The sequence below is a fragment of the Curtobacterium sp. Leaf261 genome, assembly GCF_001422205.1.
In the GTDB taxonomy this organism is placed as follows: domain Bacteria; phylum Actinomycetota; class Actinomycetes; order Actinomycetales; family Microbacteriaceae; genus Curtobacterium.
On sequence record NZ_LMMJ01000008.1, the window covers coordinates 112082 to 227424 of the forward strand.

Here is a 115343-nt window from a genome sequence, read left to right on the forward strand (position 1 = left end):
CGTCGGACGGCCGAGTTCGTCGCGATCATGAAGGGCCTCTGGGCCGAGACCCCGTACTCCTTCTCGGGGGAGTACTACGCGATCGAGAACGCGCACCTCGAGCCGAAGCCCCGTGTGCAGCCCCGGATCTACGCGGGCGGCGAGTCGGAGGCCGGCAAGGCGAGCATCACCGAGTACGCCGACGCCTACGTGACGCACGGTGGGACGGTCGAGGAGCTCCGCACGAAGATCGCCGAGATGCGGCAGCGCCGGGTCGACGCGGGTCTGCCACCGTTCGAGGCGTTCGGCATGGCCGCGTACGCGATCGTCCGCGACACCGAGGAGGAGGCCCAGGCCGAGCTCGCCCGCATCACGGACGTGCAGCACGGCGCGGCGTACGAGTCGTACCAGGACTTCATCTCGAAGTCGCAGCTCGAGCGCGTGCCGAGCCTCGAGGACTACTCGGTGTCGAACCGCGGCCTCCGCCCCGGGTTCGTCGGCACACCGGAGCAGGTCGCCGCGCGTGTCCGGGAGTTCGAGGACGCCGGGGTCGACACCCTGCTCCTGCAGTTCTCACCGCAGCTCGAGGAGATGGAGCGCTTCGGTTCCCAGGTCATCCCGCTGCTCCGCGACGGGACCGGGCCGCTCGCGTGACCGACGAGACGGACGCGACCCGCGCCTCCAGTCCGGATCCGGACGATGCCGGACTGGAGGCCCGTCCCGCGTCCGGTGACGTCGGCTGGCGGTTCGAGACGCGGCAGATCCGCGCCGGGTTCTCGGAGGACCCCGGGTTCGGGGCGAACGTCCCGCCGATCGCGCAGACCGCGGCCTACGTCTACCCGTCGAGCGAGGACGCCGCCGCGCGGTTCATGCTCGACACCCCCGGGCACACCTACTCGCGGGTGAACAACCCGACGGCCGCGGCGCTCGAGCGGCGGATCGCTGACCTCGAGGGCGGGGTCGGGGCGCTCGCGACGGCATCCGGTCAGGCGGCCACGACCCTCGCGATCCTCGGGCTCGCCCGTGCCGGCGACCACATCGTCGCATCGGCATCGCTCTACGGCGCGACCTACACGCTCTTCGCGTCGACGCTGACCGACCTCGGGATCGCGTTCACGTTCGTGCAGGACCCGGACGACCTCGACGCCTGGCGCGACGCGATCCGACCGTCGACGAGGGCGCTCTACGGGGAGTCGATCCCGAACCCGCGCGGTGACGTCCTCGACTTCCGCGGGGTCGCCGACGTGGCGCACGAGGCCGGCGTCCCGCTCATCGTCGACAACACCATCGCGACGCCGTACCTCGTGCGACCGTTCGAGCACGGTGCGGACATCGTCGTGCACTCCGCGACGAAGTACCTCGCCGGGCACGGGTCGACCATCGCCGGGCTGCTGGTGGACGGCGGGACGTTCGACTGGGCGGCGCACACGCACGAGTACCCGCAGCTGACGACGATCGAGTCCGGGTTCGCGGGGACGAACTTCGCCGAGCGGTTCGGCAACCGGGCCTTCATCATGCGGACGCGGACCAAGCTCGCGGCGGACCTGGGGCCGGCGATCGCCCCGTTCAACGCCTTCCTCGTCCTGCAGGGCATCCAGACGCTGTCGCTCCGGATGGACCGGCACGTCGAGAACGCGCAGGCGGTGGCCGCCTGGCTCGAGGCCCGTGAGGACGTGCTCTCGGTGTCCTACGCCGGGCTGCCGTCGAGCCCCTGGTACGAGCGGGCGCAGCGGTACGTGCCGAAGGGTCCGTCGAGCGTCCTGGCGTTCGAGATCGCCGGCGGGATCGAGGCCGGACGACGGTTCGTCGGAGCGCTCGAGCTGTTCGACCACGTGTCGAACATCGGGGACGTCCGGTCGCTCGTCGTGCACCCGGCGTCCACGACCCACGTGCAGATGACGCCGGAGGCGCGGGCGGCGGCGGGGATCGGCCCGGGGCTCGTGCGGCTGTCGATCGGCCTCGAGCACATCGACGACGTGCTGGCGGACCTCGAGCGGGGTCTCGCGGTGGCGGGGTCGTCGGACGGCTGAGCCGGGCGGCGGGGCCTCCGGCGGGATCGGTCGTTTCCCTGCGAAAGCGACCGATCCGCTCGCGGTTCCGGCCCCGTCCGTCGCTTTCCCACGAAAGTGTCCGCGGGCACCCGGCGGGGAACGTGCATTCCAGCCGTTATAGGTTTGGTCCATGACGTTGCCCGCAGCGGAGACCAAGGTGCGGACCCGCGCCCCGGGCAAGATCAACGTCTACCTCTCCGTCGGTGCGCTGCAGCCCGACGGCTACCACGACGTCGCCACGGCGTACCAGGCGGTGTCCCTGTACGAGGACGTCGTGGCCGAGCACGCCGAGGACTTCTCCGTCCGGTTCACCGGGCCGATCGACACCTCGGACGTGCCGGTCGACGACTCGAACCTCGCACTCCGAGCCGCCCGCGCGGTGGCAGCGGCCTCCGGGTACACCGGCGGCGTGAAGCTCACCATCGAGAAGCAGGTGCCGGTCGCCGGGGGGATGGGCGGCGGGTCCGCGGACGCGGCGGCCACCCTGCTCGCCGTGGACACGCTCTGGGGCACGGCACTCGGTCGCGACGAGCTCCTGCGACTCGCGGCGGGACTCGGCGCCGACGTGCCGTTCGCGTTCGCCGGGGGCACCGCGATCGGGACCGGACGCGGGGACGAACTCAGCCCGGCACTCGCGCAGGGGCAGTTCTCCTGGGTGCTGGTGTTCTCGGACTACGGACTCTCCACGCCGGCCGTGTACACCGCCCTCGACGAGCACCGCGATCGGCACCGGACGGACATCGCACCCGTCCGCGACCTGCCCTACGTCGAGGCGAACGTGCTCCAGGCCATCCGCGCCGGCGATCCGGAACTCCTCGCGGAGTGCCTGCACAACGACCTGCAGGCCCCGGCGATGCACCTGCAGCCGGACCTCGCCGCGACCCTGGAGCTCGGGGAGCGGGCCGGTGCGCTCGCGGGCATCGTGTCCGGGAGTGGGCCGACGGTGGCCTTCCTCGTGACGGACACCGATGCGGCGCTCGACGTGCAGGTCGCCCTGAGCGCGATGGGACTCACGGTGGTGCGGGCGACGGGCCCCGTGCACGGCGCCCGCGTCGTCCCGCGCTGAGCGGACGCCTGCGCCTGCTCACGCGGTTCGAACCAGCCGGCTCGGCGACGGGCTACCGCGGTGCCCGGGTGTACTCGCTGACGACGGTGGTGCCCGCCATCCACTCGTGCGACTCCGTGAACCCCTCGGCCTCGAGTGTCGTCGTGAGCTCGTGCCGGATGCTGCGGGACTTCGCGCCGAGGTACCAGACGGTGTCGATGTCGCCCAGTCGCGAGGGCACCGTCGTCGTGATGTCGCCGTTCGTGTCCCAGAGCTGCCCGGTCTGAGCGCCGGAGGTCGTCGCCGCGAGGTCCGTCATCCCGGCGAAGGCCGTCGGGTAGGTGTCGCGGATGATCTGCGTCGTCGTCGACGGGTGCTGCCAGACACTCCCGAACACGACACCCTCGTCGGCATCGGGCGCGAGGGAGCGCTGCCGTTCCACGATCGCCGCGGCGTTCGCCCAGTGCGAGTCCTGCTTGGAGTGCGGGGTCTTCACGGCGACGGTGGTCGGGATCGAGATGGCCACCAGCGCGAGCACCGCGATCGCGAGGGTCACCCTGGGCCGGATCGCGGTCAGCGCGAGACCGATGAGCAGCGCCACGAACGGCAGGCTCAGCGTGGCGTACTTGGGGGAGTAGAGGTGCTCACCGGCTGCCGTGACGATGAGGAGCAGCGCGGTCGGCACGACGACGAGCGGCAGGACGACACGGACCGCCTGGGCCCGCAGGAGCTCCCGGGCGGTCGGTGCGGCCCCCCGGGCGGCACGGAGCACCAGGACGACCGCGAGCACCATGCAGAGCCACGCGACGGTCGCGAAGAGGGTGGAGCCGCCGAACCAGGCGGTCCGGAAGACCTGGCGGACCGTACCGGGTCCGACAGCGCCGATCCACGCGACCTGCGTGGACTGCCGCATCACGAGGACGACGACCGGGACGACGAGGACCGCTGCGACGACACCGGCGACGAGCCAGCCGCGACTGACCCGCCAGCTGACGAGTGGCGGATCGACCAGACCACCCACGGTGCCCCGGCCGAGCGCTGCTCCGCCGACGTCGGCCGCCCGGTCGGCACGCCCTGCTGCGGCGCGCTGCGCGAGGAGCGTCCACACGAGTGCGACACCGTGCGCCACGACGACGAGCGCCAGGTAGACGTTGAAGGTCACCGCGACGGCCGCGACGGCGCCGTAGCCGATCCACCAGCCGAGGCCCGCTCGCGACCACGGGACCCCGCCGCGGGTGCGTCGGACGGCGGTGAGCCCGACGAGGGTCAGGGCGACGGACAGCGTGGTGATCGTGGCGTACGGGCGTCCTTCGCCGCCGGCCCAGACGACGCGCGGGAGCACGAGGAAGGCGATGCCGCTGACGACACCGAGCCGGGTGCCACCGATCCGGCGTCCGACCGCGACGACGAGCCCGGCGGCGACCCCGACGGCGAGTGCGCTCGGCAGGCGGAGTGTGAACGGGGTGTACCCGACGAGCCAGAACCAGGCGTGCATGAGCGCGTAGTAGAGGCCGTGGACCGCGTCGACGTGCTGGAGTTCCGCCCAGAGTGCCGCCCAGGACCTCGTCGCACTGGTGACGGTGGCACCCTCGTCGTACCAGAGCGAGGGGACCCAGGCGAAGACCGCCGAGACGAGGAACGCGAGCGCGCCGACCGTGATCTCCGGGACGCGGACGGCGGTGGTCGCGACGGCGACGACGGTCTCGCGCACCGACGAGCCCGTGAGCGCACGCAACGACGACCCGGCGCGCGACGGGCGCTGGACGCTGATGCTGTCGGTGTGCGGAGAACTCACGGGACGGAGGCTACGCACCGGATCTGGGCAGATGCTCTCCCGCGACGGCACTGCTCGCTGAGAATCCACACCCTGTTCTTCGGAGCGGACGTCCATACAGAGGGATGCTCGGTGGCTATGGTGACGGGATGGAGCCGCTCGTCGAACCCGCGCCGGCACTCTCCGCTGCGCGGCGGCGACTCGGATCGCGCACCGCTGCACTCCGCGGCGTCGGGGAGCCGGGTCTCCGCCGTCTCGCCGCGACCCGCGTGCTCGTGGTGGGCGCCGGGGGACTCGGGGCACCCGTCGTGGCGCTGCTCGCCGGGAGCGGGCTCGCGCGCCTGACGGTGGTCGACCCGGACGTGGTGGACGCGTCGAACCTCGCGAGGCAGACGCTCTTCACGTCCGAGGACGTCGGTGCCCCGAAGGCCGGGGTCGCCGCGGCCCGTGCCCGGCTCGTGGACCCCGAACTCGACGTCAGGGCGGACGTCACCGCCCTCGACGCGGACAACGCCGCCGAGCTCGTCGCCGGCCACGACGTCGTGGTGGACGCCGCCGACGGTGTCGCCGTGACCCGTGCCGTCTCCGACGCCTGCGCCGATGCCGGGATCCCGTTCGTGTGGGGATCCGCCCTCGCGACGGACGGTCAGGTCGCGGTGTTCTGGGACGCCGCCCCGTCCGGAGCGGTGGACTTCCACGACCTGCACCCGGACCCGTTCCTCGATGACGGCTCGTGCGCCGTCGACGGCGTGCTCCCGGCACTCTGCACCGTGGTCGGCGGGGTGATGGCGGCGCAGGTCGTGGCGCTCGTCACCGGTGTCGGCGAACCGCTGCTCGGCCGCGTCCTGACGGTGGACGCCGCCACGTGGACGTTCGTCGAGAGTGCCCTGCGACGCGGGCCGACGTCGCGACGCCCGCCGCGCCTCCAGGCCGTTCCTGCCGCACCGCGGCTGTCGCCCGCCGGACTGGAGGCACGGCTCGCGTCCGGCGCGCCACTGGCGGTCGTCGACGTGCGCACCGACGCGGAGCGCGCCGACGGTGTGATCGCCGGCAGCGTGACCCCCGCGGAGTTGCCGGACGGTGTGCCGGTCGTCGTCTACTGCGCACGGGGGCCACGAGCCGACGCCTGGGCGCTCGGTGCCGGTGCCGGGCGCGACGTGCAGGTGCTCGACGGCGGTGTCGCGGCCTGGATCCGCGAGGACCGGCCGCTCGTCACGCCTTGATCGAGGTCCCTGTTGCGCCGCAGATGCGGATAGGGTGATCACATCATGACGCAACTGCGGATCCGCGATGCAGCCACCTACCTCGGCGTGAGCGACGACACCGTCCGACGACTCGTCGACGGCGGCACGTTCACACGGTTCGCCGACGACGCCGGACGTGCGGTCGTCGACGGCCGCGAGCTCGCCGAGTACGGCAAGGAGCGGGCCACGCAGCTGGCCGACCCGGCCTCGGCGGTGCACAGCTCGGCGCGGAACCGGTTCGTCGGGATCGTCACCGACGTCGTCGCCGACCGGGTGATGGCGCAGGTCGAGCTGCAGTGCGGGCCGCACCGCGTCGTGTCGCTGATGAGCGCCGAGGCGGTGCGTGACCTCGGGCTCGAGGTCGGGTCCGTCGCCGTCGCGGTCGTCAAGGCGACGATGGTGGTCGTCGAGGCCGCACCCGTCGAGGCCGCCGGGGCCGCACCGGTCGTCGAACCAGAGCACGAGGGAACCGAATGATCTGCACCAGCCGTCCACTCGTCGCGATCGGCACTGCGGTCGTCGCCGTGCTCGCGCTCGCCGGCTGCTCCTCGAACGGCTCGTCGTCCTCGTCCGCCGACGCGTCGTCGTCCGGCTCCGCGTCGTCGTCGCGCTCGGCCGGTCCGACCGGGGACATCACGGTGTTCGCGGCGGCGTCGCTCCAGCAGACCTTCACGGAGCTCGGCACGCGGTACGAAGCGGCGCATCCCGGGACGACGATCACGTTCTCCTTCGCTGGGTCGAGCGACCTCGTCACGCAGATCCAGGCCGGAGCCCCCGCCGACGTGTTCGCCGCCGCGGACGAGGCGAACATGGCCAAGCTCGCCAGCACCGACCTGGCGTCCGGTTCGCCGCAGGACTTCGCGAAGAACGTCCTCGAGATCGCCGTGGCCCCCGGCAACCCGAAGAAGGTGACGAGCTTCGACGACCTCGCCGGCTCGGACCTCCAGGTCGTCGTGTGCGCTGCCCCGGTGCCGTGCGGTGCCGCGACGCAGGAGGTCGAGACCGCCACGGGCACGACGCTCACGCCCGTGAGCGAGGAGCAGTCCGTCACCGACGTCCTCGGCAAGGTGGAGTCCGGGCAGGCCGACGCCGGGCTCGTCTACGTGACCGATGTGCAGGGCGCCGCCGGCAAGGTCGACGGCGTGCGGTTCCCGGAGAGCGACGAGGCCGTGAACACCTACCCGATCGGTGTGCTCAAGGAGAGCCAGAACCCGACGCTCGCCGCGGCCTTCATGTCGTACGTCCGGTCGTCGGCCGGGCAGAAGGTGCTCCGGGCGGCGGGCTTCCAGAAGCCGTGACGTCACCTGCCGGGGTAGCCCGGGGTGGCCAGCGGACCAGCGTGGTCCGGCCGGCGCTCCCGTGGTGGCTGCCCGTCCCGGCGGTGCTCGGCGGCCTGTTCGTCGTCGTCCCGGTGCTCGCGATGATCGGCAACGTGCACTGGGCGTCGTTCGGTGCGCTCGTGACCTCGCGGTCCTCGCTGACGGCGCTCGGGCTGAGCGTCGGGACGGCTGCCGCGGCGACCGGGGCGTCCTTCGTTCTGGGGTTCCCGCTCGCGGTCGTGTTCGCCCGGTCGACAGCCAGGTGGATCGGGGTGCTCCGTGCCGTGGTGCTGCTGCCCCTCGTGCTGCCGCCGGTCGTCGGTGGGCTCGCGCTCCTCGCGGCGTTCGGACGGATCGGGCCGGTCGGGTCGTTCCTCGCCGACCACGGTGTCCGCATCGCGTTCACGACCACCGCCGTGGTCATCGCCCAGACGTTCGTCGCGATGCCGTTCCTCGTCACCGCGATCGAGGGGGCACTCCGGGTCTCCGGCGGGCGGTACGAGCGGGTCGCCGCGACGCTCGGAGCCGGGCCGACGCGGGTGTTCCTGACCGTGACCGCACCGCGGGTCCTGCCGGGGATCGTGTCCGGGCTCGTGCTCTGCTTCGCGAGGGCGCTCGGCGAGTTCGGTGCGACGCTGACGTTCGCCGGCAGTCTCGAGGGCGTCACGCGGACCCTGCCGCTCGAGATCTACCTGCAGCGGGAGATCGATCCGGACACGGCGGTCGCCCTGGCGCTCGTCCTCGTCGTGGTCGCGATCCTCGTCATCGGCTCGTCGTCGGTGCGCTGGCGGCGGGAGGCCCTGGCGTGAGCGCCGCAGGTCGCATCCGGTTCGTCCTCGTGGCTCGTGGTCTCGACGTCGACCTGGAGATCGAGCAGGGCGAGACCGTCGCGCTCATCGGTCCGAACGGTGCCGGCAAGTCCACGGTCGTCGACGTCGTCGCGGGACTCGTCCGACCGGACGCCGGCGAGATCGCGCTCGCCGGGCGGACGGTGTTCGCGGACGGACGGGTCCGGGTCTCCTCGTACAGCCGCCGGATCGGCATGGTCGGTCAGGAGCCGTCGCTCTTCCCGCACCTGTCCGTCCTCGACAACGTGGCGTACGGTCCGCGTGCCTCGGGGTCCTCGCGGTCGTCGTCCCGCACCAGGGCGCACGAGGGGCTCGTCGCGGTCGGTGCGGATCACCTCGCTCACCGGCGCCCGAGCACGCTCTCGGGCGGGCAGGCGCAGCGGGTCGCGATCGCCCGGGCGGTGGCGACGGACCCCGCACTCCTGCTCCTCGACGAACCGACGTCGGCACTCGACGTCGCGGCGCAGACCGAGGTCCGTGCGGCGATCGCGGAGGTGCTCGTCGGACGGAGCGCGCTGCTCGTGACGCACGACCCGCTCGAGGCGATGAAGCTGGCGGATCGGGTGGTGGTGCTCGAGGGCGGGCGCATCGTCGAGGCGGGACCGGTCGACACCGTTCTGCGGCGGCCGAGGAGCGGGTTCGGTGCGGCATTCTCCGGGCTCGCACTGCTCCGAGGGACTGCGGATCCGTCGGGCATCCGGCTCGCCGACGGCACCCTCGTGGCGGCTGCCGAGGTCGACGCCGCCCCGGGGAGCTCGGCGATCGCGGCGTACCACCCGACGGCCGCGCGGCTGATCCGGTCCGACGCTGGTCCGGGGGAGGGGTGGACGCGTGTCGCCCGCACCGTCGACCGGCTCGAGCCCCGCGACGGTCTGGTCCGGGTGGTCGCGGGGGAGTTCGTGGTCGATGCGACCGTGCGTGCGGTGCAGGTGGCGGACGCGAGGGTCGGCGCCGTGGTGACCGTGGGCCTCCCGGCCGATGAGGTGACCGTCTCGCCGGCGCGACCCGCGCGGCGTGACGGCTCGGCCTGTTCGGTCTGGAGGCGCGGTGCGGCTCCCACAGACCGGTTCGGGACATCGGGACGCGGTCGTTCGTTGCTCGCGTGTCCCGAACACGTCGGCGGTCCGGCCGTGCTGCCCGTCGGTGGCCGAGGTCACGCGCTGCCATAGTGGACCCGTGCCCGGGGAACACGAAACCGTCCAGTCCACCGATCCGCGAGCGGCCGACCTCGCCGCCGCAGGGTGGCGGGTCGTCGCGGAGTCATGGGGTGCGCGGATGCGGCTCGCCGACCCGCCGGACCTCGGGGCAGCCCGCGCGGCAGTGCGTGCGGCGACACCGCTCGGGTACGACGTCCGTGAGCTCGGGCCGGAGTGGGCTGCAGCCGTCATGGATCTCGAACGCGCAACGCACGACGACTACCCGGCGGGACCGGCGACCTCGGTGCCGGAGCGGACCGAGGACGACGTCCGTGCGCTCTGGACCAGCGGGGCGCGGGTGTTCGGTGCCGTGCGCGGCGGTGAGCTCGTCGCGGTGACCGTCGCCCGGCCAGGGGACGACCGCGCCGAGACGGACTTCACGTCGGTGCGGCGCGATCACCGGCGGCAGGGACTGGCCGTCGCGGTGAAGGCTGCGTCGATCATCGCGCTCGCCGAGGACGGTGCGCGGGTGTTCGGCACGGGCGGGGCCCAGGTGAACGCCGGGAGCATCCGGATGAACGAGCGCCTCGGCTACCGGATCGAGGAGCGCTGGCTCTCGTTCGGGCCGCCCGAGTGACCGATCCGCGTCAGGACACACCACTTCGGGACATCCGGCCGCGTCCGTTCACTGTCCGGATGTCCCGAATCGGTGGGGTGAGTGAGGATGCCCTGCCCGCCACCAGCCCTTCGCCCCTCAGCCCCCGGCGAAGGGCGGCATCACGTCGACGAGCTCGACGCCCACCAACGATGCCGAACGATCGCGCGTCGTGACCCCGTCGACGAGGTACGAGCACCGCTCCTGCAGGGACTCCCAGCGCGCGGGGTCCGCAGCGACCACCGCACCGAGCGCCGAGCCGAGGGTGACCGCCCCGCCCGGCACCGACGTCGACGACACCGGCACCGACATGGACGACACCCCGACCGCCGCCCGGGCCGCCGCGAAGAACCGCATCGTGGTCACGTCATCCCCCGATCGCGGACATCGAGCGCGCCGGCTGGACGATCCCGTCGTGGTCCGTGCCGTGGTCCCGCGGCTTCGCCCACATCGCCCGCCGCCAGACGTCAGCCAGCTCGTCGTCGGACGCGCCCGCTCGCGCGGCGTCGAGCAGGGACGTCTCCTCGTCGGAGAACAGGCAGCTCCGGACGTGGCCGTCGGCCGTCAACCTGGTCCGGGTGCAGTCGGCGCAGAACGACTCGGTGACGCTGGCGATGATCCCGACGGTCCCGAGCGATGCCCCGGTCGCCGGACCGCCAGCCACATCGGCCACACCAGCGACACCGGCGACACCGGCGCCGCGCACGAACACGTCGTACCGCTCGGCGGGCGCCCCGTCCCGAGGAGCAGGGTGCGGCCGCAGCACGAACCGCTCGCCGAGGAGCGCCCGTGTCTCGGCAGCCGTCACCATCGTCGACCGGTCCCAGCTGTGTCCGGCGTCGAGGGGCATCTGCTCGATGAACCGCAGCTCGTACCCGCGCGACAGACACCACGCCAACAGCGAGGCCGCCTGGTGGTCGTTCTCCCCGCGGAGGAGCACGGCGTTCACCTTGACGAACATCCCCGTCTCGTGCGCGGCGACGACCCCCGCCAGGACCCGGTCGAGGAACGGTCGCCGCGTCATCGTCGCGAAGGTGTCGGGGTCGATGGTGTCGAGCGAGACGTTGATCCGGTCGAGGCCGGCGTCGGCGAGCGTCTGCGCCCGGGATGCGAGACCGATCGCGTTCGTCGTGAGGGAGAGCTCGGGCCGGTCCGGAAGCGCAGCGCACGCGCGGACGATGTCGACGAGGTCCGCGCGGAGCAGCGGCTCACCGCCGGTGAACCGCACCTTGCGGACACCGAGGTCGCGCACGCCGATCCGGACGAGGCGCGCGATCTCGTCGGCGGTCATCATGGCATCCGCCGGCCCGACCGGCAGCCCCTCGGCGGGCATGCAGTACGTGCAGCGGAGGTTGCAGCGCTCGGTGAGCGAGACGCGGAGGTCGATCCCGCGGCGGCCGAACCGGTCGACCAGGCCCGGTACGTCGGGACGGGGGCCGCCGTCGGGAACGGGAGCAGGGCCTCCAGACCGTCCGGAACCGGCTGGTCCGGCGGAGCCGGGAGGCGGACTGGAGGGACGGATCGCGTCCGCCCCGATCGTCCCGTTCCCGATGCCACGGCGGGGCATGCCGAGGTCGATGCTCATGGAGCGAGGATACGTCGGCCCACCAGCAGGTTCGCCCAACGCCGCCACTCCGAGCGGGGTGTGCGGACCAGCGTCACGACGACGATGACGATGATCGCACCGAGGAGCCACCACCGGTACGCGTCGGTGTTCGGCCACATCTGACGCACGGTGATCGCGAGCCCGAGCGCCATCCACTCCCACCGGCCGGACAGCACCACGAAGGGGATCATGAGCAGTGCGTACCAGGGGTAGCGCGGGGTGACGGCGAGGAAGGTCACGCCGATCATCAGCACCTGGGCGCTCCAGGGACGAGCGGGATCGGCGAGCCGCCACGCGAGCACGGCGGCCACGAGCACGACGACGCCGACGACCACCGTCGCAGCCGTCCCCGAGGTGACGAGCGACACGAGGGCGTACCGGGAGCCGTCCTCATAGCCCTCCTCGGTGAGGTAGCCGGGCAGGTAGCCGAGCACCTCGGGCCCCGTCGAGACGACGTACGGCACGTACAGCACCGCGAACACGACGACGCCGACGAGCGCTGCGAGCCATCCGCGCGCACGCCCGAGCAACGCCGGGAACGCGATCGCGGGGATCAGCTTCGAGCTCGTCGCGGCCCCCAGGGCGATCCCGCCCCAGATCGGTCTGCCGTACGCCACGAGCACCGCCCCGGCCGTCGCCAGGGCGGCACCGATGACGTCGACGTGCGAGTTCGTCACCGCCTCGGACAGCACGAGCGGGCACCACGCCCAGAGCGCCGCCCACCACGGGGAGCGCCCGGAGCGACGGAGGACGGCGAGCAGCCCGAGTGTGACGCCGAGCGAGACGACGAGCCCGGCGAGCTGCATCGGCCAGTACGTCGCGGTCACCGGCACGACGCTCCGGACCAGCGCGAACCAGAGCTCGGCCATCGGCGGGTAGATCGTCGGCACGTCCGGCCGGTTGATCGGGGTGCACAGCCGGTGGTTCGTGAGGGTGTCGCGCCCGGTCTGGATCCGGTCCCCGGGGCAGTAGGTCGGGCCGTCGAACTGCGGGACGACGTGCGCGGTCGGACTTCCGAACAGCCAGTCCGGGCGGATCCCGGCCAGGGCGTGGGCGCCGGGGGTGTGTGCGTACGGGGAGATGCCGTGGAGCTGCACGATGCCGTCCCAGGCGTACCGGGCGGAGTCCGAGCTCGTGTTCGGCTGCCCGACCATCGCCGCGAGCCCGAGGACGACGGCACCCGCGACGACCAGCCACGTGGCCTGTCGGCGGGGCACGAACCGGAGCGCGAGCACCGCCAGGACGAACACCACCCAAGCGATCAGGGTCCACGTGACGAATGCATGTCGATGACCCGAACGGAGGTAGCCGAGATGCGTCACACCGAACGCGACGACCGCCGCGAGCACCAGCACGCCCACGGCGGCCACGATGGTCCACGTCCGGGAGCGATCACGGAGACCGGGTCCGGTGGCGCGACGGACGACGGCGGGCTGCGAGGGCATGGTCCGTCGAGGCTACCGGGCGGCGTCGCGTCGTCCGGCGTCGATGCCATCACGATCGGTGTCCTCACGGCCCGGTGGCCGCTCGGCATGGTTCCATGAACCTCGTGCACCGGCTCCTGAACGACGTCCGGCGAGGACTGGCCTCGCCGAACCGCAACGCGCGCTCGGCCGTGGTCCTCGGACGACTGCTCGGGCTCGCCTTCGTGGTCTGCTTCGGGACCGGTCTCTACAGCCACTTCCTGCAGGAGCCGCTGCCGTGGATGCACTTCCCGACACGCCCCACGCAGCTCTACCAGCTCACCCAGGGCCTGCACATCACGGCCGGCATCGCGATCATCCCGCTGCTCCTCGGCAAGCTCAACACCGTCATGCCGGCACTGGCGCAGGACCCGCCCGTCCGCGGCCTGCTGCACCTGCTCGAGCGGGCCTCCATCGCGGTGTTCGTGTCCGCGGCGATCGTCCAGGTGATGACCGGTCTCGTGAACACCTACCAGTGGTACCCGTGGCCGTTCCCCTTCAAGCAGACGCACTACGCCCTCTCGTACGTGCTCATCGGCTCGCTCGCCATCCACATCGGGGTGAAGCTGCGGATCATCGCGCGCTACTGGCGGAAGCGTGACTCCTACGACACCGACGGTCGGTTCGTCGAGGACCGGACGGTCGGCAGCGAGCTCGTCGCCCCGGTCCTGGCCGACGATGCGCGTGCACCCCGCGGGCTCACCGGCCGCGTGATGCGGTGGATGGACGGGGCCGCGGACGCGACCCAGGTCGAGACGCAGGCCGAGCGGGCGGACGCGGCGCGGGCCTCCCGGCTGGCGGACGACGAGCGTGCGTCCGCGCCCGACGTCACCGGCGAGGACTGGATCGCGGACGCGCCGGTCTCCGAGGGCGTCGAGCACCTCCCGGTCAGTGACCCCGCTCCCGACCCCGTGCGCGTCGGACGTCGCCAGCGACTGGCGCGACGCGGGTTCTTCGCGGGGATCGGAGCCGCGGTCGCCGGTGTCGTCGTGCTGACGGTCGGGCAGTCCAACACGCTCGGCGTGCCGTTCAACGTGTTCGGTCCCCGTCAGCGTGGGATCGGGCCGAACGACCTCCCGGTGAACCGGACCGCGAAGGCCGCCGGGGTCCTCGAGACCGCGATGGCCGATGACTGGGGCCTCACGATCGCGGGCAACGGGATCCGCAAGCGGTTCTCACGCGACGACCTCCGCGCGATGGGCCTGGTGGACGCCGACCTGCCGATCTCGTGCGTCGAGGGCTGGAGCCAGATGGGGTCCTGGCGTGGCGTTCGGATGCGCGACGTCGTCGGTCTCGTCGGAGCGCCGCCCGCGTCGCGGGTCCGGGTCACCAGCCTCGAGCAGCACGGCGGCTACCGGATCATGGACATGGGGCCCGAGTACACGTCCGACCCGACGACCCTCATCGCCCTCGAGCTGAACGGCTCGGACCTCGACATCGACCACGGGTACCCGGCGCGCATCATCGCGCCCGGGCGCCCCGGTGTGCTGCAGACCAAGTGGCTCGCGAGCATCGAGGTGATCTCGTGACCGCCGCGGAGTCGCCGTCGGCCGTCGACCGTCGGGTCCGGGTCGCCCGCATCGTCCTCGTCTGGCTCGGCGTGCTCGTCCTGGCGTTCGGCGCGTACACGATGGTGACGACGCTCAAGCCGAACCGGATCTGGGGACTCGCGACCTGGCTCCTCGGAGCGGTGGTCCTGCACGACGCGATCCTGTCGCCGTTCATCGTGCTGGTCGGCATCACGCTCCGGCGGACCGGCCGAACCGTGCGGACCTGGATGCTCGTCGTCGTGCAGGCGGCGATCGTCCTCGGTGCCGTCCTCGCGGTGACCGTGCTCCCCGAGATCGCGGCGAAGCACCACGGCGTCAAGAACCCGACGGTGCTGCCGTTCGACTACACGTTGCGCTTCCTGGTGGTCGAGGCGGTGCTCGCCGCGGTCGTCGTCGCCGTGCTGGTCGTCGGCCGCGTCGTGCGACGCCGAGGCTCCGGGGCCCGACCGAGCTGACCGCCGAGCGGGCTGACCGCCGACCGGGCTGACCCCGCCCGGTGCCCGACCGCGCTGGCCCCGGCCGGTTCCGCACCCGGACGACACGAGGACCCCCGCCGTCCCCGAAGGGTGGCGGAGGTCCTCGTGTCGTCGTCCTGCTACCGGTTGCTCGTCCCGGTGCTCCAGATGGCGACGGCCCCGCGGTAGAGCACCATGTTCCCGTCGTTCTGCACCACCAGTCGGTTCGCGGCGGAACGGCTCGTCCCGGTCGACCAGATCGCGGTGTTCGACGCGTTGTACAGCACGACGTTCCCGTCGGTCTGCAGGTCGATGCGAGCTCCGGAGCCCGTTCGCGACGTCCCGGTGGACCAGATCGCCCGGTCACCGCTGTAGAGGACGAAGTTGCCGTCGGACTGCAGCACCACGCGCTTCGCGCCGTTCGGCGAGTGCAGGTACTGGCCCGCGATGAACTTCGTGCCCGGGACCGCGGAGTCGGCACCCGGCGCGCCACTGTGCCACTTCACCGAGGAGTCGGCCGTGATCGCGAGATCGCCGTCGTCCTGGATGCTGACCTTGGTCGCACCGCTCCGACTGGTCCCGCTCGACCACAGCGCGCGGCCGGACGCGTTGTAGAGGACGAAGTTGCCGTCCGCCTGCATGACGACCGTCGAGCCCGGGTTCCGGCTGGTGCCGGTGGACCACAGCGCACGCCCGTTGCCGTAGACCACGAGGTTGCCGTCGGCCTGCATGTTCATCGTGTACTGCTTGTTCGACGATGCGAGCTGCTGCCCGCCGTAGAACGTGCCGACCGCGGAGAGCGATGTCGTGGCGTTCGGCAGCACGGGTGGGGTCGCGGGTGGCGCGGGGGTGACCGTGGCCGACTCCGCGTTGCCGGTCCTCGCGAGCTGGCTCAGACCGTTCGCGGTCCCGTTGAACGTGTCGAGGTCGACGTTCCCCCCGATGCCGGGGACGCTCCCGCTGGAGCTGTACTGCCACAGCGCGTACTTCGACCACGCGGCGGGCAGCGTGCCGGCGCCCGAGGACAGCGCGGCGGGGTACCGCGCGATGAACAACGGGTTCGACCCGAAGGCCGCGTTGTTCCCGGTGCAGGTCCGCCACCAGTCGGTCGTGGTGTAGATCGCCGGCCAGATGCCGGTCCGGGCCTTCATGGTGTTCGAGAAGTCACTGATCCACTGCACCATCGCACCCTGCGACAGGCCGTAGCAGGTGTTCGTGCCGTCCGAGCCGGAGTACGGGTTGTACTCGATGTCGAGCAGCGGGGGGAGCGTCTGGCCGTCTCCCGACCAGCCGCCACCGTTGTTCATGAAGAAGTTCGCCTGCGTCGCCCCGCTCGACTTGTTCGGGACCGCGAAGTGGTAGGCGCCACGGATCATGCCGACCTTGTACGAGCCCTGGTACTGCTGGCTGAACTGCGAGCTCGTGTACGTCGTCGACTCGGAGGCCTTGATGTACGCGAACTTCGTCCCGGAGTTCGCGACCGACTGCCAGTTGACACCCGTCTGCCAGGCGCTGATGTCGATGCCCGGGATCCCGGGGACGGAGCCCTGCGCGACGGCTGCGCGGAGGAGTGGCCGCGTGACGGTCGCCGCCTCCTTCGGGATCGTCGATCCCATCTCGTGGTTGCCGGCGGCGTTCTGCTCGGCGAGCGTCGGGTCCGTCGTGGTGTCCTCCGTCGACGCGGATGGCGTCGACGCGGATGGCGCCGTGGTCGGAGCTGCACTCGGTGACGCGGTCGTGCTGGACGACGGCGTAGCGCTCGGCGACGCGGTCGCGGAGGTGCTCGGCGTCGCCGTGGGGGTCGGTGAGGCCGCGGTCGCGACCTCTGGAGCGGAGAGGGTGACGGCGTTGGCCGGCCCGACGGTCAGCGCGATGGTCGCGCAGATGGTCGTCGCGACAGCGGCGAGGCCCACCTTGGTTCTGGGTTGCACGAAGAGACTCCCTGATCGAGGGCGACAGTCCCCTGTTACCGGCGCCCACTCGAGAGTAAGCGAGGAGTTGTCGAGCGCAGTACCCCCAACCGGGTGTGTTCGCGGTCCCTGTGCACGATGCGATCCAGGCGGCGATCAGGCCCCGTCAACGGGACACTCCGGCGAGATCCAGGCCGTTCCCGGGGCAGATCCACCAACCCCATCGGCATCACCAACATCACCAGCACCACGAACTCGATCGAGTCCGGCGGCTGCGCCGGAAGCCGTCGGACCTCGGTCAGGCGATGAGCTCGGTGAACGCCCTGCCGCCGGAGACCCACGACGCCCGGGCCACGAGCCCTGCGGACGCGGCGTGCCGGAGGAGCGTGAGCCGTCCGACCTCGGCCCAGGGGAACGTCCCGCTCGCCCGGCCGTCCGCCCCGATGATCGTGGCGTCGAAGACCCGATCGACGTCGTCGTCCGGGTTCGTCTCGACCACGACGCGGCCCTGGGTCCTGACGATGTCCCGGCACCGGCGGAGGAGTCCTTCGGGATCCCCACCGATCCCGATGTTGCCGTCGATCACGAGTGCGGTGTCCCAGTGTCCCTCGTCCGGGACCGGGTCGAACACGGAGCCACGGACGGCGTTCCCGCCACCGCGGTTCGCGATCGAGACAGCCACCGGTGAGACGTCGATGCCGAGTGCCGGGACACCGATGTCGGCTGCGGCGAGCAGCATCCGACCCGGACCGCACCCGATGTCGATGACCGGGCCGTCGACGCCGGCGAACAGGGACCGGTCGACGTGGTCGGCCGGTGCGGACCAGCGGCCGACGTCGAAGGTCACGACGGTGTCGGGGCGGTCGGGGTCGGTGAGTCGGATGTGTCCGTCGGTGCGGAGGGCCTCGGCGTACGGTTCGTCGCCGCCGGCTCCGAAGGCCGAGCGGGCGGGCTGGACGTCGGTCATCGGAGCACCTCCGTGGTGGTGGCGGTCTCGAGCGCCAGTGCGAAGCGGGAGCCGGGGACGAGATCTGCGACGGTCACGGCGTCGTCGATCGTGTCGACGTCGAGGAGCTCGTCGAGGACGCCGACCCGGAGTCCGGCCGCGCGGAGTCGCTCGAGCTGCCGAGCGCCGGTGTCGTCCCGCGACATCGGCACGCCGCGGACCAGGTCGCCGTCGGGCTCGCGGAGCCAGAGGCCCCAGAACCCGCCGTCGGACGCCGGCCCGAACCAGGCGTCCCGACCGGGATCGCCGGCACCGTCGGACCCGAACACCGGTGCCACGTGCGACGCGGTGAGCTGCGGGGTGTCCATGCCGACGAGGAGCGTGGGCTCGTCGACCGCGTCGAACAACGCCGCGATCCGCTCGTCGAGGTCGCCGGACACCTGCGGCATGATCTCGAAGGACTCGGTGCCGGCCGGGGCGTTCGTGCCGTCGAACAGCAGGATCCGTCGCGTCGCAGGCATCTGCAGCACGGCGTCGATGGTGTGCGCGAGGCTCGCGGCGGCGACGTCCGCGGCCGCGTCGAAGCCGATCGCGGGCGCGAGCCGGGTCTTGACCTTGCCGGGCACGCACTCCTTCGCGATGAGGGCGACGGCCGTCACGAGCGGACCCCGGCAGCGCGGGTCGGGTCCGACGCGGGGTCGGCGGGACGCTCGGGAGGCGCGGCAGCGGTCACGGGACCGGTCGCGTCCGCGACGGGGCCGGGTGCGACCACGCGGCCGCGGGCCTCGTTGCGGTAGCGGCGCAGCAGCCGCGACATGTCCTTGACGGCGTTCACGGTGCCGCGGAGCGTGCCGGTCACCTTGCTGTCGCCGATGCGCTGGGCGTACCCGATGTCGGACTCGTCCACGCTCCAGCCTGCCCGGTGTGCCGCGAGCACCATCTCGAGCGGGTACCCGCTCCGGCGGTCCTGCAGGTCGAGGGCGACGAGCGCGTCACGGTGCATCGCGCGCATCGGGCCGAGATCGTGCAGTCGGTAGCCGGTCGCGCGGCGCATGAGGAACGCGAGCACGATGTTCGCGAAGTGCGCGTGCGGTGCCCAGGCGCCCGCCCCGGTCGGGCGGCGACGTCCGAGCGCGAGGTCCACGCGTCCGGAGGACACCCGGTCGACGAGCATCGTGAGTTCGAGCGGGTCCATGGACGCATCCGCGTCGCAGAACGCCACGATGTCGGCCGTGGCGGCGGCGACCCCGGCCGCGCACGCGGACCCGAAGCCCTTCCGCGGTTCCGTGACGACCATCGCACCGTGCGCCCGGGCGACGTCGGCCGAACCGTCGGTCGAGCCGTTGTCGACGACGATCGCGCGGTAGCCGGACGGCAGGCGGGAGAGCACCCGGGGGAGTGCCTCGGCCTCGTCGAGACACGGCAGGATCACGTCGACGTTCATGCTGGTCATTCGGAACGCTCCTCGTGATCGGTGGCTCGGCACGCGGGCGATGGTGCCCGGAATGTCTGATGCAGCATGCTACGGGGCGGACCCTGGCAACTGCTCGTCACCGTTCGACGACGGCGGCGCGGAGGGGGGCGTCGCGGAACTCCCGCATGCCGTCCTGGAACCCGACCGCGGCACGCCACCCGAGCGCGTCGGCGATCCGCGCGCTCGATGCCGTGACGTGACGGACGTCGCCGAGGCGGAACTCCCCGGTGACGACCGGCTGTGGCCCGTCGGGTCCGGCGATCGCGGCGGCCATCTCGCCGATGGTGTGGACCGCTCCCGAGCCGACGTTGTAGGCCGCGAAGCTGTCCGGGTCGACACGACCGGTCGCCTCGACGGCGGCGAGGTTCGCGTCCGCGACGTCGGCGACGTGCACGAAGTCCCGCCGCTGGCCGCCGTCCTCGAACACGCGCGGCGACTCGCCCCGCGCGATCGCGGAGCGGAAGAGCGACGCGACACCGGCGTAGGGGGTGTTCGCAGGCATGCCCGGGCCGTAGACGTTGTGGTACCGGAGCGCGATCGCACGGCCACCGGTGGCACGCGCCCACGAGGACGCCAGGTGCTCCTGGGCCGCCTTCGTCTGGGCGTAGACGTTCCGCGGGTCGAGGGCGAACGCCTCGTCGATGAGCTCCGGCCGCAGTGGCTCGCCGTCGGGGCCGATCGGGTCGAATCGTCCGGCCTCGAGGTCCTCGCGGCGGCGTGCCGGTGGCCTCGTCGGGTCATCGCTCGACGTCCGGTACGCACCCTCGCCGTAGACCACCATCGAGCTCGCGACGACGAACCGGTCGACGCCGGCGCGGTCCATCGCCGCGAGGACGGTCGCGGTGCCGAGGTCGTTGCTCGAGACGTAGTCCGGCGCGTCCTGGAAGTCGACGCCGAGGCCGACCTTGGCGGCCTGGTGGCAGACGACGTCGATGCCGCGGAGCGCTCCGTCGAGGGCATCGCCATCGCGGACGTCGGCGCGCACGACCTCGACCCCGAGGGCGTCGAGGGCCTCCACCGCGATGGTCGGGTCGCCGTGGACATCGGGGCGGAACGAGTCGAGGACCCGGACGGCGTACCCGCCGGCGACGGCACGACGGACGATCTCGGAGCCGATGAACCCGGCGCCGCCCGTCACGAGGAGGCCCGTCCTGCCCTCGGCGCTCACGCGGTGACCTGCCGAGCGAGGACCTCGGCCGTGGCGGAGGCCGGGACGAGCTCGCGGGGTGCGTAGTCCTCGGGGATGCCGGCGACGATGGACTCGATCGCGCGGACGATGGTGCGGTTCGCCTCGGCCAGGCGGTCCATCACGAGCTGGTGCGTGACGGCGGTCTCGGCCTGTCCGGCCTGCTGGGCCTGTCCGGCCGGGGCATCCGCCGGACCGCCGGCTGTGTCGTCGGACGCTGGTCGTGCCTCCAGGCCGTCCTCGTCCTCGGCGGGCGCGAGCCCGGCGTCGGCGTCCGTCACGAAGGACAGGTTGACCGTCCCGATCCCGAGCTCCGCCGCGAGCGGGACCTCGGGCGACATCGTCATGTTGATGGTGTGGCCGCCGGCGTTCCGGAGCCAGATCGACTCCGCACGCGTCGAGAAGCGCGGACCCTGGATGACGACGCAGGTCCCGGTCGGCTTCGCGTCGATGCCGAGCGCCTCGAGCGCGTCACGGGCGGTCCGTCGGAGCACGGGATCGAAGGGGTCCGCGAACGACAGGTGCTGCACGCTCCCCGCGTCGAAGAAGGTGTCCTCGCGACCCCACGTCCGGTCGATGATCTGGTCGGTCAGGACGAACGTGCCCGGCGCGTAGTCCGGGTGGAGCCCGCCGACCGCGCTCGAGGACACGAGGGCCCGGACACCGAGGCTCCGGAGCGCCCAGACGTTCGCGCGGAACGCGATGCGGTGGGGCGCGACGGAGTGCTCGCGCCCGTGCCGGGTCAGGAACGCGACGCGGCGACCGGCCATCGTGCCGATGCTGATCGGACTCGACGTCGGCCCGAACGGCGTGGCGACGTCGACCTCGGTCGCGGTGCCCTCCTCGAAGAGGGAGTACAGGCCGGAACCGCCGATCACCCCGATCGTGACGGGGGTGGTGATGGTGGAGTTCTCCACAGACAATTGGCGTCCTCTCCGCGGTGGGCGTCGTGCTCGCTACGCTACCGATGGGCGTTCGGCAACCGTTCGGAAGGCCCTCAGCAACCAGCGACGAACCTGGTGCGGACGCGGTGCATCGTGCTGCGGGGACCGTGCGGGAGAGGAGTGGTGCGGATGCCCACGATCGACGACCACCGCGCGACCGTCGCCGCGCTCGTCGCGCCGGCGCTCGACGCACTGCGGCGGAACGGACTGGAGGAACGGCTCGTCGACGACCTCGTGGACGACGCCGGGGCTGGGGCAGGGCACCGCGTGCTCGGTCGCGCGGTCGCCACACCGATCGACCTGCCGCCGTTCGACAACAGCCAGATGGACGGGTTCGCGCTCCGGTCGACCGACGCCGGCGTACGGCTCCGCGTCGGGCGACCGATCCCGGCCGGGGTGGTGCGGCGCTCCCTCGCGGTGGGTGAGGCGGCACCGATCATGACCGGCGCCCCGATCCCGGACGGTGCCGACGTCGTCGTCCCGGTCGAGGCGTTCGGCGTCCGGTTCCCGGCTGCGCTCGACCTTCCCGAACTCACAGCACCGGTCGGCCTCGTGCCGGGGACCTTCGTCCGGACGCGCGGCTCCGACCTCCCCGCCGGCGGTGTGCTCGCGCCCGCCGGTGCCCCCGTCACACCGGCGCTGCTCGGTGTCCTCGCGGCGGCCGGCGTCGAGCGCGCGGGACTCGTGCGTCGACCGAGGGTGCTCGTCGTGTCGACCGGGTCCGAGCTCGCAGCGCCGGAGCCCGCGACTCCGAGTCCCGCGACTCCGACTCCCGCGACTCCGGGGCCGGGGATGCCGTCGGGCTCGGCATCCACCATCGGCGACGCCAACGGCACCTCTCTCCGCGCGGCACTCGCCGAGGTCGGTGCCGCCACGCGCGCCGTCCGCGTGCCGGACGACGTCGACGGGTTCCTGGGCGCCGTCACCGACGCCGCAGACGGCTGGGCCGACCTCGTCCTGACCACCGGCGGCATCAGCATGGGGGCGTACGAGGTGGTGCGCGAGGCGCTCGAGCCCCGCGGCCTCGTGGTGACGAGCGTCGCGATGCAGCCGGGTGGTCCGCAGGCAACAGGGACGGTGGTGCTCGGGGACTCGACGCTCCCCGTCATCGCGTTCCCCGGCAACCCCGTCTCGGCCCTGGTGTCCTTCGAGGTGTTCCTCCGGCCGCTGTTCGCCGCGCACGCCGGGATGCCGTCCGACCGTCCGAGCATGACGCTCCCCGCGGCCGATGCGGCGCCGTCGCCGGCAGGCAAGCACCAGGTCCGCCGCGGTACCGTTCGCGACGGCCGCGTGTCCTTCGTCGGCGGTGCGAGCTCCCACCTGCTCGCCCACTACGCCGACGCGACACACCTCGTCCACGTGCCGCTCGGTGTCGACCGCGTCGAACCGGGCGACCCCCTGACCGTCTGGAGCATCCGATGACGAACGACCTGTCCCACGAGCGGGCGGACGGCCTCTCCCACGTCCGGGCGGACGGTTCGGCGCACATGGTCGACGTCTCCGCCAAGGAGGTCACCGCGCGCTCCGCCACGGCGACCGCCACGCTCGTCACCCGCCCGGACGTCGTCGCGCGCATCCTCGACGGCTCGTTGCCCAAGGGCGAGGTGATCGGCACCGCACGGATCGCGGCGATCATGGCCGTCAAGCGGACCTCGGACCTCATCCCGCTCTGCCACCCGCTGCCGATCGCGGGCGTCGAGGTCGACATCGTCGGTGCCGACGACCGTGTGACGATCACGGTGTCGGTGCGGACCACCTCGCGCACGGGTGTCGAGATGGAGGCGCTGACCGGTGCGAGCATCGGGGCGCTGACGGTGTACGACATGGTGAAGGCCGTCGACCGAGCGGCCGTGGTGACCGACGTCAGGGTGCTCGAGAAGCACGGTGGCCGGTCCGGCGACTGGAGTGCGGCATGAGCCCCGACAGCAGCATGCATGGAGCAGGGAGCGGTGACCGGGGTCGCGCGGCGGTCATCGTGGTGTCGACGCAGGCCTCGCGCGACGTCGCCCTCGACACGACCGGACCGGTGATCACGGCCTGGCTCCGGGAGCGGGGGTTCTCGCTCGACAGCGCGGTGATCGTGGCGGACGGCGGGCCGATCGCGGAGATCGTGGCCGCCGAGCTCGCGGGGGGAGCGCGTGTGGTGATCTCGACGGGCGGCACCGGTGTCACGCCCTCCGATCGCACCCCCGAGGCCGTCGGACCCTTCATCGACCTCGAGATCCCCGGGATCATCGAGGAGCTGCGTCGTCGCGGGACCGACGTCGGCGTCCGGTCCCTGCTCACCCGCGGGGTCGCCGGCCTCGGCGCGGGAGGAGCATTCCTCGTGACGCTGCCCGGGTCGCGCGGCGGGGTCCGGGACGGCCTCGACATCATCGACGGGCTGCTCGACCACCTGCTCGCGCAGGTCGAGGGCGAGGGGCACGCGCCCCGGGGGCAGCGGACCGGGGAGTCCGCGTGACGCCGGCCGGAGGCGGACCGGCTCCGTTCCTCCCGTCCGGTGACGGCGGCGGCGCGGTCGCGCTGGCCGACGTCGTCGACCGCCCGGTCACCGTGGCCGAACTGGAGGCACTGGTCGCCACGAGCGCGGACGGTGCGGTCGTGACGTTCGCCGGCGTCGTCCGCGACCACGACGGCGGCAAGGGCGTCAGCGCGCTCGGCTACGAGGCGCACCCGACCGCCGGTGACGTCATCCGGTCCGTCGCGGCCGCGATCGTCGCCGAGCACCCCGACGTGCGCATCGCCGTCCTGCACCGGGTCGGAGACCTCGTCATCGGGGACGTCGCCCTCGCCTGCGCGGTCGCGGCACCGCACCGGGGCCAGGCGTTCGCGGCCTGCGCGGCGCTCGTCGACCTGGTCAAGGACGAGGTCCCGATCTGGAAGCACCAGCGCTTCGCCGACGGCTCCGACGAGTGGGTCGCGGCGGGAGCCTGACGCCCGCTCTGGCGCCCGCGCCCGCGCCCGCGCCCGCGTCTGGCGCCCGCGCCCGCGCCCGCGCCCGCGCCTGGCCCGCGCCGGTGAGCGGTGCCGAAGTATCGGGTGGGCGACTCGAGGCGACCGTTGGGCACTTCTCGTGGACGGCGCGGGCAGAATCGGACCGTGACTGAACTCGACACGATCGTCGTCGGTGCCGGTATGTCCGGCCTGACCGCCGCGCGCAGCCTCGCCGCCTCGGGGCAGCACGTCGTCGTGCTCGAGGCCCGGGACCGGATCGGCGGACGGACCTGGACGGACGACGACCTCGGCGTGCCCGTCGACCTCGGGGCGTCCTGGATCCACGGCATCGACGGCAACCCCCTGACCGTCCTCCGCGATGCGTTCGGCATCGAGAGCTCGGTGTTCACCGTCGGCAGCTTCCAGCCGGAGGGGTCGATCGCCATGCACGCCCCGGACGGTTCACGGCTGAACGCGTTCGAGCAGCGCCGGTGGGTGGACGACGTCGCGACGACCGACGTCCGGCTCGAGGCCGTCATCGCGCACGCACCCGCAGGTACGACCTACGCCGAGGCGGTCGACCTCGCGCTCGCCGACCTCGGGTGGGACGACGAGCGAGCGGCCCGCGTGCGGGAGTTCATGGGCCACCGCGTGGAGGACCTCTGCGGCGCGACGAGCTCCGCGCTCGACGCGCACGGCCTCGACGAGGAGCACGTCCCCGGGGACGAGGTGGTGTTCCCCGGCGGGTACCGGCAGTTCGTGGAGCGCATCGCCGACGGGCTCGACGTCCGGCTCGGGCAGGTCGTCACGCGGGTCGAGCGGAGTGCCGCGGGGGTGGTCGTCCGGACGCAGGACGGCGCGGTGCACCGGGCGGCGCAGGCCGTGGTCACGGTGCCGCTCGGCGTGCTGCAGTCGAGGAGCGTGACGTTCGAGCCGCCCCTGCCGTCGGCGAACCAGGGCGCGATCGACCGGCTCGGCATGGGCGTCTACGACAAGGTGTTCCTGCGGTTCCCGTCGGTGTTCTGGGACGAGGACTCGGACGTCATCCGGCGACAGGGTCCGGACATCGCCTGGCACTCGTTCTACAACCTGACCCGGGCGACGGGGGAGCCCGTGCTCGTCGCGCTGGTCGGGGGGCCGTCCGCGCGTGCACTCGAGGACCGGGCGGACGAGGACATCGTCGCCGCGGCGCTCGACGCCCTCCGCGAGCTGTACGGGGACGCGGTCGGCGAGCCCGTCGCCACGAGGACCACCCGGTGGGCGCACGACCCGTTCGCACTCGGGTCGTACTCGTTCCTGGCGACCGGGGCGGCGACCTCGGACCCCGACCTCGTGGCGGAGCCGATCGACGGTGTGCTGCACCTGGCCGGCGAGGCGACGTTCGCCGACGAACCCGCGACCGTGCACGGGGCCCTGCTGTCCGGGCACCGGGCCGCGGAGCGGATCCTCGGGCGTCCCATGGACCTCGCGGTGCTTGCGACGCCGCTGCCCGTGCCCTGACCCGCGACCGGGGGACTGCGGCGGTGTCCAGCCGCTCCATAGAATTCCCGGGTGACCCTGTTCTACGGCATCCAGCTCCTGCTGCTGATCACCGCACTCATCGACGTCATCGTCCGCGACCAGTCGCAGGTCCGGTACCTGCCGAAGTGGGCCTGGATCCTGCTGGTCATCCTCCTTCCCGTCGCCGGCGCGATCATCTGGTTCGTCGTCGGGCACGACTGGCAGGCCGGACCGCGGAACCACGGCCGGTACCTCGAGCCGAACCGCCGCGAGGACCGGTTCGCGACCCTCGGCGACGCCCGGGCGGCGCACGGGTCCCAGCGGGTGTCGTCGACCGAGCAGGAACTCGCGGCGCTCGAGGACGAGATCCGGTTCTACGATGCACAGGCGCGCCTCAAGCGTGCCAAGGAGGCCGCGGGCGAAGCCGAGCCGACCTCGGGGAGCTGACCCGTCCCTCCAGTCCGGGTCTCCCGTGCGCCGGATCGCACCACCATCCGCGCATCGCACCACCGGCGAACGGTGGTGCCATGCGCCGGAACTGCTGCCATGCGTGGGAAACAGGGCGGGGCGCGCAGCGCGACCGCCTACCCTTGACGGGTGGCACACCTCCTCGGCGCAGAAAACCTCCATCTCGAGTACCCGACACGGGTGATCTTCGAGCGCGTCTCGATCGGCATCGACGAGGGCGACCGGATCGGCGTCGTCGGCCGGAACGGCGACGGCAAGTCGACGCTGATGTCCCTCCTCGCGCAGCGGATCGAGCCCGACGACGGCCGGGTCACCCAGCGCCGCGGTGTCACGATCGGCTTCCTCGACCAGCGCGACGACCTGCCCCTCGGCGAGACCGTCGGCAGCGTCGTCGTCGGCGACCGCGTGGAGCACGAGTGGGCGGGTGACGCCAAGATCCGCGACGTCATCTCGGGCCTGGTGTCCGACATCGACTGGTACGGCCTCGTCGACGACCTCTCCGGCGGACAGCGTCGGCGGGTCGCGCTCGCGCGGCTGCTCGTCGGCGACTGGGACGTGCTGTTCCTCGACGAGCCGACCAACCACCTCGACGTCGAGGGCATCGCCTGGCTCGCCGAGCACTGCAAGCGCCGCTGGTCGGCGAACTCGGGCGGACTCGTGGTCGTGACACACGACCGGTGGTTCCTCGACGAGGTCTCGACCACCACGTGGGAGGTCCACGACGGCATCGTCGAGGCGTTCGAGGGCGGGTACGCCGCGTACGTGCTGCAGCGGGTCGAGCGTGACCGGATGGCGAGTGCGTCAGAAGCCCGACGACAGAACCTCATGCGGAAGGAGCTCGCCTGGCTCCGCCGCGGCGCCCCCGCACGCTCGACGAAGCCCAAGTTCCGCATCGACGCGGCCAACGAGCTCATCGAGAACGAGCCTCCCGTCCGCGACAGCGTCGCGCTGTCGCAGATGGCGACCGCTCGGCTCGGCAAGGACGTCGTCGACCTGCTCGACGCCGGCGTGCAGTGGCCGGGTGCCGACCGTCCGGTCCTCGAGCACGTCGAGTGGCGGATCGCCCCGGGGGAGCGGACCGGCATCCTCGGACCGAACGGTGCGGGCAAGTCGACGCTCCTCGGCCTCGTGTCGCAGAAGGTCCTACCGACGTCCGGCAAGGTCAAGACCGGCAAGACCGTGCAGATCGCGATGCTCGACCAGCAGCTCGCGGACCTGCAGCAGTTCGCGAACGACCGGGTGCGCGAGGTCGTCGCCCGGAAGAAGACCAGCTACATCGCCGACGGCAAGGAGATGACGCCGTCGCAGCTGCTCGAGCGCCTCGGTTTCAGCTCCGCGCAGCTCTCCACGCCCGTCAAGGACCTGTCCGGCGGGCAGAAGCGCCGGCTGCAGCTCATGCTCATCCTGCTCGACGAGCCGAACGTGCTCATCCTCGACGAGCCGACGAACGACCTGGACACCGACATGCTCGCCGCGATGGAGGACCTGCTCGACTCCTGGCCCGGCTGCCTGCTCGTCGTGTCGCACGACCGGTACCTGCTCGAGCGGGTCACCGACCAGCAGTACGCGGTGCTCGGCGGGCGGCTGCGGCACCTGCCGGGCGGTGTCGAGGAGTACATGGCGGTCCGAGCGGCCGGTGGCGTGACCGGTGGGGTCGGGTCCGGGTCCGGGGGCGGGGGTCGGGGTTCCGCAGGTGGGTCCGGTTCCGCTGGTGGTTCCGGCTCCGGCGGTTCGGCCGGGAGGCCCGGGGCAGCGTCCGGCGGGTCCGCCGCGTCCGGCTCGGCGTCGGCTCCGACCCTGACGGGTGCCGACCGTCGCACGGCCGAGAAGGAACTCTCCGCACTCGACCGCCGCATCAAGAAGGTCGGGTCCGAGCGCCAGGGCGTGCTCGACGCGTTCTCGGCGCACGACCCGAACGACTTCGCGGGCCTCGGCGGCCTGCAGGCCAAGCTCGGGGCCGCCGACGCGGAGCTCGAGACCCTCGAGACCCGGTGGCTCGAGCTCGCCGACGAGCTGGCGTAGGGGACGGAGCACGATGTCCGAACAGGATGCCGGGACCAGGGGTCTCGCCGCTGCCGTCGCCGAGTCCGGGCGGCGGATCGTGGTCATCGACGACGACCCGACCGGCAGCCAGAGCGTCACCGGGCTGCCCCTCGTCACCGCATGGTCGGACGACGACCTCGCGTGGGCGTTCGACCAGGACGCCCCCGGGTTCTTCGTCCTCGCGAACACCCGGAGCCACCAGCCGGCTGAGGCGACACGCATCATCCGGGAGATCCGCGCCGGGGTCGCGCGGATCGCGGCCGCGCGTGGCGAGGACTTCGTGCTCATCAGCCGGGGCGACTCGACCCTCCGCGGACACTTCCCGCTCGAGACCGACGTGCTCGCGGGGACGGAAGCCTCTGACGGGCGTCCGGTCGACGCGATCCTCCTCGTCCCGGCGTACCCCGAGGCAGGCCGGATCACCGTCGACTCGGTCCACCTCGTCGAGCGGGACGGCGTGCGGACCCCGGTCGGGGAGACGGAGTACGCCAGGGATGCCACCTTCGGCTACCGTTCGTCGGCCCTGCCCGACTGGGTCGAGGAGGTCACCGGCGGAGTCGTCCGGGCGGCCGACGTCGTGCGCCTGACGCTCGACCTGATCCACCGCGACGGTCCCGACGGTGTCGCGGACGTCCTCCGGGCCTGCAGCGGCGGCAGTGTGGTCGCGGTCGACGCCGTCGACGAAGAGGACCTGCGCATCGTCGCGCTGGGCGTGCTGCAGGCCGAGGCGGACGGCGCGCGCATCCTCACCCGGAGCGGTCCGACCTACGTCCGGGCCCGCTGCGGCCAGGAGCGCACCGGCGCACTCGCCGACACCGACCTCGAGCGGGCATTTGCCACCGCGCCGGACGGACATGGTCTCGTGGCCGTCGGGTCGCACGTCGGGACCACCGGCCGCCAGCTCGCGCAGCTGCTCGACCAGGGCGGGATCGCGTCCGTCGAGATCGACCTGCCCCGGTTCCTCGCGGCGTCTCGGGACACGGGCGCGGCGTTCCAGGACGCCGGGCCGGCGTCCGGCGGGACCGGGGACGGCGCGCCGGCGTTCCAGGCGCTCGTCGACGAGGCTGCGGACGCGGCGGCATCGCTGCTCGCGGAGTCCGACGTGGCCGTGATGACGAGCCGCGAGGTCGTGCACGGGGCCGACGCCGCCGAGAGCCTCTGGATCGCCGGGGTGGGGTCGCGCGCGCTCGTGGCCGTCGTCCGCGCCGTGCTCGACCGCTCGGCGCCGTCGTTCGTCGTCGCGAAGGGCGGCATCACCTCGAACGACGTCGCGACGGGTGCGCTCGGCATCCGGCACGCCGAGGTCGTCGGCACCGTGCTCCCCGGCATCGTGTCGCTGTGGCGGCCGGTCGGCGGTCCGTCCGCAGGGGTGCCGTACGTCGTGTTCCCGGGCAACGTCGGTGACGACGCTGCCCTCGCGCAGGTGGTCGCGCGCGTCCGGGACGCCGCCTCGTACCGGCGCTGACGCAACGGTACTGACGCACCGTGCGGCACCGCGTCTCGTCTTGACTTTCCGCGATCGAGGGCGGATCGTGTAGGAAACACGATCGACGGTGTCGTCGCTGCACCCTGGTGTCGCCGCACCAGAAGGAGCGCACCCATGCCGGCCACCGACGCCACCACCTCCGTCCGCCCCCGTGTGGCGCTGACCCTCGGGGATCCGGCGGGGGTCGGCCCCGAGCTCGCGGCCCGACTGCTCGCGGACCCGGCGAACCTGACCAAGGCCGAGGTCTACGTCCTCGCCGACCGGGCCGAGCTCGACGCCGCAGCCGCCGTCATCGGCGTGGACATCCCCCTGAGCGACGAGCCGCGCCCGGGGTTCGCCACGCTGCTCGACGACGACTCCCGCGGGGACGTCGTGATCCCGCCGCGTCAGGTGAGCAAGGAAGCGGGGGACCGCGCGATGCACCAGCTGCTCCGTGCGATCGACCTCGCGAACGCCGGCGAGGTCGGCGCGATCGTCTTCACACCGCTCAACAAGACGAGCCTGCACCTCGGCGGGATGCACGAGGAGGACGAGCTCCGCTGGTTCGCGAAGCAGCTCGGACACACGGGCGTGACGAGCGAGATCAACATCATCCCGGGCATGTGGACCGCGCGCGTCACGAGCCACGTCGGCATCCGCGACGTCGCCGCCCGCGTCAAGGCCCCCGCCGTCACCGACGCGATCCGCCTGTTGCACGAGCTGCTCCACGACTCCGGGATCGACGCACCCCGGCTCGGTGTGTGCGCACTCAACCCGCACAACGGCGAGAACGGGATCTTCGGCCGCGAGGAGATCGACGAGATCGCTCCCGGGGTGGCCGCAGCCGTCGCCGAGGGCATCGACGCGGCGGGACCGTTCCCGTCCGACACCATCTGGCTCGGCGCGAAGGACCGCTACGACGGCATCGTGACGATGTACCACGACCAGGGGCAGATCGCGATCAAGCTCATGGGCTTCGACGGCGGTGTGACGCTGCAGGGCGGCCTCCCCGTGGTCATCGCCACGCCGGCGCACGGCACCGCGTTCGACATCGCCGGCCAGGGCATCGCGAGCGTGGCGTCGAGCCAGAACGCGTTCGACATCGCCATCGCGATCGCCGGACAGCGTGCCGCCCGCGCAGCGCAGTCCGGAGCGGATGCCGAGCCGGCCCAGTCCGCCCGATGACCGCCTACGACGGGCCGATCGTCGACGCGCACCACCACTTCTGGGAGCCGCGACTCGGGTACCAGCCGTGGCTCCGTCCCGATGCCGCGATCCCGTTCCGGTACGGGGACTACACGAGCATCAAGCGCGACTACCTGCCGCCGGACCTGCTGCGCGACGCCGCGGGGTTCGACATCGTGGGGACCGTGACGATGGAGACGGAGTGGGTCGAGTCCGACCCCGTCGGCGAGGTCGTCTACACCGAGGGCATCGCCCAGCGGTACGGACTGCCGACTGCGAGCGTCGCCCATGCACGGCTGCAGGACGACGACGCCCGCGCCGTCCTCGAGGAGCTCGCCGAGCACGACCTCGTCCGCGCGGTCCGACAGAAGCCCGGTCAGGCGTCGTCAGCGGACCGTGCCGCGGGCTCCAGGACGCTGCTCAGCGACCCGGAGTGGGAGCGGGGGTTCGCGGCGCTCGCCGACGTCGGCCTGGACTTCGAGCTCCAGACCGCGTGGTGGCAGTTCGACGAGGCGGTGTCGCTCTTCCGGCGGTACCCGGAGATCGCGGTCACGATCAACCACGCGGGGCTGCCGTCCGACCGGTCGCCCGACGGTCTCGACGGCTGGCGTCGCGCGATGTCGACCATGGCGGAGCTCCCGAACGTCAGCGCGAAGATCAGCGGCATCGGGGTCCCCGGCATGCCGTGGACGGCGGCGAACCAGCGCGAGGTCGTCGAGGGCGTGGTCGCAGCGTTCGGCACCGACCGCGTCATGTTCGCGAGCAACTACCCGGTCGACTCGCTCACCGCGACCTACGCGGAGATCTACGGCGGGTTCATCGAGATCACCGCCGGATGGTCCCGCACCGAGCAGGAGACCGCCTTCGCGCGGAACGCCGTCCGCGTCTACCGGCTGCCGGAGCGGATCCTCGATCCCGCGGCGGACCCCGATCCCGCGGCGGACGCAGGTGCCACGGCGGACGCAGTTGCCGCGGCGGCGGACCCCGATCCCGCGGCGGAGACCGACGCCGGTCTGTCGGCATGACAAGCTTCCTCCATGCCCGAGTCATCCCTCCGCAAGCCCCGCCGGCTCTCCCTCGCCGACGGGGTCTACGACGAGCTCATGACGAGGCTCTTCGACAACTCCCTGGACCCGGGCGCATCCCTGAACATCGACGCGCTCTCTCGCGAGATGGACGTCTCGCCGACACCGATCCGCGAAGCGCTCGCCCGGCTCGAGTCGACCGGGCTCGTCACGCGTGCTGCGCTCCGCGGCTACCGGGTCGCCCCGGTGCTCTCACCGAAAGAGCTCGGTGACCTCCTCGACGCGCGGCGCGTGCTCGAGTCCGAGAACGCCGAGCGTGCTGCGACACGGGTCACCCCGGTGTTCCTCGCCGACCTGACCACGCTGATCGAGCACCTCGCCGCCGCGCCGACCGGTCCGACCTTCGCCGAGTACCACTCGTACTGGGCCGCGGACGAGCAGTTCCACGACCTCATCGCGCGGCAGGCCGACAACGTCTTCCTCTACCGCGCCTTCGAGGCGCTCGGCGGTCAGGCGCAGCGCTTCCGGCTGTTCGGCGGACTCGGGGTGAGCGACGCCGAGTGCGCGATCGCCGAACACAGGCAGATCCTCGAGGCGCTCACTGCCGGAGACGCGGCTGCGTCGAGGTCTGCGATGCTCCACCACGTGGGGAACGTCAAGACCCGCGCGCTGTCGGAGATGTGACCCAGCCGGGTTGACGCATCGCCCGATGAGAGCGATCCTATAGGAACTACGATGTAGGACCGATCGTGAGCAGAGCGATCGCCCCCGCCCCACGGCCCGACGATGGAGTCCCCGAATGAGCACAACGACGTCCGCCCCCCGCTCCAGAGTGCGCTGGAAGGTGTTCGGCTTCCTCTGGATCCTCGTGGTCCTCAACTACATCGACCGTGCCGCGCTGTCGATCGCCCTGCCGTTCATCAGCAAGGACTTCGACCTGACGCCCGAGCTCCAGGGTGTGCTGCTCGGGTGCTTCTTCTACACGTACCTCGTGTTCCAGATCCCCGGCGGTGTCCTCCTCGACAAGCTCGGCGCACGGAAGGTCATCCTCGCCGCCGGTGCGCTGTGGGGCGTGTTCCAGGCGCTCGGCGGGTTCGCGTCGAGCGGCGTCGCGCTGATCCTGCTCCGCCTCGGGCTCGGTGCCGCCGAAGCGCCGATCTCCCCGAGCAGCGCCAAGCTCAACAGCGCCTGGCTGCCAGCCAAGGAGCGTGCCCGCGGAGCGACCTTCGTCGACGCGGCCAGTCCGTTCGGGGCGGCGGTCGGTGGTCTCGCCGTCACGGCACTGATCGGCGTCTTCGGATCGTGGCGCGAGGCCTTCGTCATCACCGGCGTCCTGACGGTCATCATCTCGATCGTCTTCTACCTGTACCTCCGTGACACCCCTGAGCAGCACAAGGCGGTCAGCCCCAGCGAGATCGAGTACATCCGCGGCGAGGAGGACGTTGCCGACGCCATCGACGACCGCCTCCTGCCGAAGGTCAGTGACTACGTCCGCTCGAGGTCGTTCTGGGCGATGATGTTCGGCCGCCTCGGGTGGGCGACGGTGTGGTGGGGCATCATCTCGTGGACGCCGACGTACCTGTCCGAGGCGATGCACTTCGACCTCGGCGCGCTCGGCTGGGGCACCTTCGCGGTCTACGGAATGGGCGTCCTCGGGCAGCTCGTCGCCGGGTACACGGTCGACAAGTGGCGGTCCGCGACGACCCGGTACAACCTCGTCATGAAGACGGTGTTCGGCATCTCGGGCCTCGGCACCGCGGTCGCCGTGTTCAGCCTCCCCGCGATCAGCAACGGCTACACGGCCGTCGTCGCGCTCGGCATCGCGGTGTTCTTCATCAACTTCGGCGGGCTCTACTGGGCCATCCCCGCGTGGCTCGCGCCGAAGCAGCAGGTTGGTCGGATCGGTGGCGTGATGAACGTCGCGTCCTCCGGCGGCGGCGGGCTCGCCCCGGTCGTCATGGGCTTCGCGATCGCCGCGAGCGCCGGGAGCTTCGCCGGGTCCTTCGTGTTCCTCGGCATCTCCGCCACGGTCTACCTCGTCGGTTCGCTGCTCATCAACTACGAGCGCCCCCTCGCGCATGCCCGCCAGGACCGTCTCGACGCCGACCGCCCGGAGGAGCGCGCAACCGCGCGCTGAGCAGCCCGGCCCGCCGTCACCCGGGTTCTGTCGCTTTCGTCCCAAAGCGACAGATTCGCCCGAAAGCCCGGCGCATCTCGTCGCTGTGCGGCCAAAGCGACCGACCGCAACCGACCGGAGGAGCGAGCGAGCACTCGCTGAGCAGCCCGGCGCGCCGGAGCCGGCGGCGCACCCGCGGACTGGAGGGACGGTGCGGCCCCGCACCGTCCCTCCAGTCCGTCCGCGGCGCCTGTCGCTTTCGACCCAAAGCGACACGTTCGCCCGGAACTCCGGCGCATCTCGTCGCTTTGCGCCCAAACGACCAACCGCGGCCGGCAGTCGAACGGGCTCACCCCCGCAGCTGCCCCCACCCGAACGTCGACTCCGCGATGAAGTCCTGCAGGTCGCTCCGGAGCCGCCCGGCGAACTCGGCGTCCGACTCGCCCGGACCGCCCCCGTCGAACACGACCGCCATGCTGCTGCCGTCGGCATCGCGGAAGCGCAGCAGAGCCTCGGTGATCGGAGCATCGGCCGCGAGCGTCCGCCCGTTCCAGTCGACGACGGCGATGTCCACGACGTCGAGCTCGTCCGCCGCGAGGAGCTCGGCGATGACCGGCTCGACCAGCCTCGGGTACTCGTCGGCGAGGAACGCCCCGACGGTCTGGGAACGCACCCTCAGTCCCCGAGCTCGATGCTCAGGGTCCGGAGGAGCCCGGCCAGCTGGGAACGGTCCGCCTCGGGCAGTGCCGCGAGGATGTCCGCCTCGGCACGGACCAGCCCCGCGATCGCCGCGTCCACGGCACCCCGCCCGTCGCTCGTCAGCGCGACGAGGATCCCGCGGCCGTCGTGCGGGTCCGTCCGCCGCGAGACGAGCCCCCGCGCCGCGAGCCGGTCGACCCGGTTCGTCATCGTCCCGCTCGACACCAGCGTCTGCTGGAGCAGGGACTTCGGGCTCAGCTCGTACGGGGCACCCGCGCGGCGGAGGGCGGACAGCACGTCGAACTCCCACGACTCCATGCCGCCGGCGCTGAACGCGGCCCGGCGCGCGCGATCGAGGTGGTGCGCGAGTCGCCCCACCCGGGAGAGCACGTGCAGGGGCGCGAAGTCGAGATCGGGACGCTCACGGTCCCACGCCGCGACGATGCGGTCGACCTCGTCCTCCTGCGGCATCCGTCCATCATCGCCCATCCGCGCGTGCGGTGGGGGAGGCGGTCGCATGATCCGGACTGGAGGCACGGTGTGCGCCCGCCCCGTCACCTGCGGTCTTCGGGTGCGGGGCGGAGTCGGGTCGTGCCTCCCGGCCGGCGTGGAAGAATGGTGCGGCGCCCGCGAGGGTGCGGTCCGCCTTGGTGTAACGGCAGCACGACAGCCTTTGGAGCTGTTAGGTCCAGGTTCGAATCCTGGAGGCGGAGCTGTCGGGTGCCCCGCTGGTTCCGGACCTTCGAATCCTGGAGGCGGAGCTGGCCCACCCCGCCCCACCCACGCCTTACACGATCCTCACCGGATCAGCGTCGCCGCCGCACACGCACCCTGTTGAGTCCGACCATGCGCTGCGGTCTGCGCGGTGATCCCGAGGCCACCGCGCCCACCGCGCAGACCGCAGCGCAGCGAGCCGACAGGAGACGTGCGACGACATGACCACCCGCAGACGACGCTGGACCGGAGCCGCGGCGATCGCCCTCGCGATGATGCTCCTGGCAGCCTGTTCCTCCACGAACGGCATCCACCCGAGCCCGAGTCCCACCGCGACGGCAGCCTCCACGAAGCCGAACATCGTCTTCGTGCTGACGGACGACCTGTCGATGAACCTCATCAGCCACATGCCGCATGTCGAGGCCCTGCAGCAGGCGGGCCGGACGATGGGCAAGTACTACGTCGTCGACTCCCTGTGCTGCCCGTCGCGATCGGCGATCTTCACGGGGGAGTACCCGCACGACGACGGGGTCTTCACGAACTCGGGTGACGACGGCGGGTACGACGCCTACAACAGCAACGGCGATGCCCGGAAGAGCTTCGCGGTGTCACTGCAGAAGGCCGGCTACACGACGGGGTTCATGGGCAAGTACCTGAACGGCTACCAGCCGACCGACCCCGCCGCCGAGGGATGGGACACCTGGGACGTCGCCGGCAACGGCTACCCGGAGTTCGGCTACACCCTCAACGAGAACGGCAAGCAGGTGCGGTACGGACACACGCCGAAGGACTACCTCGTCGACCAGCTGAGCGCGAAGGGTGGCTCGTTCATCGACGCGTCGGCGAAGTCGGGGAAGCCGTTCATGCTCGAGGTCGCGACCTTCGCGCCACATGCGCCGTACACGCCGGCACCCCGGTACGCGCGGGCAGCCAAGGGGGTCGCCTACCCGAAGACGCCGGCCTACGACGCGAGCCCGACGGACCCCGTCTCCTGGCTGGCGGACCGGCCCCCGCTGACGAGTGGTGCCCAGAAGAAGCTCGCCGGCAACTACGACAAGCGGATCGAGGCCGACATGGCGGTCGATGACATGATCGGCCACCTCGAGAGCCGGCTCAGGGCCGCCGGTGTCGCGCAGGACACCGACATCGTGTTCAGCTCGGACAACGGCTACCACATGGGGGAGTACCGCCTGCTCGCGGGCAAGCAGACGGCGTTCGACACCGATGTCCACGTGCCGTTGATCGTCTCCGGCCCGGGCATCCCCGCCGACACGAACAGCGACGCGCTCGCCTCGAACATCGACCTCGCCGCGACGTTCGAGTCCATCGCGGGTACGACGCCGGCATCCACCGAGGACGGCGTGAGTCTCCTGCCCGTGCTGCAGGGGCGGACCCCGGCGAACTGGCAGCAGGCGGTCCTCGTCGAGCACCACGGCCCGGACGACACCCCGGGCGATCCGGACGCGCAGAGCGAGCGGCACGCCGATCCGCCGTCGTACGAGGCGGTCCGCACCGCCGACGCCCTCTACGTGCTCTACGCCGACGGCGAGCAGGAGTACTACGACACCCGTTCCGACCCGGACGAGCTGCACAACATCGCGGCGCAGGGGGTGCCACCCGCGCTCCCGACCGCCCTGCGGGCGATGCAGGGCTGCCACGACGCGACGGCCTGTCAGGCCGCGGCCCGGCTCTCGACCTGACCGGGCGCGGGGCTGCCGACCTGACCGGAGACGGACTGGAGGCACGGTGCCGGACCGCCACCGAGCCTCCAGTCCGTCAGATGGGTCGCGATCCTGGTCAGAACCGTCGTGCGGGGCATACCCTCGGGCGCACGCAGTGCGCAGGCGGACGAACGTTCCGTTCGTCGCCCGTCCGCTGAGGATCGGGAAGCTGCCCTGAACTGGATCACCGCGAACTTCGGTCTCATCTGGAGCCTCACCGTCACGCACGCGGCGCTGGCTGCCGTGCCCGTCGTCCTTGGCTTCGCGGTCGCCGTGCCGCTCGGCTGGGTGGCGAACCGGTGGCGGCCAGTCCGATCGGTCATCGTCGGCGGCGGCAGCCTGCTCTACACGATCCCGTCCCTGCCGCTCTTCGTGATCCTGCCCTACCTGCTCGGCACCCGCATCACGGATCCGGTCAACATCGTCGTCGGGCTCTCCGTCTACGCGATCGCCATCATGGTGCGCCTGGCGTCCGACGCGTTCGCCGCCGTCCCCGCAGACGTCGTCGACTCGGCCACCTCGGTCGGGTTCTCGGCGTGGACGCGCTTCTGGTCGGTCGAGTTCCCGCTGGCGGGCCCCGTCCTCCTCGCGGGGATGCGGGTGGTCTCCGCGAGCACCGTCGCGCTGGTCTCGGTGGGTGCCCTCGTCGGTTCCGCCAACATCGGTTTCCTGTTCACCGACGGGCGACAGCGGCAGTTCCTCGAGGAGATCCTCGTCGGCGTGGTGGCGAGCCTCGTCATCGCACTGGTCTTCGACACGGTCCTCGTCGTGATCGGGCGCCTCCTCATGCCGTGGGCGCGTCGCACCCCGCGGCGGTCGCGGCGGGTGCAGCGACGAGCCGCGCTGGCGACGATCGAACCGGGGGCCTGACCGTGCAGTTCTTCCTCAGCGCGATCGCCTGGCTCCTCGACCCGGCGAACTACCGCGCCGGACTCCAGAGCCCGCTCCCGATCCAGGACCGGATCGGCGAGCACCTCCTCTACACGTTCGTCTCGGTCGCCATCGCTGCCCTGATCGCGCTCCCGCTCGGCCTGTACATCGGTCACACCGGGCGCGGGCGCGGCTTCGTCATCGCGTTCAGCGGCTCCATGCGTGCGCTGCCGACGCTCGGCCTGCTCGGCACGCTCTTCGTCGTCATCGGGATCACGGTGCCGTTCACGCAGGCCGCCTTCATCGCGTCGATCATCGCGTTCGTGGTCCTGGCGATCCCCTCGATCCTCGCCGGGGCGTACGCGGGGGTGGAGTCGGTGGACGCGGAGACCGTGGACGCCGCCCGCGCGGTCGGGATGACGGAGCTGCAGATCCTCCTCAAGGTCGAGGTCCCGCTGTCGCTGCCGCTCATCATCGGTGGGATACGGGCGTCCGTGCTGCAGGTCATCGCGACCGTCGTCATCGCGTCGTACATCTCGCTCGGCGGCCTCGGCGCGATCATCTCGACCGGCATCAGCCTGAACGACAACGACCTCATCCTCGGCGGCGCGCTGCTCGTGACGATGCTCGCCCTCGTGATCGACGGACTCTTCGCACTCCTGCAGCACCTCACCCGACGCGGCATGCACGGCCAGACCCGCCGCAGTCGCACACACGTCCGTACGCTGCCATTCCGGCGCCGTGCGGTGACGGCATCCTCCGTCGACGAAAGGGCACACTGATGTTCACAGCAGGCACCAGAACACGCATCCTCGCGGGAGCGGTGGCGATCGGGGCGATCGTGGCGCTCTCCGGGTGCTCCACCGCAGACCCCACCGGATCGGCTCAGGACGGGAGCTCGAAGTCGGGCAGCACGCCGATCGTGGTCGGGTCGTTCAACTTCCCCGAGAGCGAGATCCTCGGCAACATGTACGCCCTGGCGCTCAAGGACGCCGGGTTCGACGTGACGACCAAGTTCAACCTCGGCCCCAGGCAGACCACGATCCCCGCCCTCAAGGACGGGTCGATCAACCTCATGCCGGAGTACAACGGCAATCTGCTGTTCTTCTACGACACCAAGGCCAGTGCGAAGACGACCTCGGACGTCGACGCCGCGCTGAAGACCGAGATCCCGAAGGACTTCCGGGTGCTCGAGCCGTCGCCGGCCCAGGACAAGGACGCCTACGTCGTGACCCAGGCGGAGGCGGAGAAGAACGGCCTCACGTCGATCTCGGACCTGTCGAAGATCGAGCCGTTCACCCTCGGGGCCAACCCGCAGTTCGGCACGCTGCCGTACGGCATCCCCGGGCTCAAGTCGACGTACGGCGTCGACAAGGTCACCTTCAAGTCGATCGAGGACTACGGCGGACCCGACACGGTGAAGGCGCTCACCGACGACACGGTGCAGGTGGCCGACATCTACACGACGTCGCCCGACATCAAGACGGAGAAGCTGCAGGTGTTGAAGGACCCCGAGAACCTGATCGCGGCGCAGAACGTCCTGCCGTTCCTCAACAAGAAGATCTACAGTGCGAAGCTCGCTTCGACGTTGAACGGGATCTCCGCCAAGCTGACGACGGACGACCTCATCACGCTGCGCAACCGTGTCGAGGGCAGCGAGAAGGCGCAGGCCTCGACGGCCGCGAAGGACTGGCTGACCAAGGAAGGGCTGCTGAAGTAGCGCCCGACCTGACCGGCGACGGACGGGAGGCACGGTGGCGGACCGTCACCGTGCCTCCCGTCCGTCAGATGGGCACCGGGCGCGCCGCGCCGATACGGTCATGTTCACTCGCCCGAGGCGACGGGACCGAGCTGCCGGGTGACCGCGTCGAGGTGTCCGCGGCGGTCCGGCCGGGCTGCGGTCGTGAGGCGGTCAGCGAGCCGGAGTGCGGCTGCGACGACGATCGGGTGGTCGGCGCCGTAGGTGGTCACGCCGGCGAACACGGTGTCGACCAGCGCCTCGGCGGACGGCCAGTGCGGCAGCACCCGTGTCACGCCGTCGTCGTCGAGGTAGGCGGTGACCGCCGAACGGTCCCGCCACATCGGCACGAGTGCGGTGGCGGAGAGGTCGAGGGCGCTGACGGCCGTGTACGGGTCGTTCGTGCCGCTGGCGAGCCCGCGGACGGCGATCTCGACGAGCTGCTGCAGCGCGAAGTCGACGTCCTGGTATGGGGTCCTGGCGTTGCCGAGTGTCACCATCGACCGGAGGGTCTTGGCAGCGCTGTCGGAGAGGTCCTCGGCGTCCGAGCCCTCGTCTCCACCGATCCGGAACATCTCGTCGCCCGCGATGACGTGGTCACCGGGCATCGCGACGACGTCGACGACCCGTCCGTGGTCCGCCGCCCAGCCGACGAGCCGCTCCCACTGCACCGACTGCACGTACCCGTCGGTCGTGGCGGTGAGCGTCGTCCACGTCCGCGCGCGGTCCGGCTGCGATGCGATGGCGACCCCGTCGTCACCGTCCGACCGGAACGCCTGGTCGACAGCGGACTCGAGGTCGCTCTGGACCTGCTCCTGCAGCGACGTGATCTGCACGCTCGAGGCGATGTGGTGGATGAAGAACACCAGGACCCCGACGTCGAGGATCCCGAGGAGCACGGCGACGTGGATCGCGATGACCGGGACGAACGCGTTCCCGTCGTCGATCGCGGTGTGCACGGAGCGGAGCACCACGATCGCGTAGAGGAACGTCGACGTGAACGCGGCGAGGACGAACTGGTTCGCCCGGTCGGCCATGAAGTTCCGGACGAGTCGGGGCCCGTACGTCGAGGACGTCGTGGCGAGGACGGAGATGGTGATGGAGAACGAGGTCCCCGCCACCGTGAGCATCGAGGTGCCGATGGTCGTCAGGATCGACCGGCCGCCGCTGGCACTGAGCGCGTCGAGGAACACGATCCGTGTCGCGCCGCGGTCGATGAGGTGCTGGTCGAGGGACACGAGCAGCTGAGCCGCGATGATCGCGGCGATGCCGTACACGGTGGGGAGGAACCAGAACGACTCTCGGATCCGGAGACTTGCGGTGTGCATGCGGTGACGTCTTCTCTGTGGGGTCCGGATGGTCAGACGAGGAAGTAGCGGAGCCAGAGGTAGGGGACGCAGAGCCCGACGGTCACCACCGTGACGATCGCGCCGTACTTCGTGAACTGCCAGAACGAGATCGCATGCCCGTTGCGTTTGGCGATCCCGATCATCACGACGTTCGCGCTCGCGCCGACCGCCGTCAGGTTCCCGCCGAGGTCCGCCCCGAGCGCGAGCGCCCACCAGAGCGGACGGGCTGCGGGGCCACCGTCGGCGACGAGGTCGTGGACGAGCGGGGCGAGGGTCGCGACGAACGGGATGTTGTCGACGATCCCCGAGAAGAGCGCCGACCCGCCGAGGAGCGCGATCGACGCACCGAGGTAGTCGTCACCCACAGCGGACTTCGCGGCCTGGCCGACCGCGTCGATGACGCCGAGGTGCACGAGCGACCCGACCATGATGAACAGTCCGGCGAAGAACAGCAGCGTCTCCCACTCGACGTCCCCGAACACCTTCCGGGGCTCCAGTCGGGCCAGCAGGAACAGGAGACCGGCGCCGAGCAACGCGACGACGGCGGGTGCCAGTCCGGTGAGCGTGGACGTGACGAACCCGACGAGGACCAGCCCGATCACCACGAGCGACTTGACGAGCAGCCGACGATCACGGATGGCCTCACGCTCGTGCAGCGCCATCACCCTGGCGGCACGATCCGCGTCGAACGCGAACGTCGACCGGAACATGACGCGACACAGGCCGACGAGGACGACGAGCAGCACGACGATGACCGGTGCGAGGTTCACCACGAAGTCGTTGAAGCTCAGTGACCCGCGGCTGCCGATGATGAGGTTCGGTGGGTCGCCGATCAGGGTCGCCGTGCCGCCGATGTTCGATGCGAAGACCTCGGCGAGCAGGAACGGGACGGGTGACTTGCCGAGGCGCTGTGCCACGAGCAGGGACACCGGGGCGATGAGGAGGATCGTGGTGACGTTGTCGAGGAACGCCGACAGCAGCGCGGTGATCACCACGAGCATGACCATGATGCGGAAGGGCCTGCCACCGGCGCGCTTGGCCGCCCAGATGGCGAGGAACTCGAACAGGCCCGTCTGTCGCAGGATCCCGACGATGATCATCATCCCGAGGAGCAGGAAGATCACGTTCCAGTCGATCCCGGTGTCCTCGGAGAAGAACGCCGTCGCGTCGTCGGTGGCACCGATCACGATCATCAGTGCGGCACCACCGAGCGCGACGAGCACCCGCGGCAGCTTCTCGGTCGCGATGAACACGTACGCGGCGACGAACACCGCGACGGCGGCGACGATCTGGAACGTCACCGTCAGCGCTCCGATCCGTCTGCGGCGGAACCCGGCCCAGCGCCTCCTGGCCGGTCCCACCGACCGACGATCGCGTCGAGGAGGGCCGGCAGCGTGACGAACGCCGGTGCGTCGAGGGAGTCGTCGTCGACGAGCGCCAGCTGCGTGCGCCGGTCGGCCATCCGCGCGGCGATCTCGACGAGTCCGGCGTCCGGCGGGACGACGAGCAGGTCGCGGACCGGGACGGAGTCGTCGTCGATGACGTCCCCGATCGTGCGCTCCTCCAGCCTGGTCCGGAAGTCGTCGAGGTCCGTGTCGTCCATGGTGTTCGCGAGCGACAGGTCGTCGAGCAGGTAGCCCGGCAGCATCAGCCGCATCACGTCGACGCTCGCGACGACGCTCGACGGGTGTCCGTCGTCCTCGGCCACGACGAGGCCCACCAGGTCGAGTTCGGCGACGAGCCGGATCGCGTCGACGGCCGGGGTGGACCGCTCGACGACATGCAGGGTGGTGACGATGTCGGATGCACGCACGGCGCGGTCCTCCCGGTCGGGTTCGGGCACGGTCGGATCCGGGCACGGTGAACAGGTGCCGACCAGACTTCCCGGCGCTCCGCGGGCGACGGTACCAGGATGCGCGCCGACCGGAAGAGGTGCATCCTGGGCGCAGTCACATGAACCACCGGGCATCGCATCGCATCGCGCGCCGCCCGGACCGCATCCGCCCCGCAGCATCCGCGTCAGATCGAGCCAGATCGGAGATGGCCGTGACCGCCACCCAGCCGCGCATCGACCACCGGGGCATCCCGGACTTCGCGCAGCCGCGCCCCGTGCGCGGGGGGAACGTCATCGTCCGGTGGATCACCACCACGGACCACAAGACCATCGGGTACCTCTACCTGATGACCTCGTTCACCATGTTCCTGCTCGCGGGCGTGATGGCGCTCGTCATCCGGGCGCAGCTGTTCGAGCCGGGTCTGCACGTCGTCGCGACGCGGGAACAGTACAACCAGCTCTTCACGATGCACGGCACGATCATGCTGCTGCTGTTCGCGACGCCGCTGTTCTCCGGCTTCGCGAACGCGATCATGCCGCTCCAGATCGGGGCGCCCGACGTCGCGTTCCCGCGACTCAACGGCTTCGCGTACTGGCTGTACCTGTTCGGCGGGCTCATCGCGGTCGGCGGGTTCCTCACCCCGCAGGGCGCGGCGTCGTTCGGCTGGTTCGCCTACGCGCCGCTGTCCGACACCACCTTCACCCCTGGGCTCGGCGGCACGCTGTGGGTGTTCGGGCTCGGGCTGACCGGGTTCTCGACGATCCTCGGGGCGGTGAACTTCATCACGACGGTGATCACGATGCGTGCACCCGGGATGACGATGTTCCGGATGCCCCTGTTCACGTGGACGGTGCTCGTGACCGCGCTGCTCGTCCTGATGGCGTTCCCGGTGCTCGCCGCGGCGCTGTTCGGGCTCGGCATCGACCGGGTGTTCGACGCGCAGATCTTCAACCCGGCGAACGGTGGGGCGCTCCTCTGGCAGCACCTCTTCTGGTTCTTCGGGCACCCGGAGGTCTACATCATCGCGCTCCCGTTCTTCGGGATCATCTCCGAGATCCTGCCCGTGTTCAGCCGCAAGCCGCTGTTCGGGTACAAGACGCTCATCTACGCGACCATCGCCATCGCCGCGCTCTCCGTCACCGTGTGGGCGCACCACATGTACGTGACCGGTTCGGTGCTGCTGCCGTGGTTCTCGCTCATGACGATGCTCATCGCGGTGCCGACCGGGATCAAGATCTTCAACTGGATCGGCACGATGTGGCGCGGGTCGGTGACGTTCGAGACCCCGATGCTCTGGGCGATCGGCTTCCTGATCACCTTCACCTTCGGTGGTCTCACGGGCGTGATCCTCGCGTCGCCGCCACTCGACTTCCATGTCTCCGACTCGTACTTCGTCGTCGCGCACTTCCATTACGTCGTGTTCGGGACGGTCGTGTTCGCGATGTTCGGCGGCTTCTCCTTCTGGTGGCCGAAGTGGACGGGCAAGATGCTCAACGAGCGACTCGGCAAGATCCACTTCTGGCTGCTGTTCATCGGCTTCCACACGACGTTCCTGATCCAGCACTGGCTCGGGGTCATCGGCATGCCGCGCCGGTACGCGAGCTACCTGCCGCAGGACGGCTTCACCTGGCTCAACCAGCTCTCCACGGTCGGCTCGATGATCCTCGGTGTCTCGTTCCTGCCCTTCATCTACAACGTCTACGTGACCGCCAGGTACGCGCCGCGGGCCGGTGTGAACGACCCCTGGGGCTTCGGGCGATCACTGGAGTGGGCGACGAGCTGCCCGCCGCCGCGACACAACTTCACCGCGATCCCGCGCATCCGCTCGGAGTCACCGGCGTTCGACCTGAACCACCCGGAGGCCGGCATCCCGGTGGGTGTCGGGCCGGCGCACGACGCCCCCGAGGCCGAGACCATGGACGTGTCCTCCGGGCGCGTCAAGGACGGCGGCGGGTCGGACTGAGGCGGCGACGCGACCGACGCGGACGTCATGCCGGTCACGTCGTGCGGCACCCACTGCCGGACTGGAGGGACGGTGCACGCCGGCACCGCGCCTCCAGTCCGTCTGCCGGTTGCGTCCCGTCCGTCTGCCGGTCGCGTCCCGTCCGTCTGCCGGTTGTGTCCCGTCCGTCTGCCGGTTGCGTCCCGTCCGTCTGCCGGTTGTGTCCCGTCCGTCTGCCGGTTGCGTCCTTGACACTCGCTACCCTGGTGCCGTCATCGACGCCCACCGCGGGCAGCCGGGACACGGCCGCGTGATGCGGCACGGACGAGAGGGAGCACCCCATGGCACCGGACACGTTCAGCGCTGCGGAGCGCGCCGCGATGAAGGCCGCAGCGGCCGAGGCGCGGACCGCCGCGAAGCGCGCGAAGCTCGCGGACAAGGCGGCTGCGGAGCGGCAGGACTGCGTCGACGCGATCGCCGCGCTGCCCGACGAGGACAGGTCGATCGTGGAACGCCTGCACGAGGTCGTCACGGCCGCGGGCCCGGACCTCGCCCCGCGCACCTGGTACGGCATGCCGGCCTACGCGAGGGACGGCAAGGTCGTGTGCTTCGTCCAGCCCGCGAGCAAGTTCGGCGTGCGGTACGTCACGCTCGGCTTCCAGGACACGGCGGCACTCGATGACGGCGACCTCTGGCCGACCTCGTACGCCGTCACGGCGGTCGATGACCGCGTCGGTGTCCGGGTCGCGGAGCTGGTCCGTCGAGCGATGGGCTGAGCGGGCCGCAGAACCGGGCCGGCTCAGCCCTGCATCACGACGAGTGTGCGCGGGCCGCGGAACCGGGCCGGCTCAGCCCTTCATGACGACGGGCGTGCCGAGCGGGAGCGCGTTCAGCGCCGAGATCGACGGCCCGTCGAGGCGGACGCACCCGTGCGAGACTGCGCCGCTGTGGGTCGGCTGGTAGTGGATGCCGATGAGGCCGCCGTCGCTGCCGCCGAACGGCTCGTCGGACGCCGAGGAGTGCAGGGACGTCAGACCGATGGGGTAGACGGTCTGGTCCTGTGCCGGGTCGAGGTACCGGGCCTCCATGTAGCCGATCCCGGTCGGTGTCGGGGTGCCGTTCGCACCGACGCCCGCCGAGAACTGCTGCTTGGTGGCGCCGGAGTCGTCGACGATGGACACCGTCTGCGCGCCGACGTCGACGACGATGTGGTCCTGCAGTTGTTGTGTCTCCTGCAGCAGGTCTGACCGGATCCAGGCCGAGGTCTGCGCGGGCGCCCCGGAGTCCTTCGACGGGAGTGACTGCCGGGCGGGCGTGAGGACGAGCGACCACGGACCGGTGACCCGGACCGGGACCACGACGGTGTCCTGTCCCAGGAAGTTCTTCGCGGCGAGCTTCGCCACCGGGGTCGTCCGGTCCGAGCCGTAGAGGGGCGCGTCGGCCGCGATCGTGTCGACGGTGTCCATCGCCTTCGGCACCGACTTCGCGCGGAACGGCAGCAGGCCCGCGATGACGGCGTTGTAGCGCGCCTCGGGCAGCGCCGCGACGGCGTCGGTCGTCGGTGCCGTGTAGGGCGCAGCGGTCGCCGTCGCGGTGGCGGTGGCGGCCGCCCTCGTCTTCGTGGGCCGCGACTCGTGCGCCGAGCACCCGGCGAGGCCGCCCACGAGCGCGACGGCCGCGAGGACCGCCATCGTCGACGTGCCGGCCCTTCGGGTCGACGTGCCGGTCCTTCGGTGGAAGACGCGCATGAGACCCCGTTCATGGAGGTGGCGGGCCGGCCCGAGAGCCGACCCGCCGCGGTGGCGGGCCGGCCCGTGAGCCGACCCGCCGTGGTGGTGGTGTGGTCGCTCAGCCGTGCGGCCGAGCGATGACCTGCTCGTCGATCAGCCTGCCACGACCGGGAGCGCCGTGCCGGTCACCGTCGTGCCGGTGCCGACCGGGGTGCCACCGCCGGTGACCGGGATCGCCGGGTCGGCGGTCACGGTGAACGAGGAGGTGACGGTGCGGGTGCTGCGGACACCGGTGACGGTGATCGAGTAGGTGCCGGTCCCGACGGTGCTCGGAAGGACGGCGGTCCCGACGAAGGAGCCGGTCTCGTCATCGACGTAGAAGTGGTCGGCGTCCTGCGGGATGACGACGGCTGCGCCGCTCGCGTCGGTGACGGCGATCGTGATCTCCTCGTTCGGGCTGAACCCGGTCGCGGCGAAGTCGACACCGGTGGTGGTGGCCGTGGAGAGCGTCAGCGTGGTCGGGTCGATCACGAGCGCGAGGGGGACCGCGGGTGCCGGAGCCGCCGGGAAGGTGAAGTTGATGCGCTGGCCGCTCGTGCCCGGGAAGACGGCGCCGTCGGTGCCGTACTCGGTGACGATCGCGCTGCCGTCGGTGGTGCCGGGCTCGAGCTCGCTGAAGTCCGTGGTCGTGGTCCAGTTGCCGTCGGCGTCGACCGTGGTCGTCGCGGCGGTGCCGGTGCCTCCTGCGCGCGCGCCGTAGGTGATCGTGATCGTCGCGCCGGGGTTGCCCGTTCCGGAGAAGGTCGGCGTCGTGCTCTCGACCGGGGTGGTCGAGTTGGAGGTCGGCGTCGTGACGGTGAAGGGGTTCGCCGGGTTCGGTGCCTGCGCGAGGTCGAACGTGACCGTGGTCGGTGTGACCGCAGTGTCGGGCACGAAGGTCCCGTCGGACAGCGCAGTGCCCGCCCTGACCGTCGCGACGACGTGGGTCTGGCCCTTGCTCAGCTCGGCGAAGTTCTCACTGCCGGTCCAGTCGCCGTTGTCGTTCGTACTGCCGCTGAACGTGGCGTTGTGGACTCCGCCGGTGGCGTCGAGGTAGCTGACCGAGGCGTAGTCGCCGTCCGGCAGGCCCGTCCCGGTGAAGGGGACGACGTTCGGGAACGTCTGCTCGACGCCCGTCGCGTTGTTCGCGGGGGTCGTGACGGCGAACGGGTCACCGGGGGCGGCGTTCGCGGCACCGGCGACGAACATCGGAGCGCAGACGAGTGCCGCTCCGGATCCGATGACCGCGAGCTTGGTGCGGAACGAGTAGCCGCGCGACCGCGAGGTGCGCGTCGGCGTCTGAGCAGACTTCATCGTCATGACAACAACTTTCCGAAGGGAAGCGGCGGAGCCCTGGCAGACCTCTGAACGCCACGCACTTTCTATCATCGAGAATTCACAGATGGAAGAGCCAGCGCAAACTTCGTGAGTATCGATCGCGTCTCGGCCGGACACCTCGGGGCGCTACGGTTCGCACCATGCAGCAAGCAACCGCCATGCGAACGGATCGACGCGGACTCGTCGCGTGGGCGCTCTGGGACTGGGGCTCGGCGGCGTTCAACGCGGTCGTCACGACGTTCGTGTTCAGCACCTACCTGGCGAGCCGTGCGTTCGTCGACCCGGCGCTCGTCGCGCGCGAGGAGACTTCGGCGGGAGCAGCGGCCGTCGAACGTGCACTCGCGCACAACGCCGCTGTCGTGTCCGTCGCCCTCACCGTCGGCGGGGTCGTGGTCGCGCTCGTCGCCCCGGCGGTCGGCAGGCTCTCCGACCAGAGCGGACACCGGAAGCGCACCGTCCTCGTCGCCACGATCGGCACCGTCGCCGCCATCGGCATGATGGTGTTCGTCGCGCCGACGCAGCCGTTGCTGGCGTTCGGTGCGGCACTGCTCGGCATCGGGACGGTCGCGTACGAGATCGCCAGCGTCGGCTACAACGCGATGCTCGGCCAGATCGCACCCGCCGGCCGCACGGGTCGGGTGTCGGCGATCGGCTGGGCGGCAGGGTACTTCGGCGGGATCGTGCTGCTCGTGGTGCTCCTCGTGCTCTGCATCGAGGACTTCTCCGGGACCGGCGACACGGGCGGCCTGCTCCACCTGCCGTCGACGATCGCCGGCGGATCGTGGGACGTCCGCGTCGCGATCGGCATCGCGGCGGTCTGGTTCGCGCTGTCCGCCGTGCCGCTGTTCCTCGTCGTTCCGGAGACCGCTGCAGCACCGGTCCGGACCGGGTCGATCTGGACCGCGTACGCCAACCTCGGGCGGGACATCGCGCGCCTGGCCCGTGAGCGCCGGAACGTCCTGGTGTTCCTCATCGCGAGCGCTGTGTTCCGCGACGGCGTGACCGGGGTGTTCACGTTCGGCGGGATCCTCGCCGCGCAGGTGTTCGGGTTCAGTCCGTCCGAAGTGATCCTCTTCGCGATCGCCGCGAACATCGTCGCCGGGATCGCCACGGTTGTCTCGGGGCGCCTCGACGACCGGTTCGGCTCGCGGGCTCTCATCGTGGTGGCGCTCGTCGGTCTCGTGCTCTGCGGTTCCGGGGTGCTGCTCATCGGTACCGCGCAGGCCGGGTTCTGGGTCCTCGGGCTCGCGCTCTGCATGTTCGTCGGCCCGGTGCAGTCGTCGAGCCGGGCGTACCTCGCGGGGCTCGCGGTACCCGGCCGCGAGGGCGAGCTGTTCGGTCTCTACGCCACCACCGGGCGCGCGGCGAGCTTCCTGGCGCCCGCGGCGTTCGGGATCGCGGTGACGCTCGGCGGGCAGACGCGCTTCGGCATCCTCGGCATCGTGGTCGTGCTGCTCGTGGGACTCGTGCTGATGGCGTTCGTCCGCCGCGCGGAGCCCGAGCCAGCCACCTGACGAACTGGAGGGACGGTGCCAGCTGGCACCGTCCCTCCTGTCCGTCATCTGGTCGCCACGCGACCCGTCCGCCGTTCGAGAGGTCGCACATGAGCCCCTGGCGTGGCGAGGAGTCTCGGATGCGACTCCTCGGCCGCGTTGATCGGGCAGTGCGGGGACTACTTGCGGAGCGAGAGGTACTTCTCGATCAGGGCCTTCGTCGAGCTGTCCTGCGCGGCGAGGGCCTCGGCGTCGCCGCCGACCGCCGGGGTGACCTGCAGCGCGAGCTGCTTGCCGAGCTCGACACCCCACTGGTCGAACGAGTCGATGCCCCAGATGGTCCCCTCGGTGAACACGATGTGCTCGTAGAGGGCGATCAGCTGCCCGACCACCGCGGGGGTGAGCGCCGGGGCGAGGATCGACGTCGTCGGACGGTTGCCGGAGAACTCGCGGGCCGGGACGACCGACTCCGCGGTGCCCTCGGCACGGACCTCGTCGGCGGTCTTGCCGAACGCGAGCGCCTTGGTCTGCGCGAAGAAGTTCGCCATGAACAGCTCGTGGACGTCCTGGCCGGGCTGGACACCCGCGCCGTCACCGGTCTCGTCCTTGAGCGGGTGCCCCGGGTTCGCGACAGCGATGAAGTCCGCCGGGATGATCCGCGTGCCCTGGTGGATGAGCTGGTAGAAGGCGTGCTGGCCGTTCGTGCCGGGCTCGCCCCAGAAGACCTCGCCGGTGTCGGTGGTGACGGGGGAGCCGTCCCAGCGCACCATCTTGCCGTTCGACTCCATGGTGAGCTGCTGCAGGTACGCGGGGAAGCGCGAGAGGTACTGCGTGTACGGCAGGACCGCGTGGCTCTGCGCACCGAGGAAGTTCGAGTACCAGACGTTCAACAGACCCATCAGGACCGGGACGTTCTGCTCGAGCGGGGCGGTGCGCATGTGCTCGTCGATCGCGTGGAACCCGGCGAGGAACTGCTTCCAGTTGTCCGGGCCGATCGCGATGACGACCGAGGTGCCGATCGCGGAGTCGACCGAGTAGCGGCCGCCGACCCAGTCCCAGAACCCGAACGCGTTCTCGGGGTCGATGCCGAAGGCCTCGACCTTGTCGAGCGCGGTGGAGACGGCGACGAAGTGCTTCGCGACGGCGCCCGTCCTGCTCTCGTCGGTGTCCTCGATGGCACCGGCGGTGCCGAGGCGCTCCCAGAGCCACTGGCGGGCGAGGCGGGCGTTCGTCAGGGTCTCGAGCGTGCCGAAGGTCTTCGACGCGACGATGAAGAGCGTCGTCTCGGGGTCCAGGTCCTTCGTCTTCTCGAAGATGTCCGTCGGGTCGATGTTCGAGACGAAGCGTGCCTCGAGTCCCTGCTGGACGTAGGGCTTCAGTGCCTCGTAGACCATGACCGGGCCGAGGTCCGAGCCGCCGATGCCGATGTTCACGACGGTCTCGATGCGCTTGCCGGTGACGCCCTTCCAGTCGCCGCTGCGCACCTTCTCCGCGAAGGCGTAGACCTTGTCGAGCGTGGCGTGCACGTCTGCGTCGACGTCCTGGCCGTCGACGGTCAGGGGTGCTGCGGGGACGAGGCCCTCGGTGTCCGCCGGGCGACGGAGCGCGGTGTGCAGGACCGCGCGGTCTTCGGTGACGTTGATGTGCTCGCCGGAGATCATCGCCTGGTAGCGGCCGGCGACGTCGGCGTCCGCGGCCACCTGGAGGAGGAGGCCGAGCACCTCTTCCGTCACGAGGCCCTTCGACAGGTCGACGGTCAGGTCGGCGGCCTGGTGGGTGTACCGCTCGGCGCGGCCGGGGTCGGCGTCGAACCAGGCGCGGAGGTCGGGCGCGAACCCGTCGGCGATGGTCTGGAGCTTCTGCCAGGCCTCGGTGCTGGTCGGATCGACGGGAGCGGGTGAGCTCATGTGTTCTGTCCTCTTGGTTGCTTCGACAATGCGCGGCCCGCGGGACACGCAGCGCTGCGATGAGGGCCCGCTCCACCCTATTGCGGTTCCCCGCGGGCTGTTCGCGTGCTCCGTGTGGCGTACGCGGCTCGCGGTGCGCTGGCGGCTCGGGGTGGGCACCAGGCTCGCGGTGCGCTGGCGGCTCGGGGTGGGCCAGGATGGTGACATGACCGACCAGCGGATCGCCGTCGTCGTCCTGGCCGCAGGCCAGGGCACGCGCATGAAGTCCTCCACGCCCAAGGTGCTGCACCGGCTCGCCGGCCTGCCGCTCGTCGCCCACGTGCTCCGCACCGCCGAGTCCCTGCAGCCGGAGCACCTCGCCGTCGTCGTGCGCCACGAGCGGGACCGTGTCGCCGCAGAGGTCGCCGAACGCATGCCGGACGCGATCATCGTCGACCAGGACGACGTCCCCGGCACCGGCAGGGCCGTCGAGGTCGCGGTCGACGCCCTGCCCGCGGACTTCGACGGCGTCGTCGTGGTGCTCAGCGCCGACGTGCCGCTGCTCGACCGCGAGTCGCTCGCGGCGCTGGTGCGGGCCCACGCCGGGGGCGGGCCTCGTGCCGGGGACGGGCCCCGTGCCGGGGACGGGCCCCGCGCCGGGAACGCGGTCACCTTCGTCAGCGCGATCGCCCCGGACCCCACCGGCCTCGGCCGCATCCTCCGCGACGAGCACGGCGCGTTCGCGGGCGTCGTCGAGCAGAAGGACGCCACCGAGGAACAGCGCCTGATCACCGAGACGAACGCCGGCATCTACGCGTTCGACGTCGCGCACCTCCGGGTCGTCCTGCCGCTCATCACGACGGAGAACGCGCAGGGCGAGAAGTACATCACCGACGCACCGGCACTCATCGCCGCACGGGGCGGGCACATCGACGTGCTCACCCTCGGCGACCCGTGGCTCGTCGCCGGGATCAACGACCGCGCACAGCTCGGCGACGCCGCCCGGAAGCTGAACGACCGCATCGTCCGGGGACACCAGCTCGCGGGCGTGACGGTCGCGGACCCGTCCTCCACCTGGATCGACCTCGACGTGTCCATCGAGCCCGATGCGCTGATCCTGCCGAACACACAGCTCGAGGGTGCGACGGCGATCGCCACGGGCGCCGTCGTCGGACCCGACACGACGCTCCGCGACACCGAGGTCGGCGCCGGCGCGCACGTCAGCCGGACCGACGCGACACTCGCGGTGATCGGCGACCGGGCGACCGTCGGACCGTTCGCGTACCTCCGCCCGGGGTCGTACCTCGGCGAGGACGGCAAGATCGGCACGTTCGTCGAGACCAAGAACGCGCGGATCGGCCGGGGGAGCAAGGTCCCGCACCTGTCCTACGTCGGGGATGCGGAGATCGGCGAGGAGTCGAACATCGGCGCGAACACGATCTTCGCGAACTACGACGGCGTCGCCAAGCACCGCACCGAGGTCGGCTCCCACGTGCGGACCGGATCGCACAACGTCTTCGTCGCCCCCGTTAGGATTGGCGACGGGGCGTACACGGGAGCGGGAACGACAGTGCGCAAGGACGTGCCCGCCGGCTCGCTCGCCATCAGCTACGCCCCACAGCGGATCACCGAGGGCTGGGTCGAGCAACACCGACCCGGAACCGCGGCGGCACGGGCTGCCGCAGCTGCCGACGAGTCCCGCGGCGAATGACACCCCACGAACGCGGCCACTTCGGCCAGGGAGCGAGCACACAGTTGTCCGGAATCAAGATGACCGGCCAGAAGCGACTCGTCCTGGTGTCGGGGCGTGCGCATCCGAAGCTCGCCGAGGACATCGCGACCGAGCTCGGCCTCGAGCTGGTGCCGACCGACGCCCGGACCTTCGCGAACGGTGAGCTCTACGCCCGCTTCGACGAGTCGGTCCGAGGCTGCGACGCGTTCGTCATCCAGTCGCACACCGCGCCGATCAACGAGTGGCTCATGGAGCAGCTCATCATCGTCGACGCCCTGAAGCGCGCCTCCGCCAAGCGCATCACGGTCGTCGCGCCCTTCTACCCGTACGCCCGTCAGGACAAGAAGGGCCGTGGCCGCGAGCCGATCTCTGCGCGACTCGTCGCCGACCTGTTCAAGGCCGCTGGTGCGCACCGGATCATGAGCGTCGACCTGCACGCCCCGCAGATCCAGGGCTTCTTCGACGGCCCGGTCGACCACCTCTTCGCGATGCCGGTGCTCCTCAAGCACTTCAAGGAGCAGCTCGATCCGTCGACGCTGACCGTCGTCTCGCCGGACATGGGCCGCGTGCGCGTCGCCGACATCTGGAGCGAGAAGCTCGGCGCCCCGCTCGCGATCATCCACAAGCGCCGTGACCCGCTCGTGCCGAACCAGGTCAGCGTGCACGAGATCGTCGGTGACGTCTCGGGGCGGGTGTGCCTGATCGTCGACGACCTCATCGACACGGGCCGGACCATCGCCAAGGCCGCCGAGGCGCTCAAGGCCGCCGGAGCGATCGGCGTGGTCGTCGCCGCGACCCACGCCGTGTTCTCCGACCCGGCCACGGAGCTCCTGCAGAGCGAGTTCATCGACGAGGTCGTCGTGACCGACACACTGCCCCTCCCCGCGGAGAAGCAGTTCCCGGGCCTGACCATCCTGCCGATCGCCCCGCTCGTCGCCCGTGCGATCCACGAGGTGTTCGACGACGGTTCGGTCACCTCGATGTTCGACGGCGCAGCGTAGCGGCACCGTCGAACCATGGGCGCAGCCGACGGTCCCATCTCGCTGACGTGAGCCGGCCTGCATGACCGGTGTTCCCCAGCAGGCCGGTTCGCCCGCGCACACCGCCCTCACCGCCCGGCTCCGAGCTGCCGGGAGCGTGTTCGCCGAGGACGAGGCCGCGCTCATCCTGTCCGTCGCCGACGGTGACCCCGCGCGACTGCGGACCTTCGTCACGCGTCGCGTCGCGGGGGAGCCGCTGGAGTACGTCCTTGGGTTCGTCGACTTCGCAGGCCTCCGACTCCGGGTCGCGGACGGGGTGTTCGTCCCACGGCAGCGCACCGCGTTCCTCGTCGCGACGGCCGCGTCCCTCCTGGTGCCCGGCGACGCGGTGGTCGATCTCTGCTGCGGTGTCGGTGCGATCGGGGCGGCACTGCTCCAGCGCGTCGGAGCACTCGACCTGGTGGCAGCGGACATCGATCCCGACGCCGTCGAGGTCGCCCGCGAGAACCTCGGTGACCACGCGAGTGTCGTCCTCGGCGACCTCTTCGAGCCGCTGCCCGACCGTCTCCGTGGCCGCGTGGACGTCATCGCCGTGAACGCGCCCTACGTGCCCACGGAGGCGATCGCCCTCCTGCCCCCGGAGGCGCGGGCGTACGAGCACCGCGTCGCGCTCGACGGCGGCACCGACGGCCTCGACCTGCACCGGCGGATCGCCGGTTCGGCGTCCGAGTGGCTGCGCCCCGGCGGCGCCGTGGTGATCGAGGTGAGCGCGGCGCAGTCCGACGCGTCGGTCGCGGTCTTCACCGCAGCCGGACTGGAGGCGCGGATCGCGACCGACGACGAGGCGGACGCGACCTGTGTGGTCGCGGTGCGCACGGGCCTCCCGTCCGTCCCTGCCTGACCACCCGCCGGACCGGTCGGGTCAGCACTGCCGGAACGCCACCCCCACGAGCTCGGCCGCCGCACGGTAGTCGGCCGCGCGGTGCCCGAGCGACAGCGACCAGTGGTGGCCGACGCCGGTCGTGCTCCATTCGTCCACCCACTCGCCGGGATCGCGGCCGAAGTCGACGCGCGACGTCGTGTTCCCGATCTGCAGGAGCGGGCCGTCGACGACCTCGCCCTCGGACGCGATGAACGCCAGGCTGCCGTCGCGGTCCTGCCCGAGACCGAGCAGGGTCACCGGCCCGTGCTGCACGTCGAACTCGACCGACACCCCCCAGCCCGCCTTGCCGTGGTAGACCCCGAGTCCGCGGAGCAGCGGGTCGCGCGCGGACACCGCGAGGTTCGCCGGTCCGTCGTGCCCCATCTCGACGACGCCGTCCTCGAAGTCGAGCGCCTGGAGCTCGCAGAACGACCCACCCGCACCGGACACCTGGGTGACGAGCTGCGCGACGGTCGTCCGGAGCTCGTACTCGCCGGTCGTCGGGATGCCCCGCGCCGTGAGCAACGACGCACCGAGGATCATCCCCGCGCCGAGCCGTTCGTGCTGCTCGCCGTCGAGTCCGCGGTGGTAGTAGGCGAGGCTGTCGAGGTCGGCGTCCGCGACGAGGCGGTCGAGACCGACCGAGACCCGGGCACTCCACGCGAGGTCGTCGGCCTGCACGGACCCGTCGACGGTGAACACCTCGCGCGCGAGGGCGACGCGCTCCGCGGTCTCCCGGTCGGTGACACGCTCGACGCGGTGCCGGAGATCGTCGAACTCGAGGACCTCGACGTGCGAGCCGAACGTCGTCGGGAGGAGCGTCAGGTCGGTCGAGACGTCGAGCATCCCCGGGTAGAGGTGTCCCATCAGTCCGTGTCGCGCGGTCCGGAGCCGCGCACGGACGTCCGCGGCACGGACCCATCGGCCGATGCGGTCCCACGCCGACTCCTGCCGGAGCCACCCGGACACCGACCGGAACGGGACACCGGCGCGTCGGAACACGTTGCCGATCTCCGGGATCGGACACTGCCCGCAGTACGCCAGCCACTCCCCGGTGCCGAACGCCGCGTGGTCCATGCGCGCGGTGGGCTGCAGGTCGACCACGAGCACCGGGGTACCGGTGCGCTGCGCGATCGGCAGCACCATCGAGGACGTCAGGTACGTCGCGACGAAGAGCACGATGAGGTCGCAGTCGACCGCACGGAGACGCTCCGCTGCCCTGGCGGCATCGCTCGCGTCGGAGACGAAGCCGGCGTCGACGACGTCCGCGTCCATCGACTCGAACCGCCCGACGACGTGCGCCGCGGACGCCTCGAGCTGGGGGAGGAGGTCCGGGAACTGCGGCCAGTACGCGCCGAGCCCGCCGGACACCAGCCCGATCCGCGTGCGCCGGCGACGGTGCAGCGGGAGGAGCTCGCCGACCGGGGCTGCCTGGTGGGTGGTCATCGCTGGACTCCGTCCGAGGCGGGCGTGGCTGGCGTGTTGCTCGGGACGCGCTGCAGCTCGACCGGGCCGTGGATGCCGTGTCGGAGCTGCGCGGGCGTGAAGAAGGTCGACTGGGTGGCGGCGGCGTACCGGGGACCGAGCGTCCCGTACACCGTCACGGCGACCTCGTGCGTGCCCGGGCCCGCTGCGAGGTCGAACGCGAACGGCGCACAGAACGCGCTGTCGACGCGCTCGCCGTCGAGTTCGACCGCGACGGCACCGCGCACCCGACCGAGGTCGAGCCGGAGCCGTTCCCCGGCGCCGACCTCGACGGTCGTGGCGTACCGGACCCCGCCGCTCCACGCGACGAGTCCCTGGTCCGCCCAGTCCTGGAACCGGGCCGGAGTCGGAGCCGTCCGCACGACGATCGGGGCGGGCCACGCGGCGCCGCCCGTCGAGAACGCCCGTGCAGCCAGGGTGACCGCCATCGTGGTCGGCTCGGTCGTCGGTGCCCGGAGGACGACGGTCCGCTCGGGGGGCAGGGTGTCGCCGCCGAGCTCCACGTGCGCGGGGTCCACCGGCAGCTCGACGCTCGTCGTGCCCGCCGGGAGCAGGAACTCGAAGCGCTCGGTGCGCTCCTCGCCGGTCGCCGCGGTCTCGAACGCCACACTCGGCACCCCGACCTCGGGTGGTCCGCTCAGCCAGTGCGCAGCGGCGAGGGGGTGCGGGCGCCGGGCTGCTCGGGCGTGCACGGTCGAGCCGGTCCGTGCCGGCAGGAGGACGGGATCGGCGTCCAGGGGACCGACCGCCCACCCGGGCCCACTCGGCACCGCGGTCGCCGTGCCGTCCGGTGTCCGGGCGACGAGGTCGACGAACAGCGGGGTGTCTGCGAGGACGCTCTCGGTCCGCACCTGCACCTCGTGGTCGCCGGCGTCGAGCGGCCCGAGCTCGTGCGAGAAGTACATCGGGTTGTCGCCGAGCCCCGACTCGTAGTACTCGACCTTCTCCTGGCGGGCGACCGGTTCGCCGTCGAGGAACACCGTCAGGGCGGACGGCGACCCCGTGACGACCAGGACGTCGGACGCCGCCTGGTCGAGGTGGAACGGACGGCGGAACAGGGCGGTCCCGTCGTCGAGCCCGGCGTCCCCGGCGCCCATGAACTCGGGCCGTGGCACACGCGTACCGGGCTGGTCGAACGTGAACGACGACAGGAGGTGCGCCGGGGCATCGTGTCCCGCCTGGACACCCGGCGTGCCGAGGTGGTACTCGAGCAGACCCGTCCGCGCCGCGAACGTCACGCGGGCGGTCCGGTCGTGGCCGCTGCCGGGGAGGTCGAGCTCCACGCCGTCGAACCACGCGCGGACCGGGGAGGCGGACGAGATGGTGAGGTCGAGCTCGCCGGGTGCCCCGACGCGGACGACGGCACGGACCGCGGTCTCCGACCCGTGGGCCGGGGTCGGAGCGACGACGAAGTCCTCGGCCACGAAGCCCTTCGGGTCCTGGGGTGTGCTCGTCGCGGAGTCGCGCCCGGTCGTCGCCGACCAGCGCTGCACCGTCCACGACGACTCGTCAGGCGAACCGCCCGCCGGGAACGGCTGACTGACCAGGAGTTCCTGCCCGACGGTGACGCGCACCGGCGTCCGTTCGGTCCCCTGCACGAGGTCGACCGTCCAGATCTCGAACGGGATCGCGTCCGTGCTGGCCGGCAGGGCGAAGTCGCCCCACCGGTTGTCGAGCGTCGGGACGAGCTCCTGGGTCCACGCGGCGTCCACGACGGAGGCCGACGCCGGGGCCGCGTCCGGTGCCGGGGCCGCGTCCGACACCGGGGCCGGGGCCACGGCGGTGCCCGAGCCCGTCCGCCACACCGCCACGACGAGCGGCGCCCCCGCGGAGTCGATCTCGATGGTGCTCGACGAGCCGTCCGTCGCCGCCGCGAACCCCGCCGGCATGCGGACACCCGTCGCCGGGTTCCACAGCTCCGCCTCCACGACGCGTCCGGCCACGAGGAGTTCGTCACCGGCCGCGTACCGGTCGGCGTCGAAGTCGATGTCCTCCCAGCCGCCCGAGCCGACCCCGGTCCGGAGCGGGAACGCCGTCGCGTTCGGGAACGCACCCGGCACGAGCGCCATCCCGTGGTCACCGAGCCGCTGTGCCCGGACACCGTGCGACGCCCGGGCGAACCGGAGGACCGAGGAGATCGCGTCGACCGCGTCCGCTGCCGTGGCCACGCGCTCGACCCTGGGGTCGTCGAGCGGTGTGGCCCCGACCGCGACGACCCGTCCACCGGCGTCGAGCAGCGCCACGAGTCGCGCGGTGACGTCCTCGGTCAGCGTGGAGACCTCCGGCAGGATCATCGTGCCGAACCGGAAGCCGTTCACGTCGAGCGCACCGTAGGCCGCCGTCGACCGCACGAGCGAGTCGTCGTCCACGATGTCGAAGTCGATCCCCGCCTGGTCGAGGAGCCCCGGCGCCGCGCGGAACCAGTCGTTCTTGCCGGCGAGTGCCATGTAGGTGCGCTGTGACACGTCGACGCCCGGGTACTCGGGGCCGACGTCACCGTCCAGGAAGTGGTCGATCGGCAGGTCCGGCGGCAGCTCGCGCTGGATCGACGTCGAGGGGTAGAGCAGCCCCACGTCGACCGCGTGCCGACCCCACGTCAGGAGCGCCGAGACACGGGCCACGGCGGTCGCGAAGTCGGCGTACACGGCGTAGTAGGGCTGCCGGAAGTCCGTCGACGGCGGCGCCCACTCGAACCAGCCCGCCTGGAGTCCGTAGTAGCTCGCGTGCGGGTTGTAGAGGTTCGCGCCGCTCCGGAAGAACGGGATCAGCCAGTCCCAGGTCTCCTCGAGCGTCCCGCCCCAGCCGCTCGAGTGGAACGACTCGATCCAGACGCGCGGGTGGTCGTACAGGTCGGCCATCGACGAGTGCACCCTGGCGTCGCCCTCGTGGTCGCTCCCGACCGCGTCGAACCACCGGTGCGTCGTGAAGTAGTCGCCGTAGAGCTGCGAGCTCTGGGTCGGGACGCCGGCACGTGCCGGGTTCATCTGGTCCGCACCGATGAGCATCCCGCGCGACCGGTGCCACTCGCCGAGCGGACGGAAGAACGCCTCCTCGGCGAGGAGCGTCCGGACACGGTGGTAGTCCGCGCGCACGGCAGCGCTCGCCGGGTCGTCGTGGTCCCAGAGCGCGGGGAGGACCGCGAGCAGGTGGTGCCCCGTCTCCGCGGCGAACCGGTCGGCGAACCCTGCGGACCACGTCGGCATCGCGGGGAGCTCGTCCTGGAAGCTGCCGACGATCGTCGTGCCCACGTGCTCGGGGACCCGCCGCTCGTACTCGCCGTGCACGAAGTCGACGAGCAGCGCAACCGCGTCCTGGTCGAGGTAGTCGAACGAGGTCTCGCGCCACACCACGACTCGCACGCGTCGGCCTGCCGCACCCGCGTCGACGCGGGTGTCGACGACGTCGTACCGATGCCATCCGGCGTCCGTGGCGACCTCGTCGTAGACACCGATGACGTGCTCGCGCGGTTCGGTCGGCACGGTGCCGTCGGCCGCGACGACACCGACGCGCGACCGGAGGGACCGTCCCGCGGCCTCGGGGTGCCGCGCGGTGATGAGCCCCTGGATGTTCGCGCCGGAGAAGCCGATCTGGTCGTAGAACCAGAGCCGGATGCCGAGGTCCGCGGCACGCTCGCACGTGAACCGGAACAGGTCCCACCAGCGCTCGCCGAACCACACCGGCTCGTCCGGCTGTGCACCGTAGGTGGGACCCTTCGGCGCGAGGTTCATCAGGACGAGGTTCAGGATGCCGCCGTCGGCGAAGCGCTGGAGCTGCCAGGCGATGCCCTCCTCGGTGACGGTGCCGCCGCTCCACCACCAGAGCGGGGTCGGACCGTACTCGGTCGGTGGGTTCTCGAATCGCTCGACGAGCGTTGGATCGATCACGGGGGTCACTCTTCTCTGGTCCGCCTGCGGCGGACCGTCTGCTGGTGCTGGTGCTGGTGCTGGTGCTGGTGCTGGTCTGGTGGGCTGCGGTCGGTGGACCTGAGCGGGATCGGACGGGAGGATCGGGGCGGGCGTGCACCGCGCCTCCAGTCCGTGGGACGGCGGCCGGGGAACCGCGGTCAGCGCGCCGACGTCGTGGCCGGTTCGACCGTCCACGGATCGCCCGCTGCGCCGGTGTGCTCGAGGAGCGTCCGCTGCGCCTCGAGCAGCCGGTGCCGGTCGGCGCGCCGCTGCTCCTGCGCGACCGGGTCCGGGACCGGGGTCGCCATCTGCAGCCGCTGCGTGTACGGGTGCTCCGGATGCAGTGCGACGGTGTCGGCGTCGTCGAGCTCGACGATCTCGCCGTTCAGGAGCACTGCCGTCCGGTCGCTCATCCGGCGCACGACGCCGAGGTCGTGGCTGATGAACACGTAGGCGACACCGGTGCGCTGCTGGATCTCGGTGAGGAGGTCGAGGACACGCGACTGCGTCGTCATGTCGAGAGCGCTGGTCGGCTCGTCGCAGATGATGAGCTCCGGCTCGAGGGCCAGTGCCCGGGCGATCGCGATGCGCTGCCGCTGACCGCCGGAGAACTCGCGCGCCAGGCGGCTCCCGGCGTCGCTCGGCAACCCGACCGCGTCGAGGAGCCTGGCGACGGTGTCGCGTCCCGCCGGTGCGTGCCGGACCCGGAGGGGCTCGGTGAGGATGTCCTCGATCGTCAGCGACGGGTTGAGCGAGGAGTACGGGTCCTGGAACACGACCTGGATGCCCTGCGCGAGACGGCGTCGCCGAGACCGGGAGAGGTCGTCGATCCGGGTGCCGTGGAACGCGATCGAGCCGCCCGTGACAGGGGCGAGGCCGAGGATCGCGCGACCGATCGTCGTCTTGCCGGAGCCGGACTCGCCGACGAGGCCGAGGGTCTCGCCGCGGCCGACGTCGAACGAGACGCCGCGGATGATCTGCGCGGTCTTCCGGAAGCCCCGGGCCGGGTAGGCCACCTCGAGGTCCCGCACGCGGAGGAGGGGCTCGGTGCTGGTGTTGGCTGCGTCGCTGGTGTCGGGCATCATGCCTCCGGGTCGGTCGTCGCGGCGAGCAGCTCGCGCGTGTACGGGTGCTGGGGTGCCGCGAACACCGCTCGGACGTCGCCGGTCTCGACGATCCGCCCGGCCTGCATGACGCTCACGGTGTCGCAGAGGTCCGCGACGACGCCGAGGTTGTGCGTGACGAGCACCATGCCGAGCCCGCGTTCGTCGCGGATCTCCCGGAGCAGGTCGAGCACGTCGGCCTGGATCGTGACGTCCAGCGCCGTCGTCGGCTCGTCCGCGAGGATCACGTCGGGGTCACCGGCGATCGCGCCCGTGATGAGCACGCGCTGCGCCATCCCGCCGGAGATCTCGTGCGGGTACATCCGGAACACCGACTCCGGGTCCTTGATGCCGACGCGGGCGAGGAGCGCGAGCAGCTCCGTCCGCGCCTGTCGCCGACTGACCTGCTTCACCGCGCGGAGGCCGACGACGAGCTGTTGTCCGACGGTGAGCGTCGGGTCGAGGTTGCTCATCGGCTCCTGCGGCACGTAGGCGATCCGTCGTCCGCGGACCGCGTGGAGCGCTGCCCGGTCGCCGAGGAGTTCGCGGCCGTCGAAGGTGATCGACCCGGCGACGACGGCTTCCTTGGGCAGGATGTCGAGCACCGAGAAGACCGTCTGGGACTTGCCGGACCCGGACTCCCCGACGAGGCCGTGGATGACGCCACGACGGACCTCGAGGTCGATGCCGCGGACCACCTCGCTGACGCCGTCGGGGTTGGGGTAGGCCACGTGCAGGTCCTCGATGCGGAGGAGGGTGTCCGCGTCGCGGGCGTCTGCGGCCCGGGCGTCGGTCGGCCGGGCGTTCGCAGTTCGGGCGTCGGTCGTTCGGGCGTCCGTCGTTCGGGTGGCGGGCGGTGACAGGCGGTCGCGGAGGGCCGCCCGCTCCCGCCGGTTCAGCACCGACGGCGTCGTGACGACCTGGAGCACGTCCCGCAGCGCGTTGCCGAGCAGCACGAGGACGAGCGTCGTGATGCTGATGAGCAGGGTCGGTGCGACGACGGCGCCCGGGTTCTGGTAGATCGACGCGAAGGACGTCTGCAGGATCCCGCCCCACGACGCCTGGCGGGGGTTGCCGAGCCCGAGGAACTCGAGCCCCGCCTGGATCCCGATCCCCGCAGCCAGCACGAAGGAACTCTGGATGATCACCGGAGCGCGCACCGCGATGAGCACGTGGCGCGCGATGATCCGCAGGTCGGACAGGCCCGAGACCCGTGCGGCGTCGATGTACAGCTCCCGCCGCACCTGCGTCACGACAGCCCGGACGAGTCGGAAGTACGACGGTGCGATGAGCAGACCGAAGACCGCCATCGCGATGAGGATCGACGGCCCGATCACCGTGTAGAGCGCGATGAGGAGCACCGTCCCGGGGAGTGCGAGCACCACATCGGAGATCCAGCTCGAGACCCGATCGGTCCATCCGCCGAAGAAGCCGGCGAACAGCCCGGCGGTGACCCCGACCGCGACCGACACGACGAGCACGACCACGCAGGCGAGCAGCGTGCCGCGCGACGCCCAGAGCAGACGCGACAGGATGTCCCGTCCCGACGAGTCGCCGCCGAGCACGAACGGCCCGTCGAACGGCTTCGCGTTCGTGAACTCGATCCGCGTGAGGTTCTGGTCGAACGGCGCGAGGAGCGGCGCGAGGAACGCGAGCGCGACGAGCACCGCCAGGAACGCGATGCAGATCATCGCCGTCGGGTTGCGCAGCAGCCGGCTCACGGTCGACCGCCTGGCGGAGCGCGCGCTGGTCGCGGCGGCGTCCGTGGGACCGCTCGGGCCACCGGGGCCTCGTGCGCCGGCGTCCTCGATCGTGCCGGCGGTGATCTGTTCGACGCTCATGCCTGTCTCACCTTCGGGGTCATGCCTGTCTCGCCTTCGGGTTGAGCCACGCCGCTGCGATGTCCGCGAGCAGGTTCACCACGACGACCACGACGATCGTGAAGAGCACGCAGCCCATCACCGCCGGGACGTCCCCCTGGAGTGCCGTGGAGACCGTCAGGTCGCCGACGCCCGGCAGCGCGAAGATCCGCTCGATGAGCACGACGCCTCCGAGCAGGCCGATCGTCTGGAGCCCGAGGATCGTCAGGCCCGGGCCCGCAGCGCTCCGCAGGACGTGCGCGAACACGATGCGGCGTTCGCTGATGCCACGGGAGCGGAGCGTGCGGACGAAGTCCTGCGCGAGGACGTCGGCCACCGCGCCGCGGAACTGCTGGGCAGCGCCGCCGACTGAACCGACCAGCACGGCCAGCACGGGGAGGGTCAGCGCACCGAGCCACCCCGTGACGCTCGTCGTCGGGGACACGTAGCCCGTCGCGGGCAGGAGCCGGAGCCCGATCGCGAGCGTCAGGACGAGCAGGATCGCGACGATGAAGCCGGGGACGGCCGAGCCGAGCACGCTGACGAACTGCAGCACCCGGTCGATCCATCCCCCGTAGACCGCCGCAGCGACCCCGACGAGGATGCTGATCACGGCCGTGAGCAGCAGGATGATGACGGCGAGGCTCGCCGTCACGGGAACCCTGGTCGCCAGCATCGACGTGATCGACTCCTGTGTGAAGTAGCTCCGGCCGAGCGAGCCGGTGAACAGGTCACCGAGCCAGTGCAGGTACTGGGTGACGACCGGCTGGTCGAGGCCCAGCTCGACCACCTTGGCGCGGACCGTCGCCTGCGTGGCCTCCTTGCCGAGGATCGCCCGGGCGATGCCGGGGCCGTTGCCGAACACGAGCATGTAGGTGCCCGCCGTCACGATGAACGTGAGGAACACGGCCGACACCAGCCGGCGTGCGATGAGCCTCAACACGCTCGGTCACCGTGCCGTGCCGCACTCCGCCGCGGATCCGGGTGCCGCACCGTCATCGGGTCCCGCACCGGCTTCGGGCGTCGCACCGTCATCGGAAGTCCCACAGGTTCGGGATCAGGTGGAACTGGTCCGTCTGCTTCGGGGCGATGTCCGAGCTCGTCAGGGCGAAGTAGCTGTTCACGTCCACCCACGGCGCGTACCACGCCTGATCGACCACGATCGCGTTGATCGCTCTGAAGTTCGCGTCCGCCGCGCTGCCCTGCAGCGACTGCGCCTTGTCGAGCATCGGCTGGAGCGTGTCGTCGCTGGTCTGTCGCACGTTCCAGATCGAGTCCGGCTGCAGGGACTGCACCGTGTCGAACAGCGAGTCCGCGGTGCCGAGCTGGATCGGGAACATCGGGAAGTCGCCGCGGAGCACCTTGTCCTGCGCGGTCGGGCCGGAGATCGTGACCTGGTCGACGGTGATGTTCAGCAGCTTCAACTGCTGGACCACCATCGGGATCAGCTTGTTCCCGCTGCCGTCGTCACTCGCCTGGTTCGGGATCTGCACCGTGAAGCCGTCCGCGTACCCGGCCTCCTTCATGAGCGACTTGGCCTTCGCCACGTCGTAGGGATACTCGTCGTCGAGCTGCTTCTGGTACGCGGTCTCGTTCGGCGTGAAGATCTGCGTGGTGGGTGTCGCCTCGCCGTCGAACAGGCCCTTGGCGATCGCCTTCCGGTCGAACACCATGTTGATCGCACGCCGCACGCGGACGTCGCCGAGGGCGGGGACGGTCGTGCCGGCGCGGTCCGCGATCGCGAGGCCGTTCCAGGCGGACAGGTGCGAGAGGACCTTGAGCCCGGCCGACGACGCCTCCGACGCGGTGGACTGGTCGATCGCCGCGCCCTGGATCTGGTTCGACCGGAGTGCGTTCAGGCGGGCGTTGACGTCCGGCATGACCTTGATGACGAGGTTCTGGTACGGGTAGTCCTTCGCGTCCCAGTAGTCCTTGCGCTTGGTGTACGTGTAGACCGAGCCGCTGGTCGTCTTCGATGCGACGAGCGTGTAGGGCCCGGAGCTGACGACGTCGGACCCGACGTTCTTGCTGTCGAGCTGCGTCGGACTCGCGACGATGCCGGGCGCGAAGCACATGAAGGTCGGCAACTGGCCGGTGGACTGCGGCGCGGTGAGGACGACCGTCTTGTCGTCCGGTGCGGTGATCTTCATGTCCTTGATCCGGCCCGCGTCGCTGCCACCGCCCGTCTGCATGTGCTCGAGCGTCGCCTTGACGGCCGCGGCGTCGACGGGGGAGCCGTCGGAGAACTTCATGCCGGACCGGATCGTCATCGTGAGGACCTTGGCGTCGTCGCTCATCGAGAACTTGGACGCGGCCGAGGGGTGTACGTCGCCGTTCTGGTCACACTTGAGGAGCGTGTCGTACACGGCGTGCCATCGCCAGATGAGGTCGCCGGCGCTCGACTGCAGCGCCGGGTCGAGCGACGGCGGACGGCCGGAGACGGCGAGCGTCAGCGTGTCCTTGTCCGACGAGGCGCTCTGCCCACCCGACGAGCAGCCCGTGAGCGCGGCGGCCGACAGCACGGCCGTGGCGGCCGCGATCGCGATCCGCGTCTTCGTTCGTAGCATGGTGACTCCTTTGTCGACGTCGTCGAAGGAGCGCGCGTGAACGCGACGTCATCGTCGACGAGGGGTATCTGCGACCGATTTTTTAATCGATTAAAAGTGAGGATGCACCTCACGGACGGCGCTGTCAAGACCCCGCTCGGCACCGCGTGCAGTGCGGCAACGCGGAACGTCGAAGCGTGCTTGACTTGCCGAATGGCGGGTATCCAGGACCTCGGACTCGCAGCCGTCGCGCAGCTCGCCGGGGTCTCGACGGCCACCGTGTCGAACACCATCAACCGCCCGGAGATGGTGACGGCCCGCACCCGCGGCAAGGTCGAGGCGGCGATCCGGGAACTCGACTTCGTCCCGAACCGCGCGGCAGCGGCGCTCCGGACCGGGTTCAGCCGGCTCTTCGGCCTCGTCATCCCGGACGTGGTGAACCCGTTCTACGCGAGCATCGTCGACGCGGTCTCCGACGCCGCGGACCGTGACGGCTACTCGCTCGCGCTCTGCGTCAGCCACGACGACCCGGCCAAGGAGCTCCGCCAGCTCGACACGCTCGCCCAGCAGCGGGCGGCCGGTGCCCTCGTGGTGCCCTTGACCGCAGACTCGTCGCGCCTCTCGACGCTCCGCAAGGTCGGGTCGCGCCTGGTGCTCGTGGACCGCGTGGCCGACCCGGCGGAGAGCTGCTCGGTGGCGATCGACGACCGGCTCGGGGGAGCGCTCGCCGCGGGGCACCTGCTCGACGCACCGGGGCAGGGCCTCACGCTCGTGAACGGTCTGCGCACGATCCGCCAGTGCGAGGACCGGCGGAACGGCACGCGGGACGCGCTCTCCGACCGAGGGCTCGACCCAGCACGGCTGGTGGAGTACGAGACCGACTCGATGACGATCGAGTCCGGTGTCGCGATCGGGCACCGGCTCGCGACCGAGGGCGCTCCCCGACGCGTGTTCTGCACGAACGACCAGCTCGCGATCGGGGTCATCCGAGGGCTCGCGGCATCCGGTGTCGCGACCCCGACCGACGCCGTCGTCGTCGGGTACGGCGACCTCGCATTCTCGACCGAGGGTGCACTGCCCCTGACGACGGTCGGGCAGCCGAAGCGCCTGATGGGTGACACCGCCGTGCAGCGACTCCTCGCGGAGCTCCGCGAGGGCGACGCGCACCGGCACGTGACGACGCTCCTCGAACCGACACTCGTCGTGCGGGAGTCGTCGAGTCCGCACTGAGCGGCCCGCCGCGAGACCGGGCCAGCCATGAATGTATTACATGTAGTATTGTAACTGACCGTCATCCCCGCGACCGATCAGGACCCGATGCTCCCCCTCAGCCTCCCTCTCGCCGTTGCCCCGCTCGTCCGTCGGGCTGGCCCTGCCGCCTACCGCCGCTTCGTCGCCGGTGTCCTGCGACGGCGCGGTGCGGAAGTCGGTGAAGCCCTGTGGCTGAGCAGCCGCGCGTACTACGACCCGGGGCCGGACTGCCTCTTGACGATCGAGGACGGCGTCGTCGTCAGCAACGACGTCAGGCTGCTCACGCACGACTTCAGCATGACGAACGTCGCGCGCGAGCTCAGTGCGCTCGCCGAGGACGAATCCCTGCACATGCGGTCCCGTATCGTGCTCCGCCGCAACGCGTTCGTCGGCATGGGGGCGATCGTGCTACCAGGGGTGACGATCGGTCGAGGCAGCGTCGTCGGAGCGGGGTCGGTCGTGACGAAGGACGTGCCGGACGGCGTCGTGGTCGCGGGGAACCCCGCGCGCGCAGTGACCTCGATCGAGGAGTACCACGTGCGCCGTCGCGGCGAGCAGGTCCTCGAACGCACTGCGACGGACTGAGCCACGCGACCAGCTGAGCCGCTTCCCCGCAGGACCAACGCCCGACAGGACCGCCCAGATCCCGATCAACCGACGGCCCGTCGTCCGGACACGGACAGCGTCAGCGCGCCAACTGCGGACGACGTCAGCGCGCGGTGACCGTCACCGAGTGCCAGCCCGTCGCCCCGTTCGGCGCCGGGGGCCGCTCGACGCTCGTCTGCACGGTGCCGTCGGCGCTCACGGCCCGGACACTGACGGTGTGCGTGCCCTTCGTGGCGGTCCAGCGGTGCACCCACTGCCGCCAGGTGTCCGCCGACACCGAGTCGGCCAGCTCCGCATCGGTCCAGTCGCCCTCGTCGATGCGCACCTGCACGGCCTTGACGCCCGTGTGCGGCTGCCAAGCGACACCGGCGATCGCGACGCGGTCACCGACGTCCACGGTGGTCCCGGAGGCGGGGGTGTCGATCCGGGACTCGAGCTTGACCGGACCCCTGGCGCTCCAGCCGCGCGGGGTCCAGTAGCCCTCGGCGTCCGCGAACCGTGTCACGGTCATCTCGGTCACCCACTTCGTCGCGGAGACGTAACCGAACAACCCGGGGACGACCATCCGCACGGGGAACCCGTGGACGTCGGGGAGCGGCTCGCCGTTCATGCCGACGGCGAGGATGGCGTCGGTGCCGTCGTCCTGGAGCACGTCGAGCGGGGTCCCGGCGGTGAACCCGTCGACGCTCCGCGAGAGCACCATGTCCGCGTCGGCGTGCGGAGCGGCCTTCGCGAGCAGCTTGCGGATCGGGTACCCGAGCCAGAGCGCGTTCCCGATGAGGTCTCCGCCGACCTCGTTCGACACGCAGCTCATCGTGGCCATGTGCTCCTCGAGCGGCATCGCCAGCAGTTCGTCGTAGCCGATCTCGATCTCGTTGTCGACCATCCCGTGGATGCGGAGCTTCCAGGTCGTGGGGTCGATCGACGGCACGCTGAGCGCCGTGTCGATCCGGTAGAAGTCGGCGTTCGGGGTCACGTAGGGGCTGATCCCCGTGACGTCGAGCGAGGCTCCGGACGGCACCGGGGTCTCCTGGACGGCGGCCTTCGGCAGGTGGACGGCACGACGTGCGGCCGCGGCCGCGGTGCGTGCGGAGTCGACGACGCGGGCGCTCACGCCGACGACGAGGGACGCGGCACCTGCGGCGACCGCCCAGGCGAGGAACGCTCGTCGTTCCACGGCCGCACTGGAGGAACGGCCCGGCTCCGTCGCGCTCGGCACCCGGCCGCGCTGCTCGGCAGCCATCCACCCGCGGAGCCGCGACGACATCCGGCGCAGCACGACGACTGCGACGGCCACACCGATCACGCTCGGCGCGCCGTCGAGGGACCCGCTGCCGGACCTCGTGGTCACCGCGACGAGGGCGAGCACACCGCCGATGCCGAACACCACGGCGCCGAACGGCGGACGGCGGGCCTCGAGCACACCGGCGCCGGCGGTGATGACGGCCAGCAGGACGCCCATCAGCACGAACAGCGCGGCCTTGTCGCCCGTGCTGAAGAGCGAGACCATGAGGTCCTTCACCCAGCGGGGGGCGAGGTCGATCGCGGCGGATCCCACCGCGACGAGCGGGCTCCCGGCGCCGCCGAGCAGCAGCGCGACGACCTCGGCGCCCGCGAGGAACGCGGCACCCGCGACGACCCCGGACAGGGCGGCGAACCAAGTCCATCGATGCCCGTCACCCCGCTCGGAGCCGCGCGACGAGGGGTGTCCGGGCATCGGGGGTCCGCCGACGACGGGAGCGTCCTCGTCGAGGGGCTGTTCCGGAGCGTGTGTGGTCACCGGGCGATCGTACGTCCGGGGCCTGATCGCCAGGCTGAGCGTGCGAGGATCGTCCTGTGCGACCAGACCCCGGACCCGCGCCCGAACTCGGGCGAGAACGGCGTGCGGCCGACCGGCTCTCGGTCTTCCGCTGGGCGATCCTCGGCGTGTGGGCGACGCTCCTGATCGTGCGGGTCGGACTCGCGTCCTGGGACCCGGATGCGAACCTGTCGGTCCTCGGGTCCGTGCAGATCGCGTCGATCGTGGTCGGTGTCGTGGTGGTCGTCTCCGGGCTCCTGCACTCCTGGGTGCTCCGGCGTCGTCGGGTCGACGACGCCCTCGGTGCGGCGGTCCGTCGGTTCGACCCCACCGTGCGTCTCGTGCCGGCGAAGCCCACGCCGGAACTCCGTGACGCCGTGACGGCCGAGCACCCGGAGATCGCTCTCGCCGACGAACTGCTGTGGGGTTTCGGCGCCACGGAGGCGTCGCTCTGGCAGCTCGACGGGCTGCGCGCGGTGCGGGTGCTCGTCATCGGCTGGGACCGCATCGTGCACGTCGCCCTCGAGGACGGCCCCACCCCGGACGCCGCCGTCGTCGCCCTGCACTACATCAGGCCGGACGACGACGGCGCAGTGGCCTCGTTCCTCGTCCGCCGAGCACTCGGGGCGAGCCGGACGCTGGGTCATGGACAGCGCATCGAGCAGCTCGTGCACGACCTCGCGGCGGAACGCATCACGCACTGACCCGAGTCGGGCGGACGGCCGGCGTGCCGGGCCCGCACCGTCCCTCCAGGCCGATGACAAGTGCCCATCTGTCGGGCGGATGACCCGCACCCGACAGATGGGCACTTCTCAACGTGCCGCCGCGCCGCGCTGCGCCGAGGCGCGCCGTGCCGACGCGCGCGCTCAGTGCGTGGACGGCTCCTGTTCGACCTCGCGACGGTCGTCGTCGGACCACAGCGTGTGGAACGTGCCGTCCTTGTCGGTGCGCTGGTAGGTGTGCGCGCCGAAGAAGTCACGGAGACCCTGGATGAGTGCTGCGGGAAGCCGCTCGGACGACAGCGAGTCGAAGTACGCGAGCGCGGACGAGAACCCGGGAGCCGGGATGCCCGACGCTGCGGCGAGCCCGACGATGCGGCGCCACGCGGCCTCACCCTCCTTGACCGCGTCCGCGAAGTACGGGTCGACCAGCAGTGACTCGAGCTTCGGGTTCTTGTCGTACGCCTCGACGATGCGGTTCAGGAACTGGGCCCGGATGATGCAGCCCCCGCGCCAGATCTTGGCCATGTCACCGAGGTTGATGTCCCAGTCGTACTCCTTGGCGCCCGCGATGATGAGGTCGAACCCCTGCGCGTACGCGACGACCTTCGAGGCGTAGAGCGCAGCACGGACGTCGTCCTCGAAGCCCTCCGGTGCGGTGGGGACGTCCGGACGGTCCGGGAACGCCTTCCGCACGGCCTCGCGCTGCTCGGGCTTGCTCGACACCGCCCGCGCGAACACGGCCTCGCCGATGCCCGAGACCGGGATGCCGAGGCCGACCGCGTTCTGCACGGTCCAGACACCGGTGCCCTTCGACCCGGCCTGGTCGACGATGACGTCCACGAGGGCGCCGCCGCTCGAGGGGTCCTGCTGCTTGAGGACCTCGCCGGTGATCTCGATGAGGTACGACTCGAGGTCGCCGTCGTTCCACTGCTCGAACACCTTGACGAGCTCGTCGGTGGAGTGCCCGCCGACGCGGCGGAGCAGGTCGTACGACTCGGCGATGAGCTGCATGTCGGCGTACTCGATGCCGTTGTGCACCATCTTGACGAAGTGCCCAGCACCGTCCGTGCCCACGTGGGTGACACACGGCTCGCCCTCGGCGACGGCGGCGATGGACTTGAGGATCGGGCCGAGCGTCTCCCACGCCTCGTCGGACCCACCGGGCATGATCGACGGGCCCTCGAGCGCTCCGACCTCGCCACCGGAGATGCCGGTCCCGACGAAGTTCAGCTGCTTGTCCTTGAGCTCCGCCTCGCGACGGATGGTGTCGTGGAAGTTCGCGTTGCCGCCGTCGACGATGATGTCGCCGGGCTCGAAGCGCTCGGCGAGCTGTCCGATCACGGCGTCGGTGCCCTTGCCGGCCTGCACCATGATGATCGCGGTCCGCGGCTTCGACAGCGAGGCGACGAAGTCGTCGATCGACTCGGATGCGATGAATCCGGCGTCACCGTGCTCGGCCATGAGCTCCTCGGTGCGCGCGTACGTGCGGTTGTAGACCGCGACGGTGTTGCCCTCGCGCGACGCGAGGTTCCGTGCGAGGTTCGATCCCATCACGGCGAGGCCGATGACCCCGATGTTCGCCTGCTGTTCAGCCACCTGTGGCTCCTTATGTCCTGACATGCTGGAACGGTCGATTCCGAGCCTATGGGGACCGGCGCCTCGGCGTACAGGCACTGCTCAACCTGGGGACGGGCGGCCCTGACGTTCGTACTGTGGAGGACATGACCGAATTGATCGTCGTCGTCGCGACACTCCGTCCCAAGCAGGGTTCCGCCGAAGCACTCTCGGCGCTCGTCGAGCAGTACGTCCCCGTCGGGCAGCAGGACGAGGGCAACCTCCGGTACGCCCTGCACGAGGCCGGTGAGGGCATCCTCGTGATGCTCGAGCAGTGGCGGGACCAGCAGGCCCTCGAGGCGCACGGCGCGAACCCGGCCTTCACCGAGTTCTCGACCGCGGCGAAGGACCTCCTCGACGGACCCCTCGAGGTCAAGGTGCTCCGTCCGCGACCGCTCGGCGACACCGCCAAGGGCGCCCTGTGAGCGAGGCCGCGGGGTCACCCGTGCTCGTGATGGGCGTGTCCGGCTCGGGCAAGTCCACCGTCGGTGCCGCCCTCGCAGCGCACTTCGGCGACGATGCGGTGTTCATCGACGCCGACTCACTTCACCCGCAGGCGAACAAGGACAAGATGGCCGCCGGCATCCCGCTCACCGACGAGGACCGCTGGCCGTGGCTGGACATCTGCGCGGCGCGGATCGGCGAGGTGCAGGCGAGCGGCCGGCGGTGCGTCATGGCGAACTCGGCGCTGAAGCGCGTCTACCGCGATCGCCTCCGGAGCGTCGATGCGGGGCTCTTCATCGCGTTCCTGTCCGGTGACCGCGAACTCATCGCGGACCGTCAGCGGCACCGCCACCACGAGTACATGCCGCTCTCGCTGCTCGACTCGCAGTTCGCTGCGCTCGAGCCGCTGCAGGACGACGAGGCCGGAGCGACGATCCCGATCGATCACGACGTCCAGGACACCGTCGCGGAGATCGACACCGCGCTCGCGCTCGCGCCGCGCCCCTGACGGCGGCGCTCCTTCCGCGCCGCGCCCCTGACCGCGGCGCTCCTTCCGCGCCGCGCCCCTGACCGCCGCGCCCCTGACCGCGGCGCTACTTCCGCCCCAGCTCCGACAACGATGCGCGGTACTCGTCCGCGTCGATGTCCCCGCGGGCGAACCGGTCGGCGAGGACGGCCCGCGCGTCCGACCGTGCCCGCCAGTTCCCGCGGCGGAACACCCCGAAGACCAGGAACAGCACGACGACCACGACGAGGAAGAACAGCGGGAACACGAACGGGAACGGGCCGACGCCGGGCCCGGCGTGCCAGTGCTGCGCGTCGGCCGAGAACGGCCCGCCGACGAGCGCGGACGTGACGACGGGTGATGCTGCGAGTGCGGTGAACATGGTGACCTCCGAGTTGGTGTGTCGTCCACGACGGTGGTGTCGCGGTGTCGCCGTTGCGACTCGTCCAGCGTCGCCGGATCCGTCCCGTGGCGCGTCGTCCGCGAGGCCGCACTCCCGCGTACGTCGAACGGACGAGAACCGGTGCGCGGGCGCGATGACGTACGCCAGCGGGAGTAGTCCCGAAGTCCACCGCCGGTGGATGGGCACGCGCGGCACGAGTCCCTAGGCTCGGCACATGGTCACGGACGAGCGCGCGCACACCGCCCGCTGGCGGTCCGTCGTCGCGAGGGGCCGGCGGTCCGTCGTCGCGAGCGGCCGCCGGTCCGCCTCGACCGATCGGACTGGAGGCACGACCCGCCCCCGCCGCTTCGCCCGCGTCGGTCGTGTGGTCCCCGTCGCCGTCGTGCAGGTCCTCGGCACGATCGTGGCGTCACACGGAGCCGGGGCGCCCAGGTGGCGGAGCGTCGGCGGCCCGGACGGCGGCAGCGGCGTCGGCGGCCTGACCGGTGGCCCCTTCGCGGCCGACCCGCTGGTGCTCACCCCGCTCGCCGTCGTGCTCCTGGTCCTCGGCGTCGTCGTGCTCCCGTTCCGCTTCCGTGCCCCCGTGGTGGTGCTCGGCATCACCCTCGCCACCACCGTCGGCTTCGGGTTCGTGGTCAGCCCCCGCGGCCCGTTCGTCGCCGCGCTGACCATGGCGCTCGTGAACGCGGTGTTCCGCGGCCGTCGTCGGGAGGCCCTCGTCGCGGCGGCGGTCGCGTTCCTCGTGCTGCCGTGGACGGACCTGGTGACCGGTCGGACGAGTGCGCTCCCGTGGGCCGCGATGACCCTGGCGCTCGCGTGGGCGACGGCGACCATCGCGGTCGCCGAACTCGCGCGCATCCGGATCGAGCGCGCCGCCGAGGCCCGTCGAGCCCGTGCGGACGCCGAGGTCCGTCGCGCCGGCGAGGAACGCGTCCGCATCGCGCGGGAACTCCACGACTCCGTGGCGCACAACATGTCGCTCATCAACCTGCAGGCCGGGGTCGCGCTGCACCTCGGAACCGATCTGCCGGACCAGACCAGGACCTCGCTCACGAACATCCGCGATTCCAGCCGCGAGGCACTCGTCGAGCTCCGGACGATCCTCGGGGTCCTCCGGAGCGTCGACGCCGAGCAGCCTCCGGGGCGCACCCCGACGCCGGGGCTCGATCGCGTCCCCGAGCTCGTCGAACGGGCGAGGGCGGCAGGCCTCCACGTCGCGCTCGAGGTCCGCGGGCCCGTGACGGACCTGACCGGGGTCGTCGACCGGAACGGCTTCCGGATCGTGCAGGAGTCGCTGACGAACGTCATGAAGCACGCGCGGGGCAGCGATGCCAGCGTGCTGGTCGACGTCGGCGAGGACACCGTGGACATCACCGTCACGGATCACCCTCGATCCCGCGACGAGACTGCAGACGCGGCGGGCGCGGCGGGCGCGGGATCCGACCCTCGCGGGGGTGGACCGGTCGGGATCGGCGCGACCGGCAACGGACTGATCGGCATGCGCGAGCGCGCGACCGCCGTCGGTGGCTCGTTCGCGGCCGGTCCGCTCGCCGCCGGCGGATGGCAGGTGCGGGCACGGCTCCCGCGCGAGGACGCGACGCGGACCGGAGGCAGGGCACCATGACCGACGACACCGACGAACCGGCGGGGGCCGACCCCGCGAGCATCCGCGTGGTGCTCGTCGACGACCAGATGCTCATCCGCGCCGGGCTCCGGGCGCTCCTCAGCGCCGAGCTCGACATGACGGTCGTGGGCGAGGCTGCCGACGGGGAGTCCGGGGTCGCCGTCGTCAGGGCCGAGCTGCCGGACGTCGTCCTCATGGACATCCGGATGCCGGGCATGGACGGACTCACGGCCACGCAGCAGATCTCGGCCGACCCCGGGCTCGCCGACGTGCGCGTGGTCGTCCTGACCACGTTCGAGGAGGACGAATACGTGTTCGAGGCCATCCGCGGCGGCGCGAGCGGGTTCCTGGTGAAGGACACCGAGCCGGCCGAGCTGATCCGGGCGGTGCGGGCCGTCGTCGCGGGGGAGTCTCTCCTCTCACCCGGTGCGACCCGCTCCCTCGTCGAGGCCTTCGCGGCGCACTCGAAGCCGAGCGTCCTCGCACCGGAGCTCGACGCGCTGACCGACCGGGAGCGCGAGGTGATGCGGTACGTCGCCGCCGGACTCTCGAACACGGCGATCTCGGAGCGGCTCTTCATCTCCCCGGCGACGACGAAGACCCACGTCAGTCGAGCGATGATCAAGCTCTCGGCCCGGGACCGCGCGCAGCTCGTGGTGTTCGCGTACGAGACGGGCCTCGTGCAGCCCGGCTGGACCCCCTGACCCCCTCACCCCGTCAGAGCTTGAACGTGGCCCGTGGGATGTCGGAGACGATCCGCTCGGCTGTCCGGACAGCGTCCTCCTCGCTGATCTGGTGGGTCACGACGAGGTCCGCCAGGTACGCCGCATCGACCCGACGCGCCATGTCGTGCCGGGCCGGGATCGAACAGAACGCGCGGGTGTCGTCGATGAACCCGCTCGTCTTGACGAACCCCGCGGAGTCGGTGACGGCCTCGCGGTACCGCCGGATCGCCGCCGGGGTGTCGATGAACCACCACGGTGCTCCCGCGTACACGGCGGGGTAGAAGCCCGCGAGCGGCGCGACCTCGCGGGAGAACACCGTCTCGTCGACGGTGAACAGGACGATGTGGAAGCCCGCAACCGTCCCGAACGCCTCGAGCAGCGGGCGGAGCGGCTCGGTGAACGACCCGACCGCCGGCAGGTCGTGTCCGGAGTCCGGGCCGAACCGCGCGAGCGTCGGCCGGTGGTGGTTCCGGATGACACCGGCGTGCAGCTGCATGACGAGGCCGTCGTCGCAGGACATCTCCGCCCAGCGGTACAGCATGTCGTGGCGGTAGGCGACGGCGTCCGCAGCCGACACCGCGGACGGGTCCCGCAGTGCCGCGGCGTGGATCCGCTCACGATCGGCCTCGGACAGCGGTGCCGAGCCGGCGTCGATCACGCCGGTGTCGGTCGCCGTGGCACCCCGCGCGATGAAGAACTGCCGCCGGGCCCGCAGCGCGTCCAGGAGGCCTCGGTGCGTTCCGGTGTCGATGCCGGCGGCCTCACCGACGGACGCGACCGCGTGCCTCCAGGCCGGTGACGACGGGTCGAAGACCGCGTCGGCGCGGAACGTCGGGACCACGCGTCCGCGGAACGTCGGGTCCGCCGCGAGCGCGGCGTGCGCGGTGAGGTCCGACGCGGGATCGTCCGTCGTGGCGAGCACCTCGATGCCGAACCGGTCGAACAGCGCGCGCGGCCGCATCGACGGCTGCCGGAGTGCCGCGTCGAGCAGGTAATACTGCTCGTCGGCGTCCGCGGCGGACGGGGCGGTCGTCAGGCCGAAGACGTCGTGCAGCTCGGTCTCGAACCAGAACCGGACGGGCGTCCCGAGGAAGTCGTCCCAGTGCGTCGCGAGCTCCCGCCAGGCGCCGCGTCCGTCTGTGGCGCGGCCGTCGGTGGCGCGGCCTGGAGGCACGGTGCCGGATCCGTCGATCGGCATGCGACCGAGCGACTCGAGTGCGACCCCGTTCGCGTGCAGCAGGCGGAGGACGTAGTGGTCCGGCGTGATGAGGAGCGACGCGGGGTCGGCGAACGGCGCGTCGTCGAGGAGCATCTCGGCGGGCACGTGCCCGTGCGGGGAGATGATGGGTGCGTCCCGGACGTGCTCGTGGATCGTCCGTGCGACCGCCCGGGCTCCCGGGTCGACCGGGAACAGGCGGTCGGGGTGCGGTGCGAGCGGGCGTGCGGGCTCCGTCGATGACGACATCGGCGACTCCGTTCGGTCGGGGGCGGGTTGGTCGGACGTGGTGGGTGGCCGGTGCTGCTCCGGTCACACGGTGTGGACGGCCGGCGCGGGGCCGGTGGAACCGCGCACCGTGAGGTGGGTCGGCAGGACGACCGTGTCGCGCAGCTGCTCACCGTGGAGCCCGTCGTGCGGTGCGGCGTCGAGCCGGGCGAGGAGCATCGACACAGCGACCCGGCCGGCCCGTTCGATCGGCGAGGTCATCGTGGTGAGCGGCGGGTTGCAGAAGTCCGCGCCGAAGATGTCATCGCACCCGACGATGCTCATGTCCTCCGGCACCCGGACATGCCGCTCGCGGAGCCGCGTGAGCATGCCGATCGCGATGAGGTCGTTGAAGCAGATGCACGCTGTCGCACCGGCATTCACGGCAGCGTCCGCGGCGGCGGCACCCGAGTCCACGAACGGTGCGTACGGACCGACGCGCGCGACGCGGACCCCGAGACGCCGACCGGCCCCGACGAGGGCGCGCCACCGTCGCTGGTTCGACCACGACGTGTCGGGCCCCGAGACGTAGAGCACGTCGTGGTGCCCGAGCGAGACCAGGTGCTCGAGGGCCTGCTCCACGCCGCCGGGGGTGTCGATCAGCACCGACGGCACGCCGGACGGCCGGCGGTTCACGACGACGAGCGGGGTCCGTTCGGCGATCTTCGCGATCTGCACGTCGGAGAGTCGAGACGCTGTGAGCACCGCACCGTCCGCCTTGGTGGCGAGGGCGGTCAGCGCGCGCAGCTCGGCGTCCGCGGACTCCTCGGTGTCGACGAGCAGCTGCGTCCAGCCGGCGCCGGCGAGCTGGTGCTGCGTGCCACGGATCACGTCGAAGTAGAAGGGGTTCGTGATGTCCGAGACGAGCACGGCGACCGCCCGGGTACGGCCGGAGGTGAGCGCCCTGGCCTGGGAGTTCGGCACGTAGCCGAGGTCCTTCGCGGCCTGCTGGATGCGCTCCTGGGTCGCCCGGTTCACCCGGTCCGGCAGGGAGAGGGCGCGCGACACGGTCGACGGCGCCACCCCCGTGGCACGCGCGACGTCGCGGATCGTGACCTTGGCCGTCGTCGACATGACAGCACCGTAGGCGGTTCTGGCAACAAGTGGCAACCGATTGCCGCACGTTGCCACGAGCGGCACCATCGATGGCATCCCGCGCGGCGACGAGGCCGGGCGGTGGACGTCCCGAGGAGGAGACATCCATGAGGAGCAGGACCTTCATCGGCGCCGTCGCTGTCGTCGCGTTCGCCGCACTCGGACTGCAGGGCTGCGCCGTGGTCGACGGCAGCGGCGAGGACCCGGACACGCTCCGGGTGATGGTCGCGTCGAACACGACGTTCCCGAAGCAGTACACCGCGTGGCAGGACCGCATCGGCAGGGAGTTCGTGCGGGAGACCGGCGTGCGGATCCAGTGGGAGACCTACGCGTCGACGCAGGAGGAGCAGACGGACATCCAGACGTCGGTGATCTCCGGCCAGGGCCCCGACGTGTACTCACTCGGCACGACCTTCACGCCGACCGCCTACTCGACCGGGGCCTTCGTCCGCCTGACGGACGCGGACTGGGAGGCCGTCGGCGGCAAGGACCGCTTCACGCCGGCGACGCTCGGCATCTCCGGGCCGTCGTCCTCGGAGCAGATCGCCGTGCCGTTGCACTCCCGCCCCTACATGATGGCCGTGAACGAGAAGCTCCTCGCCGCGCACGGCATCACCACGATGCCGACGACGTGGGACGAGCTCACCGCGGATGCCGAGGCCACCACCGGTGACGGGACGTACGGACTGTCGATCGCCTACGCGGACGGTGCCGACCCGTGGAAGTTCATCTGGGGCATGTCCCAGAACGCCGGCAACACGATCGTCGACGGGTCCCATGCCACCGTCGACGGCCCGGCCGTGCAGAAGGCGTACGACACGTACTTCGACTGGGTGGCCGAGGACCACGTCGTGGACCCGGCATCCGTCGGGTGGAACGACGCGCAGGCACTCGCGGCCTTCGCCGACGGCAAGGCGGCCTTCTTCCCGATGACCACCGTCGGTGCCCTGCCGACGCTCGCGGCGTCGAAGGTCGCGGACGACTACTCGTTCGCCCTCCTGCCGACCGTCCCACCCGGGGCCACCGAACGACCGAGCGACGGAGTGGAGGCCGCGAGCATCCTGTCCGGGGACAACCTCGTCGTCGCGAACTACTCGAGCGAGGCGAAGCAGCGGCTCTCGTTCCGGTTCATCGAGCTCATCACGCGCGCCGACGAGCAGGAACGCTGGTTCCGGACCTTCGGCGACTTCCCGACGAACCAGCAGGCGGCGAGGACCGTCGCCGACGGCGACCCGAAGCTCGCGACGTCGCTCCAGGCGGGCACGCTCTCGAAGCCGACCGCATTCAACGGCGCCTGGGGAGACATCCAGCTCTCGCTCGTCGACGTCGTCACGCAGTCGATCCCCGGGCTGAAGGCCGGGAACGTCTCGCAAGCAGCACTGGAACAACGACTCCGGAGCGCGCAGCACGATGCGGAGGGCTCGCTCGCCCGCCAGAAGAACGGAGGCCTGTGATGGCTCTGCACGCTCCGGACGCCGGGACGCGCCCGACCGGTCGGACGGCGGCGCCGCACCCGCCGCGGAACCACGCCCCGCACCGCACCCCGCTCTCGCGGCGGCAGCGGCCCCTGTGGATGCTCCTGCCGGGCGGCGTGCTCATGCTCGTCGTCATCGTGGTGCCGCTCGTCGTCGGTGTGTTCATCGCGCTGCTCGACCTCGACCAGTACACGCTCCGCGACTGGCTCAGGGCGCCGTTCATCGGCCTCGCGAACTTCGGCGAGGCACTCACCGCGTCGCCACTCCTCCACTCCGTGTGGGTGTCCGTCTCGCTCGCGGTCGTCGTCACGGCGGTGTCGCTGCCGATCGGTGTCGCGGCCGCGGTCGCCACCCAGAACGCGTTCCGTGGACGGGCCTTCGTCCGGTCCGCGTTCCTCGTGCCGTACGTGCTCCCGCAGTTCGTCACGGCGACGGTGTTCCGCACGATGCTCCAGCCGGACGGGGTGGTGAACCACTCGCTCGGCACGGACGCGCTGTGGCTGAACGGTCCCGGGAGCTGGTGGGCGCTCTGCGGCGTGATGATCTGGATGTCGTGGCCGTTCGTGTACCTGCTGGCGCTCGCCGGTCTGCAGTCGGTCGACACCGAGGTGCACGAGGCCGCGGCGATCGACGGGGCGCTCTGGTGGGCGAAGCTCCGCTACATCGTCTTCCCGTACCTCCGCGGCCCGATGGCGCTCGCGATCATCCTCGGCGTCCTGCACGCCGTGAACGACTTCACCCTGCCGTTCGTGCTGTTCGGGGTCCCGACGCCGTCGAGCGTCGAGGTGATGCCGGTGTTGACCTACATCGCGAGCTTCCAGAGCTTCCGCTTCGGGCTCTCCGCCGCGATGGCGATCCTGTCGCTCGTCATCGTCGCCATCCCGCTCTTCGTGTACCTGAGAGTGGTCAAGCTCGACACGGGAGAGAACGCATGAGCGCCGCATCCGCCACCTCCGTCACGCTCACCGAGAGCGTCACCGTGCCGCAGGGCCGGAAACCGCACGTCCGCCGCGAGACCGACGTCACCCGACTGCTCCCGCGGTGGCTGCTGATCGTCGTCATCACGCTCCTGCTGTTGTTCATCGCACTGCCGGTGCTGTTCATCGTGTTCGGCTCGCTGAACTCCGACGTCGCCGTGGCCCGCGGTGACTTCTGGCCGTCGCAGTTCACCTGGGGCAACTACACGGACATCTGGACGACGGTGGCGCTCGGCCGCGGGCTCGTCAACAGCCTCCTGACCGCCGGGGCCGTCGCGGTCGCGAGTGCCGGGCTCGCCGTGACGACCGCGTACGTGCTCGTCCGGTTCCAGTTCCTCGGCCGGGTCACGATCCTCCGCGGACTGCTCGCGCTCCAGTCGATCCCCGGGACGCTCCTGCTCCTGCCGGTGTTCGTCGTCTTCTCGAACATCGCGTCGGCCACCGGGGTGCACATCATCGGGTCCCGCTGGGGGTTGTTCGTCACGTACCTGACGTTCGCACTGCCGTTCTCGACCTGGGTGATGGTGACGTACCTCCGCGGTCTGCCGCGCGAACTCGAGGAGGCGGCCCGCATCGACGGCGCCTCGAACGGGCGCATCCTCCGGCAGATCGTGCTGCCGTTGTCCTGGCCCGGCATCGTGGTGTCGGCGATCTTCGCGTTCCTCCTCGGCTGGAACGACGTGCTGTTCGCGTCGATCATGACGACCCCGAGCACCAGGACCATCGCCGTCGCGCTGCAGACGTTCGGTGCGACGCAGGAGGGTGGCGCGATCCCGGTCTACGGCAAGATGATGGCCGCGTCGATCATCTGCGCGCTGCCGGTCGTCGTGCTGTACCTGGTGTTCCAGCGGTACCTGGTCGGCGGGTTGACCGCCGGGTCCGTCAAGTGAGCCGGTCCTGCACAGCGGGCCGCCTCCGCCCGTTCTCCACAGACGGTCTGGAGGATCGGTGCGGGCCCGCCCCGCACCCCCAGACTGCATCCATCACCACCCGTAGGAAGGGACCCGCATGACGGACCGACTCGAATGGACACTCTCCGGCTTCGGCGACGAGATCGACGCCGACCCGGCGATCCAGGTCGCGGTGTTGCAGGCACTCGGGGCATCGGCGATCGAGGTCAGGAGCGCGTGGGGCGTCAACATCGTCGACCTCGACGAGGACCAGCTCGCGGGCCTCCACCGGATCTTCGCCGAGCGCGGGCAGACCGTGTCCGCCATCGCGTCACCGATCGGCAAGGTCGACGTCGCGTTGCCCGTGGAGCACGAGGTCGCCCGCCTGTCGCGTGCCATCGCCGCGGCACATGCCCTCGGCACGACGAACATCCGGATGTTCTCGTTCTTCCGGCAGGACTCGCAGTCGCCGGAGGACATCCGCGACGACGTCCTCGTCCGGATGCGCGCCCTCGCCGACCTCGCCGAGCGCGAGGGGGTGACGCTCCTCCACGAGAACGAGAAGGAGATCTACGGCGACGTCCCCTCGCGCGTGCTCGACATCGTCGAGAGCGTCGGCTCGAGCGCGCTCCGCCTGGCCTGGGACAACGCCAACTACGTGCAGTGCGGGGTGAAGCCGTTCACGGACGCGTGGCAGATGCTCGCCGAGCACACCGACTACCTGCAGGTCAAGGACGCCCGGTTCGCCGACGACGTCGTGGTGCCTGCGGGAGAGGGGGACGGCGAACTCCTCGAGACCGTGACGGCGTTCCGGGACCGCGGGTACACCGGGTACGCGTCCCTCGAACCCCACCTCACGGACACCTCGAGCCTCGGCGGGTTCAGCGGTCCAGCGGCCTTCGGACGTGCCGGCCGGGCCCTCCGCACCCTCACCGACCAGATCGGAGTCACCCTGCGATGACCGAGTCGTCCACACCCGCAGCACCCATCCGCCTCGCCGTCGTCGGCGCGGGGACGATCGGCCGCCACCACGCCAAGGTCGCCGTGGCGCACCCGGACCTGACGGTCGTCGCGCTCGTCGACGCCGTCCCTGCGGCCGCGACAGCCGCCGCGGACGAAGTCGAGGCAACCGGGGTACCCCGCCCGATCACGACCGAGAGCATCGACGAAGCGCTCGCTGCCACCGACATCGACCTCGTCGCGATCTGCTCGCCGTCGGGCATGCACGTCGACCTCGCGTCGGCAGCCATCGCGGCCGGCAAGCACGTCGTCATCGAGAAGCCCCTCGACACCACCATGCCGCGGGCGCGACGGATCGCGCAGCTCGCCGCGGACGCGCGTGACCGGGGGCTCGTCGTCAGCGTGATCAGCCAGCACCGCTTCGACCCGGCGTCCGTCGCGGTCGCCGAGGCAGCCCACGACGGCAGCTTCGGCACGATCACGAGCGGGCTCGCGAGCGTCTCCTGGTACCGGTCGCAGGGGTACTACGACTCCGGCGACTGGCGCGGGACGTGGGCGCTCGACGGCGGTGGGGCGGTGATGAACCAGGGCGTGCACACGGTCGACCTGCTCGTGTGGACCCTCGGCCGTCCGGTGGAGATCTCCGCGCAGACCGGACTCCTCGCGCACGGTCGCATCGAGGTCGAGGACACCGCCGTCGCGACGGTGAAGTTCGCCGGCGGCGCGCTCGGCGTCATCCACTGCACCACCGCCGCGTACCCGGGCCTCTCCGCCCGGTACCAGGTGCACGGCACACGCGGGTCGGCGATCGTCGACGACAACCGCCTGGCCTACTTCCACGCCGCACCCGACGACGCCACGGTGGCCTCGGCCGACACCACGTCGGGCGCGAACAGCGTCGCGGGCGCGGTCGACCAGAAGGACGCCGTCGTCGCGCCGGAGTTCGTCGTCGGCGGCCCGGACGAGGAGCACGCGTTCCTCGCCGGCCACGGTCGGCAGTACGACGACGTCGTCGGCGCGATCCGGGAGCACCGGCAGCCCGGCGTCTCGGTGGACGACGCGCTCCTCTCCCTGGCCACCGTCCGTGGTCTGTACGTCTCGGCGACGCTCGACCGGCCGGTCCGCATCGACGACGTGATCGACGGCGTGTACGACGACCTCGTCCCCGTCGTCGGCGGGTCCGAGACCGCCGGCGAGGGCACCCGATGAAGTTCTCCGTGTTCACCGCGTCGACGCCTGAGTGGACCCCGTCCGAGGCTGCGTCGACCCTCGCCGCGCAGGGCTGGGACGGCATCGAGTGGCGGATCATCGACCAGGCCAGCGGTCCGGACGGACCGGGGTTCTGGGCCGACAACCGTGCGACCTGGCCCTTCACGGGCCTCGAGGACTCGCTCGGCGAGATCGCCCGGATCACGGCCGAGGCGGGGCTCGCGTACTCCGGCATCGGCGGGTACCAGCTCGCGGCCGACCACGACGAGGTCCTGGCCATGCTCCGGGCGACCGCGACACTCGGGGCACGGCGGGTCCGCGTGACGATGCCCCGGACGCGGACCGGGGAGCCCTACCCGCAACTGTTCGACCGGACCCGCGCCGACCTGGAGTGGGTCGTCGACCGGGCGTCGGAGCTCGGGGTGAAAGCCCTCGTCGAGCTGCACCACACCACGATCACCGCGTCCGCGTCCGCTGCGCTGCGCCTGGTCGACGGGCTCGACCCGGACCACATCGGCGTCATCCACGACCTCGGCAACCTCGTGATCGAGGGGCAGGAGGACACCCTCGCAGCGCTGCAGATGCTCGGTCCCTACCTCGCGCACGTGCACGTCAAGAACGCCCGGTGGGTGCCGACCGGTGACGTGCGCCCCGACGGGTCGACGATCTGGGAGCACGAGTGGGCGCCACTCCGATCGGGCCAGGCGTCCGTGGCGGCGTACTTCGACGACCTCCGCGCGGTGGGGTACGACGGGTGGGTCACGGTCGAGGACTTCTCCACCGACCTCCCGCTCGAGGCCCGTACGGCCGACGACCTGGCCTACCTGCGGTCGCTCACCGCTCCGGTGTCCGCGTGAGTGCCGGCGCAGCCGGCGCGCGGCGACCCGGCATCGTCCACCTCGGGGTCGGGGCGTTCGCGCGCGCCCACCTGGCCGCGTACACGGCCGCCGCGGAGCCGGATGCCGACGGCACGCGGTGGGGGATCGTCGCATTCACCGGACGGTCGTCCGACGCCGCGGACGCGCTCACCGCGCAGGACTGCCGGTACACGCTCGTCACCCGTTCCGCGGAGGCCGACACGGCGACCACGATGGACGTGATCACGGAGGCCCACGCGGGCGCCGACGGAGCGGCCTGGAGGCACGCGGTCGCGTCACCCGAGACGGCCATCGTCACGCTGACGGTCACCGAGAACGGGTACGCGGCCGGATCCTCGGTCGCCGGGCGGCTCGTCGACGGACTGCGGGCGCGGCATGCCTCGGGAGCCGGACCACTCACGATCATGAGCCTCGACAACCTGACCGGGAACGGCTCAAGACTCCGCGAGCTCGTCCTCGACACCGTCACCGGACACCTCAGGGTGTGGGTGTCGGAGACCGTGCGGTTCCCGGACTCGATGGTCGACCGGATCACCCCCGCGACGACCGACGCCGACGTGGCCGCGGTGGCCTCGCTCGAGGGTGCCGTCCCCGATGACCGGATCCCGGTGGTCACCGAGCCGTTCAGCGAGTGGGTGATCAGCGACGACTTCGCCGGGGCCCGCCCCGCGTGGGAGACGGCGGGCGCCCGGATCGTCGCCGACGTCGGACCCTACGAGGAGCGGAAGCTCTGGCTCCTGAACGGCGCACACTCCCTGCTGGCGTACCTCGGCCCGTTGCTCGGCCACGAGACCGTCTCCGACGCCATGGCCGATCCGTTCTGTCGCGACGCCGTCGAGGACCTGTGGGACGAGGCGGAGGCCGAGCTGCGCCTCCCGGCCGCCGAGATCGCCGACGCGCGCGCCGCGCTCCGCGAGCGCTTCGCGAACCCGCGCATCCGGCACACCCTGCGGCAGATCGCCTCCGACGGCTCGAGCAAGCTGCCCGTCCGGATCGGTGCGCCGCTGGGGCGCCGGCTCGACCGCGATCCCGGTGCGGGCATCGGCGACGGTGCAGCGACCGCGATCGCAGCCTGGTGGCTGCACCTGACGACGCAGGCCGACCTCGTGCGCGATCCCGGCGCACCGGGGGACCGGGTCTCGATCCCCGACGTCCTGGCGCTCGTGCTGCCGGACCGCGACACTGGCAACGGCCCGGGCACGACCGTCACCGACACGAGTGCGCTCGCCACGGCGATCACCGCCGCCGCCGACCGTGTCCGAACCGCCGCCTCAGCACCAGCACCAGTACCAGCACCAGCACCAGCACCAGCACCAGCACCAGCACCCGCACCCGCACCCGCACCCGCACCATCCGAAGGAGCACCCGCATGACCGATGCCGACAGCGCGAACCAGTCCGACCGCGCGACCGAGGGCGACGCGCCCACGAGCGCGCGCCCGGACACCTGGGCGAGCACCGACCGCGGGCTGCTCATCGACCGGGCCGAGGTCGTCGTCACGAGCCCGGACCGGAACTTCGTGACGCTGAAGCTCACGACTGTGGACGGCGTCGTCGGTCTCGGCGACGCGACCCTGAACGGCCGGGAGCTCGCTGCCGCCGCGTACCTGTCCGAGCACGTCGTGCCGCTCATGATCGGCCGGGACTCCTCGCGCATCGAGGACACCTGGCAGTTCCTCTACCGGAGCGCGTACTGGCGCCGCGGGCCCGTGACGATGGCCGCGATCGCCGCCGTCGACATGGCGCTCTGGGACATCAAGGGCAAGGTCGCCGGGATGCCCGTGTACCAGCTCCTCGGAGGTGCGTCGCGGACCGGCCTCATGGCCTACGGGCACGCGTCGGGCAAGGAGCTCCCGGAGCTGTTCGACTCGATCCGGGCGCACCAGGAGGAGGGGTACCGCTCGATCCGCGTGCAGACCGGCGTCCCGGGGCTCGAGAGCATCTACGGGATCGCCTCGAACGTGACGACGGAGGGCAACGCCGGCGTCCGCTACGACTTCGAGCCGGCCCAGCGCGGCGCGTTCCCGGCGATGGAGGACTGGGACACCCGGGCGTACCTCCGGCACCTGCCGACCGTCTTCGAGGCCGTCCGGAACGAGTTCGGTCCGGAGCTCCCGCTGCTGCACGACGGACACCACCGCATGACGCCGCTGCAGGCCGCCAAGCTCGGCAAGTCCCTCGAGCCGTACGACCTGTTCTGGCTCGAGGACTGCACCCCGGCCGAGAACCAGGAGGCGCTCCGGCTCGTCCGCCAGCACACGACGACACCGCTCGCGATCGGCGAGGTGTTCAACACGATCTGGGACTTCAAGGACATCATCCGCGAGCAGCTCATCGACTACGTCCGCGGAGCGGTGACACACATGGGTGGCATCTCCCCGCTCAAGAAGACGGTGGACTACGCCGCGATGTACCAGATCAAGTCCGGGTTCCACGGACCGACCGACATCTCGCCGGTCGGGCTCGCGGCGCAGATGCACCTCGGGCTCGCCATCCACAACTTCGGCATCCAGGAGTACATGCAGCACGGCGACCGGACGAACAGGGTCTTCGAGCAGACGTTCACGTTCACCGACGGGTACCTGCACCCGGGGGACGAGCCGGGCCTCGGGGTGTCGCTCGACGTCGACGAGGCCGGCAAGTACCCGTACGAGCAGGCGTACCTGCCGTTCAACCGGCTCGCGGACGGCACCGTGCACGACTGGTGAGGAGCGTCGGGCTCGCCCGCCAACCCGTTCTGCGCCAGGGAGCGTCAACGCGCCGAGGGAGTCCCTGGCGCAGTTGACGCTCCCTGCTGCAGAACCCCTTCCGCGCCGCAGAACCCCTTCGGCGCCGCGGGACCCCGCGCTCGTCGGCCCGCTCATCACACGTGATGAAAACCGGTCCCGGGGCTCGGTGGTCGGGCTCGGTCGCCCCTAGCGTTGCGGACATGCACGCAGCTCTCCGACACCTCCGGCCGATGGCGGCCCCCCTCGGGGGCACCGTCTTCCTCGCGCTCTGGATCGTCGCCGAGGCCGGTCGGTCCGACCTCGGTCCGACCGTGGCGATGGTCGCGCTCCTCGCGATCGCGATCGGCCTCGCCGCCTGGATGCCCCTCACCGCCCTCGGGCTCGTCGTGGTCGTCCCGGCGCTGCAGTGCCTCGGGTTCGTGGAGCCCCCGGCCAGCACGACCTGGCCGACGTACCTCGCCATCGCGATCGTCGCCGGTGTCGTCGGCGCCCATGGTCGGGCACTGCCGCGGTACCTCGCTCTCCCGGTGATCGGGGTCGCGAGCGCACTCGCGGCCTTCGCGATGACGGTGCCGACCCTCCGTCGGCCGGACGTCTGGGGTTCCTGGACCGGATCCGGGCAGAGCCCACGCCAGGACCTCGTCGTCATCGCACTCGCACTCATCGGGGTCGGCGGCATCGCCTGGGCGATCGGCGTCGGGATCGGGAGTGCCTGGCGTGTCTCCGCCGCTCGGACCGGACTCGCCCACGCCGAACAACAGCTCGAGGAGACGTCGTTCGAACTCCGGGTCGCCGAGGACCGGGCCAGGATCGCCCGCGACGTGCACGACTCGCTCGCACACTCCCTCGCGATCGTGGTGTCCCAGGCACAGGGAGCCTCGGCCGTCGCCGTGACGGACCCGACGGCGCAGCAGGCACTCGACGACATCGCGGAGGTCGGCCGGGATGCGCTCGGTGACGTACGCCGCCTCGTGGAACGGATCCGCGAGGACGACGTCACCACGCCACGCGCGACCCTCGCCGACCTGCCGGCGCTCGTGGTGCAGATGCGCGAGGTCGGCATGGACGCGACGCTCGTCGAACTCGGCGATCCCGAGGACCTCGCCCCGTCCCAGGAGCTCGCGGTCTTCCGGATCGTGCAGGAGAGCCTCACGAACGCGCTCAAGCACGGTGGCCGGACGAGCACTGTCCGCGTGGTGCTGGAGTGGCGCGGCCCCGGACTCGCGCTGTTCGTCACGTCGACCGGGTCGACCCCGCTCGTCCCGGGTGCCGCGGCCGGCGTCGGCATCCGCGGCATGGAGGAGCGCGCACGCCTCGCCGGCGGCTGGGTCCGTGCGGCGGCCGGCGAACCGGAGTCCACGGCATCCGGACGGGAGGAACGGATCCCGTTCGTCGTCACGGCCTGGGTCCCGGGACACGCGGCCTCCGAGTCGGGCGCTCCGCGGCCGAGCGAGCTCCGCCCGAGCGAGCTCCACCCGCGCGGCGTGACCGCTGTCAGCGCCGGTGCCGGCGTCGATCCGGTCGGGGCAGCGGGGGTCGACGCGTGAGCGCACCGATCCGGGTGGCGGTCGTCGACGACCAACGGCTCTTCGCCTCCGGCATGCGCATGCTGGTCGATGCCCAGCCCGACATGGAGTGCGTCGGCACGGCCCTCGACGGGGCTGCGGGCCTGGACCTGATCCGCACGGAGCGCCCCGACGTCGTCCTCCTCGATCTCCGGATGCCGACGCTGAACGGTCTCGAGACGATGGCAGCGCTCTTCTCCGGCACCGACGGCAGGTCGAGCACCCCCGCTGCTCCGGCACCTGCTGCCGCTATTCCCCCCGCTCCGCTCGACGGTCCGCCCCGGGTCGTCGTCCTCACCACGCTCCGCCGCGACGACGCGGTCCTCGCGGCGCTCCGGGCCGGTGCCGCAGCCTTCCTGACCAAGGACGCCGCGCCCGAGATCGTGCTCGGCACCATCCGGAGCGTCGATGCCGGGTCGCCGCCGCCCACCGCGGACGAGGCCGTCGAGATCCTCCGGGCCGCAGGCATCGAGCCGGTCCGGGCCGGGAACGACGAGACGCTCGACGTGCTCTCCGTCCGCGAGCGCGAGGTGTTCCTGCTCGTCGCGAAGGGCCTGAGCAACGCGGAGATCACCGAGGCGCTGTTCCTCAGCGATGCGACCGTCAAGTCCCACGTCCGCGCGGTGCTCGCCAAGCTGGCGCTCCGCAACCGCATCCAGGTCGTCATCCTCGCCCACGAGCGCGGGCTGGTCCGCGCATGAACCCCGGAGGTCGCATGTCCTCGTTCACCACCGTCGTCCGATCCTTCCGCGGCCAGCGTGCGGGTCGGGCGGTCACGCTCGTGCTCGTCGTCGCGGGTGTCGCCGGCGTCGCCGTCTCCGGGTTGCCCGAGCGTGCCGACACCTCGATCGAGCCGACCACGCAACGCGACGTCGACACGTGGGCGATGCCCCTCGACGGGTACGTCACGCCCGCGACCGAACTCATGGACCAGGCGGAGAACCTCGGCCAGGAGTCGTGTCTCGCCGACGCCGGCGTCAGCTGGGACGTCCCGCACCGCGACCCCGACGCGCTCATCGTCCTGAGCGACTCCCGGAACACCCCGGCCCGCGGCAACGCGGCACCGGCGCTCGCGTCGACACGGCCGCTCGATGCCTCGATCGCGGGTACCACGGCGCCTCGACCGACGGGGCGAACGAGGCCGCGTGGAAGCGCTGGGCGTTCGACCCGGCCCGGAACACGGTCGACCAGGACGTCGCCGCGAAGTGCCTGTCCCGCACCCGGACGGACCTCGGCATCCGGTCTGCCGAGGGCGGGACCCAGCAGGCGGCGTCCTCGACGGCCCTCCGGCTGACGTACGTCGCCGCGATCGAGGCCCGTTCGGATGCTCCCGTCGTCCAGGCTGCGGCCCGGTGGCGTAGCTGCATGACCGAGGCCGGCGTGCACGGGGTGTCCCGTGCACCGTCCGGCATGCCGACCCGGTCCCTGCGCGATCGGTTCGGTGCGGTGATCCCGGGGACGCCGATCTCCGCCGTCGAGAAGTCGGTGGCCACCCGGGACGTCGACTGCCAGGTGTCGTCGGGCTACCGCGCCCGGCTGTACGACGCCGAGTGGAACCGGCTCGTCCACGTGACGGCGTCGGACGCCGCGACGCTCTCGAGAGCTCGGACCGACATGCCCGAGGTCACCGACCGGCTCCGGTCCGACGTCGCATCGCTGCAGCGCTGACCGTTGTCGGGGCAGATGCTCCACCGTCGGGGCTGACGCTCCACCGTCGGGGCTGACGCTCCACCGTCGGGGCCGACGCTCCACCGTCGGTCAGACGCGTCACCGTCGGGCAGACGCGCCACCATCGGGCAGAATCTGGGCATGGCGGAGGACCTGGCGGGTGTCGCGCGGCGGCTCCTCGCGGTGCGCCCCGAGGACTTCGTCGCCGCGCGGACGGCAGCGGTCCGTGATGCCAGGGCAGTCGACCGTGACCGAGCCGGCCTGATCGGGGCCCTCCGGAAGCCCGCACCGGCCGCCTGGGTGATCGACCTGCTCGCGGCCGAGGGTGCCCTCGACGACGCCGTCGACCTCGGGCCGCGGCTCCGCGACGCGCAGGCCGGTGCCGATCCCCGTGCCATCCGCGGGCTCAGGACCGAACGACGTGCGCTCGTCGAGTCGCTCGTGCAGACCGGGGCGGAACTCGCCGAGGACGCGGGCCACGTGGTCACCGCGGCAGTCCGTGCGCAGGTCGCGGCGACGATCGAGGCGGGGATGGCGGATCCGTGGGCGGGGACGGCGATCCGGTCCGGGCTGCTCGTCCGCCCGCTCGAGTCCGTCGGGTTCGACCGGGTCGACCTCGGGGGCGCGATCGCCGTCCCCGGCGCGGTCGACCTCCCGGCGCCCGATGACGACGCGTCCGACGACGACGGGCCCGACGACGACGCGTCCGACGACGACGCGCCCGACGACGACGCGCCCGCCGACGACGCGCCCGCGGTGCCGGACCCGCCCCGTGGCGGACGTGGCCGGTCGACGGGGGCGAGCCGCGCCTCCCGTCCGGACGCCGGTGGACGCGCGCCGACCTCGGCTGCCGACCGGACGACGGACCGCGCCGCGCGGCAGGAGCGCGATTCGGAGCGCGCCGCACGGCGGCGACGCGACGCCGACCGTGCCGCGCGCGCCGAGCAGGAGCGCGTGGATGGCGAGCGGCGGGAGCGGCTCGCCCGGGCGGACCGCGACGAGACCACAGCCAGGTCCCGCGCCGAGGCCGCGGACGCGGCGGCCGCCGACCTGGAGCGGCAGCTGCGCGCGGCGGTCGGAGCCGCGAACGCCGCACACGCCGACCTCGCCGCCGCCGTCGCCGCGCGCGAGGAGCTCACGGACGGGTGAGGCGACTCTCCATCCGGTAGTCCTTGGCCGGGCCCGTGGCCTCCCAGACGACGGACCACGCTGCGGGGGAGCCGTCCACGAACCCGCGGTACACGTCCGGTGCGCAGTCGTGCACGACCTCGGTCCCCGGTCGCCACGGATGGAACTCCCGACCGTCGGCGAACCGGACCATCCAGCCGTCCGCTCCCTCGTCCGTCACGACGAGCGTCCGTGACACCGGCACGCTCCCGCCCGACCACGTCATCGTGCCCGACTCCTCCCACAGCACACGACCGTCGTGGACCGAGGTCAGGGTCGTCGTCCCGGCGACCACCCGTGTGTCTCCGGCAGTCCGGTCCACCACGGTCCGGGCGAGCGTCCACGCTCCGAGCACGTCCGTCGGCCGGAACGCGGGCACGTCGGCGCCCCCGGTCCTCTGGGCGCTCCCGGCACTCCCGGTGCTCTCGGCATTCCCGGCGCCCCCGGTGCTCACGCGTCCGCCGTCAGTTCGCCGAGCAGCGCCATGAGCGTCGCGCGCTGTGACGCGTCGAGCGGGGCGAACAGACCGTCGAGGACGTTCGCCGCGACCGCGTGTCCGGCACCGAGCAGGGCGCGGCCGTCGTCGGAGAGCCGGTGCTCGATCCGCCGTCCCCGCCCCGCCGACCGGACCACCAGCCCCCGGTCGACGAGCCGGTTCGCGAGGGTCCCGAACGCCTGGTCGCTCTGGAACGTCGCGAGCGCGAGGTCGTGCGCCGACGCCCCGGGCATGCGCTCGACGGCGCGGAGGGCGTCCCACTGCACGAGCGTGATGCCGACCCCGCGAAGCGCGACGTCCATCGTGCGGTGGTTGCGGTACTGCGCGCGCTTGACGGCCAGGCCGAGGGCTTCGAGATCGGTCGACATGGTGCTACGGTATCAACAGACGTATATAAACATGTTTAGTCAAACCACTGAGGAGCCCATGACCATCACCGTCCCCATCGTCGAGACCGGACCGACGGCAGCGGCAGCCGGCGCCACGCCCCCACGGACCGCGGTCGTCCTGCACGGCGGGGGCGGCCCCCGGACCGTGGCGCCCCTCGTCGGACACCTCGCGGCGAGCATGCACGTGCTCGCGCCGACGCACCCGGGGTGGGACGGCACGGCCCGTCCCGAGTCCATCACCTCCGTCCGGGCGCTCGCGACCGCCTACCTCGACCTGCTCGCCGAGCGCGGGGAGCGGGACGTCGTCCTCGTCGGGTCGTCGATCGGCGGGTGGCTCGCGCTCGAGATGGCGCTGCAGGCCGCCGGGGGCTCGCGGTACGCGGGTGTCGTCGGGGCCGTCGTCGACATCGACGGGGTCGGTGCCGTGGTCGAGGGGGAGCCCCTCGCCGACTTCTTCGCGCTCGACGCCCGCGGGCTCGCCGAGGCCGCGTGGCACGACCCGGACCGCGGGTACGTCGACCCCGCCGGACTCACCGAGGCACAGCGCGCGGTCCAGCAGGGCAACGGCCGGACCATGGCCGCGATCGCCGGCGACGACCCGGAGCTCCTCGGACGCCTCGGCGGGGTGGACGTCCCGGTCCTCGTGCTGTGGGGTGCGAGCGACCGGATCGGCACCCCGGCGTACGGCCGCGTCGTCGCTGGGGCGATCCCCGGCGCCCGGTTCGAGGTCGTCGAGCGGGCCGGACACCTGCCGCACCTCGAGCGCCCCGACGCCACGTTCGAGGTCATCGACGCCTTCCTGTCCTGACCGCCCTGCCCGGCCCCGCCTCGCCCCGGCTCGAGAGGTCTCATGTGTGACTCCTCGACGGTCGAGCAGTCGCACATGGGACCTCTCGTCGGCAGGACGCCGCGACCGGCAGTCGGACTGGAGGCACGGTGCCAGACCGCGCCGTCCCTCCCTGCCGGCATGCGGTACAGTTGACGACTGGACTTCGGCGAGGGTCGTGCGTGAGCGCGGCCGTGATCGACGCGGTAGGGAGAACCGGCCCAGTACTGGGAGCTTTCCTCGCGCTGTCATGCGTTCGAGTTGACACACCACTGACCGATCGGCGACCTCCACGGGTCGTCCCCACAGGAGGCACCACCATGGCCGACGACAACAAGCTCTCCGTAGAGCTCCGCACCAAGTTCGGGAAGGGCGCCGCGCGCAAGATCCGCGCCGCCGACAAGATCCCCGCCGTCATCTACGGACACGGCACCGAGCCGAAGCACGTCTCGCTGCCCGGCCACGAGACGATGCTCGTCGTCCGCAAGGCGAACGCGATCATCGACCTCGACATCGAGGGCACCTCGGAGCTCGCACTCGTCAAGGACGTCCAGCGCGACCCGGTGCGCCAGATCATCGAGCACATCGACCTCGTGGTCGTCCGCCGCGGCGAGAAGGTCACCGTCGACGTCCCCGTGCACGTCGAGGGCGAGTCCTTCGCCGGCACGATCCACGTGCAGGAGGAGTCGTCCCTGTCGCTCCTCGTCGACGCGACCCAGATCCCGGAGCGCCTCGTCGTCGACGTCGAGGGCCTCGAGGACGGCTCGCAGATCCACGCCGGCGAGATCACCCTGCCGGACGGCGCCGAGCTCGAGACCGACGCCGAGGCGCTCGTCGTCTCGATCGTCACCCCGCGCGGCACTGCCGACGACGACGCCGCGGACGAGGCCTCGCTCGAGGCCGGTGCCGAAGCCGGTGCCGAGGGCGAAGCGAACGAGCCCGGCTCGGGCGACTCGGACTCGAACGAGTAACACTCCTCGACGAGACTGTCTGGCTGACGTTCGTGGCTGATCGCATGCTGCTCGTGGTCGGGCTCGGGAACCCCGGGCCCGACTACGCCGGCAATCGCCACAACGTCGGCCAGATGGTGCTCGACGAACTCGGCTCCCGCATCGGCGCCGCGTTCAAGAAGCACAAGACCCCCGCGCTCGTCGCCGAGGGGCGGACGACACCGGGCGGACCGCGGCTCGTCCTCGCGAAACCCGCGTCGTTCATGAACACCTCGGGTGGCCCCGTCGCCGCCCTGCTGAACTTCTACAGCCTGACCCCCGCCGACCTCGTCGTGGTGCACGACGAGCTCGACCTGCCGTTCGACACGCTCCGACTCAAGGGGAACGGCGGCCACGGCGGGCACAACGGCCTCCGCGACATCATCAAGGCATCCGGCACGAACGAGTTCGCCCGGGTCCGGGTCGGCATCGGTCGCCCGCCCGGTCGTCAGGACGCGGCGGACTTCGTGCTCCGCGACTTCACCCCCACCGAGAAGAAGTCGCTGCCGATCCTCCTCGCCGAGGCGGCCGATGCCGTCGAGGCGATCGCGACGGACGGCCTCGTCGCCGCGCAGCAGCGCTTCCACGCCCCGGCCTGACGCCCCACCCCCTCCGCAAAACACCAAGTTGGCGGCTCGGCGCAGAGATACAACTCTGCGAGAAGCGGCCAAGGTGGCGTTCCGCGAGCGCGGCCTGACGGACTGGAGGCGCGGTGCCAGGCCGCACCGTCCCTCCCGTCCGCCTGTCGGTGGCGGCCGGTACCATTGCAACAGTGACGATCTCGGGCATCATCCCTGCGCTCTCGCGCGCCTCCGCGTTCGATCGCGTCCTGCGCGCCGCAGCGCGCGACGCCGACTTCTCGGTGGTCGACGGCCTCCGGGTCCCACTCCTGGCAGCTCTCCTCGCGGAGCGGAACGGTCCGCAGTGCGCGTTCGTCATCACGGCGACGGGTCGTGAGGCCGAGGCCGTCCGCGACGCGGTGCACTGCTACGCACCCGACGCCGACGTCCTCGAGTTCCCGGCGTGGGAGACCCTGCCGCACGAGCGCCTCAGTCCGAGCGCGCAGACCGTCGGCACACGGATCGCGACCCTCCGTCGGATGGCGGACTTCCAGGCGGCGATGGACGCGGTCGCCGCGGGCGGTCCCGGGGCCGAGCCGCCGCGTTCGATCATCGTCGTCGCGAGCGTCCGTGCCGCGCTCCAGCCGATCGCCGACAACCTCACCGCGCTCGCACCGCTGGTCCTCCGCACCAACTCGCGCGGGAACGACCTGACGGACCTCGCCGGGCAGCTCGTCGACCTCGCGTACGCCCGAGTCGACCTCGTGTCGCGCCGCGGGGAGTTCGCCGTCCGCGGTGGCATCCTCGACGTCTTCCCACCGACCGCCGACCACCCGGTCCGCGTCGACTTCTTCGGCGACGAGATCGACGGCATCAAGGCCTTCAGCGTGGCCGACCAGCGCTCCACCGACGACGACATCGGCGAGGTGACGCTCACCGCCAGCCGCGAACTGCTCCTCTCCGAGGGCGTCCGGCAGCGCGCGCGCGAGATGCTGCACGAGTTCCCGAACCTCGGGCAGATGCTCGCCAAGGTCGCCGAGGGGATCCCGGTCGAGGGCATGGAGTCCCTCGCCCCGGCGCTCGTCGAGAACCTCGTTCCGGTCACGCACTACCTGCCGACCTCCGCGAGCGTCGCGGTGTTCTCGCCCGAACGGGTGATCGCCCGCGCGAAGAGCCTCGCGGACACCAACCAGGAGTTCCTGCAGGCCGCGTGGAGTGCCGCGGTCGCCGGGGCCCAGGCACCCATCGATCTCGACGCCGGCAACTTCCTGTCCCTCGGGGCGCTCAAGGCCACCCGCGGCGACCGCATCTGGTGGTCGGTGTCGCCGTTCGACTCCGGGGCCGACCTCGAGCCCGCCGCGGGCGCGGGGGAGTCCGGGGCGGACGATGCCGAGCAGCAGGCGCACCGCGCGCAGGACGCCATCGAGCGCGCCGTCGAGTCCGCCGGCGACTACATCCGGGTCCCCGCGGTCTCCGTCCCGAGCTTCGCCGGCAGCGCCGACGGTGCTGTCGACCACGTCGTCGACCTCGCGAAGGACGGCTGGGCGGTCGTCGTCACGGCGCAGGGCACCGGGCTCGTCGACCGCGCCGTGCAGGTGCTCGTCGACGCCGGAGCCGACGCGCGCGCCGAGGCCGTCACCGAGCCGCCGCAGCCGGGGGTGGTCCTCGTCACGACCGCAAGCGTCGAGCACGGGTTCGCCCTGTCCGACCCGCGGATCCTCGTGCTCAGCGAGGCGGAGTTCTACGGGCGGACCGCGCAGCAGGGCGCCCGCCAGGTCAAGAAGCTCGCGAGCCGCCGCAAGAACGTCGTCGACCCGATGCAGCTCAAGGCGGGCGACGTCGTCGTGCACACCACGCACGGCATCGGCAAGTTCCTCGAGCTCACCTCGCGCGAGGTCAGCTCGGGCGGCCGGAACGCGGTCAAGACGAGCCGCGAGTACCTCGTGCTCGAGTACGCGCCGTCGAAGCGCGGGTACCCGGGCGACAAGCTCTACGTCCCGACCGACCAGCTCGACCAGCTGTCCCGGTACGTCGGCGGCGAGGCTCCGTCGCTGTCCAAGATGGGCGGCAGCGACTGGGCGGCGGCCAAGGGCAAGGCGCGGAAGGCCGTGCGCGACATCGCTGTCGAGCTCGTCAAGCTCTACTCCGCACGGATGGCGTCGAAAGGCCATGCGTTCGGCCCGGACACCCCGTGGCAGCGCGAACTCGAAGAGGCGTTCCCGTTCGCGGAGACGCCCGACCAGCTCACCACGATCGACGAGATCAAGGCCGACATGGAGCGGCCGATCCCGATGGACCGCCTGCTCTCCGGCGACGTCGGGTACGGCAAGACCGAGGTGGCGATCCGCGCGGCGTTCAAGGCCGTGCAGGACGGCAAGCAGGTCGCGATGCTCGTGCCGACGACGCTGCTCGTCCGTCAGCACATGGAGACGTTCCAGGAGCGATTCGCTGGCTTCCCGGTGCACCTGCGGGCGCTCAGTCGCTTCCAGACGGAGAAGGAGTCGAAGGAGACCATGAAGGGGCTCCTCGACGGCACGGTCGACATCGTCATCGGCACGCACCGGATCCTCTCGCAGGGCGTGCAGTTCAAGGACGTCGGGCTCGTCATCATCGACGAGGAGCAGCGGTTCGGGGTCGAGCACAAGGACCAGCTCAAGAAGCTCAAGACGAACGTCGACGTCCTCGCGATGAGCGCCACGCCGATCCCTCGGTCACTGGAGATGGCGGTGACGGGCATCCGCGAGATGTCGACGCTCGCCACGCCGCCCGAGGACCGGCACCCGATCCTGACCTTCGTCGGTCCGCAGTCGGACATGCAGGTGGCTGCGGCGATCCGTCGGGAGCTCCTGCGCGAGGGCCAGGTGTTCTACGTGCACAACCGCGTCAAGGACATCCAGGGCGTCGCGGCGCACCTCGCCGAGCTCATCCCCGAGGCACGCATCGCGGTCGCGCACGGACAGATGGCCGAGACGACACTCGAGCAGGTCATGGTGGACTTCTGGGAGCGTCGCTTCGACGTGCTCGTGTCGACGACGATCATCGAGACCGGCCTCGACATCGCGAACGCGAACACGCTGATCATCGACCGCGCCGACAAGTACGGGCTCTCGCAGCTGCACCAGCTCCGCGGTCGTGTCGGGCGTGGTCGTGAACGCGGCTACGCGTACTTCCTCTACGACGCCGACAAGCCGCTGTCCGAGACCGCGCAGGACCGCCTCGAGACCATCGCTGCGAACAACGAGCTCGGTGCGGGCATGCAGGTCGCGCTCAAGGACCTCGAGATCCGCGGTGCCGGGAACCTGCTCGGCGGCGAGCAGTCCGGGCACATCGCGGGGGTCGGCTTCGACCTGTACCTCCGGATGATCGGCGAGGCGGTCGGGCAGTTCCGCGGCGACGTGGCCGAGGGGCAGACCGAGCTGCGGCTCGAGCTGCCCGTCGATGCACGCATCCCCGAGGAGTACGTCGAGAGTGAGCGGCTCCGGCTCGAGGCCTACCAGAAGCTCTCCGCGGCGTCCTCGCCGTCGTCGCAGGAGAACGCGATCGCCATGGTCCTCGACGAGCTCACCGACCGGTACGGCGCGCCGCCGCAGCCCGTGTCGACGCTCATCGAGGTGTCCAAGCTCCGCCGGATGGCCCAGCAGGTCGGGTTGAGCGACGTCGTCGTGATGGGGTCGAACCTCCGCGTGTCGGGCAAGGAGCTCGCGGACTCGATGCAGGTGCGACTCACGCGGATGTTCCAGGGCGCGAGGTGGTTCGCGCAGCAGAACGCCACGAGCATCCCGATGCCCCGTCCGCACGGCGAGCCGCTGCCCGACGCCGAGCTGATCCTCTGGGTCGAGGGCATCCTCACCGCGATCTACGGTGCGACGGTGCCGGAGGCTGCTACGGCCTAGCCGTCCGCAAGACACCAACTCGGCCGCTTCTCGCAGGGGTATGTCTCTGCGAGAAGCGGCCGAGGTTGCGTTTCGCGGGGGCGACGGGCGGACGGACTGGAGGGACGGTGCCAGGCCGACCCGTCCCTCCCGTCCGCTACGTGGCCGGCTCCGCGACCCTCCGGGCCTTCCGCGCCATGAGCGTGACGACGATGGCGGAGGCGACCATCGCGATGCCGGACCCGACGAGGACGGCGAGCGTCCCCTCGTCGACGATGTCCGCGCTCCGGGCGAACGCGAGCTCGTTCATCAGGAGCGAGACCGTGAACCCGATCCCGCCGAGGACCCCGACCGCCGCCACAGAGCCGAGCCCGAGCGTCGGACGATCCGGCGACCGGCCGAGGCGGGAGGCGATCCCGCCGAAGAGCGTGATGCCGATCACCTTGCCGACGGGGAGTGCGAGCACGATCGCGAAGAACGTCGGGGACAGCTCGCCGATGCCGACGGCGGGGATCGTGACGGCGGCCGCGGCGAACGCGAACAGCGGCAGCACGATCGCGTTCGAGAACGGCTCGATCCGGTCGTAGGCCAGGTGTCCGGGCTTCCGGGGCAGGAGCAGGCCGACGGCGACCCCGGCGATCGTCGCGTGCACGCCCGAGTGGTACACGAGCCACCAGCTGACGATGCCGAGCACGACCAGCAGGACGATCAACAGGGTCTGGTTCCGACCCTCGCGAGCACGGCCGGTGCGGAGGCGACGGGCGACCACCCAGAACACCGCGAGGGCGACGACGGCGCCACCGAGTGCCCAGAAGTCGGTGTCGTGGGCGAACACCACCGCGATGATGACGATCGCGATGAGATCGTCCAGGACGGCGAGCGCAAGGAGGAACACGCGGAGCGTCGATGGGAGCCCCTTGCCGAACATGGCCAGGATGCCGAGTGCGAAGGCGATGTCGGTCGCCGTCGGGATCGGCCAGCCGTGCTCGAAGCCGGAACCCTGCGTGACGAGCAGGTACACACCGGCGGGCACGACGACGCCACCGACGGCGGCGATCGCCGGGATCACGGCGGTCTTGGGGTTCGAGAGTTCGCCGACCACGAGTTCGTGCTTCAGCTCCACGGCGACCAGGAAGAAGAAGACGGCGAGGAGACCGTCGCTGATCCAGTGCGAGATCGACAGGTCGAGGCCCACCGCCCCCCACGGGGTGTGGAACGCGAGCGCGGTCTCGAGTCCGTGCCCGAGAGGGGAGTTGGCCACGACGAGGCCGAGGACGGCGGCGACGAGGAGGGCGACGGCGCTGAACCGCTCCGAGCGGAAGACTGCGGGCATGGTGCTCCGATGTTTCGGGGTCGACGTGGTCTGATGTCGACCAGACTTCCCGACGCGCCGGAATACATCATACGCGATGGGCCCTCGTCCTCGTGCCGGTCTGCGTCGTGGTCCGGCGCGCTCCGGGTCGGCCGAGCGTCGAACGGTCGGCGGTGGGACGATGGAGCATGGCTGACCCGTACACCGACCAGACCGCGGATGATGCGTTGCGCGCACTCGTGACCGTCGTCGACCGGCTGCTCGACCCGGGCGGATGCGTGTGGAACCGGGCGCAGACGCACGCGTCACTCGCGACCTACGCCGTGGAGGAGTCCTACGAGCTCGTCGACGCCATCGACACCGGTGATCCGGAGGACATCCGCGAGGAGCTCGGCGACGTGCTCTACCAGGTCGTCCTGCACGCCGGGATCGCCGCTCGTGCCGGCGAGTTCGACCTCGCCGACGTCGCGGAGCACGTGCGCGAGAAGATGGTGCGGCGGCACCCGCACGTGTTCGGGACCGAGCGGGCGGACACGTTCGAGGACGTCGTCCGGGTCTGGCGGGCGGCGAAGTCCGCCGAGAAGGCCGCGAGGGTCAGCGCGTTCGACGGGGTGCCCCATGCGATGCCCCCGCTCGAGCGCGCGGTGAAGCTCCTCGAACGCGTCGAGGAACGTGGCATCGGCAGCGGCGTGCTCGACGAAGTCGCGGCGACGTCGGTCGACGCGGCCGTCGTGCCCGGGGTCACGGACGGGTCGGACGGGCGCGGCGCGGTGGACCCGGGGTGGGGTGCGGCCGAACTCGCGCGGATCGCGGAGGCCCGGGAGCGGGGGATCGACCCCGTGGCCAGTCTCCGCGGCGCGGTCGCGGCGCTGGAGCAGCAGGCGCGAGCAGCGGAGGCATCGGCGGCGGAGGCGTCGGCGGCGACCTGACTCCGTTCGGTGTCGGCGGCGACCTGACTCCGTTCGGTGTCGACGGTGTGAGCGGCGGCGTGGGGACGTCGGGATCGTCTGATGGCCTCGCAGTGGATCCGCGCGATCCGGCGGATGGGCAACCGGACCGCACGAGACGGAAGGCCCCACGGTCCGGCGCAGGGATGCTGCCGGACCGTGGGGGATCGGGTGCCCGTCTAACCCGAAAAAGACGGGCACCCGCCGAGCAGGGTCCGGCATCCAGGGGAGGTATGCCGAGCGACCACCGCTCGGATCGTGGGACGAACTGCAGCACGCCGTCACCACGATCGGTTCGTTCAGACGGATCAGGCGTCCGATCGAACCGACGTTTGTTGTTGTGCATTCAATGTATCAGTCGATCGCGGGGAGTGCAACCCCGGATCCGGACGCTGGTCCGACGTCTGGGAGGATGGACCCATGGCGACCCTCGTGACGGCTCCCCGCGGCATGCGGGACTTCCTCCCGGCAGAGAAGGCGCGGCGCGAGCACACGCTCGGTGTCATCCGCGGCGTGTACGCCCACCACGGCTTCGACGAGATCGAGACGCCCGTGGTCGAGGACTCGTCGCGCCTGCACGCCGGGCTCGGGGGTGACAACGAGAAGCTCGCGTTCGCCGTGATGCGCCGCGGAATCACGACCGAGGACCTGCACGCGGCGACGGCACCGCTGGAGCTCGCGGACCTCGGCCTCCGCTTCGACCTGACCGTCCCGCTCGCCCGCTTCTACGCCAGTCACCGGGCCGAGCTCCCGACGGTGTTCCGTGCGGTCCAGATCGCCCCGGTCTGGCGCGCCGAGCGACCGCAGAAGGGGCGCTACCGCCAGTTCGTGCAGTGCGACATCGACGTCCTCGGCGAGCCTGGGCGACTCGCCGAGATCGAACTCGTCCAGGCGACGGGTGAGGCGCTCGCGGCACTCGGGGTGCAGGGCACGTTCGTGCGCATCAACGACCGGCGCATCCTGACCGCGCTCCTCGGGACGTGGGGGGTGTCGGACGCGGACGCCCCGCACGCGCTGGTGATCGTCGACAAGCTCGACAAGATCGGTGCCGCCGGAGTCGCCGGCGAGCTCGTCGGGCTGCCGAGCCTCACCGGCCGTGACGCCGCGGGGCTCCAGGACACACTCACCGCCCTCGCGACCGCCGACTGGGACAGCGTCACGGGCGCCGAGTGGCTCGACGCCGCGGCCTTCGCCGACCTGCTGTCGCTCCGCGAGGCACTGCCGGACGTCGACCTGCGCTTCGACCCGACACTCGTCCGGGGCATGGGGTACTACACGGGCACCATCTTCGAGGTCGCGCACCCCGACTACGCGTACAGCCTCGGCGGCGGTGGGCGCTACGACGGCATGATCGGGCGGTTCCTCGGGCAGGACGTGCCGGCGGTCGGCTTCTCGCTCGGGTTCGAGCGACTCGTCGACCTCGTGACGATCCCCGACGCGCAGACCACCGACGCCGTCGCGCTCGTGTTCGACCGCGACGTCGACCCCGCCGTGCTCGCGACGATCAAGCGCGAGGTGATGGTCGATCACGCCCGAGTGCGGCTCGAGCGTCGTACGAAGAACATGAAGAACCTGCTCGCCGGGCTCGTCGCCGGCGGCTACGGGTCGTTCGCGAGCGTGTCGGCCGACACAGCGAGCGCGACGGACCTCGACTTCAAGCCGCTCACCTGAACCGACCGTTCTCCACAGGGGCCGACCCCGGCCAGCGCCAGGCAACCCGCGCTCGCTAGGATCGGTCCCGGATTCGTCCAACCACCACAACCGCTTTGTAAGGAGTACCCAGTGGCATTGATCGACGCCGTAGGAGCCCGTGAAGTCCTCGATTCCCGAGGCAACCCGACCGTCGAGGTCGAGGTGCTCCTCGATGACGGCGTGGTCTCGCGCGCGCTCGTCCCCTCGGGCGCCTCGACCGGCGCGTTCGAGGCGTACGAGCTGCGTGACGGTGACGCCAAGCGCTACGGCGGCAAGGGTGTGCTGAAGGCCGTCGACGCCGTGCTCGACGAGATCGGCCCGGCGCTCGAGGGCTTCGACGCGACCGACCAGCGCCTCGTCGATGCTGCGCTCATCGAGTTGGACGGCACCGAGAACAAGTCCCGCCTCGGCGCGAACGCGATCCTCGGTGCCTCGCTCGCCGTCGCCCGCGCCGCCGCCGACTCGGCCGACCTGCCGCTGTTCCGCTACCTCGGCGGCCCGAACGCGCACACCCTGCCGGTGCCGCTCATCAACGTGGTCAACGGTGGTGCCCACGCGGACACCAACGTCGACATCCAGGAGTTCTTCCTGGTGCCCCACGGCGCCGAGTCCTTCTCCGAGGCCCTCCGCTGGGGTGTCGAGACCTACCACGCGCTCAAGGGCGAGCTGAAGAAGCACGGGCTCGCGACGGGCCTCGGCGACGAGGGCGGATTCGCACCCGAGCTCGCCTCGAACCGCGCCGCGCTCGACTTCCTGCTCGCCGCGATCGAGAAGGCCGGCTTCCGGCCCGGCACCGACATCGCGCTCGGCCTCGACGTCGCCTCGTCGGAGTTCTTCTCCGACGGCAAGTACACGTTCGAGGGCAAGCAGCTCTCGAGCGAGGAGTTCACCGAGTACTTCGTCGGCCTCGCGAACGACTACCCGCTCGTCACCATCGAGGACCCCCTCGACGAGGACGACTGGGCCGGGTGGACCCACCTCACCGCGCAGCTCGGCGACAAGCTGCAGATCGTCGGCGACGACCTCTTCGTCACGAACCCGAAGCGGCTCGCCAAGGGCATCGCCGAGAAGGCCGCGAACTCGATCCTCGTCAAGGTCAACCAGATCGGGACGCTCACCGAGACGCTGGACGCCGTCTCCCTCGCGCAGCGCAACGGCATGACCGCGATCCTCTCGCACCGCTCCGGTGAGACCGAGGACACGACGATCGCCGACCTCGCGGTCTCGGTCGACGGTGGACAGATCAAGACCGGTGCCCCGGCACGGTCGGACCGCGTCGCCAAGTACAACCAGCTCCTCCGCATCGAGGAAGAACTGGGCGATGCAGCCGTGTACGCGGGGCGCTCGGCGTTCCCGCGGAGCGCGCACCTGTAGGGAGCGCAGCACCGGAGCACCGGAGCATCGGAGCACCGGCCCGCACGGCGCGGGCCGGCGCTCCGAACGGCCGCCGTGCCTCCAGTCCGAACCGGATGTCCCTTGGGACGTGCGATTCCTGTCGGACGGGAGGCGCGACGGCCGTTCTGCACGTCCGCGCGGGTCCGCCTCGCCCCGCCTGCCCCGTGTCCTGTCCGCCCTGTGCCCCGCCGGAGCTGCCTGGGCTGCCGGAGCTGCCGGAGCTGCCGAAGCTGCCGGAGCTGCCTGGGCTGCCGGAGCTGCCGGAGCTGCCGCCTGAGTGTGCGCCCAGCCGCCGTGCCGCTGCACCGACTGCACCCGCGGCCGGGTTATCGTCGGACCATGCCCTCGACCAACTCCCGGAGTCCCCGTCCCCGGATCCGTCGTGTGCCCGTCTCGATGCCCACGACCGAGAGCACCCAGACCGGGTGGCTCCGGAACATGCGGTTCTCCGGGTTCAGCGTCGTCATGCTCGGCATCGTCGTGCTCTTCGTGGTCGTGCTCGCCCCGAGTCTCCGCACGCTGATCCAGCAGCAGCACGAGATCGCTGCCAAGCAGGAGCAGGTGGCCGCGGCCAAGGCGGACGTCGCCACGAAGAAGAAGGACGTCGCGCGGTGGGACGACCCGGCGTACATCGAGGCGCAGGCCCGTGACCGTCTGCTCTACGTGTACCCGGGCGAGACCAGCTACCTGGTGATCGGCGCCGACGGCAGGTCCACCGATTCCGGCGCGACCACGACCACGACCACCGACGCGGGGACCCCGGTCAGCACCGAGGTCCAGACACCGAAGGTGGACTGGGTGTCGGCGATGATGTCGTCGGTGCTCAAGTCCGGGCTGTCCGACCAGACCTCGTCCGAGCTCGTGGAGCCCGAGGTCTCGGGGACCGGCACCAGCAAGTAGCCGCCCACCGGGTCCGGTACGCTTGACGTCCCGTGGGCACTCCTCCGTTCGATCCGCCGTCCGAGCGTGACGTCGCCATCGTCTCCGCACAGCTCGGTCGTCCGGCGCGCGACGTCATCGGCATCCCGGCGCGCTGCGTCTGCGGAGCCCCCACGGTCGTCGCCACGAAACCCCGGCTCGGGAACGGGACACCCTTCCCCACGCTCTACTACCTGACGCACCCGGCCGCGACGGCCGCCGTGTCGACGCTCGAAGCGACGCAGGTCATGCCCGAGCTCGCCGCGCTGCTCGAGGACGACACCGTCGCCGAGGCCTACCGGGGCGCGCATGACGCGTACCTGGCGGATCGCGAATCGATTGAGCACGTCGAGGAGATCGCCGGGATCACGGCGGGTGGCATGCCCACTCGCGTCAAGTGCCTGCACGCGCTCGTCGGACACAGCCTCTCCGCCGGTCCCGGGGTCAACCCGATCGGCGACCTCGCCCTCGAGCGCTGCTCGTGGAGCCCGTCCCGCTGCGACTGCCAGGCGTACGACGTCCCTGCAGACGTCGGAGTCGGGGCGGATGGCGGCGAGGAGTAAGTTGATTCCCGGCCAACCCCCACTCAAGGAGATCACCCACGTGCCCAAGATCCTCATCGTCGGCGGCGGTTACGCCGGTTTCTACACCGCCTGGAAGCTCGAGAAGTGGCTCCGTCAGGGCGAGGCAGACGTCACGGTGGTCGACCCCCTGCCGTACATGACCTACCAGCCGTTCCTGCCGGAGGTCGCCGCGGGCTCGATCGAGCCGCGGCACGCGGTCGTGGCACTGCGCCGTCACCTGACGAAGACCAGGGTGATCACCGCGAAGGTCACCAAGGTCGACCACGCGACGAAGACCGCGACGATCACACCGGAGGTCGGTGAGCCGTGGGAGGAGACCTACGACTCCGTGGTCATGACCGCGGGTGCCGTGTCGCGGACCTTCCCGATCCCGGGTGTCGCCGACGAGGCGATCGGCCTCAAGACCATCGAGGAAGCGGCCGCGATCCGCGACAAGCTGCTCACCAACTTCGCCAAGGCGGCGAACCTGCCGGCCGGCCCGGAGCGCGACCGGCTCCTGACCGTCGTCGTCGTGGGCGGTGGCTTCGCCGGCATCGAGATCTTCGCGGAACTCCGCTCGTTCGCGACGGCACTGCTCAAGAACTACCCGCAGATCTCGTTCGACGACACCCACTTCCACCTGGTCGAGGCGATGGGCCGCATCATGCCCGAGGTCTCCCTCGAGACCAGCTACTGGGTCCTCAAGAACCTCGCCCAGCGCGGCGCGGACGTCCACCTCGACACGCAGCTCGCGTCCGCGGTCGGCGGCGTGTGCGAGATGGCACCGAAGGACGGCGAGAAGATCACGGTCGAGTCCGACCTCATCATCTGGACCGCCGGTGTCATGGCGAACCCGATGGTCAAGGGCACCGACTTCCCGCTCGAGGCCCGCGGCCGCATCCGCGTGCAGCCCGACCTCCGCATCGTCGACGACAACGGCGTCATCGAGGGGGCGTGGGCCTGCGGCGACGTCGCAGCCGTGCCGGACCTCACCGGTGGTGGCGTCGGCGGCATGTGCGTCCCGAACGCCCAGCACGCCGTCCGCCAGGGCAAGCAGCTCGCGAAGAACGTCGTCGCGACGCTCCGTGGCGAGAGCCCGCAGGACTACAAGCACGAGAACCTCGGTGCGGTCGCTGGTCTCGGTGTCGGCATCGGCGTGTTCCAGTCCGGCAAGTTCGCGATGAAGGGCTTCCTCGCCTGGGGTGCGCACCGCGGCTACCACGGCCTCGCGATGCCGTCGTGGGAGCGCAAGCTGCGCGTGGTCGGCGACTGGGTCGGCGGCATGTTCCTCGGCCGCGACATCGTCTCGCTCGACGACCGCGAGACCCCGCGTGCCGCCTTCGAGACGTTCGCCTCCCGGCCCAAGCCGCCGCAGCCGGAGGAGGGCTCCCCGCAGGACGCCTCCACCACCGGGCCGGCCTACGGCAACCCCGCCGACAAGTCCGCCGCGGACAAGGAGGCCGACAAGGCCAAGGCCGAGGCTGCCACGCCGAACACCGACGCTGCGCCTGCCAAGAAGGCTCCGGCCCGGAAGCCGGCGGCCAAGAAGACCGCCCCGAAGGCCGATGCGCCGAAGGCCGATGCGCCGGTGGCCGAGCCCGCTGAGGCCCCGGCCACCGAGAGCGTCAAGGCCGAGTAGTCGATCCCGACCGTCCGAGAGGCGGCCGTCCCGTTCCGGGGTGGTCGCCTCTCGGCGTTCCGGCAGCCCTGGTCCGGGCCGGCCTGGAGGCACGGTGCAGATCCGCCCCGCCGGCGCGGTTCAGTAGGCTGGTCGCGTCCGCCCCCGTGGCCCAACTGGCAGAGGCGTGCGACTTAAAATCGCTGAGTTGCGGGTTCGAGTCCCGCCGGGGGTACACGAACGGTCATCGGGTCCGACTCAACATCGCTGAGTTGCGGGTTCGAGTCCCGCCGGGGGTACACGAACGGGTGCCGGTGAGCCGTGTCGCTTTCCCCGGAAAGCGACACGATCGCGCGCGGTTCGCGGGTCGTGTGTCGTTGTGCCCGGAAACCGACAGGACCGCGTGGGCAGCGGGGCGGGGGCGGGGCGTGCCTCCAGTCCGACACGACCGGCGCCGCCCGGCTACGGGGCGATGAGCAGGCCCGACGCGTGGTCGGCGGTCGCCGTCGCCGTTGCGAGGTAGTGCACCTTCTTGCCGGTCGCGTTGTACGGGACCTCGTCGACGAACCGGTAGAGGCGCGGGCGCTTGTACCGCGCGAGTCCGAGGTGTGCCCCCGCGAACCGCTCGAGCTCGGCGGCGGCACCCTCGTCCGTCGCGGGGAGTCCGTCTCCCTTCCGGACGACGTACGCGACGACGACCTGGCCCCAGCGCTCGTCCGGCACCCCGACGACGACCGAGTCGGCCACTCCCGGGTGCTCCTGGAGCACGGCCTCGACCTGCACCGGATGGACGTTCTCACCGCCGGAGATGATCATGTCGTCCTTCCGGCCGACGATGGTCACCCGCTCGTGCTGGTCCCACGTCGCGAGGTCGCCGGGGTAGAACCACCCGCCGGAGAACCGCTCCGCCTCGAGCTCGGCGTTCCGATAGGAGTACCCGGACTTCACGGTACGGACGGCGAACTCGCCGATCTCGGTGCCGTCCTTGGCCACGGTGTCGGTCGGACTCGCGAGACGGTCCTGGTACACCTGCACGACCGCGACGTCGTCGTCGGTCGATGCACGGCCGGTCGACCCGGCGCCGTCCGGGAAGTCCTCCGGGCGGAGGAACGTGTTCCAGAAGGTCTCGGTGGTGCCGTACCCGTTGAAGATCCGCGGCGTGAGCAGGGTCTGGAACCGGAGGGCGGCAGCCCGGTCGAGCGGTGCGCCCATCGTCACGACGCCGTTCAGCGTGCTGAGGTCGCGGGGCCGTCGCTCCTGGGCGTCGGCGAGCTGAACGAGGTTCGTCGGTGCGCCGATCAGGAAGGTCAGCTGCTCGGACTCCACGAGGTCGAGCACGGTGTCGGCATCGAAGTGCCGGAGCGTCGCGAGCTCGGCGCCGACGTAGAACACGGGGTTCGGGCCGCCGGAGTAGAGCCCGCCGCGATGGAACAGCGGCGACATGTTGAGCGTCCGGTCGAACGGCGTCAGCGGGAAGTGCATGATCACGTCGTGGGCGCTCAGGACCTCGACGAGGCTCGGGAGCGGTACGGCCTTCGGCCGGCCGGTGGTACCCGACGTGTAGAGCCGCGTGGTCTCGTCGTAGGTGCTCCGCGGGTGCTCCTCGTCGACCACGTCGAGTTCCGACCGGGTCACCGGGTCGGCCGACAGCAGGTCGTCGAACAGCACGCGATCCTGCGCCGGTGTCCACGTGCTGATGGTGGTCTCGGGGACGACGACGACCGTGCCCGGGACGTGGTCGGCGAGACCGAGCGCCTCAGCGATCTCGACGCTCCGCGCGGCGTCGTGCACGAGCACCACCGGGCGGGCGTCGTCGACGATGTACCCGACCTCCGCCGGTGCGAGCCGGAAGTTCGTCGGCGAGAACACCGCTCCGATGCGATGGCACGCCAGGTAGAGCATCGCGAACTCCGGGCCGTTGGTGAGCTCCGCCATCACCACGGCACCCGGGACGGCACCGTGCCGGACCAGCCAGCCGGCGACGCGGTCGACGGCCGCACCGAGTTCCGCGTACGTCCATGACCGGTCGGTCACCGGATCACGGAGCGCCCGTCGATCGGCGAAGCGGTGGACGTTCCGGGCGAAGCCGTTCGCGTAGGTGTACGTGCCCTCGAAGACGGCCTTGAAGCGGGTCGGGTCGTAGGGCGTGGTCGTGGCAACGGGGGTCTCGGTCGTCATGATCGCTCCAGCGGGTCGGACGTGCGTCGAGGGGGTCCGGCGCACCGAGCGTCACGATAGTCCCGCTCGCGCAGCCCTGAGGACAGCCCAGCGCTGACGTCTCGACCGGCCCCGCACTCAGGTGCGGAGGACCGGCTCGACCACGCGGATCCACGTCCATGTGACGAGACCGACGACCGCACACCCGACGACGGCGACGAGCATCCACAGCGTCGAGACATGGGTGCCGGCCGGCCCCGAGTAGACCGCGACCGCGAGTGCGACACCGATGGACGTGATGCCGGCGTACCGACCCCGCGACGTGGCCCAGAGCGCAGCCCCGGCGGTGCCGCTGACCGGGAGCAGCGTCGTGACGAGCGACCCGAGACCGCCGACGCAGAGCGTGATGGCGAACTCGCGGCCGAGCTCGCCCCAGAACCCGCTCGCCGTCACCGCACTGTGCAGCACCCAGCCGACCGCCGCGAGCACGAGCAGCGCGGAGGTCCGCCACGTCGCGTCCCGACCGCGAGCCGCGATGTCGTGTCGGGCCGGAGGGACCCCGGTGTCCCCCCGTCGGGTCGGCGTGACGAGGACGCCGAGGAGCACGGCGGGGGAGAGGTCGGCGCTCCGTGTCACGACGCACGCGATGACGGCTGCCGCGACCAGGACCGGCGAGACGCGGTACGAGATGCCGTGTCGTCCGGCCCCGGCGCCCCACCGGGTCGCGAGGACGACGCCGATGGCGAGGACCGCGGTGCCGAGTGCCACGGCGATGCTGAGGCGGGCGTACCGGGCCTGTGCCTCGATCCCGGTCCCGAGGAGCATGAGGACGCTCGCGATGCCGATGGACAGCGCGACGGTGGCCCACGCGGGCATGCCCGGATCGTCCCCGGAGGTGCGGTCGGCCGCCGTGCGGTTGCGTCCGGTGAACCGGGCGAGACGCCATGCGATGCGTCCCCTGGTCGAACGGGCGACGAGTTTCAGGGGGACGGCGACGAGGAGCAGGAACGCGATGACCCCGACGAGGACCAGCACGAGCGTCCGCGTGGAGAAGGCGGACCGGACACTCGGGACGGCCGCGTCGTAGGCGGTCGCGACACCCCATCCCGTGCCGGAGGTCGTCGCACCCGAGACACCGGCACCCGGGTCGCCACTGCCGCCCGCACCGCCGGAGCCCGGCGTGCCGGAGCTGCTCGCGCCGTCGCCGGGCGCTGGTGCTCCGGTCGCGCCGTCAGGGCCGGACGACGTGCTCGGTCGTGGGCGACGGGTCGTCGGTGCGCCCGGTGCCGCGGAGCCGGACGACGGAGTCGCGTTCGCCGGCGCGCCCCCGACCGTGAGCCTGACGGTCGCGGCGACCCCGGAGAAGTTGCCCGCCGTGTCGCGGAGCCCGGCGGTCAGGGTCCGGGTGCCGTCCGGGATGCTCTCGCCCGCGGTCGTGCAGGTCCAGGAGCCGCCGACGACGTTCGCCTGGCACACCGGGTTCGAGTCGATGTACACGGTCGCGATGGTGCCGGACTCACCGGTTCCGCTGATCGCGATGGGCTGGGTCCGGACGCGGCTCCCGGTCGACGGACTCGTGATCGTCGGCGCGGACGGTGCGGTGCGGTCGATCGCGACGGACCGTGGTGCCGAGGCCGTGCTGCGGAGGTCCGAACGGTAGTGCAGTGCGGTGCCGGCGGTCTGGGTCGCGGACACCGTGTAGTCGCCCGTCGCGAGCGGTGCTCCGCCCGATCCGAACGACACGATCCACCGCCCGTCGGTACCAACGACCGTGTTCCTCGTCGTGCCGGTGCCCACCGCCGACACCGTCACGGCCGCACCGGGGTACCCCGCCCCGGTGACGCTGCCGGTGGTCGGTCCGCTCGCTGCGATGGTCGGGGGCACGATCACGTCGACCGCTGGGCTGTCCGCCTGGGGGAGTGCGTTGTCATCGGTGTCCGAGACCGTGAAGACCTGCTCGGGGCCGGACCGCACGGCACCGAGGCAGGACCACCGGCCATCGGACGTGATCGGAGCGACGCAGATCGATGCGGAGGGCGTCATGGGGTCGGCGACCCGCACGTGATGGCCGGGTGTCCCGGTGCCGGAGAAGCGGGCGGACGCGCTCGTGATGTCCCCGGCGTCGGCGATCGACGGCGCGACCGTCGGTGCGGGGGACGTGGGCGTCCCGGTCGGCACGGCGACGGGCTCCGACTGCTCGTCGCCGTCGCCCCGGTCCGTTCCCGCGGGTGCCGAGGGTGCGGTGGACGTCGCTGCGGTCGAGGACTCCGGGGCGGCGACGGCGGTCTCGGTGCCGACGACGAGCACCGGTGCCCCGACCCCGACGAGCACCGCACCGACCACCGCGATCGCGCCGAGCACCCCGCGGCGGCTCCGGACACGCTCGACGGTTCGGCTCCGGGCGCGCTCGACGCGGAGGCCACCTCGGGCGGCCCCCCGGCCTGAGCGATCCCACGGAACAGTCACTGCCCCCATTCACGGTCATGCGCGCGCTGACGTCAATCCGCCGCGCGGATGACTCTGCGACCCGGCAAGCACCTCGACGCATCCACCCCGAGCCGAGAGCATCCACCCCGAGCCGGGCGCATCCACCCCGAGCCGAGAAGCTGGTGCACGCCAGAGGGGAATTCGCCGTGAGACCTCGCCTGCGGCGGAGGGCGTCCAGGACCCGGGGATACCATCGATGCGGACACATGCGCCCTCGTGTCCGTCCTGCCGATGTACCCGTGCTCCACCCTGATCACGACCATCTCCGGCCGCACGACTTCGAGGCGTTCCCGACGCCGAAGGAGTACCCGCGAATGCAGACCGGTCTGATCACGACGCTGATCGTCGTCGGGGTGATCGTCATCGTGCTGATCGCGGTCGGGGTCTACCTCTGGGCGACGTACCGCTCGCTCGTGACGCTCAAGGGGAACGTCGACGCCGCGTGGAGCGACATCTCGGCACAGCTCCAGCGCCGCGCCGACCTGATCCCGACGATCGTCGACACCGTGAAGGGTCATGCGTCGCACGAGCAGAAGGTGCTCGACAGCGTGACGAGCGCCCGCGCCGAGACACTCCGGGCGACGGACGCCACCGAGGCCTCAGAGGCCGAGGGGCACATGCAGAAGGCGCTGCGAGGCGTGTTCTCGGTCGCCGAGGGGTACCCGAAGCTGCAGTCGAGCCAGGACTTCCTGCGGCTGCAGTCCGAGCTCGTGGACACCGAGGACCGCATCCAGGTGGCCCGGCGGCACTACAACGGCGGCGTGCGCGAGCTGAACACCAAGATCAAGGTCTTCCCGACGTCGTCGTTCGCCAAGGGTCGCGGCTTCAGCCAGGCGGCGTTCTTCGAGTCCGCCGAACCGTCGGCGATCGCCGAACCGCCGCGCGTCCAGTTCTGACCCACCGGTCGTCTGACCCACCGGTGTTCTGACCCACCGGTCTGGAGGCGCGGTCCAGCGCTCACACGCCGGGCGCGGGCAGCGACGGGGCCGGGTCGGTCTCGTCGACCGCGGGAGGGGCCTCCAGGCCGTGCGGTGACCTGTCGTCGGCATCGACGTGCGGGACCATCGGCACCCCGAGTGCGTCCGCGAGCGCGGCCGCCGCGGTCCCGCGGTCGGTGACCTCGACCCCGTCGAGGCCCTGCCAGACCGACGCGCGGAGGACCGCGGCGCCGAGTCGTCCGGGATCCAGGTGCTCTCCGGGCTCCGCCCACGCCGTCCTGACCCGGAGGACCCCGCGCTGCCGGTCGCTCTTGAGGTCCACGCGCCCCACCACGCGGTCGTCCTGCAGCACCGGGAGCACGTAGTACCCGTGGACCCGCTTGTGCGCCGGCGTGTAGATCTCGATCCGGTAGTGGAAGTCGAACATCCGCTCCGCGCGCGGCCGGAACCACACCACCGGGTCGAACGGGCTGAGGAGAGCATCGGCCTCGATGCGCCGCGGCACCCGGGGCTCCGTGTGCATCCATGCCGGGCGGTCCCAGCCCTCGACGCGCACCGGGACGAGCACACCCGCGTCGGCGAGGTCGGCCACCGCCGCCTTCGTGTCGTCGGTCCGGAGGCGGTGGTAGTCGGCGATGTCCGCGATCGTGCCGACCCCCGACGCGCGGGCCGACCGTTCGACGAGCACGCGCACGGCGTCCTCGCGCGACGGCGGGGCGTCGAGGAGCCCCGCGGGCAGCACCTGTTCCGGCAGTCCGTACACCCGCTCGAACCCCCGGCGCCCGGCGGACACGACGTCGCCCCAGCGGAACAGGTACTCGAGCCCGCGCTTGACGTCGCTCCAGCCCCACCACGGACCCTTCCGGACAGCGGCGTCGGGTCGGACCCACGCCACGTCGACGGCACTCGCGGGCATCGGGCCGTTCGCACGGAGGATCGCGAGCAGCTCCCCGAAGAGGGCGGTGTTCCCCCGGGCGAAGTCATCCGTGTCCGTGTCCCGTCGGCGGCGCGCCTCCATCGCCCAGTGGAAGAGGGGCAGTGACGTCCGGGGGACGAACGCCGCCTCGTGTGCCCAGTACTCCACGTGCGAGGCACCGCGGACCTGGGTGATCCGGTCGAGCGCCGCCTTGTCGTACGCCCCGAGTCGCGCGAACAGCGGCAGGTAGTGACTCCGCTCGAACACGTTCACCGAGTCGATCTGCAGGAGGCCGAGGCGGGCGGTCATCGCGCTGAGCGTCCTGGTCGAGACCGCGTCCGAGCCGGTGTGGTCGGCCGGGCGACCGAACCCCTGGGCACCGAGTGCGACCCGTCGTGCCTCGGCGGCGGAGAGAGTTGCTCTGGGCATGCTGCGACCGTAGCGAACACCGCCGACGGCACGTATACCGGGACGGGCACATTCGCTCGCGGCGCCGAATACACTGGCGCAATGCTCTGGGCCAGGAAGAACCGTTCGGACGTTGCCGCCGACCGTCCGACGAACGCACCGCGCGGACGCGAGCACCCGGATCCCGTCGTCGAGGACTCGATCCCGCTCGGCATGCGCGTTGCCGGCGCGTTCTCGTGGCGCATCCTCGTGATCGTCGGCGTCGTCGCGCTGTTCATCTGGCTGATGACGATCTTCAGCGAGATCCTCATCCCGTTCCTCGTCGGCATCGTCATCTCGGCGCTCCTCGTGCCGATCTCGAACTGGCTCCAGCGGCACCACGTCCCCAAGTGGCTCGCCGTGATCATCAGCCTCCTCGGCGGCATCGCCGCGGTCGCCGGGCTCCTCTGGCTCGTGGTCGACCAGATCATCTCGTCGTACCCGTCACTCCGTGACCGCGCGATCTCGCAGTACGCGAACATCAAGGACCTCGTCCTGAACTCCGGGCTCGGGATCACCCAGAAGGACGTCAGCGGATGGCTGAGCGACGGCCAGAAGTGGCTGTCCGAGAACTCCGGGTCGATCCTGTCCGGCGTCGCGAGCGCCGGGTCGGGTGCGACCCACGCGTTCGAGGCGCTGTTCATCGTCCTGTTCACGACGATCTTCCTGCTCATCGACGGTAAGAACGTCTGGCGCTGGACGGTCCGTCTCTTCCCGAGGAAGGCCCGTGCAGCGGTCGACGGTGCCGGTGTCTCCGGGTGGATCACCCTGACGAGCTTCATCCGCGTGCAGATCTTCGTCGCGTTCGTCGACGCGGTCGGCATCGG

At 71.4% G+C, this 115343-nt stretch carries 100 protein-coding genes and 2 tRNA genes (2 of these 102 running past the window's edge); 67 read left to right on the plus strand and 35 right to left on the minus strand.

Features of this window, described 5'->3' with window-relative positions; all coding sequences use genetic code 11:
• The 3 genes from ASF23_RS08770 to ASF23_RS08780 form a co-directional block, all read left to right on the plus strand.
• Positions 1-633, plus strand: partial view of an LLM class flavin-dependent oxidoreductase gene (locus ASF23_RS08770; protein ID WP_055951965.1) — the 3' portion only. Its footprint begins 408 nt before the window's first position; the window shows 633 of its 1041 coding nt (coding positions 409-1041); its start codon lies beyond the left edge, outside the window; it ends in the stop codon at positions 631-633.
• Positions 634-686: 53 nt separating this feature from the next.
• Complete coding sequence (locus ASF23_RS08775; RefSeq protein WP_055953087.1) at positions 687-2009, plus strand: O-acetylhomoserine aminocarboxypropyltransferase/cysteine synthase family protein; 1323 nt, start codon at positions 687-689, stop codon at positions 2007-2009.
• Between the two features lie 151 nt (positions 2010-2160).
• Positions 2161-3096 (plus strand): 4-(cytidine 5'-diphospho)-2-C-methyl-D-erythritol kinase, encoded by a 936-nt coding sequence (locus ASF23_RS08780; protein WP_055951968.1) that lies wholly within the window; start codon positions 2161-2163, stop codon positions 3094-3096.
• 52 nt (positions 3097-3148) lie between these two features.
• Here the strand turns inward: ASF23_RS08780 and ASF23_RS08785 are convergent, their stop codons facing one another.
• The gene (locus ASF23_RS08785) at positions 3149-4870 is read right to left on the minus strand and encodes a glycosyltransferase family 39 protein (RefSeq protein ID WP_162236741.1); all 1722 of its coding nucleotides are present in this window, start codon (positions 4868-4870) and stop codon (positions 3149-3151) included.
• A 128-nt stretch (positions 4871-4998) separates the two neighbouring features.
• On the opposite strand from ASF23_RS08785, the gene ASF23_RS08790 reads away from it, so the two are divergent.
• The 6 genes from ASF23_RS08790 to ASF23_RS08815 are packed head-to-tail and all read left to right on the plus strand — an operon-like array spanning position 4999 to position 10033.
• A complete protein-coding gene (locus ASF23_RS08790; protein WP_055951973.1) occupies positions 4999-6072 on the plus strand; it encodes a ThiF family adenylyltransferase in 1074 nt (357 codons plus the stop codon).
• A gap of 45 nt (positions 6073-6117) precedes the next feature.
• Positions 6118-6570, plus strand: coding sequence for a TOBE domain-containing protein (locus ASF23_RS08795; RefSeq protein ID WP_055951975.1), 453 nt, complete (start codon positions 6118-6120; stop codon positions 6568-6570).
• Positions 6567-7391, plus strand: a complete 825-nt coding sequence (gene modA / locus ASF23_RS08800) for a molybdate ABC transporter substrate-binding protein (RefSeq protein ID WP_055951978.1) — start codon at positions 6567-6569, stop codon at positions 7389-7391. The genes ASF23_RS08795 and modA overlap by 4 nt, the downstream gene beginning before the upstream one ends.
• A 41-nt stretch (positions 7392-7432) precedes the next feature.
• Positions 7433-8221, plus strand: coding sequence for an ABC transporter permease (locus tag ASF23_RS08805; protein WP_055951980.1), 789 nt, complete (start codon positions 7433-7435; stop codon positions 8219-8221).
• Positions 8218-9429 carry an ABC transporter ATP-binding protein gene (locus tag ASF23_RS08810; protein WP_055951983.1) on the plus strand — a complete coding sequence of 404 codons (1212 nt, stop codon included), beginning with the start codon at positions 8218-8220 and terminating at the stop codon, positions 9427-9429. Before ASF23_RS08805 ends, ASF23_RS08810 begins: the two co-directional genes overlap by 4 nt.
• Before the next feature lie 7 nt (positions 9430-9436).
• Positions 9437-10033 (plus strand): GNAT family N-acetyltransferase, encoded by a 597-nt coding sequence (locus tag ASF23_RS08815; protein WP_055951984.1) that lies wholly within the window; start codon positions 9437-9439, stop codon positions 10031-10033.
• Positions 10034-10150: 117 nt separating this feature from the next.
• Here ASF23_RS08815 and ASF23_RS08820 read toward each other — a convergent pair whose 3' ends face one another.
• Genes ASF23_RS08820 through ASF23_RS08830 form a run of 3 tightly spaced genes read right to left on the minus strand, consistent with a single transcriptional unit; the run spans position 10151 to position 13102 of the window.
• Positions 10151-10408: a MoaD/ThiS family protein gene (locus ASF23_RS08820; protein WP_156364458.1), complete on the minus strand. Its 258-nt coding sequence runs from the start codon at positions 10406-10408 to the stop codon at positions 10151-10153.
• 10 nt (positions 10409-10418) lie between these two features.
• Positions 10419-11636: a GTP 3',8-cyclase MoaA gene (gene moaA, locus ASF23_RS08825; RefSeq protein WP_082473969.1), complete on the minus strand. Its 1218-nt coding sequence runs from the start codon at positions 11634-11636 to the stop codon at positions 10419-10421.
• Positions 11633-13102, minus strand: a complete 1470-nt coding sequence (locus ASF23_RS08830; RefSeq protein ID WP_055951990.1) for a glycosyltransferase 87 family protein — start codon at positions 13100-13102, stop codon at positions 11633-11635. Before ASF23_RS08830 ends, moaA begins: the two co-directional genes overlap by 4 nt.
• 95 nt (positions 13103-13197) lie before the next feature.
• Here ASF23_RS08830 and ASF23_RS18825 point away from each other — a divergent pair, with 95 nt between their 5' ends.
• Together ASF23_RS18825 and ASF23_RS08840 are read left to right on the plus strand one after the other, a co-directional pair.
• Positions 13198-14649 (plus strand): molybdopterin-dependent oxidoreductase, encoded by a 1452-nt coding sequence (locus tag ASF23_RS18825; RefSeq protein ID WP_055951993.1) that lies wholly within the window; start codon positions 13198-13200, stop codon positions 14647-14649.
• Complete coding sequence (locus ASF23_RS08840; RefSeq protein ID WP_055951997.1) at positions 14646-15125, plus strand: hypothetical protein; 480 nt, start codon at positions 14646-14648, stop codon at positions 15123-15125. Before ASF23_RS18825 ends, ASF23_RS08840 begins: the two co-directional genes overlap by 4 nt.
• Positions 15126-15265: 140 nt before the next feature.
• On the opposite strand, the gene ASF23_RS18660 is transcribed toward ASF23_RS08840, so the two are convergent.
• The 6 genes from ASF23_RS18660 to ASF23_RS08870 all read right to left on the minus strand — a co-directional run bounded on the left by ASF23_RS18660 (position 15266) and on the right by ASF23_RS08870 (position 21558).
• Entirely contained in the window at positions 15266-17056 is a 1791-nt protein-coding gene (locus ASF23_RS18660; RefSeq protein ID WP_156364409.1) for a GH25 family lysozyme, read from the minus strand.
• 277 nt (positions 17057-17333) lie between these two features.
• The gene (locus ASF23_RS08850) at positions 17334-18002 is read right to left on the minus strand and encodes a class I SAM-dependent methyltransferase (protein WP_055951999.1); all 669 of its coding nucleotides are present in this window, start codon (positions 18000-18002) and stop codon (positions 17334-17336) included.
• Positions 17999-18640, minus strand: a complete 642-nt coding sequence (locus ASF23_RS08855) for a TIGR04282 family arsenosugar biosynthesis glycosyltransferase (RefSeq protein ID WP_055952000.1) — start codon at positions 18638-18640, stop codon at positions 17999-18001. The genes ASF23_RS08850 and ASF23_RS08855 overlap by 4 nt, the downstream gene beginning before the upstream one ends.
• A complete protein-coding gene (locus ASF23_RS08860) occupies positions 18637-19434 on the minus strand; it encodes a glycosyltransferase family 2 protein (protein ID WP_082473971.1) in 798 nt (265 codons plus the stop codon). The genes ASF23_RS08855 and ASF23_RS08860 overlap by 4 nt, the downstream gene beginning before the upstream one ends.
• Positions 19435-19531: 97 nt before the next feature.
• A complete protein-coding gene (locus tag ASF23_RS08865) occupies positions 19532-20623 on the minus strand; it encodes an NAD-dependent epimerase/dehydratase family protein (RefSeq protein ID WP_055952004.1) in 1092 nt (363 codons plus the stop codon).
• Complete coding sequence (locus ASF23_RS08870; protein ID WP_055952008.1) at positions 20620-21558, minus strand: MTAP family purine nucleoside phosphorylase; 939 nt, start codon at positions 21556-21558, stop codon at positions 20620-20622. Before ASF23_RS08870 ends, ASF23_RS08865 begins: the two co-directional genes overlap by 4 nt.
• Positions 21559-21714: 156 nt before the next feature.
• Here ASF23_RS08870 and ASF23_RS08875 point away from each other — a divergent pair, with 156 nt between their 5' ends.
• The 12 genes from ASF23_RS08875 to ASF23_RS08930 all read left to right on the plus strand — a co-directional run bounded on the left by ASF23_RS08875 (position 21715) and on the right by ASF23_RS08930 (position 34342).
• On the plus strand, positions 21715-23007 hold the full coding sequence (locus ASF23_RS08875) for a molybdopterin molybdotransferase MoeA (RefSeq protein WP_055952011.1): 1293 nt from the start codon (positions 21715-21717) through the stop codon (positions 23005-23007).
• The gene (gene moaC, locus ASF23_RS08880; protein ID WP_055952014.1) at positions 23004-23501 is read left to right on the plus strand and encodes a cyclic pyranopterin monophosphate synthase MoaC; all 498 of its coding nucleotides are present in this window, start codon (positions 23004-23006) and stop codon (positions 23499-23501) included. The genes ASF23_RS08875 and moaC overlap by 4 nt, the downstream gene beginning before the upstream one ends.
• Positions 23498-24046, plus strand: a complete 549-nt coding sequence (locus ASF23_RS18665) for a MogA/MoaB family molybdenum cofactor biosynthesis protein (RefSeq protein ID WP_235510840.1) — start codon at positions 23498-23500, stop codon at positions 24044-24046. The genes moaC and ASF23_RS18665 overlap by 4 nt, the downstream gene beginning before the upstream one ends.
• Positions 24043-24519 (plus strand): molybdenum cofactor biosynthesis protein MoaE, encoded by a 477-nt coding sequence (locus ASF23_RS18670; RefSeq protein ID WP_055952017.1) that lies wholly within the window; start codon positions 24043-24045, stop codon positions 24517-24519. Before ASF23_RS18665 ends, ASF23_RS18670 begins: the two co-directional genes overlap by 4 nt.
• 165 nt (positions 24520-24684) lie before the next feature.
• Positions 24685-26019, plus strand: a complete 1335-nt coding sequence (locus ASF23_RS08895) for a flavin monoamine oxidase family protein (protein ID WP_156364411.1) — start codon at positions 24685-24687, stop codon at positions 26017-26019.
• 51 nt (positions 26020-26070) lie between these two features.
• Positions 26071-26466, plus strand: coding sequence for a PLD nuclease N-terminal domain-containing protein (locus tag ASF23_RS08900; RefSeq protein WP_055952020.1), 396 nt, complete (start codon positions 26071-26073; stop codon positions 26464-26466).
• Between the two features lie 150 nt (positions 26467-26616).
• A complete protein-coding gene (locus tag ASF23_RS08905) occupies positions 26617-28509 on the plus strand; it encodes an ABC-F family ATP-binding cassette domain-containing protein (RefSeq protein ID WP_055952022.1) in 1893 nt (630 codons plus the stop codon).
• A gap of 13 nt (positions 28510-28522) precedes the next feature.
• Positions 28523-29995, plus strand: a complete 1473-nt coding sequence (locus ASF23_RS08910; RefSeq protein ID WP_055952025.1) for a four-carbon acid sugar kinase family protein — start codon at positions 28523-28525, stop codon at positions 29993-29995.
• Positions 29996-30130: 135 nt separating this feature from the next.
• On the plus strand, positions 30131-31180 hold the full coding sequence (locus tag ASF23_RS08915) for a 4-hydroxythreonine-4-phosphate dehydrogenase PdxA (protein ID WP_055952028.1): 1050 nt from the start codon (positions 30131-30133) through the stop codon (positions 31178-31180).
• Complete coding sequence (locus ASF23_RS08920; protein ID WP_082473972.1) at positions 31177-32205, plus strand: amidohydrolase family protein; 1029 nt, start codon at positions 31177-31179, stop codon at positions 32203-32205. Before ASF23_RS08915 ends, ASF23_RS08920 begins: the two co-directional genes overlap by 4 nt.
• A gap of 12 nt (positions 32206-32217) precedes the next feature.
• The gene (locus ASF23_RS08925) at positions 32218-32889 is read left to right on the plus strand and encodes a GntR family transcriptional regulator (RefSeq protein ID WP_055952031.1); all 672 of its coding nucleotides are present in this window, start codon (positions 32218-32220) and stop codon (positions 32887-32889) included.
• Between the two features lie 115 nt (positions 32890-33004).
• Positions 33005-34342 (plus strand): MFS transporter, encoded by a 1338-nt coding sequence (locus tag ASF23_RS08930; protein WP_082473973.1) that lies wholly within the window; start codon positions 33005-33007, stop codon positions 34340-34342.
• A gap of 328 nt (positions 34343-34670) precedes the next feature.
• On the opposite strand, the gene ASF23_RS08935 is transcribed toward ASF23_RS08930, so the two are convergent.
• Both ASF23_RS08935 and ASF23_RS08940 read right to left on the minus strand, forming a co-directional pair.
• The gene (locus ASF23_RS08935; RefSeq protein WP_055952037.1) at positions 34671-34994 is read right to left on the minus strand and encodes a hypothetical protein; all 324 of its coding nucleotides are present in this window, start codon (positions 34992-34994) and stop codon (positions 34671-34673) included.
• Positions 34995-34996: 2 nt separating this feature from the next.
• Complete coding sequence (locus ASF23_RS08940) at positions 34997-35491, minus strand: MarR family winged helix-turn-helix transcriptional regulator (protein ID WP_055952040.1); 495 nt, start codon at positions 35489-35491, stop codon at positions 34997-34999.
• Between the two features lie 170 nt (positions 35492-35661).
• Between ASF23_RS08940 and ASF23_RS08945 the strand changes: the two genes are divergently transcribed.
• From ASF23_RS08945 to ASF23_RS08965, 5 genes are all read left to right on the plus strand, one after another.
• A tRNA-Gln gene (locus tag ASF23_RS08945) sits at positions 35662-35733 on the plus strand.
• 222 nt (positions 35734-35955) lie between these two features.
• Positions 35956-37434 carry a sulfatase family protein gene (locus ASF23_RS08950; RefSeq protein WP_055952043.1) on the plus strand — a complete coding sequence of 493 codons (1479 nt, stop codon included), beginning with the start codon at positions 35956-35958 and terminating at the stop codon, positions 37432-37434.
• A gap of 264 nt (positions 37435-37698) precedes the next feature.
• Complete coding sequence (locus ASF23_RS08955) at positions 37699-38325, plus strand: ABC transporter permease (protein WP_326998997.1); 627 nt, start codon at positions 37699-37701, stop codon at positions 38323-38325.
• A 2-nt stretch (positions 38326-38327) separates the two neighbouring features.
• On the plus strand, positions 38328-39107 hold the full coding sequence (locus ASF23_RS08960) for an ABC transporter permease (protein ID WP_082474046.1): 780 nt from the start codon (positions 38328-38330) through the stop codon (positions 39105-39107).
• Entirely contained in the window at positions 39107-40045 is a 939-nt protein-coding gene (locus tag ASF23_RS08965) for an ABC transporter substrate-binding protein (protein WP_055952046.1), read from the plus strand. Before ASF23_RS08960 ends, ASF23_RS08965 begins: the two co-directional genes overlap by 1 nt.
• A 104-nt stretch (positions 40046-40149) precedes the next feature.
• On the opposite strand, the gene ASF23_RS08970 is transcribed toward ASF23_RS08965, so the two are convergent.
• Genes ASF23_RS08970 through ASF23_RS08980 form a run of 3 tightly spaced genes read right to left on the minus strand, consistent with a single transcriptional unit; the run spans position 40150 to position 43225 of the window.
• Complete coding sequence (locus ASF23_RS08970; RefSeq protein ID WP_055952049.1) at positions 40150-41391, minus strand: DUF2254 domain-containing protein; 1242 nt, start codon at positions 41389-41391, stop codon at positions 40150-40152.
• Positions 41392-41423: 32 nt separating this feature from the next.
• Positions 41424-42713 carry an ArsB/NhaD family transporter gene (locus ASF23_RS08975; RefSeq protein ID WP_055952052.1) on the minus strand — a complete coding sequence of 430 codons (1290 nt, stop codon included), beginning with the start codon at positions 42711-42713 and terminating at the stop codon, positions 41424-41426.
• Positions 42714-42715: 2 nt separating this feature from the next.
• Positions 42716-43225 (minus strand): CBS domain-containing protein, encoded by a 510-nt coding sequence (locus tag ASF23_RS08980; RefSeq protein ID WP_162236743.1) that lies wholly within the window; start codon positions 43223-43225, stop codon positions 42716-42718.
• A 227-nt stretch (positions 43226-43452) separates the two neighbouring features.
• Between ASF23_RS08980 and ctaD the strand changes: the two genes are divergently transcribed.
• Entirely contained in the window at positions 43453-45210 is a 1758-nt protein-coding gene (ctaD, locus tag ASF23_RS08985) for an aa3-type cytochrome oxidase subunit I (RefSeq protein ID WP_082473975.1), read from the plus strand.
• A gap of 320 nt (positions 45211-45530) precedes the next feature.
• The gene (locus ASF23_RS08990; RefSeq protein WP_055952058.1) at positions 45531-45965 is read left to right on the plus strand and encodes an iron chaperone; all 435 of its coding nucleotides are present in this window, start codon (positions 45531-45533) and stop codon (positions 45963-45965) included.
• 72 nt (positions 45966-46037) lie between these two features.
• Here the strand turns inward: ASF23_RS08990 and ASF23_RS08995 are convergent, their stop codons facing one another.
• Positions 46038-46937 carry a L,D-transpeptidase gene (locus ASF23_RS08995; protein ID WP_235510841.1) on the minus strand — a complete coding sequence of 300 codons (900 nt, stop codon included), beginning with the start codon at positions 46935-46937 and terminating at the stop codon, positions 46038-46040.
• Positions 46938-47072: 135 nt separating this feature from the next.
• Complete coding sequence (locus ASF23_RS09000) at positions 47073-48278, minus strand: hypothetical protein (protein ID WP_055952063.1); 1206 nt, start codon at positions 48276-48278, stop codon at positions 47073-47075.
• Positions 48279-48436: 158 nt separating this feature from the next.
• Here ASF23_RS09000 and ASF23_RS09005 point away from each other — a divergent pair, with 158 nt between their 5' ends.
• Positions 48437-49810: an MFS transporter gene (locus ASF23_RS09005; protein ID WP_055952065.1), complete on the plus strand. Its 1374-nt coding sequence runs from the start codon at positions 48437-48439 to the stop codon at positions 49808-49810.
• 158 nt (positions 49811-49968) lie between these two features.
• Here ASF23_RS09005 and pgi read toward each other — a convergent pair whose 3' ends face one another.
• Entirely contained in the window at positions 49969-51696 is a 1728-nt protein-coding gene (gene pgi / locus ASF23_RS09010; RefSeq protein ID WP_055952068.1) for a glucose-6-phosphate isomerase, read from the minus strand.
• Between the two features lie 205 nt (positions 51697-51901).
• Here pgi and glmU point away from each other — a divergent pair, with 205 nt between their 5' ends.
• The 3 genes from glmU to ASF23_RS09025 all read left to right on the plus strand — a co-directional run bounded on the left by glmU (position 51902) and on the right by ASF23_RS09025 (position 55288).
• Positions 51902-53386, plus strand: a complete 1485-nt coding sequence (gene glmU, locus ASF23_RS09015) for a bifunctional UDP-N-acetylglucosamine diphosphorylase/glucosamine-1-phosphate N-acetyltransferase GlmU (RefSeq protein ID WP_055952071.1) — start codon at positions 51902-51904, stop codon at positions 53384-53386.
• Between the two features lie 44 nt (positions 53387-53430).
• Positions 53431-54408 (plus strand): ribose-phosphate diphosphokinase, encoded by a 978-nt coding sequence (locus tag ASF23_RS09020; protein WP_055953105.1) that lies wholly within the window; start codon positions 53431-53433, stop codon positions 54406-54408.
• A gap of 61 nt (positions 54409-54469) precedes the next feature.
• The gene (locus ASF23_RS09025; protein WP_055952074.1) at positions 54470-55288 is read left to right on the plus strand and encodes a putative protein N(5)-glutamine methyltransferase; all 819 of its coding nucleotides are present in this window, start codon (positions 54470-54472) and stop codon (positions 55286-55288) included.
• A gap of 21 nt (positions 55289-55309) precedes the next feature.
• Here ASF23_RS09025 and ASF23_RS09030 read toward each other — a convergent pair whose 3' ends face one another.
• From ASF23_RS09030 to ASF23_RS09055, 6 genes are all read right to left on the minus strand, one after another.
• A complete protein-coding gene (locus tag ASF23_RS09030) occupies positions 55310-56755 on the minus strand; it encodes an L-fucose/L-arabinose isomerase family protein (protein ID WP_055952076.1) in 1446 nt (481 codons plus the stop codon).
• Positions 56752-60678 carry a hypothetical protein gene (locus tag ASF23_RS09035; protein WP_156364413.1) on the minus strand — a complete coding sequence of 1309 codons (3927 nt, stop codon included), beginning with the start codon at positions 60676-60678 and terminating at the stop codon, positions 56752-56754. Before ASF23_RS09035 ends, ASF23_RS09030 begins: the two co-directional genes overlap by 4 nt.
• Before the next feature lie 179 nt (positions 60679-60857).
• Positions 60858-61781: an ATP-binding cassette domain-containing protein gene (locus ASF23_RS09040; protein ID WP_055953108.1), complete on the minus strand. Its 924-nt coding sequence runs from the start codon at positions 61779-61781 to the stop codon at positions 60858-60860.
• Complete coding sequence (locus ASF23_RS09045; protein ID WP_082473976.1) at positions 61781-63643, minus strand: dipeptide/oligopeptide/nickel ABC transporter permease/ATP-binding protein; 1863 nt, start codon at positions 63641-63643, stop codon at positions 61781-61783. Before ASF23_RS09045 ends, ASF23_RS09040 begins: the two co-directional genes overlap by 1 nt.
• Positions 63644-63662: 19 nt before the next feature.
• Complete coding sequence (locus ASF23_RS09050) at positions 63663-64604, minus strand: ABC transporter permease (protein ID WP_055952082.1); 942 nt, start codon at positions 64602-64604, stop codon at positions 63663-63665.
• 88 nt (positions 64605-64692) lie between these two features.
• Positions 64693-66228 (minus strand): ABC transporter substrate-binding protein, encoded by a 1536-nt coding sequence (locus ASF23_RS09055; protein WP_055952085.1) that lies wholly within the window; start codon positions 66226-66228, stop codon positions 64693-64695.
• Between the two features lie 192 nt (positions 66229-66420).
• On the opposite strand from ASF23_RS09055, the gene ASF23_RS09060 reads away from it, so the two are divergent.
• Both ASF23_RS09060 and ASF23_RS09065 read left to right on the plus strand, forming a co-directional pair.
• Positions 66421-67437 (plus strand): LacI family DNA-binding transcriptional regulator, encoded by a 1017-nt coding sequence (locus tag ASF23_RS09060; protein WP_055952088.1) that lies wholly within the window; start codon positions 66421-66423, stop codon positions 67435-67437.
• Between the two features lie 87 nt (positions 67438-67524).
• Complete coding sequence (locus ASF23_RS09065; RefSeq protein WP_055952092.1) at positions 67525-68043, plus strand: acyltransferase; 519 nt, start codon at positions 67525-67527, stop codon at positions 68041-68043.
• Positions 68044-68167: 124 nt separating this feature from the next.
• Here the strand turns inward: ASF23_RS09065 and ASF23_RS09070 are convergent, their stop codons facing one another.
• Positions 68168-69844, minus strand: a complete 1677-nt coding sequence (locus ASF23_RS09070; protein ID WP_442855019.1) for a molybdopterin-dependent oxidoreductase — start codon at positions 69842-69844, stop codon at positions 68168-68170.
• Positions 69845-69900: 56 nt separating this feature from the next.
• Between ASF23_RS09070 and ASF23_RS09075 the strand changes: the two genes are divergently transcribed.
• A complete protein-coding gene (locus tag ASF23_RS09075; RefSeq protein ID WP_055952095.1) occupies positions 69901-70566 on the plus strand; it encodes a hypothetical protein in 666 nt (221 codons plus the stop codon).
• Positions 70567-70728: 162 nt separating this feature from the next.
• Here the strand turns inward: ASF23_RS09075 and gndA are convergent, their stop codons facing one another.
• Positions 70729-72204, minus strand: coding sequence for an NADP-dependent phosphogluconate dehydrogenase (gndA, locus tag ASF23_RS09080; RefSeq protein WP_055952098.1), 1476 nt, complete (start codon positions 72202-72204; stop codon positions 70729-70731).
• 101 nt (positions 72205-72305) lie between these two features.
• Between gndA and ASF23_RS09085 the strand changes: the two genes are divergently transcribed.
• Together ASF23_RS09085 and ASF23_RS09090 are read left to right on the plus strand one after the other, a co-directional pair.
• Positions 72306-72623: a putative quinol monooxygenase gene (locus ASF23_RS09085; protein ID WP_055953117.1), complete on the plus strand. Its 318-nt coding sequence runs from the start codon at positions 72306-72308 to the stop codon at positions 72621-72623.
• Positions 72620-73150, plus strand: coding sequence for a gluconokinase (locus tag ASF23_RS09090; protein WP_235510843.1), 531 nt, complete (start codon positions 72620-72622; stop codon positions 73148-73150). The genes ASF23_RS09085 and ASF23_RS09090 overlap by 4 nt, the downstream gene beginning before the upstream one ends.
• Before the next feature lie 85 nt (positions 73151-73235).
• Here the strand turns inward: ASF23_RS09090 and ASF23_RS18675 are convergent, their stop codons facing one another.
• Entirely contained in the window at positions 73236-73529 is a 294-nt protein-coding gene (locus tag ASF23_RS18675) for a hypothetical protein (protein ID WP_055952101.1), read from the minus strand.
• Between the two features lie 235 nt (positions 73530-73764).
• Here ASF23_RS18675 and ASF23_RS09100 point away from each other — a divergent pair, with 235 nt between their 5' ends.
• Positions 73765-75174 (plus strand): sensor histidine kinase, encoded by a 1410-nt coding sequence (locus ASF23_RS09100; RefSeq protein WP_055952104.1) that lies wholly within the window; start codon positions 73765-73767, stop codon positions 75172-75174.
• Positions 75171-75878, plus strand: a complete 708-nt coding sequence (locus ASF23_RS09105) for a response regulator (protein WP_055953123.1) — start codon at positions 75171-75173, stop codon at positions 75876-75878. The genes ASF23_RS09100 and ASF23_RS09105 overlap by 4 nt, the downstream gene beginning before the upstream one ends.
• Positions 75879-75891: 13 nt before the next feature.
• Here ASF23_RS09105 and uxaC read toward each other — a convergent pair whose 3' ends face one another.
• Positions 75892-77364: a glucuronate isomerase gene (gene uxaC / locus ASF23_RS09110; RefSeq protein ID WP_055952107.1), complete on the minus strand. Its 1473-nt coding sequence runs from the start codon at positions 77362-77364 to the stop codon at positions 75892-75894.
• Between the two features lie 63 nt (positions 77365-77427).
• Entirely contained in the window at positions 77428-78456 is a 1029-nt protein-coding gene (locus ASF23_RS09115) for a LacI family DNA-binding transcriptional regulator (RefSeq protein WP_055952110.1), read from the minus strand.
• A 128-nt stretch (positions 78457-78584) separates the two neighbouring features.
• Between ASF23_RS09115 and ASF23_RS09120 the strand changes: the two genes are divergently transcribed.
• From ASF23_RS09120 to ASF23_RS09180, 13 genes are all read left to right on the plus strand, one after another.
• Positions 78585-79931, plus strand: a complete 1347-nt coding sequence (locus tag ASF23_RS09120; protein ID WP_082473979.1) for an ABC transporter substrate-binding protein — start codon at positions 78585-78587, stop codon at positions 79929-79931.
• A complete protein-coding gene (locus ASF23_RS09125) occupies positions 79931-80887 on the plus strand; it encodes a carbohydrate ABC transporter permease (RefSeq protein ID WP_055952113.1) in 957 nt (318 codons plus the stop codon). Before ASF23_RS09120 ends, ASF23_RS09125 begins: the two co-directional genes overlap by 1 nt.
• Positions 80884-81819: a carbohydrate ABC transporter permease gene (locus tag ASF23_RS09130; protein WP_055952116.1), complete on the plus strand. Its 936-nt coding sequence runs from the start codon at positions 80884-80886 to the stop codon at positions 81817-81819. The genes ASF23_RS09125 and ASF23_RS09130 overlap by 4 nt, the downstream gene beginning before the upstream one ends.
• A gap of 118 nt (positions 81820-81937) precedes the next feature.
• Positions 81938-82780 (plus strand): sugar phosphate isomerase/epimerase family protein, encoded by an 843-nt coding sequence (locus tag ASF23_RS09135; RefSeq protein ID WP_055952119.1) that lies wholly within the window; start codon positions 81938-81940, stop codon positions 82778-82780.
• The gene (locus tag ASF23_RS09140) at positions 82777-83988 is read left to right on the plus strand and encodes a Gfo/Idh/MocA family oxidoreductase (RefSeq protein WP_055952123.1); all 1212 of its coding nucleotides are present in this window, start codon (positions 82777-82779) and stop codon (positions 83986-83988) included. Before ASF23_RS09135 ends, ASF23_RS09140 begins: the two co-directional genes overlap by 4 nt.
• Positions 83985-84845: a sugar phosphate isomerase/epimerase family protein gene (locus tag ASF23_RS09145; RefSeq protein WP_055952125.1), complete on the plus strand. Its 861-nt coding sequence runs from the start codon at positions 83985-83987 to the stop codon at positions 84843-84845. Before ASF23_RS09140 ends, ASF23_RS09145 begins: the two co-directional genes overlap by 4 nt.
• Positions 84842-86239, plus strand: a complete 1398-nt coding sequence (locus ASF23_RS09150) for a mannitol dehydrogenase family protein (RefSeq protein ID WP_055952128.1) — start codon at positions 84842-84844, stop codon at positions 86237-86239. The genes ASF23_RS09145 and ASF23_RS09150 overlap by 4 nt, the downstream gene beginning before the upstream one ends.
• 95 nt (positions 86240-86334) lie before the next feature.
• On the plus strand, positions 86335-87573 hold the full coding sequence (gene manD, locus ASF23_RS09155; RefSeq protein WP_055953127.1) for a D-mannonate dehydratase ManD: 1239 nt from the start codon (positions 86335-86337) through the stop codon (positions 87571-87573).
• 221 nt (positions 87574-87794) lie between these two features.
• Positions 87795-89141 carry a sensor histidine kinase gene (locus ASF23_RS09160; RefSeq protein WP_162236744.1) on the plus strand — a complete coding sequence of 449 codons (1347 nt, stop codon included), beginning with the start codon at positions 87795-87797 and terminating at the stop codon, positions 89139-89141.
• Positions 89138-89860, plus strand: coding sequence for a response regulator transcription factor (locus ASF23_RS09165; RefSeq protein WP_082473981.1), 723 nt, complete (start codon positions 89138-89140; stop codon positions 89858-89860). The genes ASF23_RS09160 and ASF23_RS09165 overlap by 4 nt, the downstream gene beginning before the upstream one ends.
• 14 nt (positions 89861-89874) lie before the next feature.
• Positions 89875-90453, plus strand: coding sequence for a hypothetical protein (locus ASF23_RS09170; RefSeq protein WP_156364417.1), 579 nt, complete (start codon positions 89875-89877; stop codon positions 90451-90453).
• Positions 90454-90524: 71 nt separating this feature from the next.
• Positions 90525-90827: a hypothetical protein gene (locus ASF23_RS09175; protein WP_055952137.1), complete on the plus strand. Its 303-nt coding sequence runs from the start codon at positions 90525-90527 to the stop codon at positions 90825-90827.
• A gap of 141 nt (positions 90828-90968) precedes the next feature.
• Complete coding sequence (locus ASF23_RS09180) at positions 90969-91976, plus strand: hypothetical protein (RefSeq protein WP_055952140.1); 1008 nt, start codon at positions 90969-90971, stop codon at positions 91974-91976.
• Here the strand turns inward: ASF23_RS09180 and ASF23_RS09185 are convergent.
• Both ASF23_RS09185 and ASF23_RS09190 read right to left on the minus strand, forming a co-directional pair.
• Positions 91963-92448 (minus strand): DUF6314 family protein, encoded by a 486-nt coding sequence (locus ASF23_RS09185; RefSeq protein ID WP_055952143.1) that lies wholly within the window; start codon positions 92446-92448, stop codon positions 91963-91965. The genes ASF23_RS09180 and ASF23_RS09185 overlap by 14 nt on opposite strands.
• Positions 92445-92858, minus strand: a complete 414-nt coding sequence (locus ASF23_RS09190) for a MarR family winged helix-turn-helix transcriptional regulator (protein ID WP_055952146.1) — start codon at positions 92856-92858, stop codon at positions 92445-92447. The genes ASF23_RS09185 and ASF23_RS09190 overlap by 4 nt, the downstream gene beginning before the upstream one ends.
• 58 nt (positions 92859-92916) lie before the next feature.
• On the opposite strand from ASF23_RS09190, the gene ASF23_RS09195 reads away from it, so the two are divergent.
• The 4 genes from ASF23_RS09195 to mfd all read left to right on the plus strand — a co-directional run bounded on the left by ASF23_RS09195 (position 92917) and on the right by mfd (position 99147).
• Positions 92917-93687: an alpha/beta fold hydrolase gene (locus ASF23_RS09195; RefSeq protein WP_055952149.1), complete on the plus strand. Its 771-nt coding sequence runs from the start codon at positions 92917-92919 to the stop codon at positions 93685-93687.
• Between the two features lie 338 nt (positions 93688-94025).
• Positions 94026-94676, plus strand: coding sequence for a 50S ribosomal protein L25/general stress protein Ctc (locus tag ASF23_RS09200; protein ID WP_055952152.1), 651 nt, complete (start codon positions 94026-94028; stop codon positions 94674-94676).
• A gap of 44 nt (positions 94677-94720) precedes the next feature.
• A complete protein-coding gene (gene pth, locus ASF23_RS09205) occupies positions 94721-95293 on the plus strand; it encodes an aminoacyl-tRNA hydrolase (RefSeq protein ID WP_082473982.1) in 573 nt (190 codons plus the stop codon).
• Between the two features lie 173 nt (positions 95294-95466).
• Positions 95467-99147 carry a transcription-repair coupling factor gene (gene mfd / locus ASF23_RS09210; protein ID WP_055952158.1) on the plus strand — a complete coding sequence of 1227 codons (3681 nt, stop codon included), beginning with the start codon at positions 95467-95469 and terminating at the stop codon, positions 99145-99147.
• A gap of 136 nt (positions 99148-99283) precedes the next feature.
• Here mfd and nhaA read toward each other — a convergent pair whose 3' ends face one another.
• On the minus strand, positions 99284-100459 hold the full coding sequence (gene nhaA, locus ASF23_RS09215; protein ID WP_055952161.1) for a Na+/H+ antiporter NhaA: 1176 nt from the start codon (positions 100457-100459) through the stop codon (positions 99284-99286).
• A gap of 167 nt (positions 100460-100626) precedes the next feature.
• Between nhaA and ASF23_RS09220 the strand changes: the two genes are divergently transcribed.
• From ASF23_RS09220 to ASF23_RS09250, 7 genes are all read left to right on the plus strand, one after another.
• Positions 100627-101367 carry a MazG family protein gene (locus ASF23_RS09220; protein ID WP_055952164.1) on the plus strand — a complete coding sequence of 247 codons (741 nt, stop codon included), beginning with the start codon at positions 100627-100629 and terminating at the stop codon, positions 101365-101367.
• A gap of 438 nt (positions 101368-101805) precedes the next feature.
• Positions 101806-103056: a histidine--tRNA ligase gene (locus ASF23_RS09225; RefSeq protein WP_055952167.1), complete on the plus strand. Its 1251-nt coding sequence runs from the start codon at positions 101806-101808 to the stop codon at positions 103054-103056.
• A gap of 111 nt (positions 103057-103167) precedes the next feature.
• On the plus strand, positions 103168-104451 hold the full coding sequence (gene eno, locus ASF23_RS09230) for a phosphopyruvate hydratase (protein ID WP_055952170.1): 1284 nt from the start codon (positions 103168-103170) through the stop codon (positions 104449-104451).
• A 360-nt stretch (positions 104452-104811) separates the two neighbouring features.
• Positions 104812-105372 carry an FtsB family cell division protein gene (locus ASF23_RS09235; RefSeq protein ID WP_055952172.1) on the plus strand — a complete coding sequence of 187 codons (561 nt, stop codon included), beginning with the start codon at positions 104812-104814 and terminating at the stop codon, positions 105370-105372.
• A 32-nt stretch (positions 105373-105404) separates the two neighbouring features.
• Entirely contained in the window at positions 105405-105953 is a 549-nt protein-coding gene (locus tag ASF23_RS09240) for a DUF501 domain-containing protein (protein WP_055952174.1), read from the plus strand.
• A 40-nt stretch (positions 105954-105993) separates the two neighbouring features.
• Positions 105994-107592: an NAD(P)/FAD-dependent oxidoreductase gene (locus ASF23_RS09245; protein ID WP_082473983.1), complete on the plus strand. Its 1599-nt coding sequence runs from the start codon at positions 105994-105996 to the stop codon at positions 107590-107592.
• A 140-nt stretch (positions 107593-107732) separates the two neighbouring features.
• Positions 107733-107806, plus strand: a tRNA-Leu gene (locus ASF23_RS09250).
• A gap of 227 nt (positions 107807-108033) precedes the next feature.
• Here ASF23_RS09250 and ASF23_RS09255 read toward each other — a convergent pair.
• Positions 108034-109749 (minus strand): class I adenylate-forming enzyme family protein, encoded by a 1716-nt coding sequence (locus ASF23_RS09255; protein ID WP_055952180.1) that lies wholly within the window; start codon positions 109747-109749, stop codon positions 108034-108036.
• Between the two features lie 117 nt (positions 109750-109866).
• Positions 109867-112089: a hypothetical protein gene (locus ASF23_RS09260; RefSeq protein ID WP_055952182.1), complete on the minus strand. Its 2223-nt coding sequence runs from the start codon at positions 112087-112089 to the stop codon at positions 109867-109869.
• 455 nt (positions 112090-112544) lie between these two features.
• Here ASF23_RS09260 and ASF23_RS09265 point away from each other — a divergent pair, with 455 nt between their 5' ends.
• Positions 112545-113111, plus strand: a complete 567-nt coding sequence (locus ASF23_RS09265; RefSeq protein ID WP_442855027.1) for a LemA family protein — start codon at positions 112545-112547, stop codon at positions 113109-113111.
• 61 nt (positions 113112-113172) lie between these two features.
• Here the strand turns inward: ASF23_RS09265 and ASF23_RS09270 are convergent, their stop codons facing one another.
• The gene (locus tag ASF23_RS09270) at positions 113173-114498 is read right to left on the minus strand and encodes a winged helix-turn-helix domain-containing protein (RefSeq protein WP_082473984.1); all 1326 of its coding nucleotides are present in this window, start codon (positions 114496-114498) and stop codon (positions 113173-113175) included.
• 81 nt (positions 114499-114579) lie between these two features.
• Here ASF23_RS09270 and ASF23_RS09275 point away from each other — a divergent pair, with 81 nt between their 5' ends.
• On the plus strand, positions 114580-115343 hold the 5' portion of the coding sequence (locus ASF23_RS09275; protein WP_082473985.1) for an AI-2E family transporter. 538 nt of this gene lie beyond the right edge of the window; 764 of the gene's 1302 nt are visible here — the first part of the coding sequence; its start codon is at positions 114580-114582; the stop codon falls past the right edge of the window.

Excerpts from the sequence above, each read along its gene's own strand:
- ASF23_RS08780 (WP_055951968.1), top strand. The coding sequence starts at position 2,161 with ATGACGTTGCCCGCAGCGGAGACCAAGGTGCGGACCCGCGCCCCGGGC.
- ASF23_RS08790 (WP_055951973.1), top strand. The coding sequence starts at position 4,999 with ATGGAGCCGCTCGTCGAACCCGCGCCGGCACTCTCCGCTGCGCGGCGG.
- ASF23_RS08795 (WP_055951975.1), top strand. The coding sequence starts at position 6,118 with ATGACGCAACTGCGGATCCGCGATGCAGCCACCTACCTCGGCGTGAGC.
- modA (WP_055951978.1), top strand. The coding sequence starts at position 6,567 with ATGATCTGCACCAGCCGTCCACTCGTCGCGATCGGCACTGCGGTCGTC.
- ASF23_RS08820 (WP_156364458.1), bottom strand. The coding sequence starts at position 10,408 with ATGCGGTTCTTCGCGGCGGCCCGGGCGGCGGTCGGGGTGTCGTCCATG.
- moaA (WP_082473969.1), bottom strand. The coding sequence starts at position 11,636 with ATGAGCATCGACCTCGGCATGCCCCGCCGTGGCATCGGGAACGGGACG.
- ASF23_RS08830 (WP_055951990.1), bottom strand. The coding sequence starts at position 13,102 with ATGCCCTCGCAGCCCGCCGTCGTCCGTCGCGCCACCGGACCCGGTCTC.
- ASF23_RS18825 (WP_055951993.1), top strand. The coding sequence starts at position 13,198 with ATGAACCTCGTGCACCGGCTCCTGAACGACGTCCGGCGAGGACTGGCC.
- ASF23_RS08850 (WP_055951999.1), bottom strand. The coding sequence starts at position 18,002 with ATGACCGACGTCCAGCCCGCCCGCTCGGCCTTCGGAGCCGGCGGCGAC.
- ASF23_RS08860 (WP_082473971.1), bottom strand. The coding sequence starts at position 19,434 with ATGACCAGCATGAACGTCGACGTGATCCTGCCGTGTCTCGACGAGGCC.
- ASF23_RS08875 (WP_055952011.1), top strand. The coding sequence starts at position 21,715 with ATGCCCACGATCGACGACCACCGCGCGACCGTCGCCGCGCTCGTCGCG.
- moaC (WP_055952014.1), top strand. The coding sequence starts at position 23,004 with ATGACGAACGACCTGTCCCACGAGCGGGCGGACGGCCTCTCCCACGTC.
- ASF23_RS18665 (WP_235510840.1), top strand. The coding sequence starts at position 23,498 with ATGAGCCCCGACAGCAGCATGCATGGAGCAGGGAGCGGTGACCGGGGT.
- ASF23_RS08910 (WP_055952025.1), top strand. The coding sequence starts at position 28,523 with ATGTCCGAACAGGATGCCGGGACCAGGGGTCTCGCCGCTGCCGTCGCC.
- ASF23_RS08915 (WP_055952028.1), top strand. The coding sequence starts at position 30,131 with ATGCCGGCCACCGACGCCACCACCTCCGTCCGCCCCCGTGTGGCGCTG.
- ASF23_RS08920 (WP_082473972.1), top strand. The coding sequence starts at position 31,177 with ATGACCGCCTACGACGGGCCGATCGTCGACGCGCACCACCACTTCTGG.
- ASF23_RS08925 (WP_055952031.1), top strand. The coding sequence starts at position 32,218 with ATGCCCGAGTCATCCCTCCGCAAGCCCCGCCGGCTCTCCCTCGCCGAC.
- ASF23_RS08930 (WP_082473973.1), top strand. The coding sequence starts at position 33,005 with ATGAGCACAACGACGTCCGCCCCCCGCTCCAGAGTGCGCTGGAAGGTG.
- ASF23_RS08940 (WP_055952040.1), bottom strand. The coding sequence starts at position 35,491 with ATGCCGCAGGAGGACGAGGTCGACCGCATCGTCGCGGCGTGGGACCGT.
- ASF23_RS08950 (WP_055952043.1), top strand. The coding sequence starts at position 35,956 with ATGACCACCCGCAGACGACGCTGGACCGGAGCCGCGGCGATCGCCCTC.
- ASF23_RS08965 (WP_055952046.1), top strand. The coding sequence starts at position 39,107 with ATGTTCACAGCAGGCACCAGAACACGCATCCTCGCGGGAGCGGTGGCG.
- ASF23_RS08970 (WP_055952049.1), bottom strand. The coding sequence starts at position 41,391 with ATGCACACCGCAAGTCTCCGGATCCGAGAGTCGTTCTGGTTCCTCCCC.
- ctaD (WP_082473975.1), top strand. The coding sequence starts at position 43,453 with ATGGCCGTGACCGCCACCCAGCCGCGCATCGACCACCGGGGCATCCCG.
- ASF23_RS08990 (WP_055952058.1), top strand. The coding sequence starts at position 45,531 with ATGGCACCGGACACGTTCAGCGCTGCGGAGCGCGCCGCGATGAAGGCC.
- ASF23_RS08995 (WP_235510841.1), bottom strand. The coding sequence starts at position 46,937 with ATGCGCGTCTTCCACCGAAGGACCGGCACGTCGACCCGAAGGGCCGGC.
- ASF23_RS09000 (WP_055952063.1), bottom strand. The coding sequence starts at position 48,278 with ATGACGATGAAGTCTGCTCAGACGCCGACGCGCACCTCGCGGTCGCGC.
- ASF23_RS09005 (WP_055952065.1), top strand. The coding sequence starts at position 48,437 with ATGCAGCAAGCAACCGCCATGCGAACGGATCGACGCGGACTCGTCGCG.
- pgi (WP_055952068.1), bottom strand. The coding sequence starts at position 51,696 with ATGAGCTCACCCGCTCCCGTCGATCCGACCAGCACCGAGGCCTGGCAG.
- glmU (WP_055952071.1), top strand. The coding sequence starts at position 51,902 with ATGACCGACCAGCGGATCGCCGTCGTCGTCCTGGCCGCAGGCCAGGGC.
- ASF23_RS09025 (WP_055952074.1), top strand. The coding sequence starts at position 54,470 with ATGACCGGTGTTCCCCAGCAGGCCGGTTCGCCCGCGCACACCGCCCTC.
- ASF23_RS09030 (WP_055952076.1), bottom strand. The coding sequence starts at position 56,755 with ATGACCACCCACCAGGCAGCCCCGGTCGGCGAGCTCCTCCCGCTGCAC.
- ASF23_RS09040 (WP_055953108.1), bottom strand. The coding sequence starts at position 61,781 with ATGCCCGACACCAGCGACGCAGCCAACACCAGCACCGAGCCCCTCCTC.
- ASF23_RS09045 (WP_082473976.1), bottom strand. The coding sequence starts at position 63,643 with ATGAGCGTCGAACAGATCACCGCCGGCACGATCGAGGACGCCGGCGCA.
- ASF23_RS09055 (WP_055952085.1), bottom strand. The coding sequence starts at position 66,228 with ATGCTACGAACGAAGACGCGGATCGCGATCGCGGCCGCCACGGCCGTG.
- ASF23_RS09060 (WP_055952088.1), top strand. The coding sequence starts at position 66,421 with ATGGCGGGTATCCAGGACCTCGGACTCGCAGCCGTCGCGCAGCTCGCC.
- ASF23_RS09065 (WP_055952092.1), top strand. The coding sequence starts at position 67,525 with ATGCTCCCCCTCAGCCTCCCTCTCGCCGTTGCCCCGCTCGTCCGTCGG.
- gndA (WP_055952098.1), bottom strand. The coding sequence starts at position 72,204 with ATGTCAGGACATAAGGAGCCACAGGTGGCTGAACAGCAGGCGAACATC.
- ASF23_RS09085 (WP_055953117.1), top strand. The coding sequence starts at position 72,306 with ATGACCGAATTGATCGTCGTCGTCGCGACACTCCGTCCCAAGCAGGGT.
- ASF23_RS18675 (WP_055952101.1), bottom strand. The coding sequence starts at position 73,529 with ATGTTCACCGCACTCGCAGCATCACCCGTCGTCACGTCCGCGCTCGTC.
- ASF23_RS09100 (WP_055952104.1), top strand. The coding sequence starts at position 73,765 with ATGGTCACGGACGAGCGCGCGCACACCGCCCGCTGGCGGTCCGTCGTC.
- ASF23_RS09105 (WP_055953123.1), top strand. The coding sequence starts at position 75,171 with ATGACCGACGACACCGACGAACCGGCGGGGGCCGACCCCGCGAGCATC.
- uxaC (WP_055952107.1), bottom strand. The coding sequence starts at position 77,364 with ATGTCGTCATCGACGGAGCCCGCACGCCCGCTCGCACCGCACCCCGAC.
- ASF23_RS09115 (WP_055952110.1), bottom strand. The coding sequence starts at position 78,456 with ATGTCGACGACGGCCAAGGTCACGATCCGCGACGTCGCGCGTGCCACG.
- ASF23_RS09120 (WP_082473979.1), top strand. The coding sequence starts at position 78,585 with ATGAGGAGCAGGACCTTCATCGGCGCCGTCGCTGTCGTCGCGTTCGCC.
- ASF23_RS09125 (WP_055952113.1), top strand. The coding sequence starts at position 79,931 with ATGGCTCTGCACGCTCCGGACGCCGGGACGCGCCCGACCGGTCGGACG.
- ASF23_RS09130 (WP_055952116.1), top strand. The coding sequence starts at position 80,884 with ATGAGCGCCGCATCCGCCACCTCCGTCACGCTCACCGAGAGCGTCACC.
- ASF23_RS09135 (WP_055952119.1), top strand. The coding sequence starts at position 81,938 with ATGACGGACCGACTCGAATGGACACTCTCCGGCTTCGGCGACGAGATC.
- ASF23_RS09140 (WP_055952123.1), top strand. The coding sequence starts at position 82,777 with ATGACCGAGTCGTCCACACCCGCAGCACCCATCCGCCTCGCCGTCGTC.
- ASF23_RS09145 (WP_055952125.1), top strand. The coding sequence starts at position 83,985 with ATGAAGTTCTCCGTGTTCACCGCGTCGACGCCTGAGTGGACCCCGTCC.
- ASF23_RS09160 (WP_162236744.1), top strand. The coding sequence starts at position 87,795 with ATGCACGCAGCTCTCCGACACCTCCGGCCGATGGCGGCCCCCCTCGGG.
- ASF23_RS09170 (WP_156364417.1), top strand. The coding sequence starts at position 89,875 with ATGTCCTCGTTCACCACCGTCGTCCGATCCTTCCGCGGCCAGCGTGCG.
- ASF23_RS09175 (WP_055952137.1), top strand. The coding sequence starts at position 90,525 with ATGACCGAGGCCGGCGTGCACGGGGTGTCCCGTGCACCGTCCGGCATG.
- ASF23_RS09180 (WP_055952140.1), top strand. The coding sequence starts at position 90,969 with ATGGCGGAGGACCTGGCGGGTGTCGCGCGGCGGCTCCTCGCGGTGCGC.
- ASF23_RS09190 (WP_055952146.1), bottom strand. The coding sequence starts at position 92,858 with ATGTCGACCGATCTCGAAGCCCTCGGCCTGGCCGTCAAGCGCGCGCAG.
- ASF23_RS09195 (WP_055952149.1), top strand. The coding sequence starts at position 92,917 with ATGACCATCACCGTCCCCATCGTCGAGACCGGACCGACGGCAGCGGCA.
- ASF23_RS09200 (WP_055952152.1), top strand. The coding sequence starts at position 94,026 with ATGGCCGACGACAACAAGCTCTCCGTAGAGCTCCGCACCAAGTTCGGG.
- pth (WP_082473982.1), top strand. The coding sequence starts at position 94,721 with ATGCTGCTCGTGGTCGGGCTCGGGAACCCCGGGCCCGACTACGCCGGC.
- nhaA (WP_055952161.1), bottom strand. The coding sequence starts at position 100,459 with ATGCCCGCAGTCTTCCGCTCGGAGCGGTTCAGCGCCGTCGCCCTCCTC.
- ASF23_RS09220 (WP_055952164.1), top strand. The coding sequence starts at position 100,627 with ATGGCTGACCCGTACACCGACCAGACCGCGGATGATGCGTTGCGCGCA.
- ASF23_RS09225 (WP_055952167.1), top strand. The coding sequence starts at position 101,806 with ATGGCGACCCTCGTGACGGCTCCCCGCGGCATGCGGGACTTCCTCCCG.
- ASF23_RS09235 (WP_055952172.1), top strand. The coding sequence starts at position 104,812 with ATGCCCTCGACCAACTCCCGGAGTCCCCGTCCCCGGATCCGTCGTGTG.
- ASF23_RS09255 (WP_055952180.1), bottom strand. The coding sequence starts at position 109,749 with ATGACGACCGAGACCCCCGTTGCCACGACCACGCCCTACGACCCGACC.
- ASF23_RS09270 (WP_082473984.1), bottom strand. The coding sequence starts at position 114,498 with ATGCCCAGAGCAACTCTCTCCGCCGCCGAGGCACGACGGGTCGCACTC.